This window comes from Streptosporangium roseum DSM 43021, assembly GCF_000024865.1.
Taxonomy (GTDB): Bacteria; Actinomycetota; Actinomycetes; order Streptosporangiales; family Streptosporangiaceae; genus Streptosporangium; species Streptosporangium roseum.
Genome location: NC_013595.1, coordinates 1,650,141 through 1,765,483, shown reverse-complemented (window position 1 = coordinate 1,765,483; position 115,343 = coordinate 1,650,141). Strand labels below are relative to the sequence as shown.

The following is a 115,343-nucleotide window of genomic DNA, read 5'->3' as shown; positions in this document are numbered from 1 at the left end:
TCGGAGAAGGGCACATCCATGCCGTCACCATCGAGATTCGCCGACGGTGGGGCTTGGAGGACACCCCCCGGATTGCTACCGGCAACCAGATGTCGAGGTAATTCGAACGCGCGTGTCCCCTCAAACGCCGCCTCTCGTTGCCCCAACCGAATGTGGAGCATTCGGAGGGGACGGATTCGGGGAGGCCACTGCGGCGCTCACGCCTCACAGAGCGAGACATGATGCAGCGATGTGTGGCTGACAAGCACGCACCCACAAGGGGGCACCTGGTGCGGCTACCAGCCTAACATCACCAGCGCACACAGCTATTCCCTGAAGGTCGAAGAGGCATCAGCGTGTCTCGGGAGAGACAACGCAGGCACCGCGGGTTTCGACATCCAGTGGCTGGATGTGCCAATCAGTACCCACTTCCGGTGCGATCAAATCCTGCGTATCCACTGTCGAAAACGCAAGAATTGTGGGGCCCGCTCCCGAGACAACAGTAGGGACGCCGATCCCGCGCAGACGTTGTACCAGATCCGCACTCTGCGGCATCGCAGGCGCGCGGTAATTCTGGTGCAACCGATCTTCGGTGGCGGCCAGCAGAAGTTCCCGCTCCGGCCGTTCGGTCAGCGCCGCGATGAGAAGCGCGGCCCGCCCGGCGTTCGCGGACGCGTCGGAGTGCGGCACGTCCTTGGGGAGCAGCCCCCGGGCGACCTCTGTGGACAGGCGGTGCCTGGGGATGATGGCCACGGGCCGGATATCGGCGTGTGGGACCAGCTTCACCATATGCGGAGCGTCCGACTGATCTGTCCATGCGATGGTGAGCCCGCCCGCGAGACACGGGGCCACGTTGTCGGGGTGGCCCTCGATCTCGGTGGCCAGCGCGAAGACGTCGTCGTCGGTGAACTCCGGCCGCGCCGCCGGGCGGCCGGGGCCGGCACCGTCCCGGCCGCCCGCGGGGTCCGGGCCGTCCACCACCGGGTACGGGGCGCCGGCCAGCGCCCGCGCCGCGAGGATCCCCGCACAGATCGCCGCGGAGGAGGATCCCAGGCCCCGCGCGTGCGGGATGCGGTTGAGGCAGCGCAGCCGGATGCCGCGCGGCTGCGGAAGCCCCATCCGGTCGAAGGTCAGCCGGATCGTCTTCACGATGAGATGGCCCTCGCCGTCGTCGAGCTCGCCCGCGCCCTCCCCCGTGACCTCGATGCTGACGCTACGGGAACGGGGGTCGCCGCCGGGGTCGACCAGACCGACCTCGACCTCGTCGTAGAGGGCGAGGGCCAGTCCCAGGGTGTCGAATCCGGGGCCGAGGTTGGCCGACGTCGCCGGGACCCGGACGGTGACCTTGATGCTGTCGGTCATCGGAATTCTGGGGCGCAGGCCCCTGGCTCAGCCATAGGGAGGGAGCCCCTCCTCCTATCTGCGTCGTTCGGTGCTGTGCAGGGCCGGGGCGGGGCGTCGCGGTGGGACGGCCCGCCGTACCGGCGTCGTCATGGGGGTGCCGGGGCGCTCAGGCGAGTCCGAGCGCCGTGGCCGCGGCGTGGGCGTCGATGGGGATCGTCACGGGCGTGGGCGCGCCGGAGATGGCCCAGTCGGGGTCCTTGAGGCCGTTGCCGGTCACCGTGCAGACGATGCGCCGGCCGGGCTCGACGAGGCCCTGCGCGTGTGCCTGGAGGAGGCCGGCCACGCTGGCGGCGGAGGCGAGCTCGACGAACACGCCCTCCTCCTGGGCCAGCAGCTTGTACGCGGCGGCGATCTGGCGGTCGGTGACGGCCTGGATGACGCCGCCGGACTCGTCCCGGGCGGCCTCGGCGAGCTTCCAGGAGGCGGGGTTGCCGATGCGGATCGCGGTGGCGATCGTGTGCGGGTGGGTCACCGGCGCGCCGTTCACGATCGGCGCGGAGCCGCTGGCCTGGAAGCCGAACATGCGGGGCGTCCTGGTGGCGACGCCGTCCGCGGCGTATTCGGTGTAACCCATCCAGTAGGCCGAGATGTTGCCCGCGTTTCCGACCGGGATGCAGTGGATGTCGGGCGCGTCGCCGAGCGCGTCCACGATCTCGAAGGCCGCGGTCTTCTGGCCCTGGAGCCGGAACGGGTTCACCGAGTTGACCAGCGCGATGGGGTAGTTCTCGGACAGCTTCCTGGTCATCTCCAGGCAGTCGTCGAAGGAGCCCTCGACCTGGAGCAGCGTGGCTCCGTGGACCAGTGCCTGCGCCAGCTTGCCCATCGCGATCTTGCCGCGGGGCACCAGCACGGCGCAGGTCAGGCCCGCGCGGACCGCGTAGGCGGCGGCGGAGGCGCTGGTGTTGCCGGTGGAGGCGCAGATGACGGCCTTCGCACCGTCCTCGACGGCCTTGCTGATGGCCATGGTCATGCCACGGTCCTTGAAGCTGCCGGTCGGGTTCGCGCCCTCGACCTTGAGGAAGACGTCACAGCCGGTCAGAGCCGAGACCCGGCGCGCCGGGACGAGCGGCGTGCCGCCCTCCAGGAGCGTGACGACGGGCGTCGCCGTGGTCACCGGAAGTCGGTCACGGTACTCCTCGATGAGGCCACGCCACGCCCTGGTCATGATTACTCCTCCCGCGCCCGGGTACACCGTGCGCGTCCTACCTGCGGTGTTAGGCAACGAGTCTACGGGCAATGGCCTACGCGGCGGGATGTGTTGTCCACCCAATGGACAACTCGGGCATCTTTCCCTTTCTCCCACAGGAAACGCTAAGCAAGCGGGGATAGGGTTGACAGGACTTGACAAGCGGGGGCGGAGACGAGGGGCACCACATCATGACGGATGGAGCGGGGACCGACCTGCCCCTGATCCGGCACAACGACTACTCCCCCCTGGTCCCTCCCGCCCTCGGCGAATGGGATCCGGCGCTCCCGGTAAGCGTGATCATCCCCGCGCACGGCGGCCAGCACAGGCTCGACCTGACCCTCGCCGCCCTGGCGGCGCAGACCTACCCCGGTCACCTCATGGAAGTGATCGTGGTGGACGACGGCAGCGACCCGCCCCTGCGGCTGCCGGAGATCGCTCCGCCGGGCACCAGGATCGTCGCCGCCGACCCCGGGCGCTGGGGCATCGCGCACGCGGTGAACACCGGGGCCGCCCTCGCCGAGGGCCGGATCATCCAGCGCCTGGACGCCGACATGGTCGTCTGCCGCGAGCACATCGAGGCACTGGCCCGCTGGCACCACCTGGCCGGCTACCTGGTCGCCATCGGCGCGAAGAAGTTCGTCGAGGAGCCCGAGCTCTCCCCGGCCCACCTGTACGACGGCGTGCGCACGGGCCCGCTGGAGGCCGTCTTCGACCTGTCGGAGGCGCTGCCCAGCTCCACCGAGCAGACCATCTCCCGGACCGACGGCCTGCGGACCAGCCGCAACCCCTACCACGTGTGCACCGGGCCGACGGTGTCGATGCGGCGGGAGACCTTCCACGCCGTCGGCGGGATCGATCCCGACGTGCTCAGGGGCGAGGACACCGAGTTCGCCTACCGGCTGGCCGCGCACGGGGCGGTCTTCGTCCCCGACATGGCCGCCCAAGCCGTGCACCTGGGACTTCCCGCGCAGCGCCGTGACCGTGACCGGGCGGTCCGCGCGGTCGGCCCCTACCTCGCCCACCGCGTTCCGCTCCGCCGTGACCTGCGCAAGGACCGGGGCCGGCGGTGGCTGGTGCCGTACGTGGAGGTGGTGCTCCACGTCGACGGCGACGAAAGGCAGGTGCGCGACGCGGTGAGCGCGGCGCTGGAGGGGTCGGTGACCGACGTGCGGGTCACCCTGGTCGCCCCCTGGTCCCGGCTGTCCCCGGGCCGCCGCGCGGTGCTCGGCGACCCCTCCTTCGAGCTGCGGCTGCTGCGCGAGCACTTCGCCCACGACGAGCGGGTACGGCGGGCCGACGAGGTCTCCCCCACCCCCGCGCCGATCCCCTTCCGCTACACCGGCCCGATCTCGGTCCCGCTGGGGCACGGCTCGCTGGAGCGGATGATCGCCGCGCTCCAGGACGACCGGTCCGGCATGCTCGTCGTCGACCTCGGCGACGACGGTACGGCGACGCTGGAGCGGACCGAGGCGCTGGGCCGGGCACTCCTGCTGGGCGCGGACGACGTCCCCGCCTCGATCAAGGCCACCCACGGCGTGCGGCACGGCGACCGGGCGGAGTTCTGGCCGGTCCCGGCCGCTCCGGCCGCTCCCGCCCGGAAGCCCGCGGGGGCTTCCGCGGAGAAGGCGGAGAAGTCCGCGCAGGCCGCGCCCGGGAGGCCCGCGCAGGCTCCCCCGGAGAAGCCGGCCTGGAATCCGCCGGAACAGCCCACGGCGGCTCCGTCCCGCGGGGACCGGCCCCCGGCGCCCGCGCGGAAGCCGGAGTCCCGGCTCTCCAGGCTCCGTTCGGCGATCCGGAGGGGCTGAGCCGGGTCAGGCCGCCGCGGCCACGCGCTCGCGCTCCTCGGACAGGGGCGTGACGCGCCGCCGTACCGCGAGCCCGAAGGCCACGACGAGCAGGCCGGAGACCCCCGATATCACGAACGGGGCGGCGGGCCGCCAGGCGTCGTAGAGGAGGCCGCCGAGACCGGACACCACCAGGATGCCGACGGCTCCGCACAGCGTCTGCACGCCGTAGGCGGAGCCGCGCACGGCGGCGGGGGCCTGCTGGGCCAGGAGCGGGCCGGCGGTGGTGATCGCGGCGATCTCTCCCAGGCCGACGAGCACGGCCACCATCATCATGCCGGAGCCGAGCGGGTCGCTGATCAGCAGCGTGGACAGGTAGGACACCGCCGCGACGGCCTGGGCGAGGATGAGCACGTCCTGGCGGCGCATCCGGTCTCCCAGCCAGCCGAACAGCGGCGCGGCGACCACGGCCACGGTCTGGGCGATGCCGACCACGGCCCCGCCGCGGGCCAGGGCCTCGGCCGTCGACATGCCGCGCTCGCCGGTGGCGTAGTCGAACACCCACAGGGACATGAAGCCCGCGACGACGGCGAGGTCGGCGCGGGCGACGAACGCCGCGGCGTAGGACAGCGCCACTCCGGGGTCGCGGGCGAGCGCGACGCCCTCCTTGACCAGGCGGGTCAGGGGCACGCGCTCGGCGGTCGCGCTGACCTTGACCGTGGACAGGGTGGACCACATCAGCGCGGCGACGGCGAGGACGACCGCGGCGATGATCAGGAACGAGACGCGAGCGGCGTCGACCGGGGCCATCCCCCGGTCTTCGAAGATCACGGGCAGGCGGACCAGGGCGAGCACCGCGACCATCGCGCCGAGGCCGCTGAACAGCCCGACCAGGCCGTAGGACCTGCCCCGGGAGCCGTCCCGGACGTAGTCGACGGCCACCGTGGACAGCATCCCGCTGAGCGCGGCCACGCCGAGGGCGAAGACCACCCGCAGCGCGACGAGCACGGTCGTGTTCCCGGCGAACGGGAACAGCGCGGTGCCCAGCGCGCACAGCGCGAACCCGGCCACCACGACGGGCCGGCGGCCGAACCGGTCGGCCAGCGCGCCGTACCAGACCAGGCTGGCGATCATCGCTATCTCTGCGGCGACGCCGAGCAGGCCGACGGCCTTGCCCTGGTCGTCCTCGGCGACGCCGAGGACGCCGCTCAGGATGTACGGCTGCGCCGCCGGGAGGAAGGAGATGACCATGGTCGCGGCGAACGCCATGGTCAGGCAGGCCCACATGTTGCCGCGGCCGATGCCGTCGGCCAGTTGCAGTCCCAGGACACGGCGTGAGGAGGAGGCTGCCATGGCGCGATCTTGTCAGCTCACGGATCAGTTCTCCAAGGTCTCTTCTATATATGATCACGCTAATTCCGGAAATATCGCCCCCGGGGAGCGGCACGTGACCGACCAGATACCCACGGGTATTCAGACTCATATTCCGAACGTCGCACGCATGTACGACTACTACCTCGGCGGCAAGGACAACTTCCCCGCCGACCGGGAGGCCGCCGAGAAGGTCCTCACCGTCGTCCCCGAGATCCGCCACAGCGCGCGGTCCAACCGCGCCTTCCTGGGCCGCGCCGTCGACTTCGTCGCCCGCTCGGGCATCCGCCAGTTCCTCGACATCGGAGCCGGCCTGCCCACCCAGAACAACGTGCACCAGGTCGCCACGGACGCCCGGGTCGTCTACGTCGACAACGATCCGACCGTCCTGGTCCACGGCAGGGCCATCCTCGGCAAGAACGAGAACGTGACCATCGTCCACGGGGACGTGCGCCGCCCCGGCGAGATCCTGGAACACCCGGACATCCGCGCGGCGATCGACTTCGACCAGCCGGTGGCGGTCCTCCTTCTGGCGATCATGCATTTCGTCCCCGACGAGGACGACCCGGAGGGCATCATCGCCACGCTCCGCCGCGCCCTGGCGCCCGGCAGCCACCTGATCCTCTCCCACGTCGCGATCGACGCCAGGCCGGAGGCGGCCGAGGGGGTCACCAAGGTGTACGACCGGGCCTCCTCGCCCTTCGTCCCCCGGACGGGCAAGGAGATCACCCGCCTGTTCGACGGCTTCGACGTGGTCGAGCCCGGCATCGTCAACCTGCCCGAGTGGCGCCCGGACCCCGGCGCCGTGGTGCCCTACAAGGGCATCGGGTCCTACTTCCTCGGCGGGGTCGGAGTGGTCACCGAGGACGGGTGAGCGGCCGCCCGGCGGACGGGGACCGGCCGCGCCGGGCGGCCCACGGCCCGTCCGGGCCCCTCACCGGCGGCGGATGATCGCCCGCTTGACGGACGAGAGCAGGCCGTACTGGACGATCTTCCTGGCGGCGGCCAGCTCCTTGCGCAGACCGCCGACCTCGCGCCGCAGCTCGACCGCGCTCTTGCGCCAGCGGCCCGCCTCGTCGCGCCACCTGGTCACCTGGGCGCGCAGCCGCTCGTTCTCCTTGGCGAGGCGGGCGATCTCGGCCTGCGCCTCCGTCCTGGCCCGGTACGCGCCGCGGCGGCCGATGATCGGCCGGGCCTCCGGCAGGAACCCGTAGGTCTCGCCGTCCACCCAGAGCACCCCGGAGGTGTCCTCCACCGCGTCGTCGAGGTCCTCGCCCTCCCGCCGGACGATCGCGGCACGGGCGAACGCGGCGGTGCGCTCCAGCCTGGCCGCCACGATCCCCTCGCCGGCCCCCTCGGCCAGCAGCGCCGAGACCAGCCCGTATCCCCCGTCCCCGGCCACGTCGAGCAGGCGGGCGAGGCTGTCCTCGCCCGGCACCCAGCCGGCGGGCAGCCTCAGCCGGTACGGCGGGGCCGCCCCGGCCTCCGGCGCCTCGCCGCCCTCCGCCGGGTACGGCGGAGCCATCCGCACCGTCCGAGGGGCGTCGAGGGCGAACCGCACCCGGCCCTCGTGGGCGTAGTGGCCGCGGATCAGCTCCAGGTCCAGGTCCGGGTTCCGCAACGGCGCGCGGCCCTCGGTCCGGACGCGGTCCCAGGGACCGGTGACGGTGACCACCACGTCGGGCACGGTGCCCGCGAGGACGGCGTCCACGGTGGCGCGGACCTCGTCGTAGCCGTACCCGCGCCCGCCCTCCCCGGCGTGGTCCGGCCGCCCGGCGGGCCCGACGACCACCTCCAGGTAGGGCACCTTCCACTGCCGGGCCGGATGGGCGCGGAGCCACCGATAACTCGGGATCCGGTCGGCGACGAAGGCGTGGCTGACCCGGTCGATCGGCGCCTTGTCGCGCATCCGCATGGTGGGACCGAGGTGGAAGGCGCGGGCCAGCGGCTCGGGCACGAAGACCGCGCCCGCCTGGGCCAGCCGGTAGCCCATCTCCGTGTCCTGGCCAAGGATGAGCTCGGTGTCCATCGGCCCGGCCTGGGCGAGCAGCGCGGCGTTGACCGAGGTGGCGCCGCCCACGTGCAGGCTGAACGCGCGGTGCGGGTTGTCGGTGAGGCCGTCGGTCCGCTCGATGAGGTCCACCAGCCAGGCGTGCGGCTCGGCCGGTTCGAAGAGCTCGGCCAGGTCGGCGGCCGCGGCCACCTCCCGGGGGGCGGGCAGCTCCGCCGGGGTGAAACGCAGGTAGCCGGTCACCACGAGGTAGGGCGCCGCGTGGTGCCAGCGCATGTGCGCCTCGACGGACCGGCGGTCCAGGACCACGTCGGAGTCGAGCCAGTGGATCACGTCACCGGTGGCGGCGCCGAGCCCCGCGTTGCGGGCGTGGGCCCGCCCGGGAGTGGGGCAGACGATGAGCCGGGTGCTCGCGGGCCTCAGCTCGGGCAGGCGCAGCGGCGGCTCGCTGCCGTTGTCCACCACGATGACCTCGGTCAGGCCGGCGGGATAGGTCTGCCCCGCCAGCCCCGCGAGCACGAGGTCGAGCTTGTCCTGGCCGCCGTAGGCGGGCACGACCACGCTGACCCGCAGCGACGGCGTCCAGGCGCCGAGCTCGGGCGGGGTGAGGCTCCGGTAGTCGTTGCCGGTGATCCGTGCTGTCATCGCTCTTCCAGAATCAGGCTCGGGCGGAAGCCGCGCCACTGGTTCGTCGCGACGCGCAGGAAGTGGGCCAGCGAGAGCCGCCAGGTGTGTTCGGCGCTCACCGAACGCCGCAGCACGTAGCCGAGGCCGTGGGTGCGGTAGATGCGCGCCCCGGCGGCGTGGGCGGCCTTGAGGAAGCCGGCGTCGACGCCCCGGGGCAGCGCGGGGAACCCGCCGAGCTCGGCGTAGCGGGCCCGGTCGAGCAGGATCGTGCCGCCGGCCACGTGGTCGGACCAGACCTCGCTGGTGTAGTCGGTGCGGCGGATCGTGGCGTTCAGGGGCTCCAGGTAGAAGAACTCGGCCGCGGTGCCCACGATGTCCGCGCCGGCGTAGGACCGCGCGAGCAGGAGGTCGGCCAAGTGCTCGGGGCCGTACCAGTCGTCGTCGTCCCACTTGGCGACGTACTCGCCGCCCGCGCGGGAGGCGGCCAGGTTGAGCACCTCCCCGAAGGGGGTCTCCGCGTCCGCCTCGATCACCGTGACGGGCAGGCCGCAGTCCCGCACCGCCCGCCGTACCGCCTCGTGGCCGGCGGGGACGCCGTGCAGGGCCAGCAGGACCTCGGTCTCGACCCGCCGCTGCCGGGCGATCTGGGCGAGCGCCGAACCCAGCAGGTGGGGACGCATGCTGGACATCACGACGCTGACCGCGGGCGTGGCCGCCGCGTCCCGGCTCCGCAGGCCGTGGCGGCGCAGCCGTACGCTGTGCTCCTCCCTGCGCAGGTCGGTCACCGAGCGGGGCCCGCCGCCGCCCTCCTCGGGCGTCCAGGCGGCGAGCAGGCGCGCGAGGCCGGGCTCCACCCAGGCCGGCGAGGCGGCGGCGTGCAGCGGCACCCCGGCGGCGGCCAGGCCGGTGATCGCGCCGGCCGGGACCTCGGCGGAGGGCCACCGGACGGTCAGCGCGCGCAGCTCCCTGAGCCGGGTGACCTCGGTGGCGTCCGGCCGGTCGCCGAGCGGCTCACCGGCCGCCAGCCATCCCTGACCGGTCCATGACAGCTCGGCCGCCGCCTCGGCCGCCGATCTCAGGAAGCCGGCCGGGGTCGCGGGGGGAGCCGTGGAGGGAGAGGTCGACTGCGCAGGCACCAGCGAAGGATAGCGAGGCCGGAAGATCCCTGATCACCGCACTTCAGACTTGATGTGGATACTCACTTCTGTTGACTCACAGAAGTCACTCAGGTCACGGAAACCTCCAAGTTTCACATTTACTGACATATTTGCACTTGGGCAGCGGCTAGCCTCAAATACCTCCCCCCAGACAAACAGGTAACTCCATCAGCGGTAGGGAAGGTACGCGCGGATGCCCACGCCCCGAAAACTGACGCTTCTGGCGGCAACCATCGGCTCGCTGGTCCTGATCGCGCTGGCCCTGCTCGCCGGGGCCGGCACCGTCTCGGTGACGGCGGCCGTCGTGCTCGGCGCGATGGCGACGGTGCTCGCCATCCAGCTTCTCGCGATCGCGACCGTCCGCAGGGTCGACGGCAAGGCCCAGCGCATCGACACCAGGGTCAAGCGCTACGAAGCGGAGATGGCCCAGGTCAAGGCGGCCACCGAGCGGCTGGACCGGCGGCTGGAGGAGATCGTCGGACTGCTCCGGGAGCACGGGAGCAAGCGCGACGAGGACCTCCAGGCGATCCTGGCCTCCCTCGGCGAGGACCGGCTGGCCGCCATGCCCCAGCGCATGGAGATGGAGGAGATGGTCCACGAGCTGCTGCCGCGCCTGGCCGCCGTGGAGGCCAGGACCGAACAGGACCGGCCGGACGGACCCGAGGGGAAGGCGTGAGCGGGACCGGTCTCACCGCCACCGGCGGCCCCCTCCCGCAGGACGTCCCTCCGGCCCTCCACGAGGACGAGCGGACCGCCGTGCCCCGCGCCAGGATCAGGCACAACGACTACGGACCGCTGCTCCCCCCCGCCCTGGGCGGCTGGGAACCGCGCCTGCGGGTGAGCGTGGTGATCCCGGCGCACGACTGCCAGGAGGCCCTGGACCGCACGCTCGCCGGGCTGGCCGCGCAGAGCTACCCCGCGCATCTGACGGAGGTGGTCGTCGCCGACGACGGCAGCGACCCGCCGCTGCGGATCCCCGCGATCGCCCCGGCCAACACCCGGCTCGTCCGGGTGCCCGACGGCCGCTGGGGACGGGGCTGGGCCCGCCAGACCGGTGCGGCGGCGGCGGCCGGCGACATCCTGCACTGGGTCGACTCCGACATGATCCTCGACCGGGAGCACATCGAGGCGCACATGCGCTGGCACCACCTCGCCTCCTACGCCGTCGTGCTCGGCGACGTCCGCTTCACCCCCGAAGGGGCCGGGCCCGGCGCGCGGGAGGTCTTCGCGGCGGTGGAGGCCGGAGACGCGGAGAGGCTGTTCGACGGGTCGGTCCCGCACGCGTGGCGGGCGGGCGTGCTCGACGAGACGCGGTGGCTGCGGGACGCGGGCGCCACCGCCTACCGGCTCCACTCGGGGGCCACCACGTCGGTCCCCATGGCGCTCCTGCGCTCGGTCGGCGGGGTCAACACCGCGCTGCACATGGGCGAGGACACCGATCTCGGCTTCCGTCTCGCCCAGGCGGGCGCGGTCTTCATCCCCGACCCCCAGGCGCGCGGCTGGCATCTCGGCCCCTCCACGGTCATGCTCCGGGAGAAGGAGGTGCACCGGCACAACTGGTCGGTCCTGCCCGACCTCATCCCCGACCTGCGCTGGCTGCGCACCCACCCGCGCAGGCACTGGCTGGTGCCGTACGTGCACGTCGTCGTCGACGCCCGCGGCGCCTCCTACGAGGACGTCCGGGCGAGCGTGGACGCCGCGCTCGCGGGCACCGTCGTCGACGTCGCCGTCACCGTGGTCGGGCCGTGGGCGGCGCTCACCGGCGGACGCCGCTCCTCCCTGGACGAGCCGCTGCTCGACCTGCGGCTGGTGCGCAACCTGTACACCCACGAACCGCGCGTCTCCTTCACCGAGGAGACGCCGCTCAGCTCGGCGCCCGCGCCGTTCCGCCTCACCTGCCCCGCCGGGTGGGCGCTCGGCGCGGACAGCCTGGCCGAGCTGCTGAAACTCGCCGAGAGCGAGGGGTACGGCCTGCTGAGCGCGGTGCTCGACGAGGGCGGCGAGCCGGAGACCGGGGTCAGCGTGGTCAGGCTCGAACGCACCGCCGCCTTCGCCAGGGCGGCGCTGGTGGAGGACTCGGGCGACCTCGACGGCGCGGTGCACGAGCTGTTCGGCTCGTTCTGGGTGAGCGCCGACGATTTCGGCGTCATGGCCGCCGGGGAGGCGGAGCCCGTCGCCGGGGATCCCGCGAAGTGGCGGGCCGGCGCGGCCCGGTGGCGGCGCGAGGCGGAACGCCTGGAGGCCGAGGCCGAGAGCCTCCGGACCGAGACCGAGCGCCTGCGGGCGGAGGTCAGGGAGCTGGAGGACGGCCGGCAGCGCGGCCCCCTGCGAGAGATCATCGCGACGGCCATGCGGCAGGGGAAGGCCGGCTGATGTCCCTTCTGAACGATCTCGTCCACGCCGCCGGGAAGCGGAACGGCGGGCGGCGCGTCCTCGTCTACTGCGTGGGCTTCGAGACGCCCGACGGGCCAGTGCCGCCCGGGGCGATCGACCTCGACGGCGACCTCGACGGCATCCCCCGGGCCGAGGAGGGCGCCGCCGAGGTCCTGGTGCTCGCCCGGACCCCGACCGACCTCCGCCGGGCCGCGACCCTGCACTCCCTGCTGCCCATGGCCACGCGGGTCGTCGTCGCCGTGGAGGAGACGCCGCACTGGTACACCGCGCCGGTGCTGTCCCCCACGCCCGCCCACCGCTGGCGGTCGCTGACCGAGCTCCGCGTGCACCAGCCCCGGCGGCCCGCGTGGGTGGTGGAGGCGGGGTTCTCCAAGCCCACGCCCGCCGGCCGCACGCTCGCCGCGACCGCCAGGGCGTTCGCCGGGCACCGGATGGACGCCGTCGCGGCGCCCGTGGCCGGCCTGGCGGGCCCGGGGGCGGCGCACTGGCGGCCCGGCGATCCCAACGCCGCCCCGGCCGGCGTGACCGGCCCGGTCCCCGGCCGGTTCGGCGCCCGCGGCGGCGACCTGGTCCTGCGCACCACCGATCAGGATCCGCCGCCCTGGTCCGGCGACGAGACCCCCGTGGACCGCCCGGTCGCCGAGCTGATGAGCTGGGAGCGGATCGGCCGTCCCGGCGGGACCAGGATCCTGGAGAACGACCTCGGCGACCTGTCCGAGCCCCGGACCATCCCGCCGGTCGACGACCGCTCGGTCAACCCGATGGGCTTCGTCACGGTGCCCTCGCTCGGCACGGCCGAGCTGTCGGTGGAGTCCGGCCGCTGGGCGATCATCTGTGAGGGCCGCACGCTCACCACCTTCGGCACCTCCGGCTGCGTCACCGACGTGGACGTGAGCCGGATCAGGCAGGTCAGGGGGGTGCACGTGGACTGGCGGCGCAGCCACAGCGGTCCCGTGGCCGCGCTGCGGGTCGTCACCGGGCTGGCCGCGGCCGGCGTGCCGCTGTTCTCCGACGTCGTGCCCCGGTGGGCCGGCGCCCTCGGCCCCGAGCTGGCCGGGCTGATCACCTCGGTCGGCGATACCGGCCTCGGGGACGACCTGGAGCGGGAGGAGCACAGCATCCGGCTCCGCCGCGAGGCACTGCGCACCCACGGCGTCCGCACCCGCTGGGAGCAGCTCGGCGCCCCCGCCGCGGCCAGGCCGCTGATCTCGGTGCTGCTGGCCACCCGCCGCCCCGAGATGGTCCGCTTCGCGCTGGAGCAGATGGCCGGTCAGCGCGGCGCCGAGTTCGAGGTGATCCTCGCCCTGCACGGGATCCCCGCCGGGCATCCCGACGTGGCCGGGGCGGTGGCGTCCTACGACCGGCCGATCACCGTGTTCGAGGCGCCCGGGGAGACCGTGTTCGGAGCCGTGCTGAACGAGGCCGCGGCCAGGGCGTCGGGGTCGTTCCTGCTGAAGATGGACGACGACGACTGGTACGGGCCCGACTTCGTCTCCGACCTGCTCCTGGCGCACTCCTACTCGGGGGCCGACGTCGTGGGCATGGTGCCGGAGTTCGTCTATCTCGCCTCGATCGGGGTGACCGTCCACCGGGACCAGGTGACCGAGCAGATCACCAACTTCATCGCCGGAGGGACCATCTTCGCCGAACGCTCCGCCTTCGAGACCGTGGGCGGCTTCCGCACGCTGCCGGGCACGATCGACGCCCAGTTCCAGCACGCCGTACAGGCCGCGGGCGGGCAGATCTACCGCACCCAGGGCCTGGGCTACATCCTGCGGCGCGGCAACGTCGCCAACCACACCTGGCGCGAGCCGATCGGCACGTTCCTGCGGCGCAACAAGCGCCAGTGGCGCGGCTTCCGGCCCAGCGCGCTCATGGAGCTCCCCGCGGAGGCGGTGTGAACGCGCCGCGGATCCCGGGCAACGACTACGGGGTGCTCAGCCCGCCCGCCCCGGGGATCTGGGAGCCGCGCCTGCCGGTGAGCGTGGTGATCCCGGCCAGGGCCCAGCAGGAGAAACTCGATCTCACGCTGGCCGCCCTCGCCGCCCAGACCTACCCCTCGCACCTCCTGGAGGTGATCGTCGTGGACGACGGGAGCGCGCCCCCGCTCCGGCTCCCCGAGATCGCCCCGGAGAACACCCGGCTCCTGCGGGTGCCCGAGGGCCGCTGGGGCATCGCCTGGGCCCTGGAGACCGGTACGGCGGCCGCCGGCGGCGAGGTGATCCACCGGATGGACGCCGACATCGTCGCCTACCGCGACCACGTGGAGTCGCACATGCGCTGGCACCACCTGGCCGACTACCTGGTGGTGCTGGGGACGCTGCGCTTCACCGCCATGGCGGGCACGCCGCCCACCGCGTCGGAGGTCCAGATCGCCGTCGCCAAGGACAGGACCGACTCCCTCTTCGACCCGGACCCCGACCACGGGCACGACTGGATCGCCGAGCTCGTCGCGACCCACCGCGACTTCCGCGACGCGCCCAGCCCGCTGCTGCACCGCGTCCACGTGGGCGCGACGGTCTCGCTGCCCGCGGCCCTGCTGAGGGCCGCGGGAGGGATGGACACCTCCCTGAGGCTCGGCGAGGACACCGAGCTGGGCTACCGGCTCACCCAGACGGGCGCGGTGTTCGTCCCGGACGCCGAGGCGCTCGGCTGGCACCTGGGCACGACGACGGCGATGCGACGGCCCGGGGAGGTCAGGCGGCACAACGACCCGTTCATCGCCGACCGCGTGCCCTACCGGCGCAACCTGCGCTCGGACGGGGGCCGCCAGTGGCTGGTCCCCTATGTCGACGTCGTGGTGGACGCCCTGGACGCCTCCTTCGAGGACGTCCGGGCGAGCGTGGACGGGGCCCTGGCGAGCACCCTGCCCGACGTGCACGTCACCCTGACCGGCCCGTGGGCGTCGCTGACCGGCGAGCGCCGCGCGCCGCTGGACGACCCGCTGCTCGACCTGCGGCTGGTCCGCGGGCAGTACGCCCACGACGGCCGCGTCTCCTTCGCCGAGCGGGTCCCCCCGACCTCGCTCCCCGCACCGTTCCGCCTCACCTGCCCGGCCGGCTGGGTGCCCGGGGCGGAGTCGCTGGCCATGCTGATCCGGCAGGCCGACGAGGACGACGAGGGCCTGCTGCTCGTGGCGCTTGAGGAGAACGGCTCGGGCGTGGTGGCCGCCCGCCTGGAACGGACCGCCGCCGTCGCGCGGGCCCTGCGCGTCGCCCGCGACGGCGAGCCCCTGGACGACGTGATCGCCGACCTGTACGGCGCGACCTGGCTGGACGCCGAGTCGTGGCGGTTCCGGCCGGCGGCGGCGGCCTACCCGGCCTGGGCCACGGACCGCAACCGTGAGGCCGTGCGCTGGCGCGCGGAGGCCGAGTCGCGCAGGCGGGAGGCCGAGCGCGCCCAGCGGCAGGTCACGGCGCTCAAGTCCGAACTCAGGGAACTGCGCGCCGCCGCGGCCAAGAGCGGCCGCGACACCGTCAGGTGGAAGGAGAAGGCCGAGCAGCGCCGCCTGGAGGCCGTCGCCCTGCGCCAGGCGCAGGAACGCTCGCTCCTGCGCCGCGCGGCCCGCCGCCTCCGCGGTCTCACCGAGGGCCCCCGGTAAGGGTGGCACCGCACGGTGCCCGTTCCGGACGGGAGGGCGGCCCACTCCGGAGAGGCGGCCCGGTAGCGGCTGTCCCTCCGGGGGGCGGGAGAGCCGTTCCTTCGCAGGACGGGCCGAGCCGCCGCCCGCTCCGAGGCGGCGGGACGGTCTACTCGGCGGGCACGGGCCGGTAGCGGGCGCCGACCGCGTCGTGCAGGGTCTTGACGACCGTGCCGTGGCTCTCGCGGGCCGCCAGCCAGCCGAGGAACTCGTCCAGGACCTTGGGGGACACCGAGTAGAGGCCGCAGCCGTCGCAGACCTGGTGGAAGACCAGGGTGACGAGCCCGCCGCCGCTCTTCTCGGCGTTGAGGACCTGCTGCCTCATCTGCCTCGGCAGCGTGTCGTCGCGGATCGAGCCCGGGGTGCGGATCTCGTAGCGGTCGCGGGGCCGCAGATCCTCGCCGGCCTGGCAGCCCCGGCATCCCCAGTCCTTGAGCCCGCCGACCCTGCGGGCCGCGTCGTAGCCGCACTGCCGCGCCACCGCCTTGGCGTCGGCGTCCACCGACCCGAACGGGTAGGCCAGGGTGGTGGGCCGGTAGCCCCACGCCACCAGTGCCCTGCGGTCGTCGCAGATCTGCGCGCGCTGCGCGCTCCGGGTCAGCTCGGTGAGGCGGATGTGGGTCAGCGTGTGGCCGCCGATCTCGTGCCCCGCCTTGGCGATCGCGGCGAGCTCGCGGCGGGTCAGCTTGGCGTCACGCCCGATGGTGTCGCTGTTGACGTAGAACGTTCCACGCATGCCCCGTTTCTCCAGCATGCGGGCCGTCGCCGCGTGGGTGGCGTCCCCGTCGTCGAAGGTGAGCGAGACGACCGTCGTGACCTTCTTCGGAGGCTTGGCGCTCTCCGCGTGGGAGACCGGCTGCAGGACCGCCAGGGCGACCAGCGCCGCCGGCAGAGCCGCCGCCCAACGAACGATCTTCACGGTGGGCCGTCCTTTCAGGCAACGGATCAAGGGCACAAGAAAGCACCATATAAGTCCACACGGCCCGTCAGGGCCTCCGTTACCAAACGGTCAGGAACCCGCCCCCGCACGGGGTCCCGGCGGGACGCCCCCGTGACGGAGGGCGCCCTCAGCCGGCGATCGGCGTGCTACGGGGTGTCCTCGCCCTCCACCCGCATGACGCTCACCACGTCGCGGACGATGTCCATCTCGCGCAGGCTCTCGATGGTGGCCGACAGCGCCGCGTCGCTGGCCCGGTGCGTGACCAGGACGAGCTGGGCGTCGTCGCCGTGGCCCTCCTGGCGGACGGTCTGGATGGACACGTCCTGCTTGGCGAACATGTCGGCGACCCGGGCGAGCACGCCCGGCTTGTCGGCGACGTCCAGCGAGACGTGGTAGCGCGTGACGGTCTCGCCCATCGGGTGGACCGCCAGCTCGGCGTAGGTGGACTCCTCGGGGCCCCGCGTGCCGGCCAGCAGGTTGCGGGCCACGGCCACGATGTCGCCCAGCACCGCGCTCGCCGTCGGGGCGCCGCCGGCGCCCGCGCCGTAGAACATGAGCTGCCCGGCGGACTGGGCCTCCACGAAGACCGCGTTGTAGGCCTCGCGGACCCCGGCCAGCGGGTGCGTCCTGGGGATCATGGCCGGGTGCACCCGGACGCCGAAGGAACGGCCGTCCTCCGAGCGGGCGCAGATCGCCAGCAGCTTGATGACGTAACCCATCGCCTTGGCGCTGGCCACGTCGGTGGCGGTGATCTCCGTGATGCCCTCGCGGTGCACGTCGGCGGCCGTCACGCGGCTGTGGAAGGCGATCCCGGCGAGGATCGCGGCCTTGGCTGCGGCGTCGAAGCCCTCCACGTCGGCCGTGGGATCGGCCTCGGCGTATCCCAGGGCCTGGGCCTCCTCCAGCGCGTCGGAGAACGACGCGCCGCCGGAGTCCATCTTGTCGAGGATGTAGTTGGTGGTGCCGTTGACGATGCCGAGCACGCGGTGCACGTGGTCACCGGCCAGGGACTCGCGCAGCGGCCGGATCAGCGGGATCGCGCCCGCGACCGCCGCCTCGAAGTACAGGTCCGCGTTGTTGGCCCTGGCCGCGCCGTGCACGGTCGCGCCGTCCTCGGCGAGCAGCGCCTTGTTGGCGGTGACGACCGACTTCCCGCTGTTCATCGCGGCCAGGATGAGCGACCTGGCAGGCTCGATGCCGCCGATGACCTCGACGACGATGTCCACGTCGTCGCGGGTGACCAGGGCCTCCGCGTCGGTGGTGAGCAGGGCCGGGTCCACGTCGGTGTCGCGTTTGCGGCCCATCCGCCGTACGGCGACGCCGGCCAGCTCCAGCGGGGCCCCCACGCGGGCGGCGAGGTCGTCGGCCTGCTCCCGCATCAGCCGGATCACCTGGGAGCCGACGACACCGCATCCGAGAAGAGCGACTTTCAGTGCCATCCGGTCGCACTCCCCTTCTCGTCCGCTTCGCTCACTCGGCGGCTCGCCGCTCGGTGCCCGATGGTCGCGTTCACCTTCTCGTCCGCCTCGCTCACTCGGCGGCTCACCGCTCCGGGTCGTTTCACAGCTGGCCTCTCAGCAGGTCGTCCTCGGTCTCCCGGCGGACGATCACGCGGGACACCCCGTCCTTGACCGCGACCACGGCGGGCTTGGGAAGGTAGTTGTAGTTGTTGGCGAGCGAGCGGCAGTAGGCGCCGGTGCCCGCGACGGCGACCAGGTCGCCGGTGGCCAGGTCCTCCGGCAGCCACAGGTCGCGGACCACCATGTCACCGCTCTCGCAGTGCTTGCCGACCAGGCGCGAGAGCATCGGTCCCGAGGAGCTCTCGCGGGAGGCCAGGCGGGCGGTGTACTCCGCGCCGTACAGCGCGGTGCGGATGTTGTCGCTCATGCCGCCGTCGATGCTGACGTAGGTCCGCAGCCCCTCGACGTCCTTGATCGTGCCGACCTCGTAGAGCGTCACGCCCGCGAGCCCGGCGATGGCACGGCCCGGCTCGACGGTGAGCTTGGGCACCGGCAGCCCGGCGGACCGGGCCACGTTGGCGACGATCCCCCGCAGGCCGTCGGCGATCTCCTTGACGTCGAGCGCGGTGTCGCCCTCGACGTAGGGGATGCCGTAGCCGCCGCCGAGGTCGAGCTCGGGCAGGACGACGCCGTGCTCCTCCTTGATCTGCACCAGCAGCGTGGCCAGGCGGCGCGCGGCCACCTCGAACCCGGCGGTGTCGGTGATCTGGGAGCCGATGTGGGAGTGCAGGCCGACGAGTTCGAGCTGGGGCAGCGCGAGGATGCGCCGGGCGGCCTCGGCCGCGGCGCCGCTGCTCAGCGAGAAGCCGAACTTCTGGTCGTCGTGGGCGGTGGCGATGAACTCGTGGGTGTGCGCCTCCACGCCCACGGTCACCCTGATCATGACCTGGGGACGCCTGCCGTGCTTGTCGGCGAGGAAGCCCAGCCGGGCGATCTCCTCGAAGGAGTCGGCCACGATGTGCCCGACCCCGGCCTCGACGGCCTTCTCCAGCTCGGCGAGGGACTTGTTGTTGCCGTGCAGCGTGATCCGCTCGGGCGGGAACCCGACGCTCAGCGCGACGGCGAGCTCGCCCGCGCTGCACACGTCGAGGCCGAGGTCCTCCTGCATGATCCAGCGGGCGACCTCGCGGCAGAGGAAGGCCTTGCCGGCGTAGTGGACCTCGCCGCCGGTGAACGCCTCCCGGTAGTCGCGGCACCGGGACCGGAAATCTTCCTCGTCCACCACATAGAGCGGGCTGCCGTGCTCTCTGACCAGGTCCCTGACGTCCGCGCCGCCGATCGTGACCGCTCCGTCGACGCGGTTCGACGTTCGCGGCCAGATCGTGGGATCGAGCGTGTTCAGGTCGGCAGGTGCGTGCGGAGGGCGCTCCTCAGGCAGCACTTCGGCGTGCCGGTCACCGGCGGGGTGGGCGAATCGACTCACCCGATCGAGGCTATCGGACCCGGTGATCCCCGTGGGACGAGTGCCCACCTGGCGAGACACGATCGACCGGAAATACACAAATTTTTCATGTCATTAATAACTTAAGCCGTATATTTTTACGTTTTGTGGTGATCTGAGCGCCAGGACAACCGCCCGCCCTTCCTCCCGGCATCCGCTTTCCTGAGGGTCCGTCACAGCCTGTCGGGCGCCGTCTCGCCCAGCGCCGCCAGCCCCTCGGCCAGCACGTCCCGCACCGCACGGGCCAGCCGTACCCGGGCGGCGTGCAGGGCCGACGGCTCCTCGTCCCCCGCCGGCAGCGCGGGAGCCCGCTCGAACGCGTCGTGGTAGGCCCGGGCGAGCTGCTCGGTGTAGGCCGCCCATCCGGGGTCCCGGCTCACCCGCCTGCCGTGCACCTCGGCCAGCGACCTGAGCACCGCCCGGTCCCACCGGCCGGCCAGCAGCTCCGGCCGGAAGTCCCCGCCGACGCCCAGATCCGCCGCCCAGCGCTGTACGGCGACCGCCCGCACATGGGCGAATCGCACGATGAATCCGGGGTTGTCCCACGTCCTCGGCAGGTCGGCCCACGGCGGCACTCCCCCGGCGGCCGGCGGGACGGGGCCGATCTCCGCGACGAGCTCCCCCGGCACGGCCACCGCGATCTCCAGGAACCCGTCACCCCGCACCCGGACGCCCGCGATCCCGGGCAGCGCGCGCAGCCGCGCCGCCATCTCCCCCGGCGCCTCCTTGCGGCGCAACGCGGCCGGGGAGACGTAGAGGGCCTCCTCAGCCCACGTCCCCGAGGGGATCGGCGGCAGGCCGAGGACCTCACCGAGCTGACCGGGCGTCACGCCTGGCAGCCTAGATCAGCGCATGCGGCGCGGGCGGGCCGTAGTCGACGAGCCGGGCCGAGCCGAGGAGCCGGCTGTCGTGGTCACGGAGGCAGACGTAGCCGAAGCGGTCCGCCGAGAAGACCTTGACCCCGTCCGTGCGGCACTGGCGCATCAGCACCTCGTCCCAGCCCTCGGAGACGTCGGCGAACCCCAGGCCGCGCAGGACGGTACGGCGGGCCAGCAGGGTGGCGCCGGCGACCTCGGGCAGGTAGGAGTACTCGGCGGCCGGCTGGCGCAGCACCGTGGCGGCGACGTCGCGCAGGTGGGCGTAGAAGGCAGCCTTCCCGACGATGTCGGCGGTGGTGAACAGGAAGGCGCGGGCGAGGTCGGTCAGGTAGTGCTCGCCGTACGCGTCCCTGGCGTCCATGACCGCCACCAGGTCGCCCTGGCACAGGTCGAGGGCGCGATCGAGCTGCCCGCCGGTGGTGAGCCCGGGGTCGGCGGGACGGACCACGACGTCCACCCTGGGGGGCATCGCGGCGCGGGCCCGCTCAGCGGCGTCCGGGGCGTCCGACAGCAGCACCAGCTGGACGACGCCCTTCTGCGGCGCGACCTGGGCCAGGGTGTGGCCCAGGTCGCCCCGGTCGATCATGATCACCGAGATGTTCAGGGTGGCGCGGGCGCTGGGCAGCCCGACGGCGTCGAGCAGGTCGTCCACCTTCTGGCTCATCGTGCCCGAGCCGTAGGCCCGGCGGAGCGCCACATGGGCCCGGCGGGCGTCGGCGTCGGCCGCGGCGGCCGAGGATTCCGGCGCGGGACCGGACGGGCCCGACGACGCGATCGGCGTGCCGCAGGCGGCCAGCTCGGCCAGCCTCCAGGCCTCGGTGCCCGGCGGGCAGTCGACGGCCCGGGGCCAGCGGTAGGAGGTGAGCACGTCCGGATACGACAGGTGCCCGGGGAGCAGCTCGTCCAGCGTGAGGACCCGGTCGAACCGGTCCCCGGCCAGCGGCAGCGGGTTGTGCACGCGCGGCTGGACGGCGAAGGGCAGCAGTCCCAGCGAGGGTGCCCGGCGGCCGGGCTCCGGCTCCCGCGACGCCAGGGTGGCGCCCCACTCCGCCACGGACCTGGGCAGCGCGGTGACGATGTGCTCGAACAGCCGCGCGGCGGCCACGGAGCGGCCGACGTCTCCCCCGGTGTGCCAGAAGACCGTGCGGATGCCCCGCTCCGCGCACCAGGACAGCAGCGCGTTCAGGCCCTCGCCCGGCTCGCGCAGCTCCTCGGCCCACGGGCCCTCGGTGACCGACTCGACCACCAGCAGGTGCGGGACCTCCGCGGCCAGGACCCGGGCGAAGTCCCTGGGGGTGAAGCCGGCGCTCTGCCGCCACTCGTAGCGCAGCAGCGCCTCGGCGTGCGGGTCCGCGACGACGGCCACGGTCAGGTGCGGGCGGGTGTTCGGGCCGGTCGGGACGCGGAAGGGCTTGAGCTTGACCGACGTGCCGCCGACGGTCCTGGTGGAGGTGGTGGCCTGGAAGGACGCGGTGGCGGCCGCCGACCTGTCGGAGCCCTGCGGGGAGACGGGCTGCCGCTTGGGCGCCGCGGGGCGCTTGGCGGGCCTGGCGGCTCCGCGCAGGCCGCGCGCCAGCCGTACCGGGTTGCTCTTGCCCGTCTTGAGCGCGTCACCGATCCGGGACCAGCGGGCCACCTGGACCGACGACAGCTTCCACTTCGCCACCTCGGCCTGGTAGCGCTGCTCGGCCAGGTCCCTGCGGAGCCTCTCCTCCGCCGTGTGCGCGGCTTCGAGCCGCTTCTCGGCCTCGCTCAGGCGCTCCTGGACTCCTCGCAGTTCGGCGGTGGCGCGCTCCGCTTCGGTGATCTTCGCCTGCGCCGCGTCGAGCAGCCGGGCCAGTTCGGCGGCCCGTGCCGCCTCGGCCACCGCCTCCCGCAACGCCAACCGTGTGCTTTCGAGTTGCTCGCCCGCCACGTCGTCCTCCGATTCCTGAGCCGGGCGAAAGGATACCCTTTGGGCAATCGCGACACAGAGGAGTCAGCACGGTGCAGTGGCCGACGTTCAATGTGAGACCGTACGTCTGCGGCGGCATCGGCCACCTCGACGAGTCCGCCCTGGAGACCCTCCGGGAGGCCGGGCCACGGGTGAAACCCGCGCTGCGGACGCCCGAGGCCGCGCTTTACAGCTCCTCCCCGCTGCCGCCCTACCAGCGCGACACCCGGAGCTGGGCGTTCGCCTGGGGGGAGCGCAGGCCGGCCGGGCCGGCGCCGTGGATCAGCGTGGCGGAGGAGTTCGAGACCCCCGGCCTGATCGACGACGGCGACCGGATCGCGCTGCACGCCGGCGGCCTCGGCCTGGTGGACGTCTACTACCTGACGCGGGACGGGGCGGTCTACTTCTCCTCTCTGCTGGAGCCGCTGCTGGCCCTGGCGCGCACGCCGTACGAGATCAACTGGGACGCCTGGGCGTCGATCATCCAGCTGACCTTCCCGCTCCGTGACGACACCCCGTATGTCCAGGTCAAGCGGCTGGCCGGAGCCAGCGCGCTGGTCTTCGACCGGGCGTCGGGCCGGGTCTCGACCGAGCGGAGGCTGCCCCGCTGGCTGCGCGAGGAGCCGTTCGAGGCGGGCCGGACGGCCGGGGAGATCCTGGAGATCCTGCACGAGGTCTACAAGGAGTTCGACGGGCGGCCGCTGCTCGTGCCGGTCAGCGGCGGCTACGACTCGCGGCTGCTGTGCTCGGTCGCGGTGACGCGGGGCGCTGACGTCGAGTCGTGGACGACGAGCCCGGACGACGGCACCGACACCGACATCGCCTTCGCCCGCGCGATAACCCGCGAGCTGGGCGTACGGCACCGCGTCATCACCCAGGACGCCTCGGCCTACCCCGACGACGCGCTGGCCGCCGCCCGGCGGCTGGAGTTCCTCACCCCGCACCACGCCTGGTACACCCCGTTCGCCCGTGAGGTGCACCGGGCCGGCCGGACTCTGGTGGACGGGCTGGCCGGGGGGCCGCTGCTGAAGAACTTCATGGTCAGCGGGGCCGCCCTGGAGGCCTCCTCGCAGGCGGAGCGGAAGGCGGCGCTGCTCGGCTCCCTGGCGCTGGGCACCCCGTCGGTGCCGTTCCTGTCCGAGGAGGCGGCGGCCTGGATCACCTCCTCGGTCGAGACGGCCTTCGGCCAGTCGACCTCCATGCTCAACGGGCACCGGGCCGAGCTGCCGCTGTCGGTCCTGCACACCCGGACGGCCCGGGGCATCGCCCGCTCGCCGGTCAACCTGGTCGGCCCCGAGGTGTCGTTCGCCGCGCCGTTCACGCACCCGGACTTCTTCGACGCCGCGCTCTCGGTGGGCGTGGCCCGCAAGGACAAGGGGCGCTTCTACCGGGAGGTCCTGTACGCGGCCAACCCGCGCGTCGCCGCGCTGCCCTCCACCAACGTGGTCAAGCAGCCGCTCCAGCGGGTCCCGCTGCGCTCGGCCGCCGCGCCGGCCCGGGAGTACGGCCACCGGATGCTGACCCGGGTCGCGGGCACCGTGCCCTCCCTGCTGTCGGAGCCGCTCCACGCCGTGGTCGCGGAGGGCCCGGACGCCCTGGCGCGGTTCAACGGCTGGAACGACCGGTTCTGGGTGCGGAGCCTGGTCCTGTTCGGGGCATGGCTGGGCGACTACGAGGACCGCCTGCCCACCCTCACCCCGCCCTGGACCTGACCTGCCGACGCCCCCCGGGATCCACCCCGACGATCGGGAGGGTGCCGGGACATGTGGCCGACGGCCGCTTCCCGCTTTTCCAGGACAGCACGCGCGCGTGACGGTACTGTTGCGCAACGTGACCATGACATATGATGCTTATATGAGCACTAAGCCTGTCACTGCGACGCTGGAAGCAGACCTCCTCGCTTACGTGCAGGAGCAGGTCAACCTGGGGCGCGCCAGATCGGTTTCGGCTTATCTGAACGCGGCCCTGGAACGGCAGATCGCCATCGATCGCCGCGCCGACGCCGCGTGGAAGGCCGCCGTGGAGAAGGCACAGCAGAACCCCGAAGAGGTAGAGAAGGCAAGACGCCGCGCCCAGCGACTGATCGAAATCCTCAATGGAGGGTGACGTCAAGCAGGCGCTCGTCCTGGACGTGTCCGTGCTCACCGAGTGCGCGCGCGGCGACGTCGGGATCATCAACTTGATCCAGCAGTTCGACGCGGACCGGAAACCACTGATCATTCCCGCCATGGCCGTCACCGGCGCGACGGTCGAGTTGGGCGGGGACCAGGATCAACTGGCCGTCGTCAGCGGTCTGTGCCGTCTGGATTCGGCCAATCTGACAGCCGTGAGCGACTTCAAGGACGGTGTCGAGGTCGGGCAGGTGCTTATCGAGGTGGAGTCCTGCACCACTCCTTGGGATGCCCATGCCGTGACAGAGGCGCTGCTCCACCGCTGCCCCATCCTGACAACCGACTACGCGCGATGGAAGGGCATCGTCCAGGACCTGTCCGGAGGACTCACCATCGTCGAGATCGCCGACTTGGGCGAGTGACGACGGGGCCGGGGATTCAATACACGGCGCCCTCCGCCGACCGGGCAGCCGCCCTTCGCGGCGACGGCCCGGTCGGCAGCCGGGAAAACGTGTGGGCGGCGAGTCGACGCCCCCGTTCCACGTCCGGTCGGCCGTGAAGCGAAGCTCGACACTGTTCTCCTTCAGGACTTCAGCCGGACCCGTACTGGGACGGCCCGGCGGGGGGCGGCGAGCCCATGCCATATGACCAGGTATGGTCGAAATGTGGGCTCGTGACCTCGGGGGACAACCCAGGCGACCCCACACCGCGGACGGCCGGGCAGAGATCCGGGCGCCTGTGGGGGCCGGATCCGGGTGCCTCGCCCGCAACCCACGCGCCGTACATACGCCCAGGTCATCACCGCCGCGTGTGACGCGTTTCACGGAAATGAACAGTATGCGACAGCCCGATTACGGGTGGGCTGCGCGATGCTCGCGAAGATTCCGTGGTGCGGGGACGTGAGGAGATGTTTAGGGGCTCCGACGCGCTCGAACGGCTGGTAGTGTTCGGCCCAGAAAGCGCCACAACGGATGGGACCGAATCACAAATTCGGTCTGTCCGAGGGCATGGAGCACGTGGGGATGACGGCTCCCGCCAGCGCGGTCACCAACATCATCAGCCGGACTATCCGGTGACTTCGTCCTGCCCTTTCTCACCGTGAGCGAGAACACGATGAACCCATCCCCCTACCTGGAGCCTGTTTCCGAAGACTTCGTCTCGGCGGATCCCCAGTGGTATAAGCGGTCGGTTTTCTATGAGGTGCTGGTCCGGGGGTTCAAGGACTCCAACGGGGACGGCACGGGAGACCTGCGCGGCCTGATCGAGAAGCTCGACTACGTCAAGTGGCTCGGGGTGGACTGCCTGTGGCTGCTCCCCCTGTACGAGTCGCCGCTCCGTGACGGCGGCTACGACATCTCCGACTACATGAAGATCCTCCCCGACTTCGGTGACCTCGGCGACTTCATCCAGCTCATCGAGTCGGCCCACGAGCGGGGCCTGCGCATCATCACCGACCTGGTGATGAACCACACCAGCGACAAGCACCCGTGGTTCCAGGCCTCCCGGCACGACCCCGAAGGCCCCTACGGCGACTTCTACGTCTGGTCCGACGAGCCCACCGGCTACCCCGACGCACCGATCATCTTCATCGGCGCCGAGGAGTCGAACTGGACCTACGACCCGGTCCGCAAGCAGTACTACTGGCACCGGTTCTTCCACCACCAGCCCGACCTGAACTACGACAACCCGGCGGTCCAGGAGGCCATGCTGGAGGTCCTGCGGTTCTGGCTGGACCTGGGCATCGACGGTTTCCGCCTGGACGCCGTGCCGTACCTCTTCGAGCGCGAGGGCACCGACTGCTCCGGCCTGCCCGAGACCCACGCGTACCTGAAGAAGGTCCGCGCCGAGGTGGACCGCCTCTACCCCGACCGGGTGCTGCTGGCCGAGGCCAACGGCTGGCCCGAGGACGTGGTGGAGTACTTCGGCGACCCGTCGGTGGGCGGCGACGAGTGCCACATGGCCTTCCACTTCCCCCTCATGCCACGCATCTTCATGGCCGTGCGCCGGGGCAGCCGCGAGCCGATCTCCGAGATCATGTCGCGGACGCCGAAGCTCCCGGACAGCGCCCAGTGGGGCATCTTCCTGCGCAACCACGACGAGCTGACCCTGGAGACGGTCACCGAAGAGGAGCGCGACTACATGCACGCCGAGTACGCCAAGGACCCGCGCATGCGGGCCTACCTTGGCATCCGGCGTCGCCTGGCCCCGCTGCTGGAGAACGACCGGGACCAGATCGAGCTGTTCACCGCGCTGCTGCTGTCCCTGCCCGGCTCGCCGGTCATGTACTACGGCGACGAGATCGGCATGGGCGACAACATCTGGCTGGAGGACCGTGACGCGGTCCGCACCCCGATGCAGTGGAGCCCCGACCGCAACGCGGGCTTCTCCCAGGCCGACCCGGGCCGTCTCTACCTCCCGGCCGTCATGGACCCGATCTACGGCTTCCAGGCGGTCAACGTGGAGGCCCAGCAGAAGAACCCGGCGTCGCTGCTGCACTTCACCAGGAAGATGCTGGAGATCCGGCGCAACCACCCGGTCTTCGGCACGGGCGTCTACAGCGAGCTGTGGTCCGGCAACCCGGCGGTGCTGTCCTTCATCCGTGAGGACGGCGACGACGTGATGCTGTGCGTCAACAACCTGTCGAAGTATCCGCAGCCGGTGGAGCTGGACCTGCGCCGCTTCGAGGGCATGACGCCGGTCGAGGCCCGGGGAGGGGTGCCGTTCCCGCAGATCGGAACCCTGCCCTACCTGCTGACCCTGCCGGGTCACGGCTTCTACTGGTTCTCCATCAACACCCGCTGAGACACTCTCTCAGCCGCCCGGCCCCTTGACGGACGGTGCGGTACGGCCCAGCCGTACCGCACCGTCCGTCGTCGTTCCGGGGCCGTCTCGGCCCCTACCTGACGGCCACCGGGATCTTGGCCCGCACGGCCCTGCGGGCCGGTATCAACGTCACCAGCAGGGCCGCCCCCACCGCGATCAGCACCGCCGACAGCAGCGTCAGGGCCGAGGGGGTGCGGCCGATGCCCGCGCCGACGCCGCTGGTGTGCCCCTGCAGGTCGATCAGGCCGCCGACCAGCGACGCCCCGGCCGCGGTGCCCGCGACCACGCCCAGCACGACGAGCAGCCCGGTGCCGGTGACCAGGGTGGCGGCCACCTGCCCCGGGGTGAGTCCCATGGCCTTGAGCACCGCCAGGTCCAGCGCGTGGTCGCGCAGCCCCAGGGCGCTGGCGGTCAGCAGGTTGGCCAGGCCGATCAGGGCGAGCACGACGACCAGCGCCACGATCAGCACGCGGATGACCTCCAGCCGTTCGGCCGGGTTGACCACCCGCTGCACCTCCAGCCCCTCGTCCGAGGCGGCCAGCAGCCGGGCCCGGACCGCGGCCGGGTCGGCCCCCGGCCTGAGCACCAGGCTGTAGAACTGCGGCGGCACCGCGTCCTTGGCGGCCAGGCTGTCCAGCCCGAGCGAGAGCACCTCGCCGTCCTGGTCGGGCTCCACCACCCGGCCCACGATGTGCACGATCAGCGGCGTGCCGCCGACCGTCATCCGGACCCGGTCGCCGATCTTCACCCCCAGCAGGTCGAGCAGTCCCTGGCCGGCGACGGCCTCGCCCCGGCCGCTGAACATCCGCCCCTCCACCACCGAGAAGGGGTACGGCTGGGCGGCGGTGCCCACGGCACGGGCCAGCACGCTCCTGGTCTGCTCCGGCTCCAGCGCGGCCACCTCGCTGCCCGGGTAGGCGGCCTGCACCTCCGGGTCGGCCTTGACGATCCGCGCGGCGTCCTCGGGGGTGAGCTTGTCCGGGCGGACGGTCAGCGCCGCCGCCTGGCCGACCTGTTCGGGGTGGCGCAGGAAGTCGTCCAGGGTGGCCCAGACGCCCAGGCCGATCGTGATCATCATCATCGGGACGGCGAGGCCGAAGATGCTCAGGAAAGCGGGGACACGTCTGGTGAAGGCGTCACGGGTGCCCAGCACGAGGGCCGGCGGCAGCCGTACGAGAAGGGCGAGCCTGGCGACCCGCGACAGGTGGCCCTTCGGCGGCGCGGCGGGCGCCGCGGGGATCGGCGGGGTGCGGCAGCCTCGCCAGGCCGGCAGGGCCACCGCGATGAGGACCACCGCGGCGGTGCCGCCGACGATCGCCAGCAGCGGGAGCGACGACAGCGGCAGGATCGGCATGCCGTCCAGCGCGAACGAGGCGGCGATCTGGCCGCAGACCAGCCCGGCGGCGATGCCGAGCAGGCCGAGCGCGCCGTGCTCCGCCATGAGCAGGCCGAAGATCTGGCTCCGGGTGTAGCCCAGGGATTTCAGGGTGGCGATGTCGCGCGTCTGGGTGAGCACGCGTCCTCCCACCACGTTGACGATGGCCAGCGCCGCGGCGACCAGCCCGGTGACGCCGAACAGCGCCAGCATCAGGCCGAGCAGCCGGTTGTCCAGCTCCATGGAGGCGCGGACCTCGCGCCAGGTGGACATGCGCTGGATCTTCTCGGCCAGCAGGGTGACCGCGCCGTGCACGACCGGCAGCGTGTCCTCGCCGTCGGCCAGCCGGAGGCCGGTGACCGACTCGCTGCGGCCCAGCGCGGGCTCGACCCTGGCGAGGGTGGTGGTCAGGCTCCAGGCCAGGCCGGGGGTCCACTCGGGGTAGAAGCCCTGGTCGGCGGTTTCCGCCAGGCCGACCACGACCAGCGGGTGGGAGGCGCCGCTGAGCGCGGTGACGGTGAAGGGGCCGCCCACCCGCAGGTCGAGCGCCTCGGCGAAGGACCGCTCGACGACGACGCCGTCGACGTCGCCGGAGCGCAGCCAGCGCCCTTCACGGATAAGCGGCGCGGCCACGGAGGGCGGCTGCGCCTGCATCCCCCGCAGTGCCACGGGTGACTTCCTGCCGTCCATCGCGAGCATCACGGGCGCCGTCCGGTACGGCCCCGCCACCTGGGTCACCCCCTGGAGCCGCGACAGCGCGGTGACGTCCGGGGCGTCCTTGGTGTGGATCCACACGTGCGCGCCCCGGGACTCGGCGAACAGCCCTCGCCACGGGTTGGTGCCGTCCTCCAGCAGCGTCGCCGAGGTGATCAGCGCCGTGACGATGCCCGCCACCGCGAGCACCGTGAGCAGCGCCTGTCCCCGGCGGACTCTCAGGTCGGCCCGGATCCATCTGAGCGAGGCCCTGGTGGTGCTCACGTCCCGGATCCCGGCCCCTGGTCAGGGACCGCCGGGCACGGGCGCGCGGCGGCGGTGGGAGCGGTGCTCATGGCCCTACCCCCTCAGCTCGACGACGTCGCCCGCGGTGGCCCTGGGCCGCCGGCGGGCCGGGCCGACGGTCCCGTCGTCGACGATCTCGCCGTCGAGCAGGGAGACCACGCGGTCGGCCAGGCTGGCCACCCGGGCGTCATGGGTGACCATGATGATGGTCTGGCCGTCACGGTGGACCTCGCTGAGAAGGCGGAGCACGTCACGGGTGTTGCGGCTGTCGAGGTTGCCGGTGGGCTCGTCGGCGAGCAGCAGGCTCGGCCTGTTGGCCAGCGCGCGGGCCAGGGCGACCCGCTGCTGCTCGCCGCCCGCGAGCTGGGAGGGGGCGGAGTCGGCGCGGTCGGCCAGCCCGAGCTCCCCGAGGAGATACTCGCGCCGCTCGCGGGCCTCGCGCGGGGAGGACCCGGCCAGCAGCGCGGGCAGCTCGACGTTGTCGGCCACGGTCATGTTGGCGACCAGGTTGAAGAACTGGAAGACGAAGCCGATCTTCTGCCGGCGCAGCAGCGCCCAGGCGCTCTCGCTCAGCGTGTCGGCCCGCCTGCCGTCCAGCCAGATCTCGCCGCTGGTCCGGGCGTCCAGGCCCCCGATCATGTGCACCAGGGTGGACTTGCCCGACCCTGACGGCCCCATGACCGCGACGAACTGCCCCGCCTCGACCTGAAGGTCCACCCCCCGGACGGCGGGCACGGGGACGCCGCCGTTCTGGTAGATCTTCACGAGGTTGACCGTGCTGACGATGGGGGGTGGGGGTGGGCTCACGACAGGTCCTCCTGACAGCGTTCGAGCCAGTCGAGGTCGGCCTGCAGATGCAGCATGGCCCCCTCTATCAGCAGGAGCGCGACACGATTCCCCTGGTCGGTCCGCTCAGCGAGTTCGTTGAGGTCGCGCATGAGCGCGAGGTAGTGGCGGCGCTGGCGGTTGATCAGCGCCATTCGATCCGCGATGCCGGTCATCGGGGCCAGCACGAGCTTCATGAAGAACTCGTCCCGGACCCGCGGCCCCTCGGTGGGGTCGTCCACCCACACGTCGAGGGCCTCCCGGCCTGCGGCGGTCAGATAGTACACCTTCTTGTTCGGCCGGTTGGACTGCTCGACGTCCACGACGCGCACCAGCCCGTCCTTCTCCAACCGGCTGAGCGTGACGTAGATCTGCCCGATGTTCGGTGACGGGTAGGCACTGCCGAATATCTGTTCCAGCGCCTGTTTCAGCTCATATCCGTGGGCAGGTTCCTTCGCGAGGAGCGCCAGCAGCGACTGCCTCACGCCTCACCTCCTCGGAGTGCTCGTTACGTGAGCGTTATGTGGCTATCCGTTGACGTCCACATTAGCGCTGTGCATAACATGCATGCATCTACCTAACACGTATGTAATCGCTCCGAAACCTGGAGGCAACCGATGCGCCGTCTGCTCCCCGTCGTGCTCGCCGTGCTGGTCACGGCGGGATGCTCGACGGCGGTGGCGCAGAAGACGGAGCGGTTCGGCGGGAGTGGTCCGTTCACCCTGGTGACCGGACGCGACACGACCGGCTATCTGCAACCGCTGCTCGACCGGTGGAACGAGACCCACCCCGGGGAACGCGTGACCCTGCTCGAACTCCCCGAGGCGGCCGACGAGCAGCGCGCGCAGATGGTCGCCAACCTGCAGGCCAAAAGCGACCGCTACGACGTGCTCGGCCTCGACGTGGTCTGGACGGCGGAGTTCGCCGACGCCGGCTGGATCCTGCCGCTCGAGCGCGGCGCGTTCCCGCTGGACCGGTTCCTTCCGCCGGTCGTGGACACGGCGGTCTACCAGGACAAGCTCTGGGCGGTGCCGTACACCAGCAACGCCGGACTGCTCTACTACCGCAAGGACCTGCTCGCCAAGCAGGGCTTCAAGCCGCCCAGGACCTGGGCGGAGCTGCGTGAGCAGGCCCGGACGCTGCACGACAAGTATGACATCGGCGGCTACGCCGGCCAGTTCCTCGCCTACGAGGGGCTGACCGTCAACTTCGCCGAGGCCGTGCAGTCGGCGGGCGGCCAGATCCTCAGCCGGGACGGCACGCAGGTGACCATGGACGTGGCCAGGGCGAAGACCGGTCTGGACTTCCTGACCGGCGGCTTCCGGGAGGGATGGATCCCCCAGGAGTCGCTCTCCTTCAAGGAGGAGGAGTCACGGCTGGCCTTCCAGGAGGGCCGGCTGGCCTTCTCCCGCAACTGGCCACACGCCTACGGCCCGGCCACCACCTCGGCGGTCGGTGACAAGTTCGGCGTGACCCGCCTCCCCGGGCTGAACGGCCCGGGTTCCAGCTCGCTGGGCGGGGTCAACCTCGCGCTCAGCGCATACTCCAAGCGGCAGAAGTCGGCGGTGGAGTTCATCCGCTACTTCACCGGCCTGGAGAACCAGCGGCGGGTGCTCGCCGACGGCTCGTTCCCGCCCGTGTGGGCCGAGCTGTACGACGACCCCGGCCTGATCAAGCGTTTCCCCTACCTGCCGGTCCTCAAGCAGAGCATCCTCTCCGCGCGGCCGCGACCGGCGAGTGCCAACTACAACCAGGTGAGCCTGGTGATCGCCAGTGCGGTCTCCAACGCGCTCACCCCACCCTTCACGGAGGCGGGCGACGACGTCGTCGCCTCCATGAAGGGCCAGCTCAACGAGATCATCCGGGCTCAGTGACCCGGGGGCGATCCCCCCGGGTGAGACCGTCATCCCCATAACCGATCCAGACCGAGGGTCATCCCCGCCCCCGGTCCACCGATCCGGATCGAGGGTCATCCCCACCCTCGATCCAGGTCAAATGTCCCCCCATCCTCAGTCCGTATTGAGCTGTCACCCCCATCCCCCGGCCATATCGGGGAACTCCGACAGCACAGGAGGTTTGTTCAGCATGCGTAAAACCATCGCGACAGTGACGACGGCGGGCCTGGCACTCGCCCTCGCCGCGTGCGGCCAGTCCTCCGAGACCGGCGCCTCCCCCGCCGCGAGCAGCAGCTCCTCCGCCGCCGCCCCGGCCGCCAAGACGCTTGAGGGCGTGACCATCGAGGTCGCCGCCAAGTGGACCGGCGCCGAGCAGACCAACTTCCAGGAAGTGCTCAAGGCGTTCGAGGCCAAGACCGGCGCCAAGGTCACCTACGCCTCCACCGGCGAGGACACCGGCGCCTACCTCGGCCCGCGCATCCAGGGCGGCAACCCGCCGGACATCGCGATCCTCCCCCAGCCGGGCCTGGTCCAGCAGTACGCCGACCAGAAGGCGCTCAAGCCCCTCGCCCCCGAGGTGCTCAAGCAGATCGACGACAACTACACCCCGTACTGGAAGGAGCTCGGCTCCGCCGACGGCCAGGCCTACGGCGTGCTGGTGAAGGCGGCCCACAAGTCGCTCATCTGGTACCGCGACCAGGCCTTCCAGGACGCCGGGGCGCAGCCGCCGACCACCTGGGACGAGCTCGTCAAGACCGCCCAGGCCGTCGCCGACTCCGGCACCCCGCCCTTCTCCCTCTGCGGCGCGTCCGGCTGGACCCTGACCGACCTGTTCGAGAACGTCTACCTGTCCAGCGCGGGCCCGGAGAACTACACCAAGCTCTCCAAGCACGAGATCCCGTGGACCGACGCCAGCGTGACCACCGCGCTGGAGAAGATCGGGCAGCTCGTCGGCAAGAAGGAGTTCCTGCTCGGCGGCTCCTCCGGCGCCCTGCAGACCGACTTCCCGACCTGCGTGACCCAGGTCTACGGCCAGGACAAGTCGGCGATGGTCATCGAGGCGGACTTCGTGGCCACCACCGCCGAGGAGTCCGGCGCGAAGCTCGGCGAGGAGGCCAAGTACTTCGCGTTCCCGAAGGCCGGCGACACCGAGCCGGTCGTGCTGGGCGGCGACATCGCGGTGGTGCTGAAGGAATCCAAGGGCGCGATGGCGCTGCTGGAGTTCCTCGCCTCCAAGGAGGGCGGCGAGATCTGGGCGAAGCTCCCGGGCTACCTGTCCCCCAACCGCAACGTCTCTCCGGACAACTACCCGGCCGAGCTGACCAAGAAGCTCGCCCAGACGATCATCTCCGCCGGTGACGCCGTCCGCTACGACATGTCCGACCTGGCGCCCAGCGCCTTCGGCGGCACCGACGGCAAGGGTCAGTGGAAGCTCCTGCAGGACTTCGTCCGCGACCCGTCCAAGATCAAGGACATCCAGTCCAAGCTTGAGGACGAGGCCAAGAAGGCCTGGAAGTAAAGGGGAGAGGCCGTGACCAACCGGTTAGACGGCCCGCAGGATCCGCGTGGCGGCGACGACGCCGCCCGCGGCTCCTCCTCCGGACCGAACGAAACCCATGGGACCTCCCTCGACCTGAGCGACGGACCCCCACCCCCGGCTGACGCGGACGCGGAGCCGGGGAAGACCTCCCCCGCGGAGAGCGCCACCGCCACCGCCACCGCCCGCCCCGCGCCGAAGGCGGTGCAGGCCGGCCCCTCCAAGCTGGGGCCGCCGCCCAGCATGGCGATCTGGTTCCTGCTGCCGGGAGCCCTCCTGCTCGGTGCGATGGTGATCTACCCGATCATCTACTCGATCTTCCGCAGCCTCTACGACGGCACCGGCGACACCTTCGTCGGCGTGGACAACTACGCGGCGATCTTCAGTGACTCCTCCACCCTGACCACGATCAGGAACAACCTGATCTGGGTCGTGGTGGCTCCCGCCCTGGTCACCGCGGTCGGCCTGATCTTCGCGGTGCTGACCGAGCGGATCCGCTGGGCCACCGCGTTCAAGCTGATCGTGTTCATGCCGATGGCCGTCTCCCTGATGGCCTCCGGCGTCATCTTCCGCCTGGTCTACGAGCAGGCACCGGACCGGGGCGTGGCCAACGCCGTGATCAGTTCGGTGGACGGTCTCTTCGGCTCCAACCAGGGCTACCCGGACGCGCGCCCCAGGGAGAACGACCAGGCGCCGGTGGCCGCCCAGCAGGGCGCGGTGGTGACCAAGCAGCCCGCCAAACCCGGGCAGGCCGTGCTCATCCCGCTGGTGGGCGTGAAGCCCGACACCCTGGCCTCGGCCTCGGCGGCGAAGGCCGTCCAGCCGGGTCCGGGCGAACTCGCCGGAACCGTGTGGGTGGACTTCACCCAGGGCGGCGGCGGTGCGCTCAACCAGGTGGACGGCACCGAGAAGGCCCTGGCCGGAGTGACGGTCGAGGCGGTGCAGAACGGCGCCGTCAAGGCCACCTCCACCACCGAGGCCGACGGGACCTTCCGTTTCGCCGGGCTCGCTCCGGGCGACTACACGGTACGGCTGCCGCAGTCGAACTTCGAGGCGGGCTTCACCGGCGTCTCCTGGCTGGGCCCGACGCTGATCACCCCGGCGATCATCGGTGCGTTCATCTGGGTGTGGGCCGGGTTCTCCATGGTCCTGATCGCGGCGGGGCTCGCGGCCATCCCGCGGGACGCGCTGGAGGCGGCCCGCATCGACGGCGCCACCGAGTGGCAGGTGTTCCGCAAGATCACCATCCCGCTGCTCTCCCCGGTGCTGCTCGTCGTGTTCGTCACGATGATCATCAATACCCTGAAGGTCTTCGATCTAGTCTTCGTCATCGCGCCGGGATCGGTGCAGCCGCAGGCCAACGTGATCGCGCTGGAGATGTGGCGGGTCTCCTTCGGCGGCGGCGGCAACCAGGGACTGGGCAGCGCGCTGGCCATCTTCCTGCTGATCCTCGTCCTGCCCTTCATGATTATCAACATCCGCCGGTTCAGGAGGGACAACCAGTGACAACCTCCACTCTCGGCGCCCCGCCCCGGAGTACCCTCGGCCGGATCGTGGACCGGGTCGGCGGCGGCCTGGTCCAGGCGGCGCTGGTGCTGATCGGCGTGTTCTGGCTGGTCCCCACCCTCGGGCTGTTCGTGGTCTCGATCCGCGAGGAGACGGCCAACAACTCCACCGGCTGGTGGACGGCGTTCACCAAACCGGCCGAGCTGACCCTCAGGAGCTACTCCGACCTGCTGGCCACCGGGTTCACCTCGTCGTTCTGGAACACCGTGTTCATCACGGTGCCCACGACCCTCCTGGTGATCGGCATCGCGGCCATGGCGGCCTACGCGTTCGCCTGGATGGAGTTCCCGGGCCGGGACGGGCTGTTCCTGGTGGTGGTCGGCCTGCTGGTCGTGCCGATCCAGATCGCGCTGATCCCGATCGCCAAGCTCTACGGCACCCTCGGGATCTTCGGCTCCATCGCCGGCGTGGTGCTCTTCCACGTCGCCTTCGGCCTCCCCTTCGCCATCTTCCTGCTCCGCAACTTCTTCGCGGGCATCCCACGCTCGCTGCTGGAGGCGGCGCGGATGGACGGCGCGGGTGAGTGGAAGATCTTCTCGACCGTGGTGTTCCCGCTGGCCAAGCCCGCGGTCGCCTCGCTCGGCATCTTCCAGTTCCTCTGGGTCTGGAACGACCTGCTCGTCGCCCTGGTCTTCGCCGACTCCGGAAACCAGCCGATGACCAAGGCCCTGCAGTCCCAGATGCGGCAGTTCGGCACCAACGTCGACATCCTGGCGCCGGGTGCCTTCCTGTCCCTGATCATCCCGCTGGCGCTGTTCTTCGCCTTCCAGCGGTACTTCGTGCAGGGCATGATGGCCGGCTCGGTGAAATAAAGGGGCAGGTCCGGTACGGCTTGCCCAGATTTCGAGTGCAAGCCGTACCGGACCTCAAACATCGATAGGGTTTTCGGCATGTCCGCACGTCCTTTGAATGAAGTCGTGGAAGCCGGGTGGGCCACGGCCCTGGAACCCGTCGCCGAGAAGATCGCCGCCATGGGCGACTTCCTCCGGAAGGAGGTCGCCGAAGGCCGGCAGTACCTCCCTTCGGGACCAAATGTGCTCCGCGCCTTCCAGCAGCCCTTTGACCAGGTCAAGGTGCTGATCGTCGGCCAGGATCCCTATCCCACGCCGGGCCACCCGATCGGCCTGAGCTTCTCGGTGGCCGCCGACGTCCGGCCCATCCCGGGGAGCCTGCGCAACATCTACAAGGAGCTCACCGAGGACCTCGGGCTGCCCATGCCGAGCAACGGCGACCTGACCCCCTGGGCCGAGCACGGCGTGCTGCTGCTCAACAGGGTGCTCACCGTCGTGCCGGGCAAGCCCGCCTCGCACCGGGGCAAGGGCTGGGAGGAGGTCACCGAGCAGGCCATCAAGGCGCTCGCCGCGCGCGACAAGCCGCTGGTCGCGATCCTGTGGGGCCGCGACGCCCGCAACCTGCGCCCGATGCTCGGCGACGTCCCGGCCATCGAGTCGGCCCACCCGAGCCCCCTGTCGGCCCGGAGCGGGTTCTTCGGCTCGCGCCCGTTCAGCCGGGCCAACGAGCTCCTCGAGCAGCAGGGCACGACGCCGGTGGAGTGGAAGCTCCCCTAGTCCGATCTCACCTCCCAAGGGCACTAGGATTTCCACCATGAGTGATGAATCGGGCACTGAACGCTATCTGCGTCTGACGGTTGAGCTGACTGTGGAGGTGCAGGACATCGGCGCACTCCAGGCCGCCGCACTGAAGGAGATCAACCACCCGGACGCCGACCTGGACGACGACGAGCGCAGGGAGCAGGCGGAGATGGTCTCCGCCGACGACAGCGGCGCCACGGCGCTGCAGTGGCTCATCGAGCCGGACCACGTCCTGGGGCTGATCGAGCATGTCGAGCAGATCGAGCCCCGCGAGGCCGTGCTGGGCGTGGAGCCCTCCGAGGGCCCCTCGGACGAGGAAGACGAGCACGACCACGACCACGAGCACGGCCACGACCACAAGCACTGAGGTCAGTCGTTGACGACGAAGCCGTCCCCGAAGGCCCAGAGTTGACCTTCCAGGTCGAAGGCCAGGTAGACCCTGGTGCCCTCGGGGGTGGCCTCGATGTCCAGCACGATCTCCGCGCCCATTGCGCTGGCCTGCTCGTAGTGGGCCTCCAGATCCTCCACCACGACGAACACCCCCTGGCTGACCGCCGGTAGGTCCAGAGCGCTGCGCAGGTACGGCTCGCTGTCGCGGACCGAGGCCAGCATGACCACGGCGTCGCCCAGCGCGAGCCGGGCGTATCCGACGCCGCCTTTCCCGCCGGGGAGCGTGAGCACCGGCCGGAAGCCGAAGACCTTGCCCAGCCACTCGATGGCGGCCGGGGCATCCTGGTATCGAAGGAACGGAACCACAAGGGGCGTGGACATGCTGCCCTCCATCGAGACGGTGCGATGCCTTGAGTCCCGAGCTTCCCACCGTTGGCCGGTCCCGTCAGCCCACCCGGCGGATCTTCTCGTCAGCCGGTGAGAACGTCCTCGCGGCGGGCGGCGAGGGAGTCACGGTGGCGCGCCAGCTCACCGCGCCGGGCGGCCAGGTCGTCGACCGTACCGCTCACCCACCGGGCGACCTCGGTGACGGCCTCGCCGGTGCGGGCGATCCGCTGGTGCTTGATCGCGTCGGTGATGATGTTGTCGAAGAACACGTCGGCGAACCAGCGGGTGTCCACCTCGGGGAGCTGGGGGTTGACGTGCACCCCGACGTCGGCGAGCTCGCGGGAGAAGGCGTCCAGGGCGCGCTGGGCGTGCCAGGCCGCCTCGTCCGCGTCGCGCATGTGGCCGTGCTCCACCATGTCCGCGAAACCGCCGCCGCCCAGCATGTCCCAGGTGGACGCGCCGCGGGCGCCGCCGAGGCAGCGCAGGACCTGTCCGACCGCCTGGCCGGCCGCGACGCCGGCCAGGTGGGCCTCCTCGTGCTCGCGGAGGTCGGCGTGGGTGTCGGCGAGCCGCCGGCCGATCTCGGCGAGCTCGCGCCCCCGGGGGTCCGCCGACTCGACCAGCGACCGCTCCTTGCGTTCGAGCAGCGCGGCGAACTCCTCGCGGGCCGCGGCGACCTCGGCCAGGCCGTCCTCCACGGCCGCCCGGTCGGCCTGGAGCCATCCGAGACGGGTCCGCTGCCCGTCCAGGCGCTGCCGCAGGGCCTGCGCCTCGGCCCGCTCCCTGGCGAGCTTCTCCTCCTTGGAGCCGGCGAGGCCGGCCAGGAACGCCGCGAAGCCGCCGCCCTCCAGCCTGGAGACGTCGCGCTCCTCCTTGGCGAGCCCGGCCTCCAGGTCGCCGATGAGCCGCCCGACCTCGTCGAGCTGCACGGCCACCGCCTGACGCTGCCTGGTCAGTTGTTCCAGCCGTCGCACCCGGTCACGGGCGGCGCGCAGGTCGTCATCCACGCTGTCGAAGGAGATCACATATTTGCGACGCACGAAGAGGGCAAATCGTTCCGCCCGATATACGCCACCCCCGTAGGGCGGGACGGGGCCGAGTGACGGCATGCCGGCCGTACCTCGGCGGAGAGCGCCGCTGGTTTGACCTTGACGCTGCGTCAACTTCTAGCATCGGGGCCATGTCCATCACTGTTCTTGACACCTACTCCGCTATGAAGCAGATCCTGCGGGCTCCGGTCGCGGACCGCGTTGACCTGCTGCGTTCGATGCTGGAAGCCAACAAGGGCATGTACCGCTACCACCCCGGCGAGCTCGACCTGGTAGCCGTACACCTCCAATCGTCCGGGTTCCCCATCGACCGCGACGAGGAGCGTTGCCTCGACGCGCTCGAAACCCTGGCGGCGGCCGGCGCCTGGGAGCGGATGCAACGCGCGCTCGACGACGCTCTCGCCGTACTGCTGGAGGCGACGCCGGGGCTGGAGGCCCCGGACATCACCGTGCTGTTCGTCCTCGGCGATCCGGGTGACAAGCACTTCATGGGTCCCTGCAAAGGATTGACCGGGTTCGGCGGCATCTCGGGCAACATCGCCATCACGTTCTGGCCCTTCCCCGAGAACGTGGAGCGGCTGGAGGCCACCGCCGTGCACGAACTGCACCACAACCTGCGGTGGAGCCCGGGCGGGGTCGTGTGGGACCCGATGACCGTCACGGTCGGCGAGCACATCGTCGGCGAGGGCCTGGCCGACGCCTTCGCCCGCCAGCTCTACGGCGACGAGCTCGGCCCCGCCCGCATCGGCGTGCCGCACCTGCACGACGACGAGGTCTTCGCCAAGGTGCTCACCGGGCTCGACGTGACAGGCATGCAGAACTTCACTGCCTGGGTGCACGGCGACCCCGGCGCCGAGCACCTCGGTGTCACCCCGGTGGGACTGCCGATGGGCGCCGGGTACGCCGCGGGCAACCGGCTGGTCGACACCTACCTGGCGGCGACGGGACAGACGGCGGCGCAGGCCCTGCACGCCGACAGCGCCAAGATCATCGCGGCCACGCTCCACAGCGAGAGCTGATCACCTGAGATATGGCGCGGCCACCCTCTGAGATCGAGTAAGACTGAATCGGAAGGCCGCGCACGCAGGGGAGAACGATGGAGTGGTCGATCCAGGAACTCGCGGCGAGGGCCGGCATCACCAGCCGCACCCTGCGTCACTACGACCGCGTCGGGCTCTTGGCCCCGTCCCGGATCGGCGCGAACGGATACCGCTACTACGACCCCACCGCGGTCGCCCGGCTCCAGCGGATCCTTCTCATGCGCCGGCTCGGGATGGGCTTGCCGGCCATCGCCGAGGTCCTGGCCGACGAGGTGGACACGTGCGACGGGCTCCGCGCCCACATCGCCGAGCTGGAAGAGGAACGGGACCGCGTCGAACGGCAGATCCGATCCGTGCGTCACACGCTCGAGGCCCTGCAGGCGGGGGCGGAACCGCGGATGGACGTCATGTTGGCGGGGTTCAACGACCACTACAAGGACGAGGTGATCTCACGCTGGGGCGAGCGCGCGTTCCAGGTGAGCAACGACTGGTGGCACGGCAAGTCCCTTGACCAGCAGCGGGCCTGGAAGCAGGCCAGCGAGGACCTCGTGGCCGCCTGGGTCGCCGCGGCGAGGGCCGGGATCTCTCCGACCTCGGCGCGTGCCCAGACGCTGGCCGCCCGGCACGTCCGGTGGCTGAGCGAGATCCCCGGCACGCCGACGGCGGACGGCGACCGGGAACGCTCGATCGCGATGGTGAAGGGCGTGGGGGACATGTTCGTCGACGACCCCCGCTACGCCGCCATGTACGAGGACGCCGCGGGGGCGGCGTTCGTCCGCGACGCACTGCAGGCGTACGCGCGGACCCGGATGTAGCTCGTGCCGCAAGAGCTCCTGTCCTCCCCCGAGGTGGGCGAGAGCTCACGACCGCTCGGCTGCTTCGGGTACTCGCAGATGGTGTCGCCGCCATGGCCGCCGGGCGGCGGGACGTAGTCGCCCGCTGAACCGGGGGTCTTCTCCCGGAGGGAGACCAGGCGGGCGATGTCCTTCCAGCCGCGCGCCTTCGCCCGCTGCTCGGCGGCCTGGTCGGCGTCGTAGATGACCCGCGTATACGCCTGCTGCCGCTCGTCGAGAGCCGCCCATGCGGCAGCGGCCCGATCCTGGGAGGTCATGACGCGACGCCGGCAAGCGCACCTAGTGCCGCAGCAGGCAACGCCGCGATCATGGCCTCAGACATCACCCGGCGGCCTCGACGGCCCGCGCGGAGGCCCTGGTCAGGGTCTTCGGCCCTCCGCTCGGGTCCACGCGATGAGCCCCCCAAGGTAGAACGTCTGCACAGGTCAGGCCGGTCTCAGAACCGTCTCGCGGAACGCCCGGGTTTTCAGCCCGAAGGCTCATGAACAAGTCTGAGCGGTCCTGCCCTGGGGCCAAGGCTCTTGTTGGGCACTTCTGGCCCGGCTAGTGAGCGTCCCGAGCCTGACCTTCCAGGTGATCGCGGAGGGTGTTCAAGTCCGATTTCTGGTCGGTGACCGCTTTGATCGCGATGTCGATCTTGGCGATGCGGGCGTTCGCGTCGCTCGCTGTCATGACGTTGACCGGTTTCGCGGGCTTGCCACCGACGGGGGCGGGTCCCTTGGCGGTCAGCGCCACCTTGCTGTCGAGTGGGGCGCCTTCCGCGGTGAACAGGTTCGCCACATTGGCCGCGAAGATGTTCACCGCCAGCGCTTCGTTGGTGTTCGCCCCCGCGTGCACGCGCAGCGTCCACGCCCCTTGGGCGTTCGCCAGGGAAGGCGGGGTATTGATCTTGGCGGGGGTCATGCCCAGCTCGTCGGCCGCGCGGACGTTAGCCGCGGCCGAGGCATCCGTCAGCATGCGCATCTTGTTGAAGTTCATCTGATCGGCGACCCGGCTGATCTCGTCCGTGAGTTGATCGACCTCTATCTGGACGACAGAGCGGTCCTCCTCCGAGTAGGTGCCGTTCGCGCTCTGGATCGACAGGACACGCATCCGTTGCAGGACGTTGGTCAGCTCGTTCAGGTGTCCCTCGGTGGTCCGGATGAACTCGAGCGCCTGTGAAGCGTTGCGAGCGGCGCGGATCACCTCGTTGGGCCGAGCCTCGTACTGCCCCACGTCGGCCGGCCCTGCGCCTGGTGTCGTGTTGCCATCAGACATGACTACCCCTTAGTTCCCACCGGGTCGCTTTCAGTAATTGATTTGTAGCACAACGTATTGGTGACGGGCTGAATGAGGTGGCTGATTACTGGACCTGGATCTATGCACGGTTTTCAGCTCCCATCCGGCGAGGCGCCAGGGCGCCGGCCGCGCTGGGTCCGACCTGACCTGTACAGACGTTCTACCTTGGGGCTCGTCGCACGGACCCGAGCGGAGGGCCTCTTCCTGCGGTCCTGGCAGGGCGTGCAGCATCCCCAGACGATGAATCTCCTCTGGGGAGGCGTCCGCGGGGACGGTGAAGGTGGGGCGGGGCCGTTCCCCTGGTGACGCCGATCCGAGTGGAGGGCCTGGTTCTGGCGAAGAAGGCCCCGGTCGTGTCCGCGCTGACGGCTGTGCTGCCGGCCGGCGCGATCATGCCGGGGTCGGTGGTCGAAGGTCAGTAGTCGAGGCTCGGGAACCAGTCGCCCCGGCCGTTAGGGGTGAGGTCGAGGAGGTGCCAGACGGGGGCGAGGAGGTCGATGCCGCGCTGGTCGATGTCGTCGGCCATGCGAGGGTGGGTGGAGTAGAAGTGGCGGACCGCGCCGTCGCCGTCGCGGGTGAAGACGGAGATGGTGGAGTCCTGTTCGCCGTCCTTGTCCTCGCTGCCGAGGTCGTACTTGAAGGTGCTGTCGCCGCAGCTCAGCAGCCGCAGCCGGTGCCAGCCGCGGTTGCGGGCGTGCTGCCGCAGGGCGGGCGGGTCGGCGGCAGCGGCGATGGCGAAGTCGGCGTTCTGGGTGATGTGGTGGGCGATGCCGTTGAAGCCGTCGATCCACAGGGTGCACATGGGGCACGGGTCGGTCTGCAGCTTGCCGTACATGAGGTGGTAGACGATCAGCGGGCGGTCCGGCGCGGTGAAGAGCCCACTGAGGGAGACCTCGCGGATCGGCGCGTCGCCCGCGTCGAGGTCGGCGGGGCCCTCGATGAAGACGTAGTCGTCGACGGGCGGCCCCTGCGGGAGTGCCCGCCGCTGGGCCGCGACCTTCTCACGGTGGCGCATGAGGTCGATCTCGGCCAAGCGCAGTTCCTTGCGGGCCGCGAGGTACTCCGCCGATTCGCCGATCAGTTCTGTCTGCCGCATGGCGTCCTCCTGGGGTAGCGATTTCCCGGTCCCCGGTCCGGTCCCCGGGTCCCCCCAGGTCTCCAAGTCTATGGCGGTTCCAAGCCACCACCCGAGGAGGCGTCCTGCAGCGCTGACCTGCCCGGACATGGCTTAGCGCACGATCCAGTCCGATGTTCCCCAGACCCCGGAACCGGCCGGCGCATCGGTCTCCAGCGCCTCCAGGTCCTCCGCAGTGGCCGGAGCACACGCTACTCGCGGATCCCGCACCACCGCCGTGGCCGACCCGCCGCCCATCTCTCCCGTGGGCGGCGGGTCACACGCACCCCCGCGACAGCCCCCTGTCAGCGCGAGGAGGCGGAGCCTTCTGCCCCTCCGAGGATGGACCCGTCAGTCCATCGAGACCAGCGGGGCGGGATAGCCCCTGATCCCCGTGGACATGCGCCACGGCTCGTAGATCATCTTTACCGGGACGGCGTCCAGCTCGGGCAGGTAGCGCCGGATGTACTCGCCCTCCGGGTCGAACCGTCTCGCCTGCCGTACGGGATTGACGATCCGGTTGGGCCGGGTGTCGTTGCCGGTCCCGGCCACCCACTGCCAGTTGCCGTAGTTGTTGGACACGTCGCCGTCGAGCAACAGGTCGAAGAAGTGCTCGGCTCCCACCCGCCAGTCCACCCGCAACCGCCTGACCAGGAACGACGACGTCACCATGCGGGCCCGGTTGTGCATCCACCCCTCGGCGAGCAACTGCCGCATGCCCGCGTCCACGATCGGCACCCCGGTCCTGCCCTCCTTCCAGGCCTGTGCCGCGTCCTCGTCGTCGCGCCACTCCTGCCCCTGCGGGCGGTAGTCGTCGCGGTTGATGCGCGGGAAGGCACGCGTCACCTGGTGGAAGAAGTCACGCCAGCAGAGCTGCCTGACGAAGTCGTCGCCGTTCTCCGAAAGCGACTCCAGCTCCAGCGGCGACAGGCAGCCGAAGCGAAGGTAGGGACTGAGCTTGGAGGTGCGGTTCCCGGCGAGGTCGTCGTGGCCGTCGGCGTAGTCCTCGACGCAGTATTTCAGCCACTGCCTCATGCGCTCGCGCGCCACCGTCTCGCCGCCCCTGAACAGCCCGTGGGGCTCGTGCCCGGCCACCGGCAGCGGACCGGCCTCCAGCCCCTCGGGGATACGCACTTTTGCGGGGGCTCCCAGCACCTCCCGGCGCCGCTGCCCGCTCCAGACCCGCCAGTAGGGCGTGAAGACCCGGTAGTGGTCGCCGCCGCCGGAGGGCCTGAGCGCGTCCGGCGGCACGATCGTCACGCCGGGGAAGGCGCGGAACTCCATCCGGTGCCGCTCGCACTCCTCGGCGAGCCGCCGCTCCCTGCGCTGCGCGAGCGCGCTGACGTCGGCGCTGACGTAGACGGCCTGGGCCGGGAGCTCGCGGGCGAGCCGGAGCGTCTCGGCCACCGGGTCACCCTGGCGCACCACCAGGTCACCGCCCCGCTCCCGGAGCGACCCGCGCAGGTCGTCGAGGGACTCGGCCAGGAAGCCGGCCCGGTGCCCCCCGGGCACGCCGGGGTCGATCACGAACAGGGGCACCACGCGCCACGCGTCCGCGCACGCGGCTGCCAGCGCCGGGTGGTCGTGCACCCGGAGATCGCGATTGAACAGCACAATGACGGTATCCATCACCGGGTGGTTCGAGATCGCGGCGCCGGCGGTTGCATCCGCCGGCACCCGCCGCCCGAAAGAAGGGTTCAGAGGGAGGAACCACCCGTACTGCCTGGCAGGCTGGTAGGGCGATCGTGGGCATGGGGTGAGCCGAGGATGGACGAGCGGGGTCAGGTGACCGCAGAGGAGGAGCCGGGTTACGGCATAGGGGCCGTCGCCCGGCGGCTCGGCGTGCCCGCCCCCACCCTGCGCACCTGGAACCTGCGCTACGGGATCGGGCCGAGCCGCCGCAGCCCGGGCGGGCACCGCCGCTACGACGCGGGCGACCTGCGGCGGCTTGAGGAGATGAACCGGCTGATCAGGGCCGGGATGCCGGCCGCCGACGCGGCGCGGGAGGTCCTGCGGGCCGCGGTCGTCCCCGTGGAGGGGCGCGCCGGCGCGCCGGCGTCCGTCCCGCCCGGCCGCACGGACCGGGTGGCGGAACGTGCGGGTGGCGGGCCGATGCCCGTCCCGCCCGGCCGTACGGACCGGCACGCGCTCCCGCCCTTCCCGCCGGATCCCGGCCGGGAGACGTTCCCGCCCGCCCCTGCCGAGACGCGGCCGGAGATCCCGACTGCGGCGATGCTGGCGCGGGCGGCGGTCGCGCTGGACAGCCAGGCCGTGGCCGACTGGATCGGCGCGGCGCTGGCCAGGCACGGGGTCATGTGGACCTGGGAAAATCTGGTGCTTCCGGTTTTCGAGACGATCTGCCGGCGCCAGGCCGAGACCGGCGCGAGCATCGAGGTCGAGCACCTGTTCTCCGACCGGGTGCTGGCCGCCCTGACCCGGCTCGTCGAGCGCCCGGCCCGTCCGGTCAACGAGCGGCCGGTGCTGCTGGCCTGCGCCGAGGACGAGCAGCACAGCCTGCCGGTCTACGCCCTCGCCGCCGTGCTGACCACCGACCACCACGTGGAGACGCGGGTGCTCGGCGCGCGGACCCCCTATCCGGCCCTGGCCGACGCGATGCGCCGCCTCGGCCCGGCGGCGGTCTTCGTCTGGTCCCAGATCTCCGCGACCGGCGACCCCGCACCGCTGGCCTCGCTGCCCCTGCTGCGCCCGGCGAGCCGCGTCATCGCCGGCGGCGGCGGCTGGTGGGAGGGGCTCCCGCCGTCGGTTCCGCACGTCACCTCCTTCCGTGACGCCCTCACCCGGATCAGCGCCGCGCTGCACTGACCCCTCCGCGCCAGCAAATCTCGCGGACACGCCTCCCCCACCACAGCCGCACCGGATCTCGCGGACACGCCCCCAGCCGCATCGGATCTCGCGGACACGCCGACCCACACAGCCGCACCGCATCCCCATCCCCGCCCGCCGGCCGCCGGCCGCCCCACCCTCTCGGACACCACGGGCCCATACCCAGAGTTGCGATCAACAGGGCGGGCGAGTATGAATAAGTTTTGAATAGGTTTTCTCGGCAAGGGGAGCCACCATGGAAGACAACCTGAACATCCGGCTCGCCGGCGGCGACGACGCGGCGCTGGCCGACTGTTTCCACGCCCATGGATCTCTGGTCCGCTCCTACCTGCGGCGGTTCGTCCCCCCGCAGGAGATCGAGGACCTGCAGCAGGTCGTGTTCGCCGAGGTGTGGCGTTCCCGGCACCGCTTCGACCCGGCGCGCAGCCTCCCGGCGTGGCTGATCGGCATCGCGCACAACCGGGCGGTGGACCACCTGCGGGCGCGCACGCCGCAGACGGTGCCGCTGGACGTGGTGGCCGATCCGGCCGGCGCGGACGGCCGGACCCACGGAGACGGCCTGGCCGAGCGCGACCAGGTCCAGCGGGCGCTGGCGGAGCTCCCCGCCCCCCAGCGCCAGGCCATCGAGCTGGCCTACTACGGCGAGCTGACCCAGCGGGAGATCGCCGAGAAGCTGAGCGTGCCGCTGGGCACCGTCAAGGCCCGTACGGCCCGCGGCCTGCGCCGCCTGTCGGACATCCTCACCCCGGTCGCGGCATGAGCGGCCAGGCCGGCGGCCACGTCCGGCCCAGGGTCGCCGTGTCGAGCTGCCTGATGGGCGAGCCGGTGCGCTTCAACGGCGGCCACAGCCGCGACAGGTTCCTCAGCGGGGAGCTGGACCCCTACGTCGACTGGGTGCGCATCTGCCCGGAGATGGAGATCGGCCTCGGCACCCCGCGCGAGACCCTCCGCCTCGAACGCTCTCCGGAAGGACCGCGGCTGGTCACCAGGAAGACCGGGGTGGACCTCACCGGCGAGATGACCTCCCTGGCCGCCGGGCGGGCGCGCACCCTCGACGTGGACGGCTACGTCTTCAAGTCCAGGAGCCCCAGCTGCGGGATCCACGGCATCCCGGTCTACGCGGGCGACATGGCTGTGGACCGCAGGGGCAGGGGCGTGTTCGCGGGCCGGATCCTCGACGCGCACCCGCTGCTGCCGGTGGAGGACGAGGGACGGCTGAACGACGCGCTGCTCCGCGAGACCTTCGTGGAGCGGATCTTCGCGCACGCCCGGCTGCGCGCGCTGATGGAGAGCGACTGGCACGCACGCGACCTGGTCGCCTTCCACTCCCGGCACAAGATGCAGATGCTGGCCCACGACCCCGCCCTCTACCGCGAGGCCGGCCGGGTGGTGGCCCGGGCGGGCCTGCGCGCCCGCGAGGAGCTGGGCGCCGACTACGTCCACGTGTTCGGCGGGGCCTTCGCCAGGAAGGCCGGCATCGGCCGCCACGTCAACGTGCTCCAGCACTGCATGGGCATGGTGAGCGAGTCGCTGGACCGGACCCAGCGGGCCGATCTGGCCGAGGTCATCGCCTCCTACCAGGCCGGCCAGGTGGCGCTCAGCGTCCCGGTCACCCTGCTCCGGCACCACGCGCGGGGCGAGTCCGCGGAGTATCTCCGGGACCAGACGTACTTCTCGCCGTATCCGGAGGAGCTCCGCCTCCGCAACCACGTCCCCGTTTAGGCCTCCGGCCCCGGCGCCGCGCCCGCCCTCCCCGCCTGCCCCGCCTGCCCTCCTCCCCTCCTGCCCCTCCTTCCCTCCTCCCCTCCTCCCCTCCTGCCCCTCCTTGCCTCCCCCTTCTCCGCGCCTCTCTCCGCGCCTCGTCCCTCCGGAACGCGGCCATATCGATGCGGGGCGGCCACGGGAACGGGCTCCCACCGCTTGAACACACGGGCCGCGGGATCGAAGATCAGAACTCCGTCGTGCACATTCAGGAGGGGCGCGGAGAGCATGGCCAAACACGATCCCGTAGAGAACGCCTGGAAGATTCACCAGTCCCTCAGTGACTGGACCGGAAAAGTCGACAGCAAGGCGTCTTTCGCCCTGACGATGGAATCGATAGTGCTCGCCACCATCCTCGGCCTTTCCGGAGCGGGACGGAGGTTCTCCAATCTGCACGAATGGTGGACGGCCGTTCCCTTCTGGCTGGGAGTGGCCGCCCTCGCGCTCTCCGTCCTCATGTCGATATCCGTGGTCGCGCCCCGGATACGGACCGGATACGTGAAAGCGGAGGCCGAGAGGAACTTCATCTACTTCGGCCATCTGCAGCACTGGCAGCCGGGAGATCTGGTGAACGAGCTGAGCAGGACCGATCCGCTGCCGAACCTGTGCCGCCAGATAGTGAACATGAGCCGGATCGCCTGGGTGAAACACCGGCGCGTTCAGCAGTCCTTCTACACGGCGACGGCGGGCGCGGGGCTGGTCGCCGCCGCCGGGATCCTCTCCCAGTACCAGTGAGCCCATACCGGTGAGCCCATACCAGTGAGCCCATACCGGTGAGCCCATACCGGTGAGCCCGCACCCCCCGCACCGGTGACCCCGGGCCCCCTGTCCCGTACCGGCGACGGGGAGCCCGCTCTCCCTCCGGCACCCGCCCGGCTTCCGCCGGGGCGCGTCCACCGCTAGATTCCCCCTGCGGCATGACTCGACAGGAACTCCCGGGAGGAGGTCGCGTGCACCAGAGCGCGTCCACAGGCCACGCTCCCGGGCACTGGGCGCCGAACACGCTGATGACGGACCTGGACGCCGCGGCCGGCAAGGCGCTCCTCGCTCTCGGCACCGTACGGCGGTGCGCTCCGGACACGGTCCTGATCCGCCAGGGGGAGCGCGGCGACCGCCGGGTCTATCTCCTCGAGGCGGCCGGCCCGGACCGGCCGGCATGCGCGAAGGTCACCCTGGCCTCGGAGTCCGGCACCGAGGCGCTGCTCGGCATCCGCCTCTCCGGCGAGCTCGTCGGCGAACTCGCGGCGCTGCGCGACGAACCCCGTACGGCCACCGTCACCGTCTGCTCCTACAGCCTGGTTCACGTCCTCTCGGAGGAGCGGTTCGCCGCCTTCATGGACCGCCACCCCTCCGCCGGACGCGCGATCGCCCGGATGGTGGCCCAGCGGCTCGACTGGGCCAACCGCCGCCGGCTGGACCTCGCCGAGGGCACCGTGGCCGAGCGCCTCGCCCGGGTGCTGGTGGAGCTGGTCGACCGTCACGGCTCCCGCGACCGGGACGGCCACCTGCTGGGGGTCCCCATGTCCCAGGCCGAGCTGGGACGGCTCATAGCCGCCGGCCCGGACGCGATCGGCAAGGCGGTGGCCCGGCTGAAGGCACAGGGGCTGATCCGCGGAGGATACCGGGGAGTGACCGTTCTCAACCTTGACGCACTTCGCAAATATGAAGATATGCGTCAAAAACACCCTGAGGGCTGAACCGCAAGCGGCATCCGATGGTGACCCACAATTCCGTACGAGAACGGTTTCTTCCACCATCGAATATGGCAAACTACTCCCTTCAACTCCATGATTCCCCTCAGGAGGGGCATCCGATTTGTCGAAAAACCACAGACGTCGGCTGCTTATCAAGACCGACATCGTCAGTTACGGGACGCGTGACGACCGGGACCAGCGCGCCGCTCAGCGGAACTTCATCCACCTGCTGGACGAGGCCGCCGAAAACGCCGGGCTGAACAGGAAGAAGTGGTTCACCCAGAGCTCCGGTGACGGCGAGTTCGCCATCCTCCCCGGCCGCGAACCCGAGCAGAGGGTCGTGGACGACTTCGTGCGCCAGCTCGACAGCGCGCTCGGCCACCACAACGCGGGGGTCCTGCCGTCCACCCGGATAAGGCTGCGCGTCGCCATCCACGTCGGTGTGATCAGCCCGGCCGACAACGGCATCGCCGGAGCGGCGGCGGTCGCCGTCGGCAGGATGGTGGACTGCGCCCCGCTCCGCGAGGCGATCGCCGCCGCCGAGCCGGCCGACCTCGCGCTCATCGTCTCCGACGAGATCTACCGCGGCACCATCGCCGGCCGTCTCACCACCTGGCGCGACGACGACTTCCACGAGGTGACCGTCCAGGTCAAGGAGCTCACCGCGCGGGCATGGATCCACGTTCCCCGCGGCGGCCTCTCCCCTCATGGCTCCCCGGAACGCGGCTCCCGGGGACACGGCGGCCCGCCGGGACAGGCCGCCGCGCGGCCTCACGAGGAGGCCCAGGCGTCCCCGGTCGTCGTCAACACGTTCTACGGCACCGTCCACACCCAGGGCGGCACCATCGGAATCTCGAACGGCTGACTTTCTCCACCGTTCCCAGGAATGTCCCTGAGAACGACGAACATGTCCGCCCCGGACAGCCTGAGGATGTCTTGAGCACACCGGATCCATCCGCCCCCGAAGACGAGGGGCCGGACGACAGAGCAGCCGACAGCGGAGCGCCCGCCTCCGACGCCCCGCCGGACGGAGGAGCGCCCGGCGCCGGCCCGGAGGACGGAGAACCGGACGGCGGGGCCGGAGGCGGGGCCGCCCGTCCGGCGCCGGAGGGCCGGATCGACCAGACGGTGTTCCAGACCTTCCTGGGAAGCGTCCACACCCACGGCGGCACCGTCGGGATCTCCGGTGACGGCGCCCGGACGCAGAGCCGCCGCGCCTCGGGCAAGGTCTCACCCGCCGACATCGACTCCGCCGTGCACCGCTACGCGCCACCGGCACCGCACGCGCACGCCCTGTCCGAGCTGCGCGGCAACCACGTGGTCGCGCTGTACGGCGCCGCGGGCCTGGGCAAGCGCACCTCCGCCATCAACCTGCTCCACACGGTCGCCGGCGGCCCGCTGGTGACGCTGTCACCGGCGGATCCGCTCGGCTGGCTCGCCGAACGCGACTACACCGAGGGCGCCGGCTACCTGGCCTGCGGGCTGGTGAGCTCCGGCGAGCAGACCGAACTGGCGGACTTCACGCTGGGCGAGATCGCGCGGCGGGTGCAGGAGGCGGGGGCCTACCTGGTCCTCACGGTCGTGACGCCCCTCACCGACACGCGGTCCGGGGCCATACCGCACATCGGCTGGAGCCAGCCCGCTCACCGGGACGTCCTTCTCGCGCACGGCGTCGACCCCGCGCGGGTCACCGCCGCCACACAGGAGATCACCTCCGCCCACGACCTCGGCGACGTGGTGCGGTTCGCCGTACAGCTGGCGGGGGGCACGTCCCTGGAGGAGGCGCGCGGCGGCCTTGACCTGACCGGCCGGGTGGTGGCCTGGTTCGAGGACGGCAGGCGGACCGACGACGAGATCCTGGAGGTCACCGCGCTGCTCTTCATGGTCGGCATGCCCGAGCGCCGTTTCGAGGCCCATCTGGCCCGGCTCAGGGAACGGACGGCCCCCGTCGCCGAGGAGCCGGAGGCGCCGGCCGTCCGCGCCGGCGTCCTCGCCGCCCGTCGCCCGCGGCGCGACGGCGACTCGCTCATCAAGATCGAGTATCTGGTGACCGAGATGGACGTCGACATCCCCGGCCCGCCGCGGCGCTGCCTGGTCTTCCGGGAGTACGGCCACCGCAGGCACGTCGCCGCCGAGCTGTGCGCGCAGTTCGACGACCGCTTCTGGGCCCCGGTCTTCGCCTGGCTGCTGGAGACCGTCCAGGCCTCGGGGCCCGAGACGCGCCTCCAGATCGCGGCCGGGCTGGCGCTGCTGTGCGGGCACGACTCCTTCGACGCCGTACGCGAGGTGTTCCTGCAGCCCTGGTCGGCCGGCGAGTACGGCCCGCGCTCCTGGGACACGGCCATCTACGTCCTGTGGTGCATGTGCGTGGAGGACACGACCGCGCCCCTGGCCCTGCGCACGGCGATCCGGTGGTCCCGGAGCGGGATCGCCCTGCGCAGGCTGGCGGCCGCCGAGGCCTTCTGCGGGGAGCTCGGGGTACGTTACCCCGCCGAGGCCCTGAGCCAGCTGTGGCACCTCATGGAGAACGGGCCGCCCTACGAGGGGCGGGAGGCGGTGGCCCGGCTCTACGCCACGCTCGTGTCGGGCGCGGCCCGCGATGCCAGGGTGGTGCTGGACGACCTGGAGATGCGGCTGAGACAGCATCCGCGTCCCGGCAGCCCCCAGCTGCTGCGCACGCTGAACGTGGCCCTCGCCGTACTCTCGATCAGGGACGGGACGACGGGGCATCCGGCCGCCGCCCGCCACCTGCTGATGCCCGGCACGCTCCTGGGACCGTTCGCGAAGATCTGGAGCACCGCCATCGTCAACCGGCCGGCCCGCGCCGCCGCCTTCGAAGCCCTTTACGACGTCCTGCATGCCATGAGCGTTCTCAGTCCGTCGCCGGAGGAGCGCCTGCGCCCGCTGGCCGAGGCCCTGGCCGCCAGCCTTCCGGACCATGAGCACGGACCGTTCAGAAGCGAGTTCGAGCGCTACGTGAACCGCCGCAGGGATCCGCAGAGCAGCGGCCGGCTGCTCCTCAGCATCCTGCTTTCGATCTTCACGCCGAACTCCCGACCGCACCCCGTGGAGAGCCGATGACCCAGCCGATCGTCACCGAACCGTCGCCGTCCCCTCCGGAGCAGGCCGGCTATCCGATCACCGCTCTGGACACGCTCGCGCCCGGCGCCGGCCGCGGCCGGTTCTGGAGAAGGGGCCCGGTCCAGCGCAAGGCGGGCGCCGTGCCCTACCCCCTCCCGCACGAGGTCGTCGTCCTGCGGGTCGGCAGGAGGCTCGTACGCGCCGACGACGGCACCCCCAAGGACCGCGACCAGGACCTGGCGGCCGCCACGAGCTACTGCGTCGTCGACATGACCAGGGAGCGGCCCGTCATCCTGGAGATGCAGGTGCCCTCGGAAGGCGGCCTGCAGGACTTCACGCTGAGGGCGACGTTCGCGTGCACCGTCCGCGACCCGCTGCGGATCGCCGAGGGCGGCCGCCGGGACATCCGGGAGGCCCTGCTCACCTACGTCAAGAGCTGCGACGGGATCCAGCACCTCGGCATGGAGTACGGCATCGAGGCGGTCCGGGAGGCGCACCGGCGGTTCAGGTCGGCGCTGGACACCTACGCCAGGACCAGGCCGCCGGTCTTCACGGGCATGATGGTCGAGCTGACGGCGGTGGAGGTGCTCACCCCCGCCGAGATCATGGAGGAGCAGCGCCGGGACGAGAGCCTCCGCAGGCAGCGGGAGAAGGAGCGCGCCCTCGAAGAGGAGAACATCGCGGCCCAGTCCCACATCGAGAGGCTCCAGCAGGAGCTGGAGACGCAGCGGATCGAACTCCAGGAACGGCTGCACCGGCAGAAGACCGCCTTCGACCAGGAACGGCAGATCGTCGAGCGGGAGTTCGGCTGGAAGATGCAGTACGACGAGGCCGAGGAGAAGCGGCGGCGCGACTACCGGCAGCGCACCTTCGACATCGACGAGGGCCTGCGCCTGCACGAGGCCGTGGGCACCGACCCCGACAAGATCGAGGCGATGACCCGGGTCCAGGGCGGCCTGAGCGCCGGCGATCACCTTGCCCGCTCCGACGAGCGCGAACGGCTGCGGCGGGAGAAGGAAGAAAAGGATCTCCGGTGGAGGCGCGAGACGGAACGGGAGCAGAGCCAGTGGGGCCGGGACTGGGAGGTCACCCGGGCCGGGTGGGAGCGCGACGACAACCGCGACGGGCTCCAGTGGGACCGGAGGCTGCAGGCCGAGGCCAGGCAGCGGGCGCAGGAGATCGAGGACAGGAAGATCACGGCCGAGGCCGGGGCGGAGGCCGAGGCACGGCGCCGGGCCCAGGAGCTGGAGGACAGGAAAGCCCTGGCGGAGGCCGAGGCGCGGCGCCGGGCCCAGGAGCTGGAGGACAGGAAAATCCTGGCGGAGGCCGAGGCGCGGCGGCGCGCGGAGGAGATCGAGGACAGGGAGGCCGCCGCCCAGCTTGAGCTCGTCCGGATCCTCGTCGAGCGCGGGCACACCGACCAGGGCTCCATGGTCGAGCATGTGCAGAGACTGGCCGACGAGCTCACCAGCCGCAGGCGTCCCCTGCAGCACGAGAGGCGCACGGAGATCACCCGCGACGACGCCCGGCCCGCGCTCCAGGACCCCCCCGCCCCGCAGGAGCGCCGGTACGCGGAGAACGACCGTCCCGCCCGGCTGAAGGAGGAAGACATTGGCGATTGAGACGGTGGGCCAGACCACCGGGCCGGCCGACGAGACGCCTCCGCGGGACCCGCGGGACGGCTACCGCCCGCGGAGCGCGTGGAGCCCCGGCCGCCTGCTCCGCTCCGTCGTCGGGATCGACGAGGTGCTGCTCACCCGGGTGCCGGAGGAGCGGCCCCGCTACACCCGCCAGGGCGCGCTGGTGGTGGCCACCGCGGTGATGGCGGCGATGTCGATGGGCTACGCGCTCCGGTCGGTCTTCGACGCGCCATGGCCGGTGGTGGTCCTGATCGCCCTCATCTGGGGCGTGCTCATCGGGATCCTCGACAGCTGGCTGGTCATCAGCACCAACGGCGTGATCGGCCGGGGGCGCCGGAGAATGCTGCTGCCCCGCCTGCTGATCGCCGTGGTGGTCGGTGTGATCATCGCCGAGCCGCTGACGATCAGGATCTTCGAGTCGGCGATCCTGCAGCGGATCGAGCAGGACTACCAGGAGGCCGACAAGACCCTGCGCAGCGACTACGCCTCCTGCTACCCGAAGGCCGGAGAGCCCGCCGCCGACCCGGTGAAGTGCCGGGAGTTCAGGCTCAACCTGCCCAAGCCCAACGACACGGATGCGCGCAAGGCGCTGGAGGCGACCCGCGCGAAGCTCTCCAGGGAGTTCAACGCCAAGCAGCGGATCCTGGCCCGCAAGCAGCGCGCCGCCGACCTGGAGTGCAACGGCACCTCCGGTGCCGGGCGGACCGGCCGGGCGGGCGAGGGGGTGAACTGCCAGAGGCTCCGCGCCGACGTGAACGACTACCGGAACACCAGCAACATCGGGCAGCTCTCCACGGGCATGGCCGGCCTGGACGCTCAGATCATCGAGCTCTCCGGCACCGAGCGGGTCTCCGGCATGAAGTACGAGGCGCAGGTCGCCGAGGCGATCGACAGCGAGGTGCGCAGACAGGACGAGGCGCGCCCGGACAGTCCCGGGCTGCTGGAGCGGATGGAGACGCTGGCGGCGCTCTCCGCCGAGAAGGACTCGATCCTGCTCGCCCACACCTTCCTGACGCTGCTGTTCCTGCTGATCGACTGCTCCCCGGTGCTGACCAAGCTGCTGAGCCGGCCCACCTCCTACGACCGGCGGCTGGCCGAGCAGCTCTCCGACCGGGAGGAGGCCCACACGGTCGACCTGGACCGCGGCAAGCGCGTGCGGCGGGACGCCGACGAGGTCCACGCCCACCAGGCCGAGCTCAAGGTCCGGGAGCACATGACGGCCGCCTCCCGCCGGGCCGGAATCCTGGACGCCAGGAGGGAGGCCGCGATCCGGGCCGAACTCGGTGCGATCGACGCCGAGCGCGGCTCCGGGCCGGACGGCCGGGACTGATCAGGTCCCGGCGAGGCGGAGCACCGCCAGGGAACGGGCCGGGAGGGTGAGGCCGGAGTCCAGGTGGACGCCGGGGTCGGAGGCGAGCACGACCTGGGCCGGGGCCGTGAGGTCGAGGGAGACCGGCGTGGCGCCGAAGTTGACGGCCACCCGGAACGCCCCCCGGTGGACCACCAGCCAGGAGCCGTCGTGCTCGGCCCGGACCCGGTCGAGCCTCGGGTCCGACAGGTCCGGATGCGCGCGGCGCAGCGCGATCAGGGCCCGGTACCAGTCGAGATGGACCCGGTGGGCGTCGTCGTCGAGCTCGCTCCAGTCGAGCTTGGAGCGCAGGAACGTCAGCTCCTCCCCCGGGTCCGGCGCCTTCTCGGCCCAGTCGTCGTAGCCGAAGCCGACGAACTCCCGCCGCCGCCGGTCCGCCTCGCCCTCGCGGAGCTGCGGCTCGACGTGGTCGGTGAAGAACAGGAACGGCGTGCGCGCTCCCCACTCCTCCCCCATGAACAGCATGGGGGTGAACGGCGAGGTGAGCAGCAGCCCGGCGGCCAGCCGCAGCGCCTCCGGCGCCATCCGGTCGCCCTCAGCACGGTTGCCGATCTGGTCGTGGTTCTGCGCGGCGCAGACGAACCGGTAGCCGGGCACGTGACGGGCCGGACGGCCGTGGGAGCGCCCCCGGAAGGCCGAGTAGGTGCCGTCGTGGTAGTAGGCCGAGGCGAGGACCTTGGGCAGCGCTCCGGCGAAGTCGTCGTAGTAGCCGTGCCGCTCCCCGGTCACCGCCACGTGCAGGGCGTGGTGGACGTCGTCGTTCCAGGCCGCGGCCAGGCCGTACCCGCCGGCCTCGCGCGGGGTCACCAGCCGGGGGTCGTTGAGGTCGGACTCGGCGATGAGCGTCAGCGGCCTGCCCACGGCCGCCGACAGCGCCTCCACCTCCGCGGCCATCTCCTCCAGCAGGTGCACGGCCCGCCTGTCGTGCAGCGCGTGCACGGCGTCCAGCCGCAGGCCGTCGATGTGGTAGTCGCGCAGCCACTGCAGCGCGTTGCCGATGAAGTAGCGGCGCACCTCGTCGGAGCCGGGGCCGTCCAGGTTGACCGCCTGCCCCCAGAAGGAGGAGGCGCTGGAGTGGAAGTAGGGGCCGAACGGGGCCAGGAAGTTCCCCGACGGGCCGAGATGGTTGTAGACGACGTCGAGGATGACGCCGATGCCCTGCCGGTGGCAGGCGTCCACGAAGCGCTTGAGACCGTCGGGGCCGTCGTAGTTCTCGGTGACGGCCCACAGGTCCACCCCGTCGTAGCCCCAGTTGCGCTCCCCCGGCACCGGCGGCACCGGCATGACCTCGACGAAGTCGACGCCGAGCCCGGCGAGGTGCTCAAGCTTCCCGATCGCCGCGTCGAAGGTCCCGGCGGGGGTGAAGGTGCCGACGTGCAGCTCGTAGATCACCGACCCCGGCAGGTCGCGCCCGCGCCACAGCCCGTCACCCCAGACGTACCGGTCGTGCTCGTAGACCCGGCTCGGCCCGAAGATCCCCTCGGGCTGCCACCGGGTCCGGGGGTCCGGCAGCGGCTCGCCGCCGTCCACCCGGAACCTGTAGTCGGTCCCGTGACCTGCCCCCGGCACCTCCGCCGACCACCAGCCGCCCGTCCCGGCGGCCATCGGATGGCGGATCTCCCCGATCTCCACATCGACCGCCGTCGCCTGCGGCGCCCAGACCTCGAACATGGGCTACTCCCTTTCCAGAAGCGCGACGGGGTAGGTCGACAGCAGGTGGGCCAGCGGGATCCGGCCGGTATGCTCGGCGCCGGTCAGCAGGTCGCGCCAGGCGCCGTGCGGAAGCGTGATCGTCTCGCTCCCCCAGCCGCCGCGCCGCGCCAGCCCGGCCGGCAGCCGGGTGGCCACCGTCACTGCCCGCTCCCCGCGGGCGAAGGCGATCACGTGCTCGCCCGCCTCCAGCGGGACGTACGGCGCGGCCGGGTCGAGCCGCCGCCGCAGGTTCAGCGCCTGGACGGTGACCAGCAGCTTGGCCTCGTCCCACGGGGATCCGCCCTCCCCGGCGAGCATCCCGCGGCGGAGCGGGAAGTCGACCGGGCGGCGGTTGTCCGGGTCCACCAGGGAGAAGTCGGTGATCTCGTTGCCCCAGTAGAGGTCGGGCACGCCCGGCAGCATGAGCTGGACGAGCTTCTGGCCCAGCGAGTTGGACCGGGCGTAGGGCTCGATCCCGGCGGCGAACTCCGCGACCGAGGCGCCGCACTCGTCGATCGCCCGGCTGACGAAGTCGCGGATGCCGGCCTCGTAGGCGGGGTCGGGGGCGGCCCAGGAGATCGAGGTCTTGGCCTCGCGCGCCGCCTTGAACAGGTAGTCGAAGAACCTGTCCGGGCCGATGGGCCAGGCGGCCATCAGGTTCTGCCAGGCCAGGTAGTCGAGCGCCGGGTCGAAGGAGACCTTCGAGGACCACTCCCCCACCGCCGCCGCCCACTCCCCGGGCAGCTCCGACAGCACGGCCAGCCGGGCGCGGACGTCCTCGGAGCGCTTGGTGTCGTGGGTGGACAGCGTCGTCATCGCGGTCGGCGACATCTCCCGGGCGAACGTGTGGAACTCGCCCGGTGTCCCCTCGAAGTGGTCCGGCTCCCCGCCCACCTCGTTCAGGCACGCCAGCGGATACCACCGGTAGAGCGCGGTGTCCTCCACCCCCTTGGCCATCACCGGCCCGCAGGTCTGCTGGAACCGGGTGACGGCCTCCGCCGGGCCGCGCAGCACCCGGTCGACGACCTCCGCGACCGGGGCGCCCTCGGGCAGCCGGGCCGCGGCGACCCGCCCGGCCGCCTCGACGATCGAGGCCGAGATCTCGGGCACCGGCTCTCCCGGCACCGCGTAGGCCCGGTAGACCGGCATCGCGGCGAGCAGCTCCACCAGCGTCTCGCGGTCGGAGCCGACGACGGCGTTCAGCCGGTCGACCTCGGCGCTGAAGAACAGGTCGAGGACCTCCCGCTTGGACTGGCGCACCACCGTGGCGTAGTCGGACGGCATCCCGGTCCGGGTGACGAACAGCTCCAGCAGCGGCTTGCCCCCGGCGGGGTCCACGAACAGCCGGGTGATCCGGTTGAGCACCTCGTAGCCGGTGGTGCCGTCGCAGTCCCAGTCGGCGGGCAGCTGCTCGGAGCCGACGAGGATCTTCTCCGCCACGGTCCACACGCCCGAGGCCTCGCGGAGCCGGGACAGGTAGCCGCGCGGCTCGGCCAGCCCGTCGGGGTGGTCGACCCGCAGGCCGTGCACGACCCCCTCCTCGATCAACCCCAGGATCACCTCGTGGGTGGCGTCGAACACCTCCGGGTCTTCCACCCGCAGCCCGATCAGGGAGGACACGTCGAAGAAACGCCGGTAGCCGGGGCCCTCGCGCCAGTCGACCAGCCGGTAGCAGGTGTCGGGAAAGGGGAACTCGTGGTCGTGGTAGCGCAGCACGTCGCCGTCCACCACCGGCTCGGTGTCGTCGCCGAGCACCGGCATGCTCACCTTGCCGCCGGTCCACTCGATGTCGAACCACGGCGCGTACGGCGACGCCTGCCCGTCCTTGAGGACCGACCACAGCGGCGCGTTGCCGGACTCGGGCACCGGGACCGTCATGTGGTTGGGCACGATGTCCACGACGATCCCCAGCCCGTGCTCGGCCAGCGTCGCCGACAGTGCCCGCAGGCCCTCGACGCCGCCGAACTCCGCGCGGATCCGGGAGTGGTCGGTCACGTCGTAGCCGTGCCGCGACTCCGGCACCGCCTGCAGGATCGGCGACAGGTAGACGTGGCTGATCCCCAGGTCCTTCAGGTAGGGGGCGAGCGCGGCCACCTCGGCGAAGCCGAAGTCGGGAGTCAGCTGGATCCGGTAGGTCGAGATCGGATCCACGAATCGCTCAGACACGCCGCAACACCCTTACCGACCTGCCGACCACCGGCACGTCCTCACCCGCCCGGCAGATCCGGGTGTCCACTGTGATCGGCATCGCCGTGTCGATCTCCGTCAGCCACATCTCGCCGTAGTCCTTGGGAATCGTGAATTTGATGACGTCGTGGTGGGCGTTGAACAGCAGCAGGAACGAGTCGTCGGTGATCTGCCGTCCCCGGCGGTCCGGCTCGGTGATGGCGTCGCCGTTCAGGAAGACGGCCAGCGACTTGGCGTAGCCCACGTTCCAGTCGGCGTCGGTCATCTTCTCCCCCTGCGGGGTGAACCAGGCGATGTCGCTGAGGTTGTCCTCCGAGCCCCGCACCGGCCGGCCGTAGAAGAACCGGCGCCGCCGGAAGACCGGGTGGTCGGAACGGAGCTTGGCCAGCCGCCGGGTGAACTCCAGCAGCAGCCAGTTCTCCCGGACGTCGGACCAGTCCACCCAGCTCAGCTCGTTGTCCTGGCAGTAGACGTTGTTGTTGCCCTGCTGGGTGCGTCCCAGCTCGTCGCCGTGGGAGATCATCGGCACGCCCTGGGACAGGAACAGGGTGGTCAGGAAGTTGCGCTTCTGCTGCTCGCGCAGCGACTCGATCGCGAGCGAGGCGGGCCCCTCCGCCCCGCAGTTCCAGGAGCGGTTGTCGTCGGTGCCGTCCCGGTTGTGCTCGCCGTTGGCCTCGTTGTGCTTGCCGTTGTAGGAGACGAGGTCCTGGAGGGTGAAGCCGTCGTGGCAGGTGACGAAGTTGATCGAGGCGGCCGGGCGGCGGCTGTCGTCCTGGTAGAGGTCGCTGGAGCCGGTCAGCCGGGAGGCGAACTCCGGGAGCGAGGCCGGCTCGCCCCGCCACAGGTCGCGGATCGTGTCGCGGTACATGCCGTTCCACTCGGTCCACCGGGCGGGGAAGTTGCCCACCTGGTAGCCGCCGGGGCCGACGTCCCACGGCTCGGCTATCAGCTTGACCTGCGACAGCACCGGGTCCTGCTGGACCAGGTCGAAGAAGGCGCTCAGCCGGTCCACCTCGTGCAGCTCCCTCGCCAGCGTCGCCGCCAGGTCGAACCGGAAGCCGTCCACGTGCATCTCGATGACCCAGTAGCGGAGCGAGTCCATGATCATCTGAAGCACGTGCGGGGAGCGCATGAACAGGCTGTTGCCGGTCCCCGTGGTGTCCATGTAGTAGCGCTTGTCGTTCTCGACCAGCCGGTAGTAGTCGGCGTTGTCGATCCCCCGCATGCTCAGCGTGGGGCCCAGGTGGTTGCCCTCGGCGGTGTGGTTGTAGACCACGTCGAGGATGACCTCGATGTTCGCCTCGTGCAGCGCCTTGACCATGGCCTTGAACTCCAGCACCTGCCCGCCGCGCTGGCCGGTGCTCGAATAGGCGTTGTGCGGGGCGAAGAACCCGATGCTGTTGTAGCCCCAGTAGTTCGTCAGCCCCCGCTCGCTGAGGACGTGGTCGGTGACGAACTGGTGCACCGGCATGAGCTCGATCGCCGTCACGCCGAGCCCGGTCAGGTGATCGATGATCTCCGGATGGCCGATGGCCGCGTAGGTGCCGCGGATCCGCTCGGGGATCTTCGGATGGTTGATCGTCAGGCCCTTGACGTGGGCCTCGTAGATCACTGTGTCGTGGTACGGCGTCGCCGGAGGGCGGTCGTGCCCCCATCCGAAGAACGGATTGATCACGATGGAGCGGGGGACGAACGGGGCCGAGTCGGTGTCGTTACGGCTGTCCGGCTGCCCGAAGCGGTAGCCGTAGGCCGCCTCGTCCCAGTTCACGTCCCCCTCCACCGCCTTGGCGTAGGGGTCGAGCAGGAGCTTGGCGGGGTTGCACCGGAGGCCGCGCCCCGGGTCGTACGGGCCGTGCACGCGATAGCCGTACCGCTGCCCGGGGCCGACGCCCGGCAGGTAACCGTGCCAGACGTATCCCTCACACTCGGTGAACGGGACCCTGGTCTCCTGGTTGTCATCGTCGAACAGGCACAGCTCGACCCGCTCCGCGGCCTCGGTAAAGAGCGCGAAGTTGGTCCCCGCACCGTCATAGGTGGCCCCGAGGGGATAGGGGTCACCCGGCCATATCTCGATCATTACACCGCCCTTCAGCGGTGAGAAGACATGCCCAATGCTGCCCTAGCCATGCGTGCTTTCCCACCCTCAACACGGCGACCTTCATCCCCTTTATCCCAAAGGAGGACTAAGAGTCGCCTGTCGTGCCCGCAGGTCCCGGAGCGCGGGTTCGTACACCTCCGCCCCCGAGCGGCGGACGAACGCCTCCGCGGCCCGCAGGTGGGCCTCGGCCCGTTCCCCGTCTCCCTCCAGCAGCGCGAGCCGTCCCAGGCACAGGTCGGTCACCGACCAGCCCAGCAGCCGGCCCGCGCTCGGGGCGAGCCGGTCGTACAGGGCCCGCCCGGCGGCCACGTCGCCGAGCGCCGCGCAGATCTCGCTGAGGGCGTCCGACACGAACCGGTAGGCCAGGTCCGGGCCGATGGGCGTGGAGACGTCGCGGACGAGCCCGGCGAAGACCGCGCGCGCCTCATCGGTCCCGCCCAGGTCGATCAGGGCCAGGCAGCGCAGGATCCGCCAGGACCACTCGCCGGGGCGCCGGCCGAGCATCTCGTCGGCCAGCGCGAGCGCCTCGCCGGCCGCGCCCCGGGCCCTCAGGGCGAAGAAGTGCAGCACGCCGCTGCGCAGGTGGGTCTCGCTCCGGCCCAGGGCCCCCTCCGGGTGGGCCGCGCCGGACTCCTCGGCCGCGGCGAGGGCGTCGGCGAAACGCCCGCCCAGGTAGGCGTGGATCGCGCGCTGCCAGGCGGCCAGGCTGACCATCGAGGGGAGCCGGAGCCGCTCCGCGGTCTCCCCGAGCCAGGCCAGCAGATCGGCTGCCCGGTCCGTCCGGCCCTGGGCGACCAGCTCGACGTACTCGCACTCGCGGCCGTTCCACTCGGTGGCCAGGTCGCCGGTGCGGCGGCCGATCTCCACGATCTCGTCGATGACCGCCCGCGCGCCGTCGCGGTCGTGGTCGTGCCTGAGCAGCATCTCCAGGGCGATCAGCGCGGCGGCCAGGGTCCGGTCGTCGCCGGTACGGCGGGCCAGCCGTACCGCCTCGTGCGCCATCGCCACGCTGTGCTCGACGGACCGGACCGTGAAACCGGTCATCGCGGCGGCGGCGAGCAGCCGGGCCCGCCACGGCGAGTCCTCCGCCAGGTCGGAGGCGAGGACGCGGTCGATGCGCTCGGCGAGCCGGTCGATGCCGGTCATCTCCTCGTACATGCCCAGGTAGATGGGGTCGGAGAAGCCCAGCGCCGCGCGGGCCAGCCGGTTGACGTCGCCGAGTCCCTCGGCGATCTCGGCGGCGGCCTCCAGGGAGGCGTGGGCGGCGATGTTCGTGCCCGCCGCCGCCTGGGCCTCGGCCAGGTCGAGCAGGAGGTCGCAGCGGAGCGCGTCGTCGGTCCTGGGGAGCCGGTCGATCATCTCGATCGCCTGCTCCAGGTTCTCCACCGCGTCCTCGTGGGCGAACTGCGCCATCGCCTGGGCCGCCGCGCGCCGGGTGTAGCCGATGGCCTTGCCCGTCATCCGGGGGGTCAGCAGGCCCTCGCGGTAGTGGTGGGCGATCTCGGTGAGGCGGGTCCCGCTCCGCTCCTCCAGCACCTCGGCGATCCGCGCGTGCAGCCGCCGGCGGCGCAGCGGCGGCAGCGCCTCGCGCAGCACGTCGCGGACGATGTCATGGACGAAACGACAGGTCAGGCCATCGCCCTCGACCAGCAGCCGGGCCCGGACCGCGGCGTCGACGATGTCGAGCACCCGGTCCTCGGGCAGCTCCAGCACCCGGAGCAGGATGTCGGTCGCCGCGTCCCGGCCGAGCAGGGCCGCGACGGTCAGCACCTCCTCGGTGTCCGGCGGCAGGCCGGCCATCCGGCCGCGCACGACGTCGGACAGGGCCTGCGGTGTCTCCCCCAGCTGCAGGACCTCCCCCAGGAAGAACGGGTTTCCCGCGGTCAGCCTGCCCATCTCCGCCGCCCGGCCCGGATCGGCACCGGCCCGGCCGAGGTATTCGCGGACCTCCTCCTCACCGAACCCCCGCAGCAGGAGCCGCCGCACGTGCGGCAGCCGTACCAGCGCGCCGAGGGCGCGTTCCAGCGTCCCCCCGGCCTGTACGTCGGTGTCGCGGTAGGTCGCCACCACGGTCAGCTCCGGGCAGAGGCGGGTGGAGGCGAGGAACTCCAGCAGCCGGAGCGACGACGCGTCCGCCCACTGGAGGTCGTCGAGGACGACCAGGACCCGGCCGTGCTCGTTCAGCAGCCGGGCGAACGCCTCGTAGAGCTGGAACTGCCCGGTGGCGGCGAGCTGGGCCGGCCCGCCGTCCCCGCCGACCAGTTCCTGTACGGCCTGCGTCCACGGCCAGAAGGGCGGCGCGCCGGCGCCGTCCCAGCAGCGGCCCCACACCACCCGGCGTTCCGCGGAGCGGGCGGCCTCGGCGGCCTGCTCGGCCAGGCTGGTCTTGCCGATCCCCGGCTCCCCGGCCAGCAGGACCACCCGGTGGCCCTCCCCCGCGACCGCCAGGTCCAGCACCCGGACCTCGGCGTCCCTGCCGACCAGCCGCGCGCCCTGCCGTACCGTCGCGCGGACCCGGGGCGTGAGGGCGGGATCCTGGGCGAGGATGCGCCGCTCCATCTCCCTGGACCGGGGGTCGGGGTCCAGCCCCAGGCCCTCCACCAGCAGCCTGCGCCCCTCGGCGAGCACGGCCAGCGCCTCGGCCTGCCGTCCGGCCTGGTAGAGCGCGTGGGCGCCGAGCACGCGGAGCCGCTCCCTGAACGGGTGGGCGGCGACGAGCTGGGCCAGCCCGCCGGTCAGCGTGGATCCCCGGCCGAGGGCGAGGTCGGCCTCGGCCACCTCCTCCTCCAGCGTCAGCCGGAACTCGGTCAGATGGGCGATCTCCTCCACGGCCCAGGAGGCGCCCGCGAAGTCCGTGAGCGGATCCCCGCGCCATTCCGCCAGAGCCAGCCGGAGCCGCCTGCCCGCGACCACGTGCTCGCCGGCGGCGCTCATACGCCCGCCCTCGGCCGCGTGCCCCCGGGCCCTGGCCAGGTCGAGCGCGCTCTCGGGGATGTCGAGGGCGTAGCCGCCGGGCCTGCTGACCAGGATCGTGGGGGGCACGTCCCGCCGCCTGCCGGGCTCGAAGACGCGGCGGAGCTTGGAGACGTAGGCCTGGACGGTGTTGACCGCGCCGGGCGGCGGCCCGTCCTCCCAGAGCGCGTCGATCATCCGGCTCAGCCCGACCGGGCGCGGGGCGGCGAGCGCGCACAGGGCCAGCACCGCCCGCTGCTGGTAGGGCCCGATGTCCAGCGACGTCCCGTCGTCGGCGACCACACCGACCGGTCCCAGCACACGAAAGTCCATCCGGCCACCTCGCTCGCGAACTCGGCCGATAGTACCTTTCGTTCCGTATCGGCATCTCTCACTGATGCTCGCCATCGGCATCTCTCACCGATGCTCACCCCGTATCGGCATCCCTCACCGATGCTCACCCCGTATCGGCATCCCTCACCGATGCGCGACGGCTCGCCTGTCCGCACCGGCTCACCGCTCGTCGCGCACCTCCGGCCTGAGCCGGTCGATCCGCCCGGTGCCGTCACAGAGCGAGCACGGCTGCCGCCTGCCGGTCGTGTCCGCGCCGTGGCACAGACCGCACTCCAGCAGGGTGCCGAACCTGGGATCGCGGTAGGCGTGCCGGAACAGCCGACCGCGGTCGGTCTCCCATCCCTGCACCCACGCGAACGCGTCCAGCTCCGCGAAGATCCCTGCGTCCAGCGCCCGCAGGCCAATGATCAGTAGGCTGCCCGCACCGATCCAGTGATCGTTGCGGAGGTCGATTTCATACTTCAAGGACCATCGCCCCCTTGAAGGTTCGCCCCGACAGGGGCCTCGCTCACCTTTTACCCGGGTCTGTGCCATCGACGACTGCCATTGGCAATTGCCACATGAATATACCCTTGGCGGTTACCTTCGGAGATTGCCGGACGATACTGCCATTTGACTGTTACCATCGCCACGACCTGGGAAGACTTCCATGAGTGAGGCGGCAGCCGCCTGCACCACCGGGAAGAAGAGGTGAGCGCCGATGGCCGGTACCAACCCCACTCTGCGCCGCCGACAACTTGCCAGCCGTCTGCGGGAGCTCCGCGAGCAGGCCGGGAAGAGCATCAAGGAGGCGGCCGAACAGCTCGAATGCTCACCGGCCAAGATCAGCAGGATCGAGACCGCCCAGCGGGGCGCCCTCCCCCGGGACGTGCGCGACCTGTGCCTCTTCTACGGGATGACCGAGCAGACGCAGATCGACGCCCTGATGTCCCTGGCGCGGGAGGCCAAACAACAAGTTTGGTGGCAGGAGACGGAAGACGTCGACTTCCGCCCGTTCCTGGGCCTGGAGATCGACGCCACGTCGATCTCCGAATACGAGACGACGACCGTCCCGGGACTTCTCCAGACCGAGGAGTACGCCCGCGCGATCATCAAGGGATATCTGCCGAGGATGGACCCGGACGTGCTGGAAGAACGGGTCGCCTACCGGCTGAGGCGCCAGGAACGCCTGCACGGACCCCAGCCGCCGAAATACTGGGTGCTGCTCGACGAATCCGTACTGCATCGCCATGTAGGCGGGGCCGATGTCATGAGAAAGCAGCTGGAGCATATCGAGAAGACCTCCGAGCTCCCCCATGTGACCATTCAGGTGATTCCTTTCACCGTCGGCGCGCACATGGGGTTCGACAGCGCTTTCGTCTTGCTGGAGTTCTCCGACCCCACCATCGGCGACACGGTGTACCTGGACACCCTCATGGGTAGCTTCTACCTGGAGAAGGCCAAAGAACTTGAGCGTTTCAGAGAAACGCTCAACCATCTTCGCGCAGTGGCCCTGAGCCCACAAGAATCAGCGGTGCACATCGCGAGGGCATACGACAGATTCGCTGCCTGACCGGCACATTCCGTCATCAGACAACACACTAATCCCGACAAATTTTCATGGAGAGACGATGACGTCTTCCAAACCCGCCGAACTCCCGTCCCTGGAGTGGCAGGTCTCAAGCCGGTGCAACAACGGCTCCTGTGTGGAAATCACCAGACTTCCCAACGGAGACGTGGGCATGCGTGACAGCAAGGATCAGAGTGGGCCGATCCTGGAATTCACCGTAGCAGAATTCCGGTCTTTCATATACAGCATCAAGAACGGAAGGTTCGACCTGTAGGAGCCGACTTCCCATAAAGGAAGCGCGAGACCACGGACGGTGCCGGCGGAGGATCCCGCCGGCACCGTTTATCTTGCCGCCGGCGGCGGACGCGGATTCATTTCCGATGACCCATCCGGCACTCGCCCCCCGGCAACCACAGCAAACGATCACAGGCCGGTGACGTGAAAATAGACTATAATTCTCGCGGCGCGGCGCTCTTCCGTAGAAGAGTTATCAATCTTTCCGGGAGGAAACGCATGGACAGCGACTCGCGGTTCCATGGGGCGGTCTGGCGGTCCAGGTGCAACAACGGCACCTGCGTCGAGATCGCATCGCAGGACGGCTGGGTCGGCGTACGGGACGGCAAAGCCGGTGGTACCGGGCCCGTCCTGTCGTTCACCCACGAGGAGTGGAGCACCTTCGTCATGGCCGTGAAAAACGGGGATTTCGACGTTTGACCCGGTTTGCGGGGGTAGTCCGAGCGTTCTCACGAGTGGAGGACGCTGAGGAATGGGCGGATTCAAGAAGTTCCTGATGAGGGGAAACCTCGTCGAGCTCGCCGTGGCGGTGGTGGTCGGAGCGACCTTCAGCGGCCTGGTGCAGGCGCTGGTCAAGGACCTGATCACGCCGTTGATCGCGGCGATCACCGGGGGCGGCGGGCCGGACTTCTCGCAGTACGTGTTCACGGTCAACGGCGCCAAGTTCATGTACGGCGACTTCATCAACCACCTGCTGAGCTTCCTGATCATCGCCGCGGTCATCTACTGGCTGGTCGTGATGCCGATGACCCGGGTCATCGCCTTCTTCGACAGGGACAAGAAGGCCACCGAGAAGGAGTGCCCGGAGTGTCTCAGCGACATCCCGGTCGACGCCAGCCGCTGCGCGTTCTGCACGGTGGAGCTGTCCCAGGTCCGCGCCGCGGACCGGCCCCCCGCGTAGACCGCGCCGCGTCCGGACCGGTCCGGACGTAGCGCCGTCCCCCTCCGGAACGCCTCGGGCGACCGCCGGACGGGGGTCCCCAGGCAGCGGCGGCCACCCGGCCGCCCGAGGGCGGCGACGCCGGGAAGGGGCCCGTTCGGCCCGGGGAATCTTCTGTAGGACGATGAGACGGTGAGCGTAGAACTGGCCGTCTGGCACGAGCCCGAGCCGATCACCAAGGAGCACGCGGAGACCGTCTTCCAGGCGCTCCGCCGCGGAGAGCCCGACGCCGCCGCGCCGCATCCCGGGGTGGCGGCGTTCGCCGCGCGGCTGGCCGAGGCCGAGCGGGTCTCCCCGGCCTGCGCCGTGGTCAGCGTGGACCCGGAGAGGGCCGACGAGGTGTCGGGCGAGGCCTTCGCCCTGGCCCGCGAGTGCGGGCTGGTCTGCTACGACCCGCAGCGCGGGCTGGTGCACAACCTGGCTCCGCTGGGCGTCTACTCCGGCATGCAGATGCACACGGGCGACGGGATGATCGTGGTCGATCCCGACCTGCGGCTGGTCACCGACGCGCTGGCCACCATGGCGCCGCAGAACCCGTTCACGGCGCTGGTCGTCTTCGGAGAGCACTTCATCCAGACGTCCCCCGAGATCACGGGCTACGAGCTGGAGTACAAGGACAGCGTCCAGGACCTGATGTTCCGCACGCACGTCTCCGACCTCGAAACGGTCCAGGACGCCTTCACCGAGTACGCCACCGGCGGGCGCGCCTTCCTGGACGGCCACGACTGGCGCCGCGTCTGAGGCCGTCCCCGGGCCTTCCGGCCCCGCGGACGGCCCCAGGGCCGCGCGGGTCACTCGCCGGGGAAGCGGACCCCCACCTGCCTGCGGACCTCGTCCATGACGCCCATCACGTCGAGGGTGGCCTGCCAGGGCACGAGCGGGCTCTCCAGCAGCCCCTCGCGCAGGCAGCGCATGGCCTCGACCGCCTCGTGCAGCATGCCGGTCCCCTCGTAGGGGACGTGGAAGGTCTCCGGCGCGGCGCCGGCCCGGTGCAGGACGAAGGCGCCGGGGCGGAAGAACAGGTGCGGCAGCTCGATCCGGCCGAGCGGGCCGGAGACCGACGCGGTGACCGGGCCGTCGGTGGTGATGCCGCAGGACAGCAGCGCGACCGCGCCGCTGTCGTAGCCGAGCAACATGCCGGTGTTCTCGTCCACGCCCTCGGGGGTCAGCCGCGCCCAGGACTGCACCCCGGCGGGGGCGCCGAGCATGAGGTAGGCGAAGGAGATCGGGTAGACGCCCAGGTCGAGCAGGGCGCCGCCACCCAGCTCGGGGTCGCGGAGCCGGTGGTCCGGCTCGACGGAGACGGAGATCCCGAAGTCGGCGTGGACGGCCTCGACCGGGCCGATCGCTCCCCCCTCGACCAGCTCCACGATCTTGCGGATGGCCGGGACGCAGCGCATCCACATGGCCTCCATGAGGAACAGCCTCCGCTCCCGCGCGAGATCCACCAGCTTGGCCGCCTGGGCCCGGTTGAGCGTGAAGGCCTTCTCGCACAGCACGGCCTTGCCTGCGTTCAGGCAGGTCAGCACGGCGTCGTAGTGGGCGTTCTGCGTGTTGGCGACGTAGACGATGTCCACGTCGGGATCGGCGGCCAGCTCGGCCCAGCTCCCATGGGCGCGGGGGATGCCGTACCGGTCGGCGAACGCGCGGGCGGACTCGGCGGATCTGGACCCGACCGCGACCACCTCGGCGTCCGGCACGAGCCTCAGGTCCTCGGTGAACGTGGCGGCGATCCCGCCGGTTGCCAGAATTCCCCACTTAATCGTGCTCATGGGGACATATCTCACCATGTATGCCTTTGCCGGTACGGCTCGCACCGGGCCCCCGGTGCGAGCCGTACCGGACGGTCAGCCGCGGGTGTCGGCGAGCAGGGCCTTGAGCACCAGGCCGGGATGGTCGCGCAGCACGCCGCGCATCCGCCACTCGTCGGTGAACAGCGCCAGCAGCTCCCCGTCGATCGCGCGGGTGAAGACCTCCACACCGCGCTGGCGGGCCAGGACCGGCGCGGACTCGGCGTCGGTGATCCTGGCCAGGCTGAAGTCGAGCCGGTCCATCGCGATCTCGGTGTTGAACTCCCCGGCCAGCCGGTGCTTGACCACGTCGAACTGCATCGGTCCGACCGCCGCGAGCACCGGGGACTGGTCGCCCCGGATCTCGGAGCGGAGGACCTGCACGACGCCCTCGGCCTCCATCTGCTCGATGCCCTTGCGGAACTGCTTGGCCCGGCTGGAGTCGCGGCAGCGGGCCGTCCAGAAGTGCTCGGGCGCGAAGCTCGGGATCCTGGGGAACTCGACCGCGGAGCCGTCGTAGAGGGTGTCGCCGGGGCGCAGGGCCGTGGCGTTCACCAGGCCGACCACGTCACCGGGGAAGGCCTCGTCGATCGTGGCGCGCTCCTGGCCGAAGACCGACTGGGCGTACTTGGTGGCGAAGGGACGCCCGGTCGCGGCGTGGGTCAGCACCATGCCCCGCTCGAACCGGCCCGAGCAGACCCGGACGAAGGCGATCCGGTCGCGGTGCGAGGGGTCCATGTTGGCCTGCACCTTGAAGACCAGGCCGGAGAACGGCCGGTCCAGCGGGCGCGGGTCGTCCTTGACATCCGGACGGGGCGCGGGGGCCGGGGCGATGTCGACCATGGCGTCCAGCAGGCGGCCGACGCCGAAGTTGTTCAGGGCGGCGCCGAACAGCACGGGGGTGGACTCGTGCGCCTCGAACGCCTTCTGGTCGTGGTCGGAGCCGATCGCGGAGAGCAGGTCGACCTCGTCCTTGGCCCGCTCCCAGTCCTCCCCGATCTCGGCGAGGGCCTGCTCGGGTGTGAGCTCCGTCTCAATGGCCTTGGTGGCCCCGCCGGGGGTGCGGGTGTAGCGGACCGCCTGGTCGACGACGCGGTCCACCACGCCGTGGAAGAAGCCGCCGGTGCCGATCGGCCAGGTGATCGGGGTGGGCCGCAGGCCGGTCTTCTCCTGGATCTCGTCCAGCAGTTCCAGCGCCTCGCGGCCGGGACGGTCCCACTTGTTGACGAACGTGATGACCGGGATCCGGCGGTGCCGGCAGACCTCGAACAGCTTCAGGGTCTGCGGCTCCATGCCCTTGGCCGCGTCGAGTAGCATGACCGCGCAGTCGACGGCGGCCAGCACCCGGTAGGTGTCCTCGGAGAAGTCGGCGTGGCCGGGGGTGTCGACCAGGTTGAACATGTGCCCCCGGTATTCGAACCGGAGAGCGGCGGAGGTGATGGAGATGCCTCGGGCCTTCTCCATGTCCATCCAGTCGGAGGTCACACCGCGGCGGCCGGCCTTGCCGTGCACCGCACCGGCCTCGGTGATGGCGGAGGCGTGCAGCGCCAGCGCCTCAGTCATGGTCGACTTACCCGCGTCGGGGTGGCTGATCACCGCGAACGTGCGGCGCCGGGCCGCCTCCTGGAGGATCGCGGTCATTTCCTGGTCTCCTAGCCGTGCGTAAAGTGGGGAACCCCGCACAGTGCGGGCCGCCGAAACAGCTTACGCGCCGCCGCGGCCGTCAACAGATGTGGCAACACTTCCTCAGGCCGCTTGCGTCACCATGGTGTTCAGTGGATTGTGGAACAACTCGGTTCGCCCCATGCCCGTCCCAACTGCCCGAAAGCGACCCGCTCGTGCAACTCGACGTTCCAGTGGTGTGCAGATGATCACGCTTCGCTATGCGGCAGGCTCCGATATCGGCCGGGTCCGCCAGGGCAACGAGGACGCGGCCTACGCCGGCGCCCGGCTGCTCGCCGTCGCCGACGGCATGGGCGGCCACGTGGGCGGGGAGGTGGCCAGCTCGGCGGCGATCGCCGCGGTCTCCACCCTGGACCACGAGGTCCCGGAGGACCTGGCCGCCGCGGCCGAGGCCGGGGTCCGCAAGGCCAACCAGCGCCTGCGCGAGCTGGTCGAGCAGGATCCGAGCCTCACCGGCATGGGCACCACTCTGACCCTGATGCTCTGGGACGGACCGCGGGTCGCCCTCGCCCACATCGGCGACTCCCGCGCCTACCTGCTCCGCAACGGCGATCTCTACCAGATCACCTATGACCACACCCTGGTCCAGACGCTGATGGACGACGGGCGGATCACCGCCGAGGAGGCCGCCCGGCATCCGCACAGGTCGATCCTGCTCCAGGTCCTGGACGGCGGCGACACCATCGACCCCGACCTCTCCCTGCGCGACGCCGAGGTCGGCGACCGCTACCTGCTCTGCTCCGACGGCCTGTCCGGGGTGGTCGAGGCCGACCGGCTCCGCCACGTGCTCGCCGACATCGACGACCTCGAGGCGGTGACCCGGCGGCTCATCGAGCTCGCCTGTGACGCCGGCGGCCCGGACAACATCACCTGCGTGGTCGCGGACGTGGTCGAGGGGCCCGGTTCGGACACCCCCGTGGTGGTCGGCTCGGCCGCCCCCTCCTAGCGTTCCGGCCGTGACGCCCCGGTGGTGGGCGGTCAGCCGTCGAGGACTGCCGGGTCGAGCCGGTGGAGCCGTTCGGGATCAGCCGGCACGTCGGTGGTGAGGACCCTCCCGCCTGTGACGGTGAAGGCAATGACGGACAACGGCCGTCCGTGTGCGGCGACGACGACTCCGGCGGCGCGGTGGCGGGCCGGGACCGAGCGGATCGGGCCGCTCTTGTAATCGTTTACTGCTTGCCTCGTTCCAATTTCGGATTTCCGATACGCCCCGGATAGGTCGCGTTATGGTGAAAACCCCACCGAAACGATCAAGGAAAGCCGACAATGAATTTGCAGGTCAAACTGGGAAAGACGGTGGCCTTATTGGTCGGCGTCCTGGTCCTGGGCATGTCGGGACCCCCGATGGCCGGTGCGGCGACCCGCTCGGCCGCTCCGGCGCCCATCACCCTCACCGCGGTCAAGGACACCTACGCCAGCCAGGCGAGTCCCACCCGCGTTCACGAGACCTACACCTGGCTGTCGGTGTGCGCGAAGACGTGTGACGGGAAACCCGGCGCCGAGCGGCGCGCCCTGGCCGGGTTCACCGTCGCAGGCGTGCCCGCGGGCGCGCGCGACGTCACGATGGTGCTGGAGGTGACGGCCGCCCGGACGACCGACACGACCGTCTCGGCGAGCAAGGTCACCGGGAGTTGGGCCCCGGCCACGACGACCTGGAACAGCCTCCCGCAGTACGGCCCGGCGCTCGCCGAAAGGGAGGGCCTCGTCAACGGAGCGGTCGCGAAGTTCGACGTCTCCGCGGCGTTCACCGGCAACGGCTCCTACTCCTTCGGGTTCACGTCGGCGTCGGGCGCGCAGGGGGTCCTGCACTCGTCCCGTTCGACCTCGGGCAAGGGCCCCCGCCTGGTCGTCACCTACACCGCGCCAGCCGCGACCCCGGCCCCCACGGCGACGCCCACGCCCACGGCCACCCCCGTGCCGAAGGGGCCTCTCCCCTTCGACCTGCCCACGGCCAAGACGCTGCGTGCCTCCTCGCACAAGGTCTTCGCGCACTACTTCACGCCCTATCCCCTCTCCCTGGACAACAAGGCCGCGAGTGAGGACTACTACACCAGGAACTACCTCAACCCCGCCGGAGAGAGCGGCAAGCACGCGGCGTACGGCGGCCTGCTCCGCGACCGTCCGCTCCCCCGCGCGCCGCTCGCCGGCAACTGGCAGCTCCAGGACATGGAGACCGAGGTCCGTACGGCCGCCGCGGCGGGCATCGACGGCTTCACCGTCGACATCCTCTCCCTGACCAGTCAGAACTGGACGCGCCTGAAGCTGCTCATCCAGGCGGCGGAGAAGGTGGATCCCGGCTTCACCATCGTCCTGATGCCCGACATGACCTCGCTGAAGTCCGACGCGGCGACCCTGGCGGCCTCCCTCGCCGACCTGGCGAAGTCGGAGTCGGTCTACCGCCTCGACGACGGGCGGCTGGTCGTCTCGCCCTTCAAGGCCGAGGCCCAGACCCCGGCCTGGTGGTCGAACCTCATCTCCATCATGAACAGCGAGTACGGCATCAAGGTGGCCTTCGTACCGCTGTTTCTGAACTTCTCCTCCAACGCCTCGGCCTTCGCCCCGATCAGCTACGGCTTCTCCAACTGGGGTAACCGGAGCCCGGCCCAGCAGTCGGGCATCGCGAGCAACATCAAACTCGCGCACAGCCTCGGCAAGATCTGGATGCAGCCGGTGTCGGTCCAGGACGAGCGCCCCAACCAGGGCGTCTACGACGAGGCCGGCAACACCGAGAACCTCAGGACCACGTGGGAGAGATCCATCACGGGGGGCGCGGACTGGGTGCAGCTCACCACCTGGAACGACTTCTCCGAAGGGACCCAGTTCACCCCGTCGGTTCACAACGGCCACGCGTATCTCGACATCTCGTCCTATTACCTGACGTGGCTGAAGACGGGGAAGGCCCCGCCCATCGTGAGGGACACGGTCTACCTGACCCATCGCTCGCAGCTCGCGGCGGCGAGGCCGGCCTCGGGAACTCAGACGAAGTTCATGACGCCCCGCCCGGGGACCGGCGCGCCCCGTGACGCCGTCGAGATCCTGTCGTTCCTCACCGGCGCCGCCACCGTGAACGCCTCGATCGGCGGAACGGCCGAGAACTACCAGGGCAGGGCGGGGATGCAGGTCCAGCTCTACCCGCTGGCGTTCGGCACCAACAAGGTCTCGGTGGTCCGCTCCGGGCAGACCACGGCGACGGTCACCTCACCCTTCACGGTCAAGCAGACCGTCACCGTGCAGGACCTGCAGTACAACGCGGCCGGCAGCGGACGCTGACACCCCGGCCCGCCCGGCGGGCCGGGGACGCCGGATCCTGGTCGCGGCGCGGGTCAGCGGCTATCGTCGGTTTCCCTGAACTCCTCGCCGATCACCGCCCCGGAGGGATGTCATGTACAAGGAATTCGCCATCGAGGCGATCGTGTGGCTCATCCCCGTCGTGATCCTCGTCGGCCTGGCCTACATGATCACCCGTCCCGCCTGATCTCTCCCTCGCAGCCGAGGACGCGGAGCCCCGCGTCCTCGGCTTTCTCATGCCCAGCGCAAGTTTCCCGTCATTCCTTAGATTTCGGGAACTATCCCCTTTACTCAATCTTTATATGTATATAGTCAGGCACATGCGCTCGGGGGAGCGCCGTTAAGCACGCCACAGGGGGATCTCGCTCGCCGATGGGCCATTTCGTCGATGCCGCATTTGCTTTTCCAACCGTTCTCTTCACATTCCTGCTCGTGGTGATCATCGGTTACTGGCTGCTCGCCGTGTTCGGCGGCATCGGGTTCGACGACGCCGACGCCGGGACGGAGACGGCGGGGTTCGCCGGGTTCCTCGGCGGCCTGGGGCTGGGCGGGGTGCCGGCTTCCGTGACCGTGTCGCTGCTGGTCGTCATCGCCTGGTTCGTCAGCCTGGCCGGCGGCGTGCTGTTCAGCGGCGTCCCCGCGCTGACCGTGGTGCCGGCCGCCGCGCTCGCCTGCGCCTGGGCCGGCACCCGCCTGATCGTGCTGCCGCTGCGCCGCGCCGCGCGCGGGGAGCGCGCGCCCTCCCGCGCCGACTTCGTGGGCCGGACGTGCGTCGTCCGCACCGGCCGGGTGGGCAGGGACTTCGGTCAGGCCGAGGTCACCGCCGCGGACGGCTCCTCCGCCCTCGTCCAAGTCCGTCAGACCGGCGACGACGCTTTCGGCGCCGGCAGCACCGCCCTGATATTCGCCTACGACTCCGCGGGCGAGTTCTTCTGGGTGATGCCCTACGACGCCGAACTCGACCCTGACCGTCCTCTTTAGCCGAAGGACCACATGGACGTCATCTCCACCGGATTCGGCATCCTCCTCGCCGTCATCCTTCTCGTCGTCATCGGTTTGCTGGTCACGGCCAGCCGCCTGTTCAACAAGGTCGAACAGGGCAAGGCACTGATCGTCTCCAAGGTCAACAAGGTGGACGTCACCTTCACCGGGGCGATCGTGCTGCCCGTCTTCCACCGGTCCGAGATCATGGACATCTCGGTGAAGACCATCGAGATCGAGCGGACCGGCCGCGAGGGCCTGATCTGCCGGGACAACATCAGGGCCGACATCCGGATCACCTTCTTCGTCCGGGTCAACAAGACCGCCGAGGACGTCGTCAAGGTCGCCCAGGCCATCGGCACCGCGCGGGCCAGCGACCAGGAGACGCTGCAGGAGCTGTTCAGCGCCAAGTTCTCCGAGGCGCTCAAGACCGTCGGCAAGCAGCTCGACTTCGTGGACCTCTACACCCAGCGCGACCAGTTCCGCGACCAGATCATCCAGGTCATCGGCACCGACCTGAACGGCTACAGCCTTGAGGACGCCGCCATCGACTACCTGGAGCAGACCTCGCTGCTCTCCCTCGACAAGGACAACATCCTCGACGCTCAGGGCATCAGGAAGATCACCGAACTGACCGCGATCGAGCACGTGCGGACCAACGAGTTCCAGCGGCGCGAGGAGAAGGAGATCACCCGCCAGAACGTGGACGCGCGGGAGGCCATCCTCGAACTGGAGCGCCGCCAGGCCGACGCGGAGATCAAGCAGAAGCGCGAGGTCGAGACCATGCGTGCCCGCGAGGAGGCGGAGATCCTCAAGGTCCGGGCGGAGGAGCGGCTCAAGGCCCAGGCCGCCGGCCTGCGCACCGACGAGCAGCTCGGCATCCAGCAGGAGAACCAGGCCCGCGAGATCGCCGTGGCGGCGAAGAACCGCGAGCGGGTCATCGCCATCGAGTCCGAGCGGATCGAGAAGGACCGCATGCTGGAGGTCATCTCCCGCGAGCGTGAGACCGAGCTGTCCCGCATCTCCAAGGACAAGGAGGTCGAGGGCGAGAAGCGGTCCATCGCCGAGGTGATCCGGGAGCGGATCGCGGTGGAGAAGACGGTCGCCGAGCAGGAGGAGAACATCAAGCGGCTGCGGGTGGTCGAGGAGGCCGAGCGGACCCGCCAGGCCGTGATCATCCAGGCCGAGGCCGAGGCGCAGGAGAGCCTGGTCAAGGACATCAAGGCGGCCGAGGCCGCCGAGGCGGCGTCCAGGCACCGGGCACGCGAGGCGCTGGTGCTGGCCGAGTCGCGGCAGCAGGCCGCCGAACTCGACGCCCGCGCCAAGATCCGGCTGGCCGAGGGCGTCCAGGCCGAGGCGGCCGCGGCCGGCCTCGCCGAGGTGCAGGTCCGGGAGCGGGACGCCGCGGCGATCGAGAAGGTGGGCCGCGCCGAGGCCGCGGTCGAGCGGGAGAAGGCGCTGGCGGTCGCCGAGGGCGACCAGGCCAAGGCGCTCGCCTCGGCCATGGGGGTGCGGGAGAGGCTCAAGGCGGAGGCCGAGGGCGAGCAGGCGATGGCGCTCGCGACCGCCTCGGCCGTCGGCGAGAAGCTCAAGGCCGAGGCCGAGGGCCTGACCCAGAAGGCGGCGGCGATGGCCGCGCTGGACGACGCGAGCCGTACCCACGAGGAGTACCGCCTGCGGCTGGAGGCGGACAAGGAGATCCGCCTCGCCGGGGTGAACGTCCAGCTCAAGGTCGCCGAGGCGCAGGCCGCCGTACTGTCGGCGGGCCTGTCCAAGGCCAACATCGACATCGTCGGCGGCGACAGCGTGTTCCTCGACCGGCTGATGGGCTCGATCACCATGGGCAAGAGCGTGGACGGCTTCGTGCAGCACTCCGACGTCGCCCAGGCTCTGGCCGGGCCGTACCTGGACGGCTCGCAGAGCCTGCCCGCCGACCTGACCAGGATGCTCGGCTCGCTCGACACCGCCGACGTGCGGAACCTGTCCCTGTCGGCGCTGCTGGTGAAGCTGGCCGCGGGCGGAGCCGACGCCGACCGGCTGCGTGAGCTGCTGGGCGGCGCGCAGAAGCCCGGCGCCGGCACCCAGGCCGTCACCGACGTCCCGGTCGCCGCCGAGGTGCCGGTCGCCGCCCTCAACTCCGGCAAGCAGTGACGCCGCCCATGACAGAGGTCGTCACCGAGCCGCCGGACGGCCACGCCGGGCTGGACGCGGGCACCTACGAGGTGCTGCGCGCCCGGCTCGCCGAGCAGGCGGCCGAGCTCGCCCGGCAGGCCGGCGCGCTCAACACCCGGCGTCTCGAGGTCTTCGGCGGAGCCGAGCTCCGCCTGATCGGCACCGAGCGGATCCGTACCGAGAACAACTGCGTCCCCCGCGACATCGTGGCGCTCGGCGGGGTGGCGGGCCCGCCCGCGGGAGCGGGCGGCGGGACCGGGGGGCGGCAGGGGCTCATCCTGTTCGGCTACAACGTGTTCATGGGGCTGAAGCCCGAGACGGCCGTCGAGGACGTCTTCTCCATGCACACCTTCGTGCGGGGCGCCACGGGCGCCCAGGGCGGCCCGGAGGGCGCCGCGTTCCGGTTCGACCCCGCGCCGCTGTTCCGCCACCCGCAGTTCGAACGGGACTTCGCCGAGCTCTACCGCTACTACCGGGAGACCCGGCTGCTCCGGCTCCGCCGGACCGAGGGCAAGATGCTGGCCGTCTTCCGGACGGGGCCGCAGGACACCCGCGTGCTGCGCTGGCAGGTCGGCGCGGACGGCACGCTCACCTACATCGACGACCGGGGCGAGCGCGACCACGCGTTCCCGCCGTCGCACGACTTCGAGTGGACCCCCACCACCCGCGACGACCACGTGCTCGGCCGCCACCCGCACATCTCGATCCAGGGCGAGGTGTTCGTCGAGACCGTCGGCGGCGACCTCACCATCAAGATCGAGAACAACACCGAGACCGGCGAGGGCGTCTACCGCGAGCCGGTCGCCGAGCCGCTGCAGAGCCTCGCCGACGCCGACGTGCAGCACGCCAGGGTCGGCCCGCTGATCCTGCTGCGCGTGCGGCCCTACAACGAGACCGAGTGGCGGCACCTGGTCTTCAACACCAGGACCAAGGGCGTGGTCCGCCTCGACGGCATCGGCCAGGCCTGCCACCGCCTGCCCGAGGACCAGGGGATCATCTTCCCCGGCGGCTACCACCTGTCCACCGGGGCCGGGAAGACCTTCGACACCGACGTCTCCGGCCTGGAGTTCGAGCGGGTCATCCGCTCGGCCAACGGCGAGGACGTGCTCTACGTCTTCCACGCCCGCACCGGGGGCCGGTCGCTGCTGCTGCCGTACAACGTGATCCGCAAGCAGGTGTCCACGCCCCTGTCCTGCCACGGCTACTCGCTGTTCGACGACGGCACGCTGATCGTCTTCAGGGCGACCTCCGACGAGCCCTCCCGGGTCCACCCCATGCAGGTCTGGCAGACGCCGTACACGTCGGACCTCTACGCCGCCGCCCAGCCGGTGGGCACCGGACCGCTGGAGCGGATCGGCAACGCGGAGCTGGTACGCGGGATCTCCGACTGCCTGTCGGTGGCGCGGATGGTCGAGGAGATGGCGCCGTCCGTCCCGGTCTTCGAAGCGCTGATCGCGGCCTGCGCCCGGACCTTCGACCACTACCACTGGCTGGGCGAGCACGGGCTGCGGGGACCGCTCGCCGACGTGCGGGCGACCGCCGGGCAGGTGCTGGAGGAGTTCGAGAACGTCCAGTCGCTCACCGAGCAGGCCGCGGCCGCGCTGGAGGCCGCCGCCGCTGAGATCGCCTCCCTGGTACGGCAGGCGCGCGCGCAGGCGCCCCGATCCGCCCAGGGGTGGATCACCCACCTCGCCGAGCTGCGGCGCGCCCAGGGGCGTCTGGTGACCCTGCGCGAGCTGCGTCACGTGGACATCGGCCGGATCGACGGGCTGGCCGCCGAGCTTGAGGCCGAGCTCGGCACCACCGCACAGCGCGCGGCCGGCTTCCTGCGGGGCGAGGACGCCTTCGCCGGGTACCACGCGGAGGTCGAGCGGCTGGCGTCCGACGCCGGGGCCATCGCCACCGTGGCCGAGGCCGGGCCGGTCGGCGACCGGCTGGCCGGCCAGGCCCAGGGCCTGGAGGTCGTGATCGAGGTGGTCGGCACGCTCGACATCGCCGACGCGACCGTGCGGACCGCGATCCTGGAGCGGATCGGCGAGGTGCTCGGCGGGGTCAACCGCGCCCGCGCCACGCTGGAGGCCCGGCGCGGCGAGCTGCTGGCGAGCGAGGGACGGGCGGCGTTCGCGGCCGAGTTCGCGCTGCTGGGGCAGGCGATCACCGGGGCGCTGGCGATGTCCGGCACCCCCGAGCGCTGCGACGAGCAGCTCGGCCGGCTGATGCTCCAGCTGGAGGGCCTGGAGTCGCGCTTCGCCGAGTTCGACGACTTCCTGGCCCGGCTGACCGCCAAACGGGAGGACGTCTACGAGGCGTTCTCCTCGCGGCGGCAGGCCCTGCTGGACGAGCGCGCCCGCAGGGCCGACCGGCTGGCCGGGTCCGCGGACCGGATCCTGGCGGGCGTGCGCCGCCGGGTGGCCGGGCTCGGCTCCCTCGACGAGGTCAACACCTACTTCGGCTCCGACCCGATGGTCGTCAAGCTGCACGGCGTGGCCGGGGAGCTGCGCGAGCTGGGCGACCAGGTCCGGGCCGAGGAGCTCGAAGGCCGGATCAAGTCCGCCCGCCAGGAGGCGGGCCGCGCCCTGCTGGACCGGCTCGACCTGTACGCCGACGGCGGCGAGACGATCCGCCTGGGCCGGCACCGGTTCGCGGTCAACACCCAGGCACCCGACCTCACGCTGGTGCCGCACGGCGGGCGGATGGCGTTCGCCGTCACCGGGACCGACTACCGCTCGCCGGTCCGCGACGAGACGTTCGCCGAGACCCGGCCGTTCTGGGACCAGTTGCTGGTCTCGGAGACGGCCGAGGTCTACCGGGGAGAGCACCTGGCCGCCTCGATCCTGGCCGGCGCGGAGGCCGGCACGCTGCGCGCGGGCGATTCGGCCGTCTCCCTCGACGCGCTGCACGAGGAGGCGGTAGTCGAGGGCGGGCTGCTGCGGATCGTCCGCCAGGTGGCGGAGGCCCGTTACGACGAGGGCTACGAGCGGGGCGTCCACGACCACGACGCCGCCGCGATCCTCGACGCCCTGCTCCGCCTGCACGCGGGCGCGGGCCTGCTGCGCTATCCCCCGGCGGCGAGGGCCGCGGCCCAGCTCTTCTGGGCCTTCGGCGCGGACGAGACCTCTCGCGGGACGTGGACCACCCGGGCGGTCTCCCTCGCGCGGGCGAGGGCCCTGTTCGGCCGGGTCGACGCGGTGGCCGAGACCCGCGCCGCTCTCGGCTCCGCCATCGCGGCCTTCATGCGCGACCTGGAGGGCGAGGCGCCGGGCACGGTCCCCGGCCGCGACCGGCCGGACCGCGCGCCCGCCACCGCGGAGGCCGCGAATGCGGCCGGGCGGACCGGCGGGACCGGGCGGACCGGGCAGAACGACGCGGCCGGGCGGACCGGCGGAACCGGACAGAACGGCGGGACCGGGCAGGACGATGCGGCCGGGTGGCACGGCGGAGCCGGGCAGGACGGCGAGGACGTCTCCGCGCTCGCCGGGGAGTATCTCTTCGAGGAGCTGGCGGGCAGGCCGTCCGGGTTCGTGACGAGCGCGGGGGCGCGGTCGCTGCTGGAGCGGTTCGACCGGGCGCTGGGGGCCTCGCGCGGGGAGCTCGACGACGACCTGCGGGCGCTCGGGGACGACCTCGCCAAGCGGTACCGGCTGGCCGAGGCGTGGCTGGGGGCGTTCGAGCCGTCGGCCGAGCTGCCGGAGGCGGTGGCCGTACGGCTGTGCGAGGTGTCCCGGCACGACTCCTCCGCCACCCTGACCGCCACCGTCGAGGGCCTGCTCGGCACGCACCCGCGGATCGTCGGGCGCAGGCTCGACCTGCGCCTGGACGAGTTCCTCAGCCGGACCCGGCGCTTCCGCGAGCACCGCGTCCCCGCCTACCGGGCCTACCAGCGGCGGCGCAACGACCTGGTCGCCGCGGAGCGCGAACGTCTGCGCCTGGAGGAGTACCGGCCGAAGGTGATGAGCGCCTTCGTCCGCAACCAGCTCCTCGACGAGGTCTACCTCCCGCTCATCGGCGACAACCTGGCCAAGCAGATCGGCGCGGCCGGCGACGCCAGGCGGACCGACCAGATGGGCATGCTGCTGCTCATCTCGCCGCCCGGCTACGGCAAGACCACCCTCATGGAGTACGTGGCCAGCCGGCTCGGCCTGATCTTCGTGAAGGTCGACGGTCCCGCCCTGGGACACCTGGTCACCTCGCTGGACCCGGCGCAGGCGCCCGACGCGACGTCGCGCCAGGAGGTCGAGAAGATCTCCTTCGCCCTGGAGATGGGCAACAACGTGCTGCTCTATCTCGACGACATCCAGCACACCTCTCCCGAGCTGCTGCAGAGGTTCATCTCGCTGTGCGACGGCCAGCGGCGGATGCAGGGCGTCTGGGAGGGCGAGACCCGGACCTACGACCTGCGCGGCAAGCGCTTCGCGGTCTGCATGGCGGGCAACCCGTACACCGAGTCCGGCGGGCGGTTCCGCATCCCCGACATGCTCGCCAACCGGGCCGACGTGTGGAACCTCGGCGAGGTGCTGTCCGGCAGGGAGGAGCTGTTCGCGCTGAGCTACATCGACAACGCGCTCACCTCCAACCCCGTCCTGGCCCCCCTGTCCACCCGCGACCGGGGCGACATCCGCCTCCTGGTACGGCTGGCGCAGGGCGACCCGGCCGTCCGCGCCGACCAGCTCTCCCACCCCTACTCCTCCGTGGAGCTCGGCCAGGTCCTCACGGTCCTGCGCGGGCTGCTCCGCCTCCAGCGGGTGGTGCTGGCCGGCAACCGGGCCTACATCGCCTCGGCGGCCCAGGCCGACGCGTCCAGGACCGAGCCGCCTTTCCAACTCCAGGGGTCCTACCGGAACATGAACAAGCTCGCCGCCAGGGTCGTCCCGGTCATGAACGACGCGGAGCTGGAGGCCGTGATCGACGACCACTACCTCGGCGAGGCCCAGACCCTCACCTCCGGCGCCGAGGCCAACCTGCTCAAGCTGGCCGAGCTGCGGGGCACCATGACGGCCGCGCAGGCCGCGCGGTGGGCCGAGGTGAAGGCCGCCTACCTGCGCGAACGGGCCCTCGGCGGCGCCGGGGACGACCCGGTGACCAGGGCGGTCGGCGCGGTGGGCCTGCTGGCCGACCGGGTGAGCACGGCCATCGAGCAGGCCGCCGACCGCCTGTCCCCCGAGCCGTGAATCCGGCTGCCCGGGTACGGGGCCGGCCCCCGTACCCGGGCGGGGATCGGCACCCGTCACATGGCCGATGTCCTCCGATCGGACCGGCCGCCCGGAACCGAGGATTCCCAGGTCGACCTGGGAATCCTCGTGGCGGCCCTAGTGGAGGGCGGTGGCGCGGTCGAGGGCCGGTGGCGTCACCGTCCGTGCCGCCTCCACCACAACCGCTGAGCATGGCGGTGGCGACCATTGCGCCGATGATCAGGCACGACAGCCGTCGGGCCGTGGGAACCTCCAGGGGGTGCACGCAAGCGTCCGCCACAGGGCGGCAACGCCCTACTTTCGATGGTCTACATCGTAAGTAGGGAGACAACGGCCTTCACGTCAATAGGTCCGCACAAATACGTCCTTTGAGAGCACGCACATCGGCCGCCCCCATCCCATGGCCGAGAAGGTACGGCAGCGCGCCGCCGTACCGGCTGTCCAGGTGGTCCAGCGTGGCCAGCATCGTCTCCGGCCGGGTCTGCTCGAAGTGCGCGCGGGCCGTGTCGTCCGCGTCCTCCTCAAGCCCGAGATGGGCGGCGGTGAGCGCGTAGTCCTCGGCGACGAGCGCGCGGGACACCCCGGCGATCCTGAGGGCGAGAGCCGTGACGAGGCCCGTGCGATCACGTCCTGAGTGGCAGTGAACGACCACCCCGCCCGGCGGGGCCTGCGCGACCGCCGCCACGGCCGAGGTGACGTACGCGGCGAAGTCGTCGAGGATCACCCGGTAGATCTCGGCGAGGTCGGCGCCCATGCCGGCGAGGAGGACGTCCCGCGGGCCGAGCACCGACACGTTGCGGTACACGGGAGCGCGGGCGAACGGGCTGGGCAGCCGCTCGCACTCGGCGGGGAGCCGCAGGTCGATCACCCGGCTGACGCCGTAGGCCAGCAGCGCCCGCCGGCCTTCCGCCGTGAGTCGTTCGTGGCCCTCCGACCGGATCAGCGCACGGTCCCGGATTCCCGGCAGGTCTCCGAGGTCGCGGGCGTTGCGGCAGCCGGGCCACGGCAGCGGCCGCCTCACGTGACCGCCCCCGGCGCGGCGAGCGCGAGCAGGGGGTCGTCGGCCGAGAGCAGGAGCCGGTTCACATGGTCGATGGCCAGGCAGGCGGCGCCGAGCACCACCGAGTCCTCACCGAGGCTCGACAGCCGGATCTCGGGCATGCGCAGGCACAACGGCTCCAGTGCCCGGCGCAGCGGCTGGAGCAGCACGTCACCCGAGCGGGAGAAGCCACCGCCCAGTACGACCAGTTCGGGGTCCAGGGTGAGGATCAGGGCCGCCGCCCCGATCGCGAGGTCGGCCACATACCGCCCGACCGCGTCGAGGGCCGCGGGATCGCCCACGCGTGCCGCCTCGAACACCAGCCCCGCGATCTGGTCCGGCGGATGCCCCGCGAACCCGGGACATCGTTCGAGGTGTTCCGCCATATGGATCCAGCGCACCGCGTCCAGCAGCCCGACCTCGCCCGACGCGCCGCTGAAGCCCCGGTGGAGTTTGCCGTCGACGATCATCGCCGCACCGGGCCTGCGCCCCGCGTGCAGGTAGACGAGGTCGCGTACCTCGCGCGCCACACCGAGCCGCTGCTCGGCGAGGGCGGCGAGCTTGCTGTCGTTGGCGACGAGCACCGGCTGCCCGAACGTCCTGCCCAGATGCCCGGCGAGGTCCACCCCCGCCCAGTCGGCAATCGCGTAGACCGTGGTCACCCGGCCCTCCAGATCCACCACGCCGACGGTGCCGACCGTGATCGCCCAGATGTCCGCCACCGGCACGTTCGACATGGCCAGGCACGCCGCTATGGCCCGGTCCACGGCGTCCAGCCGTTCCTGTCTGGGCGTCTCCGCCCCCACGGCCGTGCGCCCGCCTGCGATCACCTCGCCGTTCAGGTCCGTGATGGCCGCGCGCACCTTGTCGACGCCGATGTCCAGACCGAGCACGTATCCGGCGTCCGAACGGAACCGGTATCTGCGCGCCGGCCGGCCCATGGCACCGGGGGCGGGGGGCACCTCCGCCACCCACCCCCGGTCCATCAGGTCCGCCATCACCTCGTTGGTCGAGGCCCGGGACAGGCCGGTGCGCCGCGCGAGCTCGGCGAGCGTGAGCGGCGGCGAACCGCGTAACGCGTGCAGGCCGGCGAGCGAATTCAGCTGGCGCAACCTCTGGAGGTCGCCACCGACACCTTCCATGGCATCCCCTCTTGACTCTTTCGTCAGGCAGCTACTAATGATGCATTCCATTATTAGTCACCTTGGCATGCCGGAGATACGAGATTAATGACTGCGAGCCCCTGCCGTACTCGGCGCGGGGATGCGTCCAGGCCAGGGAAGCGATGAGGACCGGACGCGGATACGCCAGGAAAGCGGTGAGGGCCGGACGCCGATGGATCGCGGCCGTCGCCGAGCCCGACCGGGAGCTCGGGGAGACGCGCAGGTCCGGCAGTGGACCGCGAACATCGTCGCCCACTGCGGCCGGCCGGAGGTCTGACCGGCCGGCGGCTTCGCGGCCTCTCCTTTTCGGTGACGCCAGGTCGCCGATTACTCTGTTACCGCCTGGTGTACCAGCACGAGATCGCGCGAGAGCAGGGAAAACACAGTGAAGCTTCTCCACTCCGGGAAGGTCCGCGACGTATACGAGGACCGGGGGGACATCGTCCTCGTGGCCTCCGACCGCGTGTCGGTCTACGACGTGATCCTGCCCACGCCCATCCCCGACAAGGGGAAGATCCTCACACAGCTCTCCCTGTGGTGGTTCGAGCAGCTCGCCGACATCGTGCCCAACCACGTCGTCTCCGCCACCGACGTGCCGGCCGAGTTCGAGGGCCGCGCCGTACGGTGCCGGAAGCTGAAGATGGTGCAGGTGGAGTGCGTCGCGCGTGGCTACCTGACCGGCAGCGGGCTGAAGGACTACCAGGCGCGGGGGGAGGTCTCCGGCGTGCCGCTGCCGCCCGGCCTGGTGGACGGCTCCAGGCTCCCCGAGCCGATCTTCACTCCGAGCACCAAGGCTCCGCTCGGGCAGCACGACGAACCCATCACCTTCGACGACGTGGTCGCCCAGGAGGGCGCGGAGGTCGCCGGGGAGCTGCGCCGGATCACGCTCGCGGTCTACGGGCGCGGCGCGGAGCTGGCGCGCGAGCGGGGCGTCATCATCGCCGACACGAAGATCGAGCTGGGCTGGGCCGCCGACGGCACGCTCGTGCTCGGCGACGAGGTGCTGACCTCGGACTCCTCGCGATTCTGGCCCGCCGACCAGTGGGAGCCGGGCCGCGCGCAGTTCTCGTTCGACAAGCAGTTCGTCCGCGACTGGGCGACCGGCACCGGCTGGGACAAGCAGGAGCCCGCGCCGGAGGTGCCCGCCGAGATCGTGGAGATCACCCGGGCCCGCTACGTCGAGGCGTACGAGCGCATCACCGGCAAGTCCTGGTGAGCCGGTGCCCGCGGTCCGCGGGCACCGGCCCTCCGCGGCGGTGACGGGCGCCGGGCGTCAGGGCGTCAGCTTCCTCTCGAGTGCGGCGCCCACGACGTAGCGCTCGGCGGAGGCGGTGTGGGCCCCGAAGTCGGCCACGATGCAGGTGATGTTGTCGGGGCCGCCGCCCCGGTTGGCCAGGTCGATGAGCCACCGGGCGGCCTCGTCGGGGTCGGCGATCTCGGTCAGCGTGTTGAACAGCGTCTCCGGGCCCACCACGCCGGTCAGGCCGTCGGAGCAGAGGAGATAGCGGTCGTCCGGCTGGGCCTCGCGCAGGGACAGGTCGAGCTCGCCGTCTCCGGTGCCCTCCAGGACCCGCAGCACCATGGACCGGCGCGGATGCTCGGCGGCCTGCTCCAGGGTGATCCGGCCCTCGTCCACCAGCGACTGGACCAGGGTGTGGTCGTGGGTGATCTGGTAGAGGGCGCCGTCGCGCAGCATGTAGGCGCGGGAGTCGCCGACATGGGCGAGGGCGAAGGTGGCGCCGTTCCAGAGCATCGCGGTCAGGGTGGTGCCCATCCCGCGCAGCGTGGGGTCGTGCTCGCTCATGTCGTGCAGCGTGTGGTTGACGTCCCTCGCCGCGTTCTTCAGGGTCGCAACCAGGTCGACACCGCTCTCCGGAAGACTCTCGTCCAGCCTCACCATGGCTGTCACGGCGAGCGAGCTGGCGACCTCTCCACCCGCGTGACCGCCCATGCCGTCGGCTACGACGAGCAGACGCGCGCTCGCGTAGCCCGAGTCCTCGTTCGCCTCGCGGCGGACGCCTACGTCGGAGCGGGCCGCGTAGCGCAGTGCCAATCCTTCGTTCAGTGCCATGAAGGCAGTAAAGCATTGGTTGAAGCACTTCACAAGCAAACATGTTGTAGACCGCTAAGGCACAGTCAACTACTGTGGCCCAGTATGGAGGAGAGCCAGGACATCACGGTGAACGCCGGCGACATCGCCCGGCTCGCCTCCGTCGGCCGGGCCGCGGTGAGCAACTGGCGCCGCCGCCATGACGACTTCCCCCAGCCTGTGGGCGGTACGGCCTCCAGCCCTCTGTTCTCCCTGCCCGAGATCGCCGCATGGTTGCGCCGCAACGGCAAATCTTTTGAGGTCTCGCTCGGCGACCTGGTCTGGCAGCGGCTGCGGACCTCGGTCGACGACCTGCGACTGGGTGACCTCGTGGGCAGGGTCGGCGCGTTCCTGCTGTTCCTGAGCCGGGAGCCGGAGGCCTGGCGGGAGCACGGCACCCGCTCCCTCGACGGCCTGGCCGCCGCGACGGAGGACCTTCCGGGCTCCCCCGACCTGCGGCTGGACGACCTCGCGCTCGTCAGGCTGGTGGCCGAGCTGGCCGCCGAGCGCGGGCCGCTGGACACCTTCGAGTTCCTCTGCGAGCGCTACGTCGAGGCCCACTCCCGCCAGCTCTCGGTCACCCGCGACGACGTGGCCGCGCTCATGTCCCGCCTGACCGGCCCGGATCGGGGGCGCGGCAAGGGCACCGTCCTCGACCCGGCCTGCGGCGTCGGGACCCTCCTCCTGCATGCCGACGCCTCGCTCGGCCAGGAGATCAACGAGACGAACGCGCTGCTCACCGCCGTGCGGGTGCTGCTGCGCGGGGCCACGGGGCGGGTCGTCGCCGGTGACTCGCTGCGCGAGGACGGCCTGGCCGGGGAGCTCGCCGACGCCGTGGTCTGCGATCCGCCGTTCAACGAGCGCGCCTGGGGCTACGAGGAGCTGACCGGCGACCCCCGCTGGGAGTACGGCCTGCCGCCCCGCGGGGAGTCCGAGCTCGCCTGGGTCCAGCACTGCCTGGCCCACGTGAGGCCGGGCGGCCTGGTGGCGATCCTGATGCCGGCCGCGGCGGCCAGCCGCCGCCCCGGCAAGCGGATCCGGGGCAACCTGCTGCGCACCGGGGCGCTGCGGGCCGTGGTGATGCTCGGGCCGGGCGGCCCCGACCTGTGGATCCTGCGCCGTCCCGACGGCGGGCGGCCGCCGTCCCAGCTCCTGATGGTGGACGCGACCGAGAACCTGTCGATCGTGGAGCCGGCCTGGCTCACCTACACGCGGAACCCGGAGGCCGAGCTGACCGGCGACAGCCGTACCGTGCGGATCATCGACCTGCTCGACGACGAGGTGGACCTCAGCCCGGCCCGGCACCGCCCGCAGCAGGGCGGCCCCGACTTCCTGCGGGACTTCACCGACGCGCTGGACCGCTTCCGCGACACCTCCGCCACGCTGTCGGAGGCGCCCCCCGCCCTTGAGCTGCTCGCCGAGCGGCAGGACCTGCCGACCACCACCGTCGGCGAGCTGGCCAAGGCGGGCCTGATCACCATCCTGCAGGCCCCGTCCAAGATGGCGGCAGAGGAGGGCCCGCTCCCGGTCCTGACCGCCGACGACACCGCCATGGGCACACCCCCCTCCGGGAGGACCACCCTCGACCCCGCGCTGGTCATGGTCAGGCCCGGCGACGTCGTGACCACCGTCCTGGGCGTGGTCCGGGTGCTCGCCCGGGGCGGCGCGGCGCTCGGCCCGCAGCTCACCCTCTACCGCGTGGACCCGCAGCGGCTCGACCCCGACTTCCTGGCCGGGTTCCTCCGCTCCGCCGACGCGGCCCGCGTCCATCCCAGCTCCAGCCGCCTCGACGTGCGGCGGGCGCGGGTGCCGATGCTGCCCCTCGCCGACCAGCGGCGGTACGGCACGGCCTTCCGCGAGCTGTTCACACTGGAGGACCGGGTGCGGGAGACGACCGCGCTGGGGGAAACCCTGATCCGGCTAGGCTTTGACGGACTGGTCGACGGCCACCTCCGGCCGTGCGACCAAGGGGTGTGACCCCCGTAACGTCCATGGGAGGGCCGGATGGTCATCGGCGACCGGTACGTACTCGACGACCTCCCTCTCGCCCAGGGCGGCATGGGCGCCGTCTACAGCGGCCATGACAAGCACCTCGACCGCAAGGTGGCCGTCAAGTTCCTGCGCTTCCTCACCGGCCCCGACGAGGAGCTGAACCGGCGCTTCCTCCGCGAGGCGCGCATCCTGGCGAAGCTGGAGCACCCCGGCGCACCGGTCCTCTACGATTTCGGCACCTTCGACCAGCGCCTCTTCCAGGTGATGCAGTTCATCGAGGGCGTCACCGTGGCCGATCTGGTCAGCGAGCACGGCCCGCTCCCGGTCCCCTGGGCCGCCGCGATCGCCGCCCAGGCCTGTGCCGTGCTGTCGGCCGCCCACGCGCTGTCCATCTACCACCGCGACCTCAAGCCGACCAACCTGATGCTCTGCCCCGACGGCAGCGTCAAGGTCCTGGACTTCGGCCTCGCCATGCTCCGCGAGGCCGACTCCACCCGTTTCACCCGGGTCGGCCAGATCCTCGGCACCCCCGCCTACATGGCCCCCGAGCAGATCCAGCGCGGCCTCGCCGGTCCCCGCAGCGACCTCTACGCCCTCGGCTGCGTGATCCACGAGATGCTGACGGGCAGGCAGCTCTTCACCGGGCCCACCGAGTACGCCGTGTACGAACGCCAGGTGAAGGAACGGCCGCCCGCCGTCCCCGGCGTCCCCGCGGAGCTGAACCGGCTGATCGAGGACCTGCTGGAGAAGGACCCCGAGCGGCGACCCAGCGGGGCCGACGCCCTCTACGAACGCCTGCAGCCCTTCGCCGTGGACCTGCCGATGCTCCCCGGCTTCCTCAACCCGCCGTCGGTCCCCAGCCCCGGCCGGATGTACGCCCGGATGGTCGGCCGCGTCCTCGCCTGAGGCCCCCGGCGGCCCTCGCTGCCCTGCCGCGGGTGACCCGCACCAGGACGAGGACGACCACCGGCGGGTGCCGGCCGTGGTGACCTGCCTGCGCGGACAGTGCCCCGGCGGGCACCACCACCTCTTTCTCCAGTCGTTCACAACGAAACCCCAAGTCACACCGGGAAAACTGTGCGCGCCTGTAACAGGAGCAAGAGGGAGTGTGCATATATATGTTCTCGGGGTCATGGTGGCGGCCGGCTCTGACAGCGGTGGCCGCCTTATCACTGTCGGCGGGCCTTCTCGCCGCGCCCGCGCAAGCGGCAGCCCCGTCCGTCGGGTTCGGAGGCGTGCAGGCGTCCCCGTCCCGATACACGGGGCCGTGCCCGGCGGCGGTGGTGTTCTCGGCCACGGTCACCGTCAAGGGCGCGGCGCGGGTGAAGTACCGCTGGGTGCGCGGCGACGGCACCAAGGGGCCGGTCAGGACCGTGAAGGCCGGAACGGGGATCAGGCTCCAGGACCGGCGGACCTTCTCCCGCGGCGCGCGCGGCTGGCAGGCCGTACAGGTGCTCAGCCCGAGAAAGCTGACGTCGAAGCGGGCCTATTTCTCCGTCACCTGCGAGGGATCCCCCGTCGTCAACACTCACCGGCCGCCGGCTGACACGCCCGCGCCGAGGGCCTCGGCCGAGGTGACGGGGGACGTCTACTCGGGCCCGTGCGCGGCTCCCGGCAGAAGCCTCAGCTTCCGGGGGACGATCCGGGTCTCGCGTGTCCCCGCGGCCGTCTCCTACCGGTGGGTGGACAGTGACGGGGGTCCGCTCGGCAAGGAGGATCTCTGGTTCTCGGCCAAGGACGCCCCCCGGCGCGAGGTCACCGCGAGCCGTACCTTCCTGGCGAGCCAGTCAGGCACGCGATGGATCGAGATCCTGAGCCCGAGCGGGAAGGTGCTGGCCACCTCGGACAGGGCCCCGTACTCGGTGACCTGCACGCCCCCGCCCGCCCGGCCGACCGCGTCGGTGACGAACCTCAAGGTCGATCCCGCGGTCTTCCAGGGAGCCTGCACCGCCCCTCGCACCTTCACGTTCACCGCGGACATCGCCGCCTCCAAGCCGACCACCGTCACCTACGAGTGGCTCCGCAGCGACGGCACGAAGGTTCCCGGCAAGTGGGAGTTCAAGGACCCCAAGGACCTGACCAAGACGGTCAGCCTCGGCTGGCAGGTGGCCGACCCGTCCAAGGTGACCGGCGGATCGGCGTCGATCCGGATCACCTCGCCGGGCCGGTCGGAGGCGGGTCCCGCGAGGTTCACGATCACGTGTCTGAGCCTGGCCCTCTCCGAGGAGAAGGTCGTCTCCCCCCTGCCCCAGCCGTACACCGGCCCCTGCCCCGTGACCGTGCGGACCTCGGTGAAGGTCACGGTGACCGGCGGCAGCGGCCCCGCCCCGGTGGAGTACTACTGGCGGTATCCGGGCACCGGCATCCAGCGGACGGACATCTCGGGGACGACGGCCCTCACCAGGGACTGGCCCGAGGGTTCGAACACCTCCTCGACCACCAACCTGCTCGTCCGGCTCCCCGGCGGCCCCTGGATCGAGTCCCGGCGGATCGGCTGGTCGATCACCTGCAAGGCCGCCGAACCCGACACGATGACGGTGTCGAAGCCGGTCATCACCACCTGGAAGCGGGACGGAGGCGAGTGCACCATCAAGAACCCGTACCAGGTGACCGCCGCGTCGTTGATCACCGCACCGAAGGGGATGAGCTTCCCGTTCGACGTCACCTACCAGTGGCGGTGGGCGGACGGCGGCTACTGGCACAAGGAGAACGTGAAGATCACCGGTCCTGGAACCCACCGGGTCTCCCATTCCTGGGGCACCTTCCGGAGCCAGACCGGCAAGATCTTCGTGAACGTCCTCACCCCCACGGCGCTGAAGTCCGAGGCCACGGAGTACGCGGTGACGTGCGACGGCAAGCCTCCCGTCCCCAACACCGGCGGCACGGTGGTGTCGGTGACGGACGCGAAGATCACACCGTCCTCCTACACGGGCACGTGCCCGGTGAACCTGAAGGCCGTCGCGACGATCACGGTGTCGGCCCCGACGACCGAGCCCGTCGAGTACGCCTGGGTGTTCGACAACGGCAGGTCCAGCCCCACCGACCAGGTGGACTTCCCGGCCGGCGGCCCCCTCACCAAGACGGTGGTGTGGGACCAGTGGAGGGCGATCGAGAGCAGCGGGCCGGTGACGGGCTACCTGCAGACCCGCATACCCAACACGGCGGTGTCGCTCCCGGTCACCTACAGCGTCACCTGCACCTGATCCTCACCTCCGGTCATCCGCACCCGAGTGCCGCCCCGGTCGCCCGCGGCGTCACTCCCATCCGAGGGGAGCGGCCCTGGCCGCCGCCCTCGCCTACCACCTGCGCAGGCGCGGCCGCTGCCGGCGCTGCGGCCGTTCATGATCTCAGAACCTTCCCCGGCTCGCCGCGCCGCGGCGGGCCGGGAATAATGCGACGTATGGAAGGTCGGTGGATCGAAGTGGCCGATCGGGTGCTGGTCCGGCGCTATGCCGAGCTGGACCTGTCGGTGGGGCTGGTCATGGGTGACGGCGGCTGCCTGGTGGTCGACACGCGGGGGGACGAGCGGCAGGGAGCCGAGCTCGCCGCAGAGGTGCGGCGGATCACCCGGGATCCCTGGACGGTGGTGATCACCCACTCGCACTTCGACCACAGCTTCGGCACGCGGCCGTTCCTGGAGTGTCCCGTCTGGGCGCAGGAGGGCTGCCGGGCCGACCTGGTCGAGGAGGGGGCGAGGACGAAGGAGGCCTGGGCGCGGCGCTACCGGGAGGAGGGCCGCGCCGACATCGCCGACGACATCGCCAAGACGGAGATCATCCTGCCGGACCGGCTGGTGACCGACAGGGCGGAGCTTGCCGTCGGCGGGCGCGACGTCGTCATGTCCTACTTCGGCCGCGGCCACTCCGGCAACGACCTCGTCGTCCACGTGCCGGACGCCGGCGTGGTGTTCGCCGGTGACCTGGTGGAGAACGGCGCGCCGCCGGCCTACGGCGACGCCTACCCGCTCGAATGGCCCGCCGCCGTCGACGGTCTGCTCGGGCTGGCCGGCGACGGCGCCGTGGTGGTGCCCGGCCACGGGGATCCGGTGGACCGCGAGTTCGTCGTCGCCCAGCGCGCCGAGATCGCCGCCGTCGCCGGGCTCTGCCGGGAGGTGGCCGCGGGCCGGATGAGCGCCCAGGAGGCCGTACGGCTGTCGCCCTATCCCGAGGACACCACCAGGACCGCGCTCGGGCGCCCGGCGGGAGGCTGACCGCCTCCCCGTCCCACCGTGTCCCGGGCGGAGCGGGGCACGGCCTTCACAGCACCGCGAGGCTGGGGGCGGCCCCGGGGGCGAACTCGGTGTGGATGCGGTCGAAGGGCACTCCCAGACCGAGCAGGCGGTTGGCCGTCACGCGCACCATCTCGGACGACCCGCACACGAAGACGTCCCCGTCGGGGACGATCCGGTGGTATTCCAGGGCGTCCACGGCGCTGTGCCTGCGCCATCCCTCCGGGTCGTCGGAGACGGCGTGGACGATGCGCAGGCGCCTGTGCTGGGACCGCAGGCGTTGCAGGTCCTCGTTGTCGTAGGCGTCGCCGCTGCGCCGGACGCCGTGGAAGAGGTCGATGGTGGGGCGGTCGGGCACCCACACCGACTCCTCGATGAGCGCCTTGAGCGGAGCCAGGCCCGTGCCGCCCGCGATGAAGATCAGGTGCGAGGTGCTCGCCCGGTCGAGCACGAGAGATCCTCGGGGCGGTCCCAGCAGGAGGCTGTCGCCCGGCCGCGTGTGGTGCATCAGCGCCGTACTGACCCATCCGCCGGGCACCATCCGCACGTGGAAGGTGAGCAGGTTGTCCTGGCGGGGCGCGTTCGCGATCGAGTACGGGCGCCAGACCCGGGGCCAGTGCGCGCTCTGCAGGGTGGCGTACTGGCCGGCCCGGTACGGGTAGGGGTGGTCGGGCTCGACGGTGATCACGGCGATCTCGGGGGTGCGCACCTCGTGCGCGACCACGGTGCCGATCCAGGCCGGGGGCGTCTGGACGGCGTCCTGCTCGGCGGCCTGGATCATCACCTCGGCGATGTAGTTGTAGGCGGTCATCCACGCCTCGTCGTAGGCGGGCAGCCAGGCGCCGCCGGCGTTGAACCGCATCGCGGCGACCAGGCAGCTCCCGACCGCCGGATAGTGCTCGGGCTGGACCCCGTACTTGCGGTGGTCCCGGGCGAGCTGGCCGAGGTAGTCGTTCAGGCCCGCGCCGTCCTCCAGGTTGAGCACCACCTGGGTGAGCGCGTGGAGCAGGCGGTCGCGCTGGAGGTCCATCGCGGGAGGGAACATCTCACGGATGTGCGGGTAGTTGGCGAAAAGCCTGCCGTAGAAGTGCTGGGTGACCTGGTCGGCCACCGGTTCGACAAGCGACCAGCTGCGGCGGATGAGCCCGATGTCGATGTTCATGTCGTCACCCGGCCGACTTTCCCGCCTCTTCCGGCTCCCGGGTGACAGAGCGCACCCGTCCGACACCGAAGTAGTCGTCTCCCGCCGGCCTGCGGGCCTGCGGCCCTCGCTCCCTGCGGTCCTGTCTGGTCAGCAGGGGGATGTGCTTGGAGCAGTGGATGTAGGCCTCCTCGACCTCGACCATGACCCAGCGCTCGGCCCGGCGGCCGGGCGCGGTGCGGTCCTCGTCGGCCAGCCCGTAGCGGCGGGCCGCGTCGTAGGCGGTCGTGATGGTCGCCGGACCGTTGACGTGCAGTCCCACGAGGTCTTCGAAGAAGTCGACGAACAGCAGGCTGATGTGCGCGTTCTCCATGATGTTGCCCAAGCTGGCGAGGACGCCGTTGCCCCGGAACTCCGGATACATCAGCCTCCCGTCGTCCACCACACGGACGAAGCCGGGCGGCCCCGCCCGGAACGAGGTGTCACAGTTGCCGGCGGCGTCCGCGGTCCCCACGAAGACCATTTCCTGCCGGGCGACGAAATCCCGCATGTGAGGCGTCAGGCGGTCGACGACCTGACGCTCGTAGAACCGCTCCGCCCGGTCCCTGGTGGCGAAAAGCCGCTGGAGGATGTGTTCCCCTCTGGATCCCGGCAGTCCCTCGCCGTCGTCCAGAGCCTCATACGGCGTGTGCTGCCCCATCACATGGCTCCCATTGATCCCCGACCACAAGCTCGTGACATGGGCGGACACCGGTCTCATGCTCGGATGGCCCCGGCGGCGGAACACCGAACCGGGCGGTTCCGCCCACATAAGCGATGGAGCCTAGACCATAGGCACCCTTGTCCGAAATGGTGTTGAAACTTTTCTTCGCTAGTCATGAGGCATGCTCAATTATGTGCGCTCCCATGGGAACGGTCCCATGATCCGCCGCGACACCGCCCGCCACAACCGGTCATAAATCGCTGTTATCGCAGGTCAAGGCAGTGATCAATCTTGATCGACGCTATTGGTGGTGTAAGACTCGAATGTGAGGGTAAGGGGGAGCGATCATGATCGAGGTGAAGGGCACCGACAAACCAGATGAGCGTCGCGACTTCCCGATGGGGCACATCGACGTGTTCAACCTGCCGGGGCTGTGCTTCGGCGTGGCCACGTTCGAACCCGGGTGGCGATGGTCGGAATCGGTGAAGCCGATCGCCGGCACCGACTCGTGCGAGGCGCACCACAACGGCTACGTCGTCAGGGGCAGGATGCACCTGCGGATGGACGACGGCACGGAGGCCGAAGCGGGCCCCGGCGACCTCTTCGTCGCCACACCCGGACACGATGCCTGGGTGGTGGGCGACGAGCAGGCCGTGGTCTACGACTTCGCGGGCGCGGCAGCGGAATACGCCAGGGCGAGGGAGAGCTGATCGGGCGGCTCGCGGGCCGTCGCGGACCCCGGCGCGCACGGCGCACCCGGGGTCCGTCGCGATTGGACCGGTCCAGGCCGCGCTCACCCCGCCGGGTGAGCGGCGCGGAGCGCGTCGGTCACGAGCGTGATCCCAGGCCGCGCTCACCCCGCCGGATGAGCAGCGCGGAGCGCGTCGGTCACGAGCGTGATCCCCAGGCTCGCCAGAGCCAGGGCGACCGCCGGCACGACCGCGAGCCGCGGTGTGACCACCAGCAGAGCCGTCGCCTCGTTGACCATCCCGCCCCAGTCGACGTGCGGCGGGGGCGGGCCGATGCCGAGGAAGCTCAGCGAGGTGGCGGCGACGAGGGTCTTGGCCAGGTCACCGGTGGCGACGGTGAGGGCGGGCCCGATCGCGTGCGGGACGATGGTACGGCGCAGCAGGTGGAGCCGCGAGGCGCCCATGGCCCGGCTCGCCAGCACGTGATCGGACGCCGCCGTCCGCAGGACCGTGGCGCGGACGACGAGACCGCAGCTCACCCACCCCAGCGGCACGAGGGCGATGAGGACGGTGACCGGGCCGGGCGGCAGCACGCCGGCCAGGGCCAGCGCGAGCGTGAGACCGGGCAGCGCGAGCGCCACCGTGGCCGCCAGCCTGAGCAGCCGGTCGGGCCGGCCGCCCACCAGCCCGGCCACGGCACCGGCGACCGTGCCGACCGAGGTGGTGACGGCGGTGACGGCGAACGCGAGCAGAAGCGAGGCGCGGCCCGCCTCGGCCGTCCTGGTGAGCAGGTCGCGTCCGAGCTGGTCGGTCCCGAGCCAGTGCTCCCCGCTCACCGGGAGCAGGGCCCGCGCCAGGTCCGGCCGGTGAGGGTCGTAGGGCGACAGCACGGGCGCCGCGCAGCAGAACAGGACGATCGCGCCGAACAGCAGGGCGCCGGCGACGCCGCCGGCGGGCATCCGCGGACGGTGGCCCGTCACCGTCGCACCCGGGGGTCGGCCACCGACACGCACAGGTCGGCCAGGGTCAGGACCACCACGGTCGCGAGCGCGGTGAGCAGGACGTATGCCTGCACGATCGGGATGTCCCGCTGCCGGATCGCCGTCACGGCGAGCTGCCCCACACCGGGCCAGGCGAACAGGGTCTCGACGATCACCGCGCCGGCCAGCAGCTCGGCCAGCACGACGCCGGCCGCGGTGATCGCACCGGGCGCGGCCGCGCGCAGCGCGTGCACCACGACGGTGCGGCGCGCGCTCAGGCCCTTGGCCACCGCGAGTTTGACGAAGGGCAGCCGCGCCACGGCCGCCAGGTCGGCCCCCAGCAGCCGCAGCAGCGTGGCCGCTCCGGCCAGGCCGAGGGTGACCGCGGGCAGGATCACCGCCCCCGGGGAGCCGTCCCCGCCGGTCGGCAGGGCCCGCATGCCGACGGCGACCACACTGATCAGCAGGATGCCGACGATGTACGGCGGGACCGCGGCGACCGCCACCGTCACGACCCGCGCGATCCGGCTGTCGAGGGCACGCGGCCGGAGCGCGACGCGGACCGACACGAGCACCGCGAGCCCGACCGCGACGAGCGAGGCCGTCCCGGCCAGCCGCAGCGTCGCCGGGACCCGCGACAGGATCTCGGCGGCCACCGGCGCGCGGTCGGCGTAGGAGCGCCCGAAGTCGCCCCGCACCACGCCGAGCAGCCACTGGAGGTACCGGGAGAAGAGCGGCCGGTCCAGGCCGAGCTCGCCCCGCAGGACGGCCACGCTCTCCGCGGTGGGCTGGACGCCGCCCCGGCGGAGGATCTCCTCGGCCGGGTCCCCGGGGGCCAGCGACGTCAGGAGGAAGGTCAGCACCGACAGCGCCAGCAGGACCGGGAGCATCTCCGCCACCCGCCGCAGGGCGAGGGTCACCGCGACGGCGCCAGCTTGGCGAGGTCGACCAGATAGGCCGGACTCTGTGCGAGACCCGTCACCCCGGCGCTCGTCACCACCGGGTTGTCCTGGTAGGCGAGCGGGATCATCGGCCGATCGGCGGCGAGCAGCCGCTGGACCTCGTGGTAGAGCTCGCGGCGCTCGTCCGCGCCGCCGGCGGCCGCGGCCCGGTCGATCAGCCGGTCGAAGGTATCGCTGCGGTAGCCCAGGTTGCGGTCGCGGTTCCAGGCCGCGTCGGAGCGCAGGAACCGGCGGAACAGGTAGTCGGGGTCGCCGTTGGGCACGCTGTAGGCGCTCAGGAAGAGGTCGTAGTCTCCGGCCTCCATCACCGCCCTGGTCGCCTCGGCCACGTTCACGCGGGCGGGCAGGCCCACGTCTTCGAGACCGGCGCGCAGCACCTCGGCGATGTCGGCGTAGGGGAACTGGCCGGTCTCGGACGACGAGATCAGGATGGAGACCGGCCGGGCCGGACGGCCCGCCGCGTCGATGAGCCGGCGGGCCCCGGCGGGGTCGTACGCCGAGCGGACGCCGGGGTCGGAGAGGGCGCCGAAGACCGGCGACAGGAACGGCGAGCCCGGCGCCGCCGTACCGGCCAGCAGCTTGTCCGCGATGGCCTGCCGGTCGATCGCCAGGTCCACCGCCTCGCGCAGCGCCGGGTCCGCGAACGGCTTCCGGGAGGCGTTGAAGGTCAGGTAGTGGGTGAGCACGGAGGGGGTCCGGGTGACCCGGAACCTGCCGTCGGCGGCGACCGCGGCGACCTGCCCGGGGAGCAGCGCGCCCTTGTCGATCAGCCCGGCGACCTCTCCGGCCCGCAGCGCCGCCACCCGCGCGTTGGCGTCCGGGATCGTCTTCACCACGATCCTGTCGAAGGCCGGCTTGCCGCCCCAGTAGCCCGGATTGGCGGCCAGCTCCACCTGCTGCCCCTTCGACCAGGAGGCCAGCGTGTACGGCCCCGTGCCCACCGGCTTGCCGGTGAAGTCTCCGCCGGGCCCGAACGCCGACGGCGCCTGGATCATGCTGTAGAAGTCGGCCAGCCGGGCGGGCAGGTCGGCGACCGGCTCGGCCAGGGTGAACACGACCTTCCCGGCCTCGGCGCGCACACCGGCGAGCTTGCCGTAGGCCGCCTCCATGCCCGCGTCGAGGCTGAAGAAGGCGGACGGCCTGGGCGCGATCCGCCGGAACCGCTCGACGTTGGCGACGACCGCCTCGGCGGTCAGCGGCGTCCCGTCGCTGAACCTCACGCCGCCGCGCAGGGTGAACGTCCATCTCCGGCCCCCGTCGGAACGCTCCCACCCCGTCGCCAGCGCCGGCGCCGGACGCATCTCGTCGTCCAACGTCACCAGGGGCTCCCACACCCGCAGCGTCCGATGGGTGAAGTACGGATCCTCCGGGCCGGCCGCGAGATCGCGCGGAGCGGCGAGGACGAGCCGTCCCGCCGCCTGCCCCGCGCTCCCCTGCCCGCCGCAGGCCGCCAGGGCGGCCAGTACGGCCGCGCCCAGCACGGCCACGGCCCTTGCCCTCGGCCGGACGCCCCCGCGCGTCCCCGCCGAGATCGGAAAGCGCGTCCCGCGCCGGCTCCTGTCCACGTGATCATCCTTTGCGGTACGGCGCGGCGGCCCCGCGCGTTGCCGGGCCACCCGGAGGCGGCCCTCGACATGACACCGACAGAACGATAACCATTTTTATGCGATTGGCGCCTTTTCGGGCTGTCACGAGATCGCATCACAGCTCGGATGCGACCGCCAGCCCCCGATGTGAGCCGTACCGGCCACGTGCGAAGCGCCGGACGACGGACCCTCCGGCCACCCCCGAACGGCCTGCCGGCCCCCGCCCGGGGGTGGCGGATATATGGATAGAAGGCTCGTGGTACTAGTTGGTACCGTTCGCGGGCCGACAAGAGAACGGGAGAGGCGTGGACCTGACAGCTCTCGCCGAGGTCGAGCCGCGCGGTCCCCTGGGCCCCGGAGCCGCGCGGCGGCGCGTCACGGCGGCCGCCGACAACACGCTTCCGGAGGTGCCGTCTTGAGGTTCGAGGGACAGGTGCTCATCTTCGACGCCGACGACACGTTGTGGGAGAACAACGTCCTGTTCGAGCGCGTCATCGACGACTTCACGCACTGGCTGGAGCACCCGACGCTCGACAGGACCGAGATCCGCGCCATTCTCGACGACATCCAGGCGGCGAACGCGGTCACCCACGGGTACGGCAGCAAGATGTTCCTGCGCAGTCTCGACGAGTGCCTGGAACGGCTGCGCGAGCGGCCGGCGACCGCCGCGGAGCGCCGCCACCTCGACGAACTGGTGATGGCCCTCGTCGAGCACCGGGTGGAGCTCGTCCCCGGCGTCGCCGAGACGCTCGCCGACCTCGGCAGCCGGCACGACCTGCTCCTGCTCACCAAGGGCGACGTGGACGAGCAGCAGCGCAAGCTGGACGTCTCGGGACTCGCACCCCACTTCCGTGACATCCACATCGTGGCGGAGAAGAACCTCGACACCTACCGGTGGCTCACGCGGGAGCACGGGCTGGCTCCCGCGACGAGCTGGATGATCGGCAACTCCCCGAAGTCCGACATCCTCCCCGCCCGGCAGGCGGGCATGAACGCGGTCTTCATCCCCAACGACAACACCTGGGTGCTGGAGCAGAGCGAGCTCGACCCCGCCGACGGAGGCGTGCTGCTGCTGCAGAGGTTCTCCCAGCTGCCCGACCACTTCTGACAACGGAGGCGACCCCGACATGAGCACCGCCCCGTCGCCGGACGGACCCGCGCGGCCGTCCGAGCCCCTCGCCGGGCCGGCACGGAAGACGCCCGCCGTCTCGTGCGTGTTCGTCTGCCACGACGGCCACGGCCGAGTGCTGCTGGCCCGTCGCGGGGCCGGCGCGCGGGACGAGCCCGGGACCTGGGACTGCGGCGCCGGAGCGCTCGAATACGGCGAGTCGTTCGAGACGGCCGTCGCGCGGGAGGTCCGCGAGGAATACTCGACCGGCGCGCTGGAGATCGAGACGATCGGCGTCCGCAACGTCCTCCGGGAGGAGCCGGCCTCCCACTGGGTCGCCGTGATCTTCGCGGTCAAGGTGGACCCCGCCGGAGTCGCCATCGGCGAACCTCACAAGTTCGACGCGCTGGAGTGGTTCGCGCCGGACGCGCTGCCGCACCCGCTGCACTCCCAGCTCGCGGAGAGCCTCCGGCTGTTCCACGCCTGGCAGGGGTCCTGGACAGGTTCTCCGCCTTGAGCTGATGGTGGCGGAGGTGATCACCCTCCGCCACCACCTGGCCCTGCGTGGCGGAAGCCGGGATCGGCTCGCCTCCGGCGTGGCGGGCGGGATCCTCGCCGACGAGCGACGCCACGTGCCGTTCCACCGCGATCGGCTGCGCGACTCCTTCCGGAAACCACCGGTGACGCTCCGGCACTCTCAATGCTTCCGAGCGGTTTCAACCCTGAAGGGCCGTCTGTCCGGAAGCATCGAGGCGCCGCACATCGCCACGAACGAGCGGATCGCCGTTAATCAAGGTCGGCCGGGTCGATGGCGTGAGCCGTCGCGCGATATCCGGCGTCGTTGAGGTGCAGATGGTCGCCGCTGTCATAGGCGGGGTCGAGCTGGTCTTCGTCGGCGGGCGAGGCCAGAGCGCGGTCGAGGTCGGCCACCGCGTCGTACTCCCCCGAGGTGCGGATCCACGCGTTGACCTCGTCCCGCTTGATCTCGCTGCGCGCGTTGTAGTATCGCGATCCCTTCATCGGCGGCAGTGTGGCGCCGATGACCCGCAGGCCGCCGGCGCGGGCCTGCCGGATCAGGTCGCGGTGCGCGGCGATGAGTTCCTGGGCGGAGACCTCGGTGGGCGGCGCGCCCATCGGCGAGGGGGCTTCACTCATGCCGATGTCGTTGATGCCTTCCAGGATGACGACGGCGCCCACGCCTGGCTGGCTGAGGACGTCGCGCCGGAACCGGGAGGTCGCCTTGTCGCCGAGCCACTCGGAGTCGACCGTCACCCGGTTGCCGCTGATGCCCTGGTTGAGCACGGCACGGGCCCGGCCTGCGGCGGCCAGGCGCTCGGCCAGCTCGTCGGGGTAGCGGTTGTCGGCCTCGGGCCTGGCCCCGTAACCGTCGGTGAGGGAATCGCCGAAGGCGACCACGCCGTCGCGGCGCGGCGCCCCGATGACGTCTACCCCGCTCAGGTAGTACCAGGACTGCGAGGTCTGGGCAAAGGCTGTGGCGCCGCTGTCGGCCCTGTGGTCGCCGGCGGAGCGGTAGCTGGTCGCCAGGGCCTGGGCGTGGTACGTCGCCGGGCCGGTCGGCGCGGCCAGGTAGAACGTGACCGTCACCGAGTCCAGTGCGCCCAGCGGCAGCGGCACCGCGTCGCTGGCCAGCTCGGCGCCGGCCGGGATCGTGAAGGAGCGCGCCCGCTTGACGGTGAGGTGCCGAAGCGACCCCGGCCGGATGGCGGCACCGTTCGCGGTGCGGGCGATGGTGGCGCCGGTGACCTTCAGCGGGGTGCTGCCGTAGGCGTTCGACAGCCGGACGCGGACCGCCACTCCGCCTACGCTGACCCGGACCACCTGGCGGATCGTCTGGTTCGCGAAGCCCTGCTCGGACCAGTTCGGGGTGTAGTTCGCGCCCGGGCGCTGCGGCGAGGCGGTCCAGCTGGCGCTCCAGCCGCGGGCCGTGGCGGCGGCCGGGGCCGGGATCGCCGCGAACGCCACCCCGGAGCCCGCCAGCAGCGTGGCGAGCGCGGGGGCCAAGATGGACAGCAGTCGCCGTGGTACGACATGCATGGGGGATCTCCTGACGGTTGGCTGCACGCGCGGAGCACCCGCACAGCGGTTCAGATGGTCGGCGAGGACCTGTGAAAGGAGTGGCACGGTCGCCCGTCATCCAGCGGGGCCGGACTTCCTGAACCGGTCGCCGCCGGCGACGAGAAGGACGATGAGGAGGAACGCGAGGAACGCGGTGGTGGTCCGCAGAAAGTGGAATGCCTCCCACCGCTGCAGGATCGCCGCGTGGTCGGCCGGGGCCGAGGTGACGGCCCACTGCTTGATCTGGCCGTTGATGGGGACGTTGCCGAATCGGGTGACCAGGAACGAGGTCACGGCCAGGGCGGCCGCGCCCGCGGCGAGGAGCCGCGAGGAGGCGCGCGTGATGACGGCGAGTATCAGTGAACTGAGCACCGCCAAGGCCATCAACGTCTGCATGACGAGGCCGTTCACCTGCATCAGCGCCGTGTGGAAGGTGAGGCGCACATCGAGGGGCACGACCCGGAACGCGTATGCGACGTTCACGGCGCCATAGCCGAACGCGCCCGCGAGCAGGCCTGCGGCCAGAAGCGCGAACGCTCTGACGGTTCGGACCAGCACGATGAGATCTCCTGTGAGAATGAGGAAGAGGGGTGCGCCCGGCGCTCTGGGCCACCTTCGACGGTCAGCCTTCCGGTACACCCCGGGTGATCGAGTCGACCCGGCGCATCCGGCCGTCCGGGGCGAGTTGCCCGAACATGTACACCTGTGTCACCAGGGTCTTCCCCTTCCGCATGACCGCGTGCATGGTGTACCGGGCGGCGGCTCGGTCTGCGGCCAGCAGGGTCTCGTGCACCTCGACGCGGCAGCTCACCACGTTCTTGCGGGTGGGCCGGACGTGGTCGATGAGCCTCTGCCGGTCCAGGAGGATCCCGTCGCTGTAGTACTCGAAGTCCGGCACGTAGTAGCGGTCCAGCACCACCCCGGGATCCTCGTCCCCGAAGGCCAGTTCGTCGGGCAGCGAGATGAGGAACGCCATGAACTTCTGCTCCGGATCGGTGGACATGTTTCTCCTTCAGACGACTCGAAATTGGCCATCATGGCCATGTCCCCGTGTTCGAGGTTGTGGCAGTGCATGACATAGCGGGTGCCGCTCCAGCGGCAACGGCGATCACAACGGCCCGCAGCGCGGTTCGCCGAGTGAATTCAGCCACGAGAGGCCCTCTCGGATTGAGCTTGCGCAAGCATCGGGCGCGCCGGCGACAGCGCACCGGGGTCGGTCAGGTCTCGCCGGCCGCTCCACGAACACCGCGGGGCAGCAGGCCGCGCCCCTGGCGATGCCCAGCAGTCCCGCACCGCGGTTTCGGCATCACGGGTCATCTCGATTGCCTCCATGAGTGAATTCAGGCTGCGATCATCGCCCGAGTCACGCCCGCGGACGTCCTACCTGGGGAGATGCCTTCACTACGCCGCGGAGCGCAGCCGTGGGCGGCAACTACCACGCCGGGAGTAGCGCGCAGCCTCCGACCTGGCGCGGAAGAGGCGATCCGGTCGGGCCCCACTGTGCGGGGATGAGGTCTGAGCTTGCCTGGCGCCCGCTGACGACGGACGTGTCACTCGCGGCACTGGTCGGCGCGCTGCCGGCCATCCAGGAAGCCGGCGGCAAGGCCAAAGGCTGCTTCACCGTCCGCGCCGGACTCCCCGTGAAGGACCTCCTGTGATCCGCGTGGTGCTCGTCGACGACCAGGCCCTCATCCGCGGACCGGGAATGATCCCGCAGAGAGGTGTCATGCTGTGGGGAGCATCGCGCGGCGTCCGGGAGCGGCAGGGGACTGGCTGGTCATTCCTCCGTCCACCACCAGAAGCTGTCCGGTCAGATAGCGGGATTCGTCGGAGGCGAGAAAGACCATGGTGTAGCCGATGTCCTCGGGAGCGCCAAGGTAGGGAAGCGCGTTGTATCCCTTCAGCGCCTCGATCACCTCGGCGGGAAGGTTGTCCAGAAGCGCCGGGGTCATGATCGCTCCCGGGGCCACCGCGTTGCAGCGGATGCCCTGCGGGCCGTACTGGACGGCGATGGACTTGGTGATGTTGATGACCGCCGCCTTTACCGCTCCGTAGGAGATCTGGAGTACGTCGCCGACCAGGCCGGCCACCGAGGCGGTGTTGATGATCGAGCCACCGCCCGCCCGGATCATGTGCGGGACGGCGTGCCGGGAGCCCGTCAGGGTGGAGCGGACGTTGAGGTCGACGGCCCGGCTGAACTCCTCCATGTCGAGGCGGAGCAGGTCGAGATCCTTGCGCGGGTCCGTCCCGCCCACGTGGTTGCAGAGCACGTCCAGCCGCCCGAACTCGTGCACGGCCGCTTCCACCATGTCGCCCACGGACGTGTCGTCCATGACGTCCACCGCGCACGGCACCGCCTGGCCACCCGCCTCGATGATGGTGGCGGCGGCACTCTCGGCCGATGCGGCGTCGTAGTCCGCCACGAGGACGCGGGCGCCCTCGCGGCTCATCAACTCCGCCGCGGCCAGGCCGATCCCGCTGCCCGCGCCGGTGATGATCGCGACCTTGTCCTTCAGGCGATTCATGGGCTGCTCCTCTACTCGTCCCGCGGATGCCCGCGAGCTTCTGCTCGTCCCGGGCCGCCCGCGAGCTTTGTCAACATTGATGACCAGCGTAAGTCATCTATGATGACTTATCGCCCCGACCCCACCGAGGAGCACGTCCACCATGACCACACGCCTGCGCGCCTCCAGGCCCCGGCAGTCGGCGGCGGTGACCCGAAAGGCCATCCACGACGCCGCGCACGAGCTCTTCCGCAACGAGGGCTTCGACGCCGTCGGCATACGGGCCGTCGCCGCCCGCGCGGGGGTCGACGCGGCCCTCGTCATCCGGCACTTCGGCTCCAAGGAACGGCTGTTCCTGGAGGCGATGACGGTCGACCTGCCAGCGATCAAAGTCATGGAGGGCCCGCTGGAAGGGATGGGCCGAGCGATCGTGGAGCACGTGGTGTGCCTGCCGTCATCCAGGCCGGGCGCGTTGGCTGTGACCGCTCTCGCCGCTCTGTTCCGGGCCTCGGACCGGGAGGAGGTGCAGCGGAACCTGCGGGAAACGATCGAGAACGTCTTCGCCGAGCCTCTCGTCCGGCGCCTGGAGGGCGGCGATGCCGAGCTGCGCGCCCATCTGATCGCCGCGCAGCTCGGCGGGCTGCTCACCAGCATGCATGTGGTGCAGGACCCTGTGCTGCTCGCGGCCGACCGGAGCGCGATCGTCGTCCGATACGGAGACTCGATCCAGCAGCTGATCGGCACCTGACCGTCCGGCCGCGCAGCGTCCCGTCAGCGCCACCCGCAGGCCGTCCGCGCTCCGCCGGCCCGCACGGCCGGACTCGGTGGCCCAAGACGGTAGTCCCAGAAAAACAAAACGACCTGCGTTGCCGCAGGTCGTTGTCGGGTTTCCCCAGGTGAAGCGTTGGTGCCCCCTGCAAGATTCGAACTTGCGCTCCCGGCTCCGGAGGCCGGTGCTCTATCCCCTGAGCTAAGGGGGCCAACGAGTGATTAGATTACCAGCATCTTGAGGGGAACCGACACTCGCGGCGCGAAGTAGGTGATCTCAGGGGCACCGGCCCTCAACTGGCAGGTGTCCGGGGGGCCGGACGGACCGCGCCTCGGTAGCGCGAGCGGTAGTAGGCGGAGGCGGCGAAGTCCGTCGTTTTGACGACGTCACCGGTCTTGGGAGCGTGCACCATGACACCGTTCTTCACGTAGACGCCCACGTGGGTGGGGTCTCCGGTGCCGCCTCCGAAGAAGACCAGGTCTCCGGGACGGAGCTGGGAGAACGGCACACGGCGCCCCTGCCGGAACTGGCTGCCGGTGTAGTGGGTGAGCGCGGCCCCCGCCCTGGACCAGGCGTGCAGCGCGAGGCCGGAGCAGTCGAAGCCACCACCGGTCGGGCCCGCGCTGGAACCGCCGCCCCAGACGTACGGCCTGCCGACCTGGCGGAGCGCCGCGGCCACCGCCGTCTGTCCCGGTGAGGGGAGGCGTGACTGCCGGGCAGGGGCCGACAGGGAACGGGACGCCTCCGGCCTGGCGGAGGAGACGACGGCCGGCTGGCGGACCCGCGAGGGTGATCCGGGGCCGGAGGAACCGGCGAGGCCAGAAGGTCCGGAACCGGCGGAGCGAGGGGCGCCGGAGGATCCGGAAGCGAGGGAAACGGCGGCATCGGAGGAACCGGGGCCAGAAGGACCGGTGCCGTCAGGGGATCCGGAACCGGGGAAGCCCGCGGCGCCGGGGGACTCGGGGCCACCGGAGCCAGAAGAGCCGACGGCGTCGGGGGATCCGGGGGCGGAGACGGTGGCGTCCGGAGGCCGGGGGACGCCCCTGCCGGAGAGAGTGTCCTCAGCGTCGCCCCGGGCGGCCCGGGGTGGGAACTCCGGGCCCGTGCGGGAGAGCCCGCAGGCAGCGGCGAGCACGAGACGGACTCCTGCTTCGAACCGTCTCCGGGCACCGTCCGGCAGCTCGGCCTCGGGCAGCGGGCGCCTCCAGTCATCGACGGCCTGCGGACAGGGACGGGCGGGAGAAGCCTGAGGGCCCCCTGCGAGGGCCGCCGCGAGGACGGTGGCGACGAAGACTGTCGTGATCATGCGTGCCCTCCCTGGGCTCGATGAACGATCGAGGCCTCAGGATGTGCGGGACGGGGTGTCCCCCGAGGAGCCGAACCGAGTTCTGTGGAGAACGCCGGGCTGTCCACAGCCGAGGGGAAACTGAGGGACGGCTGTCCGCCATGCACGATTTCCTCACGTGCGGTTTCCTCACGTGCGGTTTCACCGTCGCCGCACACCGCGCCCTGCCGCACACTGCGCCCTGCCTCATACACGCCTTCGCCACACGCCATACGCCCCACGCCACGGGCCACGGGCCACGGGGCATATGCCATGCGCCACTTCGCCATACGCCATACGCCATACGCCAAGAAGGCTCGCAAGAACGCGCGGCACCGCCCCTCAGGGGCTCGGGAGGCATCCGCCCGCGGCGGGACAGGCCGCGCGAAAAGCAGCAGGACGGGTCGTGCGAAAAGCAGCAGGACAGGCGGCACGAAAAGCAGCGGGACAGGCGGCGCGAGGGCTCCGCCGCTTTTCGGGAAACCTTCCGCCAACGGATAGCTGTCCGTACGCATCCGTCGAAAACCGCGCGTGACCCGGGTTGGAGGAGTTAGCCTCACGGCCGTGGGCGAGGTTCTGGGCAAGGTATTGGTGGTGGATGACGACGAGGTCATCCGACAGCTCATCGCGGTCAACCTGACCCTGGAGGGGTTCCAGGTGGAGACCGCCTACGACGGGCAGAACTGCCTGGATCGGGTGGTCGACGTGATGCCCGACGTGATCACGCTGGATGTCATGATGCCCCGGCTGGACGGCTGGATGACCGCCACCAGGCTGCGGGGTGACGAGGAGACCCGCCACATCAAGGTGGTCCTGATCACCGCGCGGGCCCAGGAGGACGACAAGCGCCGGGGCCTCGGCATCGGGGTCGACGCCTACCTCACCAAGCCGTTCGATCCGGCCGAGCTGATCCAGGTCGTCCGTGACCTGGCCCTGGACACCCGCAGCGCCTAGAGCAGGTCGTCCTTCCTGGCCACGGCGGCGGCCTGGGTGCGGGAGGAGACGCCGAGCTTGCCCAGGATGTTGGAGACGTGCACGCTCACCGTCTTCTGTGCGATGAACAGCCGCTCGCCGATCTCGCGGTTGGGCAGGCCCTCGGCCACCAGGGCGAGCACCTCCCGCTCCCGGCCGGTGAGCAGTCCCGGCTGCGCCGGGGCGAACCGGGCTCGGCGGCCCAGCTCCGCCAGGGCCGCGCTCAGCGGCCGGGCGCCCAGTGACGCGGCGACCTCGACGGCACGCTCCCACTCCTTCAGCGCCGCGACGCGCTCACCCGAGGCGAGCAGCGCCTCGGCCAGCCGCCACCGGGAGCGCGCGGCCTCGTAGGCGAACCCGACGTCGAACGCCTCGACCACCGCACGCCACGCCTCGACGTCGGCGCGGCCGTGCGCGCGATGCCATTCGGCCTCCGCCCGCGCCAGCCAGGCCCGTCCCTCGAACCCCATCCCGGGCCTGGCCGCCCGCCGCGCGCGGGCGAGCAACTCGTCGGCGCCGTCGGTGCGGCCGAGGTCGGCCAGCGCCCACAGCGCGATCGCGCTGATGCGGATGTTGCCCACGTCGATGGCGTCCATGGTGTCGAGGACCGCGGTCGCGTGTTCCAGGGCGAGCTCGGGCTCCTGCCGCCAGAGGGCGTGTTCGGCGGCCAGGCCCCGGGACATGTAGGCGACCAGGGCGTCCGACCAGAACGGCCGGAGCCAGGTCAGCCGTTCCTCGACCGCGGGCATCCCCATGGCGACCTCGATGAACAGCGCGAAGGAGGAGAGGATGGCCTCGGGGATCTTGCCGACGCGCGTGCCGAACCCGGCGGCCGTCTCCTGGGCCTGTGCCCACTCCCCCGCCATGTAGCGGATCAGGAACTGCAGGAATCTCAGGTCGGTGCCGTAGGTGCTCCAGGTGAGGCCGGCGTCTCTCGCCAGCCGCACGCCTCGGTCGGCGGTCACGGCGGCGGCGGCCATGGAGCCGTGCTCGAACTGGATCCGGGCGTAGTGGAAGATCGCCCGCAGGTCCATGGCGAGATCGCCGGAGTCACGGGCGGCGGCGGAGCCGAACAGCTCCTCCGCCCGGGTGAGGTCGCCCTCGTACTCCGCCCAGGAGGCCAGCATGATCGTCGCGCTCTTCTCCGCGTCGCTCGCCCCCGTGGCCCTGGCGACCTCCAGCGCGCGGTCGGCGAGGGGCCTGACCTCCGCGTGCCGCGCGCCCCAGCTGAGCGCGCGGGAGAGCGTGGCCAGCGCCCTGGCGAGGACGGGGGTCCCGGAGGGGGCCGCGGCCACGGCCGCCTCGGCGGCCGTGATCGCCCCCGGCACGTCGTCGGAGTCGTAGAGGTAGTAGGCGAGCCGTTCCGAGACCTCGGCCGACGGGGGGATCTCCCGCGCCTGGGCGATGGCCCGGTGGTTGTCCCCCATGTCGGCCGCCGCGGCGGCGGTGCGCAGCGCGAGCCGGACGTGGTCCGTCCCGGCGAGGCGCTCGGCGTCGGGGACCCGGTCCCAGAGGCCGAGTGCCTGCTCGAAGTGGCGGTGCGCCTCGGCGGGGGCGCCGAGGCGCTCGGCCCGCCGCCCGGCCTCCACCGAGGCGGACAGGGCTTCGGCGAGGTCGTGACCGGCCAGGTAGTGATAGGCGAGCTCGGCGGCGGCGCCCTTGCGGGCGGTGAGCAGGCGGGCGAACTCGGAGTGCATCCGGGTCCGCTCGCCCGGCAGCAGATCGGTGTAGACGGCCTCCTGGAGCAGGGCGTGCCGGAAGGCGTAGCCGTACTCCCCGTTGGTGCGGAGCAGACCGCGCGAGACGATCTCCCGCATGGCCTCCTCGAAGGCCAGCTCGTCCAGGCCGGAAGCCTCCCGGAGCAGGTCGTGGTCGACCCTCCGGCCCGCGACGGCCGCGCCTCGGAGCACCCGCTGGGCCGCGTCGGAGAGCAGCTCCGCCCGGGAGAGCAGCAGGCTGGCCAGGCCGTCGGTCATCATGGAGCCGTCGATCGCGGCCTCCAGGAGCTCCTCGGCGTAGAACGGGTTGCCCTCCGCCCGGTCGACGACGTCGCTGATCATCTGAACGTCGTCACCGCCGAGCGCGGCCAGGTAGTCGGCCATCTCACCGCGGTCGAGCGGGCTCAGCTCGACGGCCGTCACCGAGGGAAGGCGCTTGAGCTCGGCGAGGACCCGGCGTAGCGGGTGCCGCCGGTGGAGGTCGTCGGTCCGGTAGGTGCCGACCAGGCAGACGCGCTCGGTCTGCAGCATTCGGCTGAGGAAGACCAGCAGGTCACGGGTGGACTGGTCGGCCCAGTGCAGGTCTTCCAGGATCAGCAGCACGGGCTGCGCGGCCAGGAACCCGAGCATCGAGCCGAACAGCTGCTGCTGGGTGAGGCCGGAGGTGGTCTCCGGGCCGAGGTCGGTGCCGCCGGGCAGCAGCCTGCCGAGGACGGGCCGGGCGTCGATCGCCGCGCGCAGCTCGCCCCGCGCGCTGCGCAGGGCGTCCGCCAGCGGGAGGTACGGCAGCGCGTCGCCGAGCTCGGCGCACTGCCCGACCAGTACGGCGAAGCCGGCTGCCTTGGCCCGCTCGCCCAGCTCCGTCACCAGCCGGGTCTTGCCGATGCCCGCGTCGCCGCCCACGAGGGCCACCCCGGCCAGACCAGCGGCGGCCGAGTCGAGCACAACGGTCAGGCGGTCGAGCTCCACCAATCGCCCGATAAGAACACTGTGCTCGTTTTGCCACCCCACGTCGGCGAGTATGCCACGACACACCGACAACAGGCCGAATGGTCCACGGACGGCACCCGCGAATGGCCCTCACCCGGGGATCGGAGCGGCCGTAGTGTCGGAGCCATGGTCTCTTCGTCCACATTCCTGCTCTTCGCGGTGGCGTCCCTGGCGCTGGTCCTGGTGCCCGGCCCCAACCACCTCTACATCGCCGCCCGGGGCATCGCCCAGGGACGGGCGGCCGGGCTGGCGAGCGCGTTCGGCGTGGAGACCGGCACTCTGGTGCACATCGCGGCGGCGGCGGCCGGGCTCTCCTACGTGGTCGCCCGGTCCGCCACGCTCTTCAACGTGATCAAGTGGGCCGGAGTGGCCTATCTGATCTATCTGGGCGTCCGGACGCTGACCGGCAGGCAGGAGCTCACCGCCCAGCGGGCCACGCCGCAGCCGCTGCGCGCGATCTTCCTCGAAGGCGTGATCGTCAACGTGCTCAACCCCAAGGTGATCCTGTTCTTCCTGGCGTTCCTGCCGCAGTTCGTGGATCCGGAGGCGGGTTCGGTGCCGCTGCAGATCGCCCTCCTGGGCGGCACCCTCCTGATCCTCGGTCTGATCTCCGACATGATCTACGCCGCGGGCGCGGGCGCGCTGGGCAGGCGGCTGCGCGACCGTTCGGGCGTGCTGCGCTACTTCAGCGGGATCGTCTACCTGGGGCTCGGCGTCGCCACCGCCCTCTCCGGCCGGTCGACCTGATCGCACAGGTCGCCCACCAGCCGGGCCAGCGGGCCGGGGTCCCTCATCACTCCCAGGTGCCCCCGGCGGGGGATCAGGATCAGGCGCCCGTTCCGGCAGGCCCGGAGGAAGTCGCGCTCGTCGCTCCGGAACGGGTCGCGGGCGCCGTTGACCAGCCACACCCGCCCGGGATAGGCGGCCAGCGCGGCGAGCTGGTCATGCCCGGCGACGGCCTCGACGACCTGCGGCATCACCTCGCATGACAGCCCTCCCTCCACCATCGCCGCACCGGCGGGGCCGGGCAGGAGGCGGCGCAGGACATAGGAGCTGATCCGGTCCGCGTACCCCGGGTTGCGCGCGGCGAGCGAGGCGACGGAGCGGTAGACCCCGGCCATCGACGTATTGCGGGCCGTACACCCCATGGCCACCAGCCCGGCCACCCGTCCGGGGAAGCGCCCGGCGGCGGCGATGCCGACGTAGCCGCCGATGGAGTGCCCCGCCACGAGCGCCCGCCCGCCGAGCGAGTCGATCGCGTCGGCCACGGCCGCGGTCGCCGCGTCCATCGAGAACGGCTCACCTCGGCGGGTTCCGTGGCCCGGCAGGTCCACGGCCGCCGCGGGCCGGTCGAGACGGGAGAGGACGGGACCCCACATGGTCCCGCTGACCCGGATGCCGTGGACGAAGACGACAGGCAGCATCGCTGACCTCCAAAATGCAACGGTACGTTGCTTTCATTGAAACACAACGCACCGTTGCGTTGCTATAGTTGGGCGCATGGCACCGCGCAAGGAACAGCAGATCTTCCGGGCGACACTCGAACTCCTCGCCGGCAAGGGCTACGAGGGGCTGACCGTGGAAGGGGTCGCCGAGCGGTCGGGGGTCAACAAGACCACGATCTACCGGTGGTGGCCGTCCAAGGCGGCGCTGCTCGCCGCCGCGCTGGTCGAGGCCGACCTGCTCGCGATGGAGCCGCCCGACACCGGCAGCCTCAGAACGGACCTGGAGGCGCTGGTCCAGGGGATGGCCGCGCTGCTCACGCGCCCCCCGGCGGCCGACGTCGCGGTGGCCGCGCTCGGCGCCGCCGTACACCGTCCCGAGCTCGCTGCGGCGGCCCGGCGCTTCTTCGCCGACCGGTTCGCCAGGGAGGAGGTCGTCTTCGACCGCGCCAGGCGGCGCGGCGAGCTGCCCGCCACGGCCGACCCGATGTTGATCATGGATCTGCTCGCCGGCGCGGTGTGGTTGCGCACGGTCTTCAGGGGGCTCCCCCTCGACGACGACTTCGCCGCGAAGGCGGTGAGCGCGGTCCTCGACGGGCCGTCCTGAGAACGCCGCCGCGGGTCAGCCGGGGAGCGCGCCCGGGATGCGGTCGAGGATGGGGTACGGCATGAGCCCGTAGGCGTAGAAGTCGACCGCGTCGGCTCCCGCGGACCGGGCGGCCCGGACCTTGGCGGTGAGCCGGCCGGCCGAGTCGGTGTCGGGCAGGCCTGGCCGGAGCACGACCCGCAGTTCCTTGTCCTTGCCCGTCGAACGGCGGTAGGCGCCCACGTCGTCGGCGACCCTGGCGGCGTCGCGGGCGTAGGCGAGCACGCCCAGCGAGGGCACCAGGTCGCCGAGGGCGACCAGGTCGACGCCGAGCTGCCAGGAGTCGTGCGCGGCGAGCCCGGACGGGGGCAGGCCGTGGACGTAGCCCTTGGCCGAGCCGGTCGCGTCGAGGAAGACCAGCTTGGAACCCTCGGCGGTGACGGCCGTGGAGACCTCCGAGACCAGCGAGGTCACCACCTCCGAGCGGGCCCGCGCGTAGGCGACCACCTCGGGCCCGGCGTAGGCGGTCAGCGCCGCCCGGGTCACCTCGCCCTGCGCGGGCGGGTCGCCGTCGAGCACGCCGCCCACGATCCTGGCGCACTCCTCACGCGCCACCTCGGCGTTGACGCCCAGGTCGGCGGCGCGGCGCATGCAGAAGTCGCAGAAGCACAGGCCGAGCAGGAAGACGTCCATCGGCCCGAGCGGGACGAAGCTGCGCTCGTTGTGGTAGCCGCAGTTGAAGGTGCCGAAGTGCAGCCCCTCGGCGACCACGCTGTCCACCCCCTGCCTGGCCACCGCCCGGCCCAGCGCCACCGCGTAGAGGCGGACGTCCGGGTGGGAGGGGCACAGGTCGGCGGGCGAGCCCCGGTCACCGAAGCAGTTGCGCACGGTCACGTCGGGGTTGGCCAGGCCGAGCGTGGTGTTCTGCAGGAAGACGGTCCAGCCGTGCAGCTTGAGACCGCGCTCGGCGGTGGCCAGCCGCAGGGCCGCCAGCGGCTCCTCTTCGGCGCCCTCCTGGACGGGCGGGACCAGGCGGAGGCCGCCGAACAGGTCCTCGGGCGGCGCGAAGTGCACGCCGTCCCAGCGGACCGTCACCCGGGACCGGCCGTGCGGGGTGATGTCGCGGGCGCGGTGGTAGGCGGCGGCCACGGTCACACCCGCCACGCCGTATCCGGTGATCCGGTCAAGGACCGTGTCCAGGCCCTCCCCGCGCACGTCCTCGACATAGACGTATAGCGAGCTGTCCAAGCCGCCGCCCTCCCACGCAGTCGGTCAGACTCTAACGCGGCTTGTAGGCCACGAAGTCGATCTCGACCAGGATGTCCATCAAGTCGGAGCCGACGGTCGTGCGGACCGGGTACGGCTGGGTGAAGTAGGACTTGTAGACCTCGTTGTAGGCGGCGAAGTCCCGCTTGAGGTGCTGCAGGTGGACGGTCGACTTCACCACGTCGTCGAAACCGAGGCCGTGGGCCGCGAGGATCGCGCCCAGGTTGCGCATCACCTGGTGGGTCTGCTCGGCCACGTCCGTGCCGACGACCTCGCCGGTCTTGGAGTCCAGGGGGCCCGCCCCCGAGGTGTAGACGAAGTCCCCGACCACGAGGCCCTGCGAGTACGCCCCGACCGGCGCCGCGCCCTCATCGGTCCTCAGCTCCTGCTTGCCACTCATGTCACCACTCCTCAACTGAATCAACGGGAACCAACAACGGGAAACAGATCAGAAATAGGTATTGATCAGGTCGACGACGACGTAGTCGTCGTCGACCACCGGTATGACCCGCCACTTGTCGAAGGCGGTGCACGGGTGGGAGATGCCGAACGACACCAGGTCTCCCGGCTTCACCCGCGCATCCGGCCCGAGCCGCAGGACCGCGTGCTGGTCCTGGACCTTGAGCACCGTCGCGTCGGCGATGGCCCCGCGCGGCACCGGCAGCCCCTCGTCGAAGGGGGCGTCGCGCTTGCCGAACCCGACGACGGCCAGCCCCGGCTCGGGGACGGTCAGCACGTGCGCCCAGATCTCCAGCGCGGCCCGCAGCTCGCCCTCGATCCGGGTGTACGGCGTGCGCTCGCGGTAGTAGCCGTCGTCGTGGCTGACGTACGCGCCGCTGCGCAGCATGATCCTGGCCTGGCAGGCGGCGAGTTCCCGGCCGATCAGGTCGAACCACTGGCTGCCGCCCACCGACAGGATCGGGTCGCGCACCCGCAGGTGCTCCAGCGCCTCCAGCAGCCGGTGCAGGTAGGCGCGGACCTCTCCGGCCGACGGCAGCGACCCTTCGTAGCCGGCGACGCCCGCGAGCTCCACGCCGTCCGCCGCCTGCGCCGCCGAGGCGACCTCCAGGAGATGCGCGAGCGTGCGGCTGCCGCCCCGGCCGCCCTCGTGCCCGAGCTCGGCCAGCACCCGGAACGGCCTGGCCCCCGCGTGCCTGGACAGCGCCTCCACCCCGGCCACCGAGTCCACGAAGCAGAGGAACTCGAACGACGGGTCGTCGGCGAGCGCGGCCGCGATGGCGGCGAGGCCCGCCGGGTCGAAGACCTGGTTGGCGAGGATGATCCGGGAGACGCCGAACCCGCGCAGGGTGAGCACCTGGCTGGGAGTGGCGGCGGTCACCCCCCACGCTCCGGCG

93 protein-coding genes, 1 tRNA gene and 1 pseudogene (1 of these 95 only partly in view) are annotated in these 115,343 nt (G+C 71.4%); 50 read left to right on the top strand and 45 right to left on the bottom strand.

Features of this window, described 5'->3' with window-relative positions:
* Positions 1 to 330: 330 nt before the first annotated feature.
* Together SROS_RS07930 and thrC are read right to left on the bottom strand one after the other, a co-directional pair.
* Complete coding sequence (locus SROS_RS07930; RefSeq protein WP_012888386.1) at positions 331 to 1,341, bottom strand: homoserine kinase; 1,011 nt, start codon at positions 1,339 to 1,341, stop codon at positions 331 to 333.
* 148 nt (positions 1,342 to 1,489) lie between these two features.
* Positions 1,490 to 2,548, bottom strand: a complete 1,059-nt coding sequence (gene thrC, locus SROS_RS07925) for a threonine synthase (protein ID WP_012888385.1) — start codon at positions 2,546 to 2,548, stop codon at positions 1,490 to 1,492.
* Positions 2,549 to 2,760: 212 nt separating this feature from the next.
* Here thrC and SROS_RS07920 point away from each other — a divergent pair, with 212 nt between their 5' ends.
* Positions 2,761 to 4,377, top strand: coding sequence for a glycosyltransferase family 2 protein (locus SROS_RS07920; protein WP_012888384.1), 1,617 nt, complete (start codon positions 2,761 to 2,763; stop codon positions 4,375 to 4,377).
* Between the two features lie 6 nt (positions 4,378 to 4,383).
* Here the strand turns inward: SROS_RS07920 and SROS_RS07915 are convergent, their stop codons facing one another.
* The gene (locus SROS_RS07915) at positions 4,384 to 5,709 is read right to left on the bottom strand and encodes an MFS transporter (RefSeq protein ID WP_012888383.1); all 1,326 of its coding nucleotides are present in this window, start codon (positions 5,707 to 5,709) and stop codon (positions 4,384 to 4,386) included.
* Positions 5,710 to 5,803: 94 nt separating this feature from the next.
* Between SROS_RS07915 and SROS_RS07910 the strand changes: the two genes are divergently transcribed.
* On the top strand, positions 5,804 to 6,601 hold the full coding sequence (locus SROS_RS07910; protein ID WP_012888382.1) for an SAM-dependent methyltransferase: 798 nt from the start codon (positions 5,804 to 5,806) through the stop codon (positions 6,599 to 6,601).
* A gap of 60 nt (positions 6,602 to 6,661) precedes the next feature.
* Here the strand turns inward: SROS_RS07910 and SROS_RS07905 are convergent, their stop codons facing one another.
* Positions 6,662 to 8,383 (bottom strand): glycosyltransferase family 2 protein, encoded by a 1,722-nt coding sequence (locus SROS_RS07905; RefSeq protein ID WP_012888381.1) that lies wholly within the window; start codon positions 8,381 to 8,383, stop codon positions 6,662 to 6,664.
* Positions 8,380 to 9,501: a glycosyltransferase family 2 protein gene (locus SROS_RS07900; RefSeq protein ID WP_012888380.1), complete on the bottom strand. Its 1,122-nt coding sequence runs from the start codon at positions 9,499 to 9,501 to the stop codon at positions 8,380 to 8,382. Before SROS_RS07900 ends, SROS_RS07905 begins: the two co-directional genes overlap by 4 nt.
* 214 nt (positions 9,502 to 9,715) lie before the next feature.
* On the opposite strand from SROS_RS07900, the gene SROS_RS51625 reads away from it, so the two are divergent.
* Genes SROS_RS51625 through SROS_RS07880 form a run of 4 tightly spaced genes read left to right on the top strand, consistent with a single transcriptional unit; the run spans position 9,716 to position 15,517 of the window.
* Positions 9,716 to 10,198 (top strand): hypothetical protein, encoded by a 483-nt coding sequence (locus SROS_RS51625; protein ID WP_012888379.1) that lies wholly within the window; start codon positions 9,716 to 9,718, stop codon positions 10,196 to 10,198.
* Positions 10,195 to 11,895, top strand: a complete 1,701-nt coding sequence (locus SROS_RS51820; protein WP_012888378.1) for a glycosyltransferase family 2 protein — start codon at positions 10,195 to 10,197, stop codon at positions 11,893 to 11,895. Before SROS_RS51625 ends, SROS_RS51820 begins: the two co-directional genes overlap by 4 nt.
* Entirely contained in the window at positions 11,895 to 13,817 is a 1,923-nt protein-coding gene (locus SROS_RS07885; protein WP_012888377.1) for a glycosyltransferase, read from the top strand. Before SROS_RS51820 ends, SROS_RS07885 begins: the two co-directional genes overlap by 1 nt.
* Positions 13,814 to 15,517, top strand: a complete 1,704-nt coding sequence (locus SROS_RS07880; protein WP_012888376.1) for a glycosyltransferase family 2 protein — start codon at positions 13,814 to 13,816, stop codon at positions 15,515 to 15,517. Before SROS_RS07885 ends, SROS_RS07880 begins: the two co-directional genes overlap by 4 nt.
* Before the next feature lie 148 nt (positions 15,518 to 15,665).
* Here SROS_RS07880 and SROS_RS07875 read toward each other — a convergent pair whose 3' ends face one another.
* From SROS_RS07875 to SROS_RS07855, 5 genes are all read right to left on the bottom strand, one after another.
* Positions 15,666 to 16,475: a polysaccharide deacetylase family protein gene (locus tag SROS_RS07875; protein WP_012888375.1), complete on the bottom strand. Its 810-nt coding sequence runs from the start codon at positions 16,473 to 16,475 to the stop codon at positions 15,666 to 15,668.
* A gap of 167 nt (positions 16,476 to 16,642) precedes the next feature.
* A complete protein-coding gene (locus SROS_RS07870; protein WP_012888374.1) occupies positions 16,643 to 17,935 on the bottom strand; it encodes a homoserine dehydrogenase in 1,293 nt (430 codons plus the stop codon).
* 121 nt (positions 17,936 to 18,056) lie between these two features.
* Positions 18,057 to 19,439, bottom strand: coding sequence for a diaminopimelate decarboxylase (gene lysA / locus SROS_RS07865; protein WP_012888373.1), 1,383 nt, complete (start codon positions 19,437 to 19,439; stop codon positions 18,057 to 18,059).
* 191 nt (positions 19,440 to 19,630) lie between these two features.
* A complete protein-coding gene (locus SROS_RS07860; RefSeq protein ID WP_012888372.1) occupies positions 19,631 to 20,287 on the bottom strand; it encodes a DALR anticodon-binding domain-containing protein in 657 nt (218 codons plus the stop codon).
* A gap of 10 nt (positions 20,288 to 20,297) precedes the next feature.
* Complete coding sequence (locus tag SROS_RS07855; RefSeq protein ID WP_012888371.1) at positions 20,298 to 22,250, bottom strand: hypothetical protein; 1,953 nt, start codon at positions 22,248 to 22,250, stop codon at positions 20,298 to 20,300.
* Positions 22,251 to 22,321: 71 nt separating this feature from the next.
* Between SROS_RS07855 and SROS_RS07850 the strand changes: the two genes are divergently transcribed.
* The 4 genes from SROS_RS07850 (at position 22,322) to treS (ending at position 27,181) form a co-directional block, all read left to right on the top strand.
* Positions 22,322 to 23,980, top strand: a complete 1,659-nt coding sequence (locus SROS_RS07850) for an asparagine synthetase B family protein (RefSeq protein ID WP_012888370.1) — start codon at positions 22,322 to 22,324, stop codon at positions 23,978 to 23,980.
* 142 nt (positions 23,981 to 24,122) lie between these two features.
* Positions 24,123 to 24,374, top strand: a complete 252-nt coding sequence (locus SROS_RS07845; protein ID WP_043651560.1) for a hypothetical protein — start codon at positions 24,123 to 24,125, stop codon at positions 24,372 to 24,374.
* Positions 24,364 to 24,801, top strand: coding sequence for a hypothetical protein (locus tag SROS_RS07840; protein WP_012888368.1), 438 nt, complete (start codon positions 24,364 to 24,366; stop codon positions 24,799 to 24,801). Before SROS_RS07845 ends, SROS_RS07840 begins: the two co-directional genes overlap by 11 nt.
* A gap of 691 nt (positions 24,802 to 25,492) precedes the next feature.
* Positions 25,493 to 27,181, top strand: a complete 1,689-nt coding sequence (gene treS / locus SROS_RS07835; RefSeq protein ID WP_012888366.1) for a maltose alpha-D-glucosyltransferase — start codon at positions 25,493 to 25,495, stop codon at positions 27,179 to 27,181.
* Between the two features lie 94 nt (positions 27,182 to 27,275).
* Here the strand turns inward: treS and SROS_RS07830 are convergent, their stop codons facing one another.
* The 3 genes from SROS_RS07830 to SROS_RS07820 all read right to left on the bottom strand — a co-directional run bounded on the left by SROS_RS07830 (position 27,276) and on the right by SROS_RS07820 (position 30,886).
* Positions 27,276 to 29,555: an ABC transporter permease gene (locus SROS_RS07830; RefSeq protein ID WP_012888365.1), complete on the bottom strand. Its 2,280-nt coding sequence runs from the start codon at positions 29,553 to 29,555 to the stop codon at positions 27,276 to 27,278.
* A gap of 75 nt (positions 29,556 to 29,630) precedes the next feature.
* A complete protein-coding gene (locus SROS_RS07825; protein ID WP_012888364.1) occupies positions 29,631 to 30,383 on the bottom strand; it encodes an ABC transporter ATP-binding protein in 753 nt (250 codons plus the stop codon).
* Entirely contained in the window at positions 30,380 to 30,886 is a 507-nt protein-coding gene (locus SROS_RS07820; protein WP_012888363.1) for a PadR family transcriptional regulator, read from the bottom strand. The genes SROS_RS07825 and SROS_RS07820 overlap by 4 nt, the downstream gene beginning before the upstream one ends.
* A gap of 132 nt (positions 30,887 to 31,018) precedes the next feature.
* Here SROS_RS07820 and SROS_RS07815 point away from each other — a divergent pair, with 132 nt between their 5' ends.
* The 6 genes from SROS_RS07815 to SROS_RS07790 all read left to right on the top strand — a co-directional run bounded on the left by SROS_RS07815 (position 31,019) and on the right by SROS_RS07790 (position 37,358).
* Positions 31,019 to 32,275, top strand: coding sequence for an ABC transporter substrate-binding protein (locus SROS_RS07815; protein ID WP_012888362.1), 1,257 nt, complete (start codon positions 31,019 to 31,021; stop codon positions 32,273 to 32,275).
* 211 nt (positions 32,276 to 32,486) lie between these two features.
* On the top strand, positions 32,487 to 33,815 hold the full coding sequence (locus SROS_RS07810) for an ABC transporter substrate-binding protein (protein ID WP_012888361.1): 1,329 nt from the start codon (positions 32,487 to 32,489) through the stop codon (positions 33,813 to 33,815).
* Between the two features lie 12 nt (positions 33,816 to 33,827).
* Positions 33,828 to 35,339, top strand: coding sequence for an ABC transporter permease (locus SROS_RS07805; RefSeq protein ID WP_012888360.1), 1,512 nt, complete (start codon positions 33,828 to 33,830; stop codon positions 35,337 to 35,339).
* Complete coding sequence (locus SROS_RS07800) at positions 35,336 to 36,211, top strand: carbohydrate ABC transporter permease (protein WP_012888359.1); 876 nt, start codon at positions 35,336 to 35,338, stop codon at positions 36,209 to 36,211. Before SROS_RS07805 ends, SROS_RS07800 begins: the two co-directional genes overlap by 4 nt.
* Before the next feature lie 78 nt (positions 36,212 to 36,289).
* Complete coding sequence (locus SROS_RS07795; protein WP_012888358.1) at positions 36,290 to 36,967, top strand: uracil-DNA glycosylase; 678 nt, start codon at positions 36,290 to 36,292, stop codon at positions 36,965 to 36,967.
* 37 nt (positions 36,968 to 37,004) lie between these two features.
* On the top strand, positions 37,005 to 37,358 hold the full coding sequence (locus tag SROS_RS07790) for a hypothetical protein (protein ID WP_012888357.1): 354 nt from the start codon (positions 37,005 to 37,007) through the stop codon (positions 37,356 to 37,358).
* A 2-nt stretch (positions 37,359 to 37,360) separates the two neighbouring features.
* Here the strand turns inward: SROS_RS07790 and SROS_RS07785 are convergent, their stop codons facing one another.
* Both SROS_RS07785 and SROS_RS07780 read right to left on the bottom strand, forming a co-directional pair.
* Positions 37,361 to 37,762 (bottom strand): VOC family protein, encoded by a 402-nt coding sequence (locus SROS_RS07785; RefSeq protein WP_012888356.1) that lies wholly within the window; start codon positions 37,760 to 37,762, stop codon positions 37,361 to 37,363.
* A gap of 89 nt (positions 37,763 to 37,851) precedes the next feature.
* On the bottom strand, positions 37,852 to 38,808 hold the full coding sequence (locus tag SROS_RS07780; RefSeq protein WP_012888355.1) for a hypothetical protein: 957 nt from the start codon (positions 38,806 to 38,808) through the stop codon (positions 37,852 to 37,854).
* Between the two features lie 140 nt (positions 38,809 to 38,948).
* On the opposite strand from SROS_RS07780, the gene SROS_RS07775 reads away from it, so the two are divergent.
* Together SROS_RS07775 and SROS_RS07770 are read left to right on the top strand one after the other, a co-directional pair.
* Positions 38,949 to 39,836 (top strand): DUF2268 domain-containing putative Zn-dependent protease, encoded by an 888-nt coding sequence (locus SROS_RS07775; protein WP_012888354.1) that lies wholly within the window; start codon positions 38,949 to 38,951, stop codon positions 39,834 to 39,836.
* 77 nt (positions 39,837 to 39,913) lie between these two features.
* Positions 39,914 to 40,672, top strand: coding sequence for a MerR family transcriptional regulator (locus tag SROS_RS07770; RefSeq protein ID WP_012888353.1), 759 nt, complete (start codon positions 39,914 to 39,916; stop codon positions 40,670 to 40,672).
* Here SROS_RS07770 and SROS_RS07765 read toward each other — a convergent pair.
* From SROS_RS07765 to SROS_RS07750, 4 genes are all read right to left on the bottom strand, one after another.
* Positions 40,591 to 40,968: a hypothetical protein gene (locus SROS_RS07765; RefSeq protein ID WP_043651558.1), complete on the bottom strand. Its 378-nt coding sequence runs from the start codon at positions 40,966 to 40,968 to the stop codon at positions 40,591 to 40,593. The two genes, SROS_RS07770 and SROS_RS07765, sit on opposite strands and share 82 nt — an antisense overlap.
* Before the next feature lie 286 nt (positions 40,969 to 41,254).
* Positions 41,255 to 41,968, bottom strand: coding sequence for a flagellin N-terminal helical domain-containing protein (locus SROS_RS07760; RefSeq protein ID WP_012888352.1), 714 nt, complete (start codon positions 41,966 to 41,968; stop codon positions 41,255 to 41,257).
* 436 nt (positions 41,969 to 42,404) lie between these two features.
* Positions 42,405 to 43,085 (bottom strand): DUF899 family protein, encoded by a 681-nt coding sequence (locus SROS_RS07755; RefSeq protein ID WP_012888351.1) that lies wholly within the window; start codon positions 43,083 to 43,085, stop codon positions 42,405 to 42,407.
* Between the two features lie 369 nt (positions 43,086 to 43,454).
* On the bottom strand, positions 43,455 to 44,732 hold the full coding sequence (locus tag SROS_RS07750) for a cryptochrome/photolyase family protein (RefSeq protein WP_012888350.1): 1,278 nt from the start codon (positions 44,730 to 44,732) through the stop codon (positions 43,455 to 43,457).
* Between the two features lie 138 nt (positions 44,733 to 44,870).
* On the opposite strand from SROS_RS07750, the gene SROS_RS07745 reads away from it, so the two are divergent.
* The 9 genes from SROS_RS07745 (at position 44,871) to SROS_RS07705 (ending at position 55,453) form a co-directional block, all read left to right on the top strand.
* Positions 44,871 to 45,926 (top strand): MerR family transcriptional regulator, encoded by a 1,056-nt coding sequence (locus tag SROS_RS07745; protein WP_012888349.1) that lies wholly within the window; start codon positions 44,871 to 44,873, stop codon positions 45,924 to 45,926.
* A 256-nt stretch (positions 45,927 to 46,182) separates the two neighbouring features.
* On the top strand, positions 46,183 to 46,707 hold the full coding sequence (locus tag SROS_RS07740; RefSeq protein WP_012888348.1) for an RNA polymerase sigma factor: 525 nt from the start codon (positions 46,183 to 46,185) through the stop codon (positions 46,705 to 46,707).
* The gene (locus tag SROS_RS07735) at positions 46,704 to 47,669 is read left to right on the top strand and encodes a YbgA family protein (protein WP_012888347.1); all 966 of its coding nucleotides are present in this window, start codon (positions 46,704 to 46,706) and stop codon (positions 47,667 to 47,669) included. The genes SROS_RS07740 and SROS_RS07735 overlap by 4 nt, the downstream gene beginning before the upstream one ends.
* A 267-nt stretch (positions 47,670 to 47,936) precedes the next feature.
* Positions 47,937 to 48,443, top strand: a complete 507-nt coding sequence (locus SROS_RS07730) for a Pycsar system effector family protein (protein WP_012888346.1) — start codon at positions 47,937 to 47,939, stop codon at positions 48,441 to 48,443.
* A 215-nt stretch (positions 48,444 to 48,658) separates the two neighbouring features.
* A complete protein-coding gene (locus SROS_RS07725; RefSeq protein ID WP_012888345.1) occupies positions 48,659 to 49,405 on the top strand; it encodes a Crp/Fnr family transcriptional regulator in 747 nt (248 codons plus the stop codon).
* Between the two features lie 118 nt (positions 49,406 to 49,523).
* On the top strand, positions 49,524 to 50,267 hold the full coding sequence (locus SROS_RS07720; RefSeq protein ID WP_012888344.1) for a hypothetical protein: 744 nt from the start codon (positions 49,524 to 49,526) through the stop codon (positions 50,265 to 50,267).
* A gap of 71 nt (positions 50,268 to 50,338) precedes the next feature.
* Positions 50,339 to 52,483, top strand: coding sequence for a hypothetical protein (locus SROS_RS07715; protein WP_012888343.1), 2,145 nt, complete (start codon positions 50,339 to 50,341; stop codon positions 52,481 to 52,483).
* Positions 52,480 to 54,105 (top strand): hypothetical protein, encoded by a 1,626-nt coding sequence (locus tag SROS_RS51615; RefSeq protein ID WP_012888342.1) that lies wholly within the window; start codon positions 52,480 to 52,482, stop codon positions 54,103 to 54,105. Before SROS_RS07715 ends, SROS_RS51615 begins: the two co-directional genes overlap by 4 nt.
* Positions 54,095 to 55,453, top strand: a complete 1,359-nt coding sequence (locus SROS_RS07705; protein ID WP_012888341.1) for a DUF4407 domain-containing protein — start codon at positions 54,095 to 54,097, stop codon at positions 55,451 to 55,453. The genes SROS_RS51615 and SROS_RS07705 overlap by 11 nt, the downstream gene beginning before the upstream one ends.
* Here the strand turns inward: SROS_RS07705 and treZ are convergent, their stop codons facing one another.
* The 5 genes from treZ to SROS_RS07680 all read right to left on the bottom strand — a co-directional run bounded on the left by treZ (position 55,454) and on the right by SROS_RS07680 (position 65,240).
* Positions 55,454 to 57,163 (bottom strand): malto-oligosyltrehalose trehalohydrolase, encoded by a 1,710-nt coding sequence (treZ, locus tag SROS_RS07700; RefSeq protein ID WP_012888340.1) that lies wholly within the window; start codon positions 57,161 to 57,163, stop codon positions 55,454 to 55,456.
* Between the two features lie 3 nt (positions 57,164 to 57,166).
* Positions 57,167 to 59,350 carry a malto-oligosyltrehalose synthase gene (treY, locus tag SROS_RS07695; protein WP_012888339.1) on the bottom strand — a complete coding sequence of 728 codons (2,184 nt, stop codon included), beginning with the start codon at positions 59,348 to 59,350 and terminating at the stop codon, positions 57,167 to 57,169.
* Positions 59,343 to 61,448, bottom strand: coding sequence for a glycogen debranching protein GlgX (gene glgX, locus SROS_RS07690; RefSeq protein ID WP_012888338.1), 2,106 nt, complete (start codon positions 61,446 to 61,448; stop codon positions 59,343 to 59,345). The genes treY and glgX overlap by 8 nt, the downstream gene beginning before the upstream one ends.
* Positions 61,449 to 61,538: 90 nt before the next feature.
* Positions 61,539 to 64,754, bottom strand: a complete 3,216-nt coding sequence (locus SROS_RS07685; RefSeq protein ID WP_012888337.1) for an ATP-binding protein — start codon at positions 64,752 to 64,754, stop codon at positions 61,539 to 61,541.
* Positions 64,755 to 64,934: 180 nt separating this feature from the next.
* Positions 64,935 to 65,240: a hypothetical protein gene (locus tag SROS_RS07680; RefSeq protein WP_012888336.1), complete on the bottom strand. Its 306-nt coding sequence runs from the start codon at positions 65,238 to 65,240 to the stop codon at positions 64,935 to 64,937.
* 235 nt (positions 65,241 to 65,475) lie between these two features.
* Here SROS_RS07680 and SROS_RS07675 point away from each other — a divergent pair, with 235 nt between their 5' ends.
* From SROS_RS07675 to SROS_RS07660, 5 genes are all read left to right on the top strand, one after another.
* Entirely contained in the window at positions 65,476 to 66,327 is an 852-nt protein-coding gene (locus SROS_RS07675; RefSeq protein ID WP_012888335.1) for a helix-turn-helix domain-containing protein, read from the top strand.
* A gap of 58 nt (positions 66,328 to 66,385) precedes the next feature.
* Positions 66,386 to 66,598: a DUF397 domain-containing protein gene (locus SROS_RS47255; protein ID WP_012888334.1), complete on the top strand. Its 213-nt coding sequence runs from the start codon at positions 66,386 to 66,388 to the stop codon at positions 66,596 to 66,598.
* 239 nt (positions 66,599 to 66,837) lie between these two features.
* The gene (locus SROS_RS07670) at positions 66,838 to 67,038 is read left to right on the top strand and encodes a DUF397 domain-containing protein (RefSeq protein ID WP_012888333.1); all 201 of its coding nucleotides are present in this window, start codon (positions 66,838 to 66,840) and stop codon (positions 67,036 to 67,038) included.
* 52 nt (positions 67,039 to 67,090) lie between these two features.
* The gene (gene mscL / locus SROS_RS07665) at positions 67,091 to 67,519 is read left to right on the top strand and encodes a large conductance mechanosensitive channel protein MscL (RefSeq protein WP_012888332.1); all 429 of its coding nucleotides are present in this window, start codon (positions 67,091 to 67,093) and stop codon (positions 67,517 to 67,519) included.
* A 171-nt stretch (positions 67,520 to 67,690) separates the two neighbouring features.
* Positions 67,691 to 68,299 carry a hypothetical protein gene (locus tag SROS_RS07660; RefSeq protein WP_012888331.1) on the top strand — a complete coding sequence of 203 codons (609 nt, stop codon included), beginning with the start codon at positions 67,691 to 67,693 and terminating at the stop codon, positions 68,297 to 68,299.
* Between the two features lie 50 nt (positions 68,300 to 68,349).
* Here SROS_RS07660 and SROS_RS07655 read toward each other — a convergent pair whose 3' ends face one another.
* Entirely contained in the window at positions 68,350 to 69,330 is a 981-nt protein-coding gene (locus tag SROS_RS07655; protein ID WP_245564584.1) for a Gfo/Idh/MocA family protein, read from the bottom strand.
* Between the two features lie 75 nt (positions 69,331 to 69,405).
* Positions 69,406 to 70,989, bottom strand: coding sequence for a peptide chain release factor 3 (locus tag SROS_RS07650; protein ID WP_012888329.1), 1,584 nt, complete (start codon positions 70,987 to 70,989; stop codon positions 69,406 to 69,408).
* Positions 70,990 to 71,215: 226 nt separating this feature from the next.
* Between SROS_RS07650 and SROS_RS07645 the strand changes: the two genes are divergently transcribed.
* From SROS_RS07645 to SROS_RS07625, 5 genes are all read left to right on the top strand, one after another.
* Positions 71,216 to 71,977, top strand: a complete 762-nt coding sequence (locus SROS_RS07645; RefSeq protein WP_012888328.1) for a PP2C family protein-serine/threonine phosphatase — start codon at positions 71,216 to 71,218, stop codon at positions 71,975 to 71,977.
* A 320-nt stretch (positions 71,978 to 72,297) separates the two neighbouring features.
* A complete protein-coding gene (locus SROS_RS07640; RefSeq protein WP_012888327.1) occupies positions 72,298 to 74,301 on the top strand; it encodes a glycoside hydrolase family 71 protein in 2,004 nt (667 codons plus the stop codon).
* 450 nt (positions 74,302 to 74,751) lie between these two features.
* Positions 74,752 to 75,300, top strand: coding sequence for a hypothetical protein (locus SROS_RS07635; protein WP_245564583.1), 549 nt, complete (start codon positions 74,752 to 74,754; stop codon positions 75,298 to 75,300).
* Between the two features lie 12 nt (positions 75,301 to 75,312).
* Positions 75,313 to 77,451 (top strand): SPFH domain-containing protein, encoded by a 2,139-nt coding sequence (locus SROS_RS07630; protein WP_012888324.1) that lies wholly within the window; start codon positions 75,313 to 75,315, stop codon positions 77,449 to 77,451.
* Between the two features lie 8 nt (positions 77,452 to 77,459).
* Positions 77,460 to 82,640: a DNA repair ATPase gene (locus tag SROS_RS07625; RefSeq protein WP_012888323.1), complete on the top strand. Its 5,181-nt coding sequence runs from the start codon at positions 77,460 to 77,462 to the stop codon at positions 82,638 to 82,640.
* A gap of 358 nt (positions 82,641 to 82,998) precedes the next feature.
* On the opposite strand, the gene SROS_RS07620 is transcribed toward SROS_RS07625, so the two are convergent.
* Entirely contained in the window at positions 82,999 to 83,682 is a 684-nt protein-coding gene (locus tag SROS_RS07620; protein WP_012888322.1) for a tyrosine-protein phosphatase, read from the bottom strand.
* On the bottom strand, positions 83,679 to 84,842 hold the full coding sequence (locus SROS_RS07615; RefSeq protein ID WP_012888321.1) for an ROK family transcriptional regulator: 1,164 nt from the start codon (positions 84,840 to 84,842) through the stop codon (positions 83,679 to 83,681). Before SROS_RS07615 ends, SROS_RS07620 begins: the two co-directional genes overlap by 4 nt.
* Before the next feature lie 397 nt (positions 84,843 to 85,239).
* Here SROS_RS07615 and SROS_RS07610 point away from each other — a divergent pair.
* Positions 85,240 to 86,079, top strand: a pseudogene (locus SROS_RS07610) (phosphoribosylaminoimidazolesuccinocarboxamide synthase); the annotation flags it as partial.
* 57 nt (positions 86,080 to 86,136) lie between these two features.
* On the opposite strand, the gene SROS_RS07605 reads toward SROS_RS07610, so the two are convergent.
* The gene (locus SROS_RS07605) at positions 86,137 to 86,934 is read right to left on the bottom strand and encodes a PP2C family protein-serine/threonine phosphatase (protein WP_012888319.1); all 798 of its coding nucleotides are present in this window, start codon (positions 86,932 to 86,934) and stop codon (positions 86,137 to 86,139) included.
* Between the two features lie 84 nt (positions 86,935 to 87,018).
* Between SROS_RS07605 and SROS_RS07600 the strand changes: the two genes are divergently transcribed.
* The 4 genes from SROS_RS07600 to SROS_RS07585 all read left to right on the top strand — a co-directional run bounded on the left by SROS_RS07600 (position 87,019) and on the right by SROS_RS07585 (position 93,154).
* Entirely contained in the window at positions 87,019 to 88,929 is a 1,911-nt protein-coding gene (locus tag SROS_RS07600) for an N-6 DNA methylase (protein WP_012888318.1), read from the top strand.
* Between the two features lie 27 nt (positions 88,930 to 88,956).
* Positions 88,957 to 89,850 (top strand): serine/threonine-protein kinase, encoded by an 894-nt coding sequence (locus tag SROS_RS07595; RefSeq protein WP_012888317.1) that lies wholly within the window; start codon positions 88,957 to 88,959, stop codon positions 89,848 to 89,850.
* 329 nt (positions 89,851 to 90,179) lie between these two features.
* Positions 90,180 to 92,147, top strand: a complete 1,968-nt coding sequence (locus tag SROS_RS07590) for a hypothetical protein (protein ID WP_148268985.1) — start codon at positions 90,180 to 90,182, stop codon at positions 92,145 to 92,147.
* Between the two features lie 197 nt (positions 92,148 to 92,344).
* Positions 92,345 to 93,154 (top strand): MBL fold metallo-hydrolase, encoded by an 810-nt coding sequence (locus SROS_RS07585; RefSeq protein ID WP_148268984.1) that lies wholly within the window; start codon positions 92,345 to 92,347, stop codon positions 93,152 to 93,154.
* A gap of 46 nt (positions 93,155 to 93,200) precedes the next feature.
* Here SROS_RS07585 and SROS_RS07580 read toward each other — a convergent pair whose 3' ends face one another.
* Together SROS_RS07580 and SROS_RS07575 are read right to left on the bottom strand one after the other, a co-directional pair.
* Entirely contained in the window at positions 93,201 to 94,334 is a 1,134-nt protein-coding gene (locus tag SROS_RS07580) for a globin domain-containing protein (RefSeq protein ID WP_012888314.1), read from the bottom strand.
* Between the two features lie 4 nt (positions 94,335 to 94,338).
* Positions 94,339 to 95,013: a pyridoxamine 5'-phosphate oxidase family protein gene (locus SROS_RS07575; RefSeq protein WP_012888313.1), complete on the bottom strand. Its 675-nt coding sequence runs from the start codon at positions 95,011 to 95,013 to the stop codon at positions 94,339 to 94,341.
* Between the two features lie 350 nt (positions 95,014 to 95,363).
* Between SROS_RS07575 and SROS_RS07570 the strand changes: the two genes are divergently transcribed.
* Entirely contained in the window at positions 95,364 to 95,726 is a 363-nt protein-coding gene (locus SROS_RS07570; RefSeq protein WP_012888312.1) for a cupin domain-containing protein, read from the top strand.
* A 143-nt stretch (positions 95,727 to 95,869) separates the two neighbouring features.
* On the opposite strand, the gene SROS_RS07565 is transcribed toward SROS_RS07570, so the two are convergent.
* From SROS_RS07565 to SROS_RS07555, 3 genes are read right to left on the bottom strand one after another with little or no spacing between them, the layout of a single operon-like run.
* A complete protein-coding gene (locus SROS_RS07565) occupies positions 95,870 to 96,664 on the bottom strand; it encodes an ABC transporter permease (protein ID WP_052316892.1) in 795 nt (264 codons plus the stop codon).
* 17 nt (positions 96,665 to 96,681) lie between these two features.
* Positions 96,682 to 97,605 carry an ABC transporter permease gene (locus tag SROS_RS07560; RefSeq protein WP_012888310.1) on the bottom strand — a complete coding sequence of 308 codons (924 nt, stop codon included), beginning with the start codon at positions 97,603 to 97,605 and terminating at the stop codon, positions 96,682 to 96,684.
* The gene (locus tag SROS_RS07555) at positions 97,602 to 99,134 is read right to left on the bottom strand and encodes an ABC transporter substrate-binding protein (protein WP_012888309.1); all 1,533 of its coding nucleotides are present in this window, start codon (positions 99,132 to 99,134) and stop codon (positions 97,602 to 97,604) included. The genes SROS_RS07560 and SROS_RS07555 overlap by 4 nt, the downstream gene beginning before the upstream one ends.
* A gap of 514 nt (positions 99,135 to 99,648) precedes the next feature.
* Here SROS_RS07555 and SROS_RS07550 point away from each other — a divergent pair.
* A complete protein-coding gene (locus SROS_RS07550) occupies positions 99,649 to 100,341 on the top strand; it encodes an HAD family hydrolase (protein ID WP_012888308.1) in 693 nt (230 codons plus the stop codon).
* A gap of 19 nt (positions 100,342 to 100,360) precedes the next feature.
* Entirely contained in the window at positions 100,361 to 100,858 is a 498-nt protein-coding gene (locus SROS_RS07545; RefSeq protein ID WP_012888307.1) for an NUDIX domain-containing protein, read from the top strand.
* A 269-nt stretch (positions 100,859 to 101,127) separates the two neighbouring features.
* Here the strand turns inward: SROS_RS07545 and SROS_RS07540 are convergent, their stop codons facing one another.
* From SROS_RS07540 to SROS_RS07530, 3 genes are all read right to left on the bottom strand, one after another.
* On the bottom strand, positions 101,128 to 102,396 hold the full coding sequence (locus SROS_RS07540; RefSeq protein ID WP_012888305.1) for an SGNH/GDSL hydrolase family protein: 1,269 nt from the start codon (positions 102,394 to 102,396) through the stop codon (positions 101,128 to 101,130).
* Positions 102,397 to 102,492: 96 nt separating this feature from the next.
* Positions 102,493 to 102,975 carry an anthrone oxygenase family protein gene (locus tag SROS_RS07535; protein WP_012888304.1) on the bottom strand — a complete coding sequence of 161 codons (483 nt, stop codon included), beginning with the start codon at positions 102,973 to 102,975 and terminating at the stop codon, positions 102,493 to 102,495.
* Between the two features lie 64 nt (positions 102,976 to 103,039).
* The gene (locus SROS_RS07530; RefSeq protein WP_012888303.1) at positions 103,040 to 103,420 is read right to left on the bottom strand and encodes a hypothetical protein; all 381 of its coding nucleotides are present in this window, start codon (positions 103,418 to 103,420) and stop codon (positions 103,040 to 103,042) included.
* 505 nt (positions 103,421 to 103,925) lie between these two features.
* On the opposite strand from SROS_RS07530, the gene SROS_RS50800 reads away from it, so the two are divergent.
* Positions 103,926 to 104,075, top strand: coding sequence for a hypothetical protein (locus SROS_RS50800; protein ID WP_012888302.1), 150 nt, complete (start codon positions 103,926 to 103,928; stop codon positions 104,073 to 104,075).
* A gap of 66 nt (positions 104,076 to 104,141) precedes the next feature.
* Here the strand turns inward: SROS_RS50800 and SROS_RS07525 are convergent, their stop codons facing one another.
* Complete coding sequence (locus SROS_RS07525; RefSeq protein WP_012888301.1) at positions 104,142 to 104,942, bottom strand: SDR family NAD(P)-dependent oxidoreductase; 801 nt, start codon at positions 104,940 to 104,942, stop codon at positions 104,142 to 104,144.
* A 142-nt stretch (positions 104,943 to 105,084) separates the two neighbouring features.
* Between SROS_RS07525 and SROS_RS53795 the strand changes: the two genes are divergently transcribed.
* Positions 105,085 to 105,669, top strand: a complete 585-nt coding sequence (locus SROS_RS53795) for a TetR/AcrR family transcriptional regulator (protein WP_012888300.1) — start codon at positions 105,085 to 105,087, stop codon at positions 105,667 to 105,669.
* Between the two features lie 157 nt (positions 105,670 to 105,826).
* On the opposite strand, the gene SROS_RS07515 is transcribed toward SROS_RS53795, so the two are convergent.
* Together SROS_RS07515 and SROS_RS50795 are read right to left on the bottom strand one after the other, a co-directional pair.
* A tRNA-Arg gene (locus SROS_RS07515) sits at positions 105,827 to 105,901 on the bottom strand.
* Between the two features lie 81 nt (positions 105,902 to 105,982).
* Positions 105,983 to 106,369 (bottom strand): C40 family peptidase, encoded by a 387-nt coding sequence (locus tag SROS_RS50795; protein ID WP_052316891.1) that lies wholly within the window; start codon positions 106,367 to 106,369, stop codon positions 105,983 to 105,985.
* Between the two features lie 1,209 nt (positions 106,370 to 107,578).
* Between SROS_RS50795 and SROS_RS07505 the strand changes: the two genes are divergently transcribed.
* Positions 107,579 to 107,968 carry a response regulator transcription factor gene (locus SROS_RS07505; RefSeq protein WP_012888298.1) on the top strand — a complete coding sequence of 130 codons (390 nt, stop codon included), beginning with the start codon at positions 107,579 to 107,581 and terminating at the stop codon, positions 107,966 to 107,968.
* On the opposite strand, the gene SROS_RS07500 is transcribed toward SROS_RS07505, so the two are convergent.
* Complete coding sequence (locus SROS_RS07500) at positions 107,965 to 110,715, bottom strand: helix-turn-helix transcriptional regulator (protein ID WP_012888297.1); 2,751 nt, start codon at positions 110,713 to 110,715, stop codon at positions 107,965 to 107,967. The two genes, SROS_RS07505 and SROS_RS07500, sit on opposite strands and share 4 nt — an antisense overlap.
* Positions 110,716 to 110,820: 105 nt before the next feature.
* Between SROS_RS07500 and SROS_RS07495 the strand changes: the two genes are divergently transcribed.
* Positions 110,821 to 111,441, top strand: coding sequence for a LysE family translocator (locus SROS_RS07495; protein WP_012888296.1), 621 nt, complete (start codon positions 110,821 to 110,823; stop codon positions 111,439 to 111,441).
* On the opposite strand, the gene SROS_RS07490 is transcribed toward SROS_RS07495, so the two are convergent.
* Positions 111,393 to 112,118, bottom strand: coding sequence for an alpha/beta fold hydrolase (locus tag SROS_RS07490; RefSeq protein ID WP_012888295.1), 726 nt, complete (start codon positions 112,116 to 112,118; stop codon positions 111,393 to 111,395). The two genes, SROS_RS07495 and SROS_RS07490, sit on opposite strands and share 49 nt — an antisense overlap.
* 76 nt (positions 112,119 to 112,194) lie before the next feature.
* Here SROS_RS07490 and SROS_RS07485 point away from each other — a divergent pair, with 76 nt between their 5' ends.
* Entirely contained in the window at positions 112,195 to 112,743 is a 549-nt protein-coding gene (locus tag SROS_RS07485) for a TetR/AcrR family transcriptional regulator (RefSeq protein WP_012888294.1), read from the top strand.
* A gap of 15 nt (positions 112,744 to 112,758) precedes the next feature.
* Here SROS_RS07485 and SROS_RS07480 read toward each other — a convergent pair whose 3' ends face one another.
* The 3 genes in view from SROS_RS07480 to SROS_RS07470 are tightly spaced (at most 48 nt apart) and all read right to left on the bottom strand, a layout consistent with a single transcriptional unit that may run on beyond the window.
* Positions 112,759 to 113,970, bottom strand: a complete 1,212-nt coding sequence (locus SROS_RS07480) for a hypothetical protein (RefSeq protein ID WP_012888293.1) — start codon at positions 113,968 to 113,970, stop codon at positions 112,759 to 112,761.
* A 31-nt stretch (positions 113,971 to 114,001) separates the two neighbouring features.
* Positions 114,002 to 114,388, bottom strand: a complete 387-nt coding sequence (locus SROS_RS07475) for a Rid family detoxifying hydrolase (RefSeq protein WP_012888292.1) — start codon at positions 114,386 to 114,388, stop codon at positions 114,002 to 114,004.
* A 48-nt stretch (positions 114,389 to 114,436) separates the two neighbouring features.
* Positions 114,437 to 115,343: the 3' portion of an alanine racemase gene (locus SROS_RS07470; RefSeq protein WP_012888291.1), read on the bottom strand. Its footprint extends 203 nt past the window's final position; only the last 907 of its 1,110 coding nucleotides appear in the window; its start codon lies beyond the right edge, outside the window; it ends in the stop codon at positions 114,437 to 114,439.

What these genes read in the sequence shown, in the direction of transcription:
- SROS_RS07650 (WP_012888329.1), bottom strand. Translation starts at nt 70,989, where the DNA reads ATGACCGCGATCCTCCAGGAGGCGGCCCGGCGCCGCACGTTCGCGGTG.
- SROS_RS51615 (WP_012888342.1), top strand. Translation starts at nt 52,480, where the DNA reads ATGACCCAGCCGATCGTCACCGAACCGTCGCCGTCCCCTCCGGAGCAG.
- SROS_RS07735 (WP_012888347.1), top strand. Translation starts at nt 46,704, where the DNA reads ATGAGCGGCCAGGCCGGCGGCCACGTCCGGCCCAGGGTCGCCGTGTCG.
- SROS_RS07580 (WP_012888314.1), bottom strand. Translation starts at nt 94,334, where the DNA reads ATGAACATCGACATCGGGCTCATCCGCCGCAGCTGGTCGCTTGTCGAA.
- SROS_RS07675 (WP_012888335.1), top strand. Translation starts at nt 65,476, where the DNA reads ATGGCCGGTACCAACCCCACTCTGCGCCGCCGACAACTTGCCAGCCGT.
- SROS_RS07765 (WP_043651558.1), bottom strand. Translation starts at nt 40,968, where the DNA reads ATGACCTCCCAGGATCGGGCCGCTGCCGCATGGGCGGCTCTCGACGAG.
- SROS_RS07905 (WP_012888381.1), bottom strand. Translation starts at nt 8,383, where the DNA reads ATGACAGCACGGATCACCGGCAACGACTACCGGAGCCTCACCCCGCCC.
- SROS_RS07785 (WP_012888356.1), bottom strand. Translation starts at nt 37,762, where the DNA reads ATGTCCACGCCCCTTGTGGTTCCGTTCCTTCGATACCAGGATGCCCCG.
- SROS_RS51625 (WP_012888379.1), top strand. Translation starts at nt 9,716, where the DNA reads ATGCCCACGCCCCGAAAACTGACGCTTCTGGCGGCAACCATCGGCTCG.
- SROS_RS07930 (WP_012888386.1), bottom strand. Translation starts at nt 1,341, where the DNA reads ATGACCGACAGCATCAAGGTCACCGTCCGGGTCCCGGCGACGTCGGCC.
- SROS_RS07545 (WP_012888307.1), top strand. Translation starts at nt 100,361, where the DNA reads ATGAGCACCGCCCCGTCGCCGGACGGACCCGCGCGGCCGTCCGAGCCC.
- SROS_RS07920 (WP_012888384.1), top strand. Translation starts at nt 2,761, where the DNA reads ATGACGGATGGAGCGGGGACCGACCTGCCCCTGATCCGGCACAACGAC.
- SROS_RS07565 (WP_052316892.1), bottom strand. Translation starts at nt 96,664, where the DNA reads ATGCCCGCCGGCGGCGTCGCCGGCGCCCTGCTGTTCGGCGCGATCGTC.
- SROS_RS07475 (WP_012888292.1), bottom strand. Translation starts at nt 114,388, where the DNA reads ATGAGTGGCAAGCAGGAGCTGAGGACCGATGAGGGCGCGGCGCCGGTC.
- SROS_RS07605 (WP_012888319.1), bottom strand. Translation starts at nt 86,934, where the DNA reads ATGGCACTGAACGAAGGATTGGCACTGCGCTACGCGGCCCGCTCCGAC.
- SROS_RS07885 (WP_012888377.1), top strand. Translation starts at nt 11,895, where the DNA reads ATGTCCCTTCTGAACGATCTCGTCCACGCCGCCGGGAAGCGGAACGGC.
- SROS_RS53795 (WP_012888300.1), top strand. Translation starts at nt 105,085, where the DNA reads ATGACCACACGCCTGCGCGCCTCCAGGCCCCGGCAGTCGGCGGCGGTG.
- SROS_RS07495 (WP_012888296.1), top strand. Translation starts at nt 110,821, where the DNA reads ATGGTCTCTTCGTCCACATTCCTGCTCTTCGCGGTGGCGTCCCTGGCG.
- SROS_RS07795 (WP_012888358.1), top strand. Translation starts at nt 36,290, where the DNA reads ATGTCCGCACGTCCTTTGAATGAAGTCGTGGAAGCCGGGTGGGCCACG.
- SROS_RS07645 (WP_012888328.1), top strand. Translation starts at nt 71,216, where the DNA reads ATGATCACGCTTCGCTATGCGGCAGGCTCCGATATCGGCCGGGTCCGC.
- SROS_RS07745 (WP_012888349.1), top strand. Translation starts at nt 44,871, where the DNA reads ATGGACGAGCGGGGTCAGGTGACCGCAGAGGAGGAGCCGGGTTACGGC.
- SROS_RS07575 (WP_012888313.1), bottom strand. Translation starts at nt 95,013, where the DNA reads ATGGGGCAGCACACGCCGTATGAGGCTCTGGACGACGGCGAGGGACTG.
- SROS_RS07760 (WP_012888352.1), bottom strand. Translation starts at nt 41,968, where the DNA reads ATGTCTGATGGCAACACGACACCAGGCGCAGGGCCGGCCGACGTGGGG.
- SROS_RS07790 (WP_012888357.1), top strand. Translation starts at nt 37,005, where the DNA reads ATGAGTGATGAATCGGGCACTGAACGCTATCTGCGTCTGACGGTTGAG.
- SROS_RS07775 (WP_012888354.1), top strand. Translation starts at nt 38,949, where the DNA reads ATGTCCATCACTGTTCTTGACACCTACTCCGCTATGAAGCAGATCCTG.
- SROS_RS07525 (WP_012888301.1), bottom strand. Translation starts at nt 104,942, where the DNA reads ATGAATCGCCTGAAGGACAAGGTCGCGATCATCACCGGCGCGGGCAGC.
- SROS_RS07615 (WP_012888321.1), bottom strand. Translation starts at nt 84,842, where the DNA reads ATGGAAGGTGTCGGTGGCGACCTCCAGAGGTTGCGCCAGCTGAATTCG.
- treZ (WP_012888340.1), bottom strand. Translation starts at nt 57,163, where the DNA reads ATGTTCGAGGTCTGGGCGCCGCAGGCGACGGCGGTCGATGTGGAGATC.
- SROS_RS07915 (WP_012888383.1), bottom strand. Translation starts at nt 5,709, where the DNA reads ATGGCAGCCTCCTCCTCACGCCGTGTCCTGGGACTGCAACTGGCCGAC.
- SROS_RS07840 (WP_012888368.1), top strand. Translation starts at nt 24,364, where the DNA reads ATGGAGGGTGACGTCAAGCAGGCGCTCGTCCTGGACGTGTCCGTGCTC.
- SROS_RS07755 (WP_012888351.1), bottom strand. Translation starts at nt 43,085, where the DNA reads ATGCGGCAGACAGAACTGATCGGCGAATCGGCGGAGTACCTCGCGGCC.
- SROS_RS07640 (WP_012888327.1), top strand. Translation starts at nt 72,298, where the DNA reads ATGAATTTGCAGGTCAAACTGGGAAAGACGGTGGCCTTATTGGTCGGC.
- SROS_RS07585 (WP_148268984.1), top strand. Translation starts at nt 92,345, where the DNA reads ATGGAAGGTCGGTGGATCGAAGTGGCCGATCGGGTGCTGGTCCGGCGC.
- SROS_RS47255 (WP_012888334.1), top strand. Translation starts at nt 66,386, where the DNA reads ATGACGTCTTCCAAACCCGCCGAACTCCCGTCCCTGGAGTGGCAGGTC.
- SROS_RS07810 (WP_012888361.1), top strand. Translation starts at nt 32,487, where the DNA reads ATGCGTAAAACCATCGCGACAGTGACGACGGCGGGCCTGGCACTCGCC.
- SROS_RS07770 (WP_012888353.1), top strand. Translation starts at nt 39,914, where the DNA reads ATGGAGTGGTCGATCCAGGAACTCGCGGCGAGGGCCGGCATCACCAGC.
- SROS_RS07490 (WP_012888295.1), bottom strand. Translation starts at nt 112,118, where the DNA reads ATGCTGCCTGTCGTCTTCGTCCACGGCATCCGGGTCAGCGGGACCATG.
- SROS_RS07730 (WP_012888346.1), top strand. Translation starts at nt 47,937, where the DNA reads ATGGCCAAACACGATCCCGTAGAGAACGCCTGGAAGATTCACCAGTCC.
- SROS_RS07845 (WP_043651560.1), top strand. Translation starts at nt 24,123, where the DNA reads ATGAGCACTAAGCCTGTCACTGCGACGCTGGAAGCAGACCTCCTCGCT.
- glgX (WP_012888338.1), bottom strand. Translation starts at nt 61,448, where the DNA reads ATGATCGAGATATGGCCGGGTGACCCCTATCCCCTCGGGGCCACCTAT.
- SROS_RS07750 (WP_012888350.1), bottom strand. Translation starts at nt 44,732, where the DNA reads ATGGATACCGTCATTGTGCTGTTCAATCGCGATCTCCGGGTGCACGAC.
- SROS_RS07670 (WP_012888333.1), top strand. Translation starts at nt 66,838, where the DNA reads ATGGACAGCGACTCGCGGTTCCATGGGGCGGTCTGGCGGTCCAGGTGC.
- SROS_RS07625 (WP_012888323.1), top strand. Translation starts at nt 77,460, where the DNA reads ATGACAGAGGTCGTCACCGAGCCGCCGGACGGCCACGCCGGGCTGGAC.
- SROS_RS07485 (WP_012888294.1), top strand. Translation starts at nt 112,195, where the DNA reads ATGGCACCGCGCAAGGAACAGCAGATCTTCCGGGCGACACTCGAACTC.
- mscL (WP_012888332.1), top strand. Translation starts at nt 67,091, where the DNA reads ATGGGCGGATTCAAGAAGTTCCTGATGAGGGGAAACCTCGTCGAGCTC.
- SROS_RS07630 (WP_012888324.1), top strand. Translation starts at nt 75,313, where the DNA reads ATGGACGTCATCTCCACCGGATTCGGCATCCTCCTCGCCGTCATCCTT.
- SROS_RS07530 (WP_012888303.1), bottom strand. Translation starts at nt 103,420, where the DNA reads ATGTCCACCGATCCGGAGCAGAAGTTCATGGCGTTCCTCATCTCGCTG.
- SROS_RS07815 (WP_012888362.1), top strand. Translation starts at nt 31,019, where the DNA reads ATGCGCCGTCTGCTCCCCGTCGTGCTCGCCGTGCTGGTCACGGCGGGA.
- SROS_RS07870 (WP_012888374.1), bottom strand. Translation starts at nt 17,935, where the DNA reads ATGGCACTGAAAGTCGCTCTTCTCGGATGCGGTGTCGTCGGCTCCCAG.
- SROS_RS07685 (WP_012888337.1), bottom strand. Translation starts at nt 64,754, where the DNA reads ATGGACTTTCGTGTGCTGGGACCGGTCGGTGTGGTCGCCGACGACGGG.
- treS (WP_012888366.1), top strand. Translation starts at nt 25,493, where the DNA reads ATGAACCCATCCCCCTACCTGGAGCCTGTTTCCGAAGACTTCGTCTCG.
- SROS_RS07600 (WP_012888318.1), top strand. Translation starts at nt 87,019, where the DNA reads ATGGAGGAGAGCCAGGACATCACGGTGAACGCCGGCGACATCGCCCGG.
- SROS_RS07570 (WP_012888312.1), top strand. Translation starts at nt 95,364, where the DNA reads ATGATCGAGGTGAAGGGCACCGACAAACCAGATGAGCGTCGCGACTTC.
- SROS_RS07540 (WP_012888305.1), bottom strand. Translation starts at nt 102,396, where the DNA reads ATGCATGTCGTACCACGGCGACTGCTGTCCATCTTGGCCCCCGCGCTC.
- SROS_RS07655 (WP_245564584.1), bottom strand. Translation starts at nt 69,330, where the DNA reads ATGAGCACGATTAAGTGGGGAATTCTGGCAACCGGCGGGATCGCCGCC.
- thrC (WP_012888385.1), bottom strand. Translation starts at nt 2,548, where the DNA reads ATGACCAGGGCGTGGCGTGGCCTCATCGAGGAGTACCGTGACCGACTT.
- SROS_RS07740 (WP_012888348.1), top strand. Translation starts at nt 46,183, where the DNA reads ATGGAAGACAACCTGAACATCCGGCTCGCCGGCGGCGACGACGCGGCG.
- SROS_RS07595 (WP_012888317.1), top strand. Translation starts at nt 88,957, where the DNA reads ATGGTCATCGGCGACCGGTACGTACTCGACGACCTCCCTCTCGCCCAG.
- SROS_RS50800 (WP_012888302.1), top strand. Translation starts at nt 103,926, where the DNA reads ATGAGGTCTGAGCTTGCCTGGCGCCCGCTGACGACGGACGTGTCACTC.